The sequence below is a fragment of the Vallitalea pronyensis genome, from assembly GCF_018141445.1.
In the GTDB taxonomy this organism is placed as follows: domain Bacteria; phylum Bacillota; class Clostridia; order Lachnospirales; family Vallitaleaceae; genus Vallitalea; species Vallitalea pronyensis.
In genome coordinates this window covers 320,344-435,686 of sequence record NZ_CP058649.1, presented here as the reverse complement: position 1 = coordinate 435,686, position 115,343 = coordinate 320,344, and the positions used below count along the sequence as shown (strand labels likewise).

At 37.4% G+C, this 115,343-nt stretch carries 93 protein-coding genes, 8 tRNA genes and 3 rRNA genes (2 of these 104 only partly in view); 66 read left to right on the top strand and 38 right to left on the bottom strand.

Going from position 1 to position 115,343, the window contains the following annotated elements; all coding sequences use genetic code 11:
* Positions 1-90: the 3' portion of a bifunctional acetaldehyde-CoA/alcohol dehydrogenase gene (adhE, locus tag HZI73_RS01860; RefSeq protein ID WP_212696569.1), read on the top strand. It extends 2,517 nt beyond the left edge of the window; the window shows 90 of its 2,607 coding nt (coding positions 2,518-2,607); its start codon lies off the left edge, out of view; it ends in the stop codon at positions 88-90.
* A 144-nt stretch (positions 91-234) separates the two neighbouring features.
* Here the strand turns inward: adhE and HZI73_RS01855 are convergent, their stop codons facing one another.
* The 8 genes from HZI73_RS01855 to HZI73_RS01820 form a co-directional block, all read right to left on the bottom strand.
* Positions 235-1,035, bottom strand: a complete 801-nt coding sequence (locus HZI73_RS01855; RefSeq protein ID WP_212696568.1) for a Cof-type HAD-IIB family hydrolase — start codon at positions 1,033-1,035, stop codon at positions 235-237.
* Complete coding sequence (locus tag HZI73_RS01850) at positions 1,032-1,319, bottom strand: YkuS family protein (RefSeq protein WP_212696567.1); 288 nt, start codon at positions 1,317-1,319, stop codon at positions 1,032-1,034. The genes HZI73_RS01855 and HZI73_RS01850 overlap by 4 nt, the downstream gene beginning before the upstream one ends.
* A 105-nt stretch (positions 1,320-1,424) precedes the next feature.
* Positions 1,425-1,925 (bottom strand): DUF4446 family protein, encoded by a 501-nt coding sequence (locus tag HZI73_RS01845; protein WP_212696566.1) that lies wholly within the window; start codon positions 1,923-1,925, stop codon positions 1,425-1,427.
* A 147-nt stretch (positions 1,926-2,072) separates the two neighbouring features.
* Entirely contained in the window at positions 2,073-2,954 is an 882-nt protein-coding gene (locus HZI73_RS01840; RefSeq protein WP_212696565.1) for a ParB/RepB/Spo0J family partition protein, read from the bottom strand.
* A 3-nt stretch (positions 2,955-2,957) separates the two neighbouring features.
* Positions 2,958-3,728: a ParA family protein gene (locus tag HZI73_RS01835; RefSeq protein ID WP_212696564.1), complete on the bottom strand. Its 771-nt coding sequence runs from the start codon at positions 3,726-3,728 to the stop codon at positions 2,958-2,960.
* A gap of 1,596 nt (positions 3,729-5,324) precedes the next feature.
* Entirely contained in the window at positions 5,325-7,019 is a 1,695-nt protein-coding gene (gene argS, locus HZI73_RS01830; protein WP_212696563.1) for an arginine--tRNA ligase, read from the bottom strand.
* A gap of 175 nt (positions 7,020-7,194) precedes the next feature.
* Entirely contained in the window at positions 7,195-7,848 is a 654-nt protein-coding gene (locus tag HZI73_RS01825) for a response regulator (RefSeq protein ID WP_212696562.1), read from the bottom strand.
* Positions 7,841-9,007, bottom strand: coding sequence for a sensor histidine kinase (locus HZI73_RS01820; protein WP_212696561.1), 1,167 nt, complete (start codon positions 9,005-9,007; stop codon positions 7,841-7,843). Before HZI73_RS01820 ends, HZI73_RS01825 begins: the two co-directional genes overlap by 8 nt.
* A gap of 560 nt (positions 9,008-9,567) precedes the next feature.
* On the opposite strand from HZI73_RS01820, the gene HZI73_RS01815 reads away from it, so the two are divergent.
* Positions 9,568-10,512: an alpha/beta fold hydrolase gene (locus tag HZI73_RS01815; RefSeq protein ID WP_212696560.1), complete on the top strand. Its 945-nt coding sequence runs from the start codon at positions 9,568-9,570 to the stop codon at positions 10,510-10,512.
* 69 nt (positions 10,513-10,581) lie between these two features.
* Here the strand turns inward: HZI73_RS01815 and nadC are convergent, their stop codons facing one another.
* The 16 genes from nadC to rpmH form a co-directional block, all read right to left on the bottom strand.
* Complete coding sequence (gene nadC / locus HZI73_RS01810) at positions 10,582-11,424, bottom strand: carboxylating nicotinate-nucleotide diphosphorylase (RefSeq protein WP_212696559.1); 843 nt, start codon at positions 11,422-11,424, stop codon at positions 10,582-10,584.
* A complete protein-coding gene (locus HZI73_RS01805) occupies positions 11,402-12,934 on the bottom strand; it encodes an L-aspartate oxidase (RefSeq protein WP_212696558.1) in 1,533 nt (510 codons plus the stop codon). The genes nadC and HZI73_RS01805 overlap by 23 nt, the downstream gene beginning before the upstream one ends.
* A gap of 15 nt (positions 12,935-12,949) precedes the next feature.
* Positions 12,950-13,855 carry a quinolinate synthase NadA gene (gene nadA / locus HZI73_RS01800; protein WP_212696557.1) on the bottom strand — a complete coding sequence of 302 codons (906 nt, stop codon included), beginning with the start codon at positions 13,853-13,855 and terminating at the stop codon, positions 12,950-12,952.
* Positions 13,856-14,127: 272 nt separating this feature from the next.
* Positions 14,128-15,216, bottom strand: a complete 1,089-nt coding sequence (locus HZI73_RS01795) for a GerAB/ArcD/ProY family transporter (RefSeq protein WP_212696556.1) — start codon at positions 15,214-15,216, stop codon at positions 14,128-14,130.
* Between the two features lie 12 nt (positions 15,217-15,228).
* On the bottom strand, positions 15,229-16,395 hold the full coding sequence (locus HZI73_RS01790; RefSeq protein WP_212696555.1) for a Ger(x)C family spore germination protein: 1,167 nt from the start codon (positions 16,393-16,395) through the stop codon (positions 15,229-15,231).
* 48 nt (positions 16,396-16,443) lie between these two features.
* The gene (locus HZI73_RS01785) at positions 16,444-17,994 is read right to left on the bottom strand and encodes a spore germination protein (protein WP_212696554.1); all 1,551 of its coding nucleotides are present in this window, start codon (positions 17,992-17,994) and stop codon (positions 16,444-16,446) included.
* Between the two features lie 212 nt (positions 17,995-18,206).
* On the bottom strand, positions 18,207-18,656 hold the full coding sequence (locus HZI73_RS01780) for a GNAT family N-acetyltransferase (protein WP_212696553.1): 450 nt from the start codon (positions 18,654-18,656) through the stop codon (positions 18,207-18,209).
* Between the two features lie 63 nt (positions 18,657-18,719).
* Positions 18,720-19,511: a nucleoid occlusion protein gene (noc, locus tag HZI73_RS01775; RefSeq protein ID WP_212696552.1), complete on the bottom strand. Its 792-nt coding sequence runs from the start codon at positions 19,509-19,511 to the stop codon at positions 18,720-18,722.
* A 302-nt stretch (positions 19,512-19,813) separates the two neighbouring features.
* Complete coding sequence (rsmG, locus tag HZI73_RS01770; RefSeq protein WP_212698672.1) at positions 19,814-20,536, bottom strand: 16S rRNA (guanine(527)-N(7))-methyltransferase RsmG; 723 nt, start codon at positions 20,534-20,536, stop codon at positions 19,814-19,816.
* Positions 20,537-20,548: 12 nt separating this feature from the next.
* A complete protein-coding gene (gene mnmG, locus HZI73_RS01765; RefSeq protein WP_212696551.1) occupies positions 20,549-22,432 on the bottom strand; it encodes a tRNA uridine-5-carboxymethylaminomethyl(34) synthesis enzyme MnmG in 1,884 nt (627 codons plus the stop codon).
* Positions 22,433-22,909: 477 nt separating this feature from the next.
* Positions 22,910-24,292: a tRNA uridine-5-carboxymethylaminomethyl(34) synthesis GTPase MnmE gene (gene mnmE / locus HZI73_RS01760; RefSeq protein ID WP_212696550.1), complete on the bottom strand. Its 1,383-nt coding sequence runs from the start codon at positions 24,290-24,292 to the stop codon at positions 22,910-22,912.
* A gap of 92 nt (positions 24,293-24,384) precedes the next feature.
* Positions 24,385-25,014 carry an RNA-binding cell elongation regulator Jag/EloR gene (gene jag, locus HZI73_RS01755; RefSeq protein ID WP_212696549.1) on the bottom strand — a complete coding sequence of 210 codons (630 nt, stop codon included), beginning with the start codon at positions 25,012-25,014 and terminating at the stop codon, positions 24,385-24,387.
* Between the two features lie 107 nt (positions 25,015-25,121).
* Positions 25,122-26,096: a YidC/Oxa1 family membrane protein insertase gene (locus HZI73_RS01750; protein WP_212696548.1), complete on the bottom strand. Its 975-nt coding sequence runs from the start codon at positions 26,094-26,096 to the stop codon at positions 25,122-25,124.
* A gap of 21 nt (positions 26,097-26,117) precedes the next feature.
* Positions 26,118-26,342, bottom strand: coding sequence for a membrane protein insertion efficiency factor YidD (yidD, locus tag HZI73_RS01745; protein WP_212696547.1), 225 nt, complete (start codon positions 26,340-26,342; stop codon positions 26,118-26,120).
* Between the two features lie 2 nt (positions 26,343-26,344).
* On the bottom strand, positions 26,345-26,692 hold the full coding sequence (gene rnpA / locus HZI73_RS01740; protein ID WP_212696546.1) for a ribonuclease P protein component: 348 nt from the start codon (positions 26,690-26,692) through the stop codon (positions 26,345-26,347).
* A gap of 191 nt (positions 26,693-26,883) precedes the next feature.
* On the bottom strand, positions 26,884-27,018 hold the full coding sequence (gene rpmH / locus HZI73_RS01735) for a 50S ribosomal protein L34 (RefSeq protein WP_212696545.1): 135 nt from the start codon (positions 27,016-27,018) through the stop codon (positions 26,884-26,886).
* A 766-nt stretch (positions 27,019-27,784) separates the two neighbouring features.
* Between rpmH and dnaA the strand changes: the two genes are divergently transcribed.
* The 33 genes from dnaA to rsmI all read left to right on the top strand — a co-directional run bounded on the left by dnaA (position 27,785) and on the right by rsmI (position 60,897).
* Complete coding sequence (gene dnaA, locus HZI73_RS01730) at positions 27,785-29,158, top strand: chromosomal replication initiator protein DnaA (protein ID WP_212696544.1); 1,374 nt, start codon at positions 27,785-27,787, stop codon at positions 29,156-29,158.
* A 324-nt stretch (positions 29,159-29,482) separates the two neighbouring features.
* Entirely contained in the window at positions 29,483-30,589 is a 1,107-nt protein-coding gene (gene dnaN, locus HZI73_RS01725; protein ID WP_212696543.1) for a DNA polymerase III subunit beta, read from the top strand.
* An 11-nt stretch (positions 30,590-30,600) separates the two neighbouring features.
* Entirely contained in the window at positions 30,601-30,813 is a 213-nt protein-coding gene (locus HZI73_RS01720) for an RNA-binding S4 domain-containing protein (RefSeq protein WP_212696542.1), read from the top strand.
* 122 nt (positions 30,814-30,935) lie between these two features.
* Entirely contained in the window at positions 30,936-32,021 is a 1,086-nt protein-coding gene (gene recF, locus HZI73_RS01715) for a DNA replication/repair protein RecF (protein ID WP_212696541.1), read from the top strand.
* A 261-nt stretch (positions 32,022-32,282) separates the two neighbouring features.
* Positions 32,283-34,193, top strand: coding sequence for a DNA topoisomerase (ATP-hydrolyzing) subunit B (gene gyrB, locus HZI73_RS01710; RefSeq protein ID WP_212696540.1), 1,911 nt, complete (start codon positions 32,283-32,285; stop codon positions 34,191-34,193).
* Positions 34,194-34,230: 37 nt separating this feature from the next.
* The gene (gene gyrA, locus HZI73_RS01705; protein ID WP_212696539.1) at positions 34,231-36,783 is read left to right on the top strand and encodes a DNA gyrase subunit A; all 2,553 of its coding nucleotides are present in this window, start codon (positions 34,231-34,233) and stop codon (positions 36,781-36,783) included.
* Positions 36,784-37,085: 302 nt separating this feature from the next.
* On the top strand, positions 37,086-38,432 hold the full coding sequence (locus HZI73_RS01700; protein ID WP_212696538.1) for a CAP and S-layer homology domain-containing protein: 1,347 nt from the start codon (positions 37,086-37,088) through the stop codon (positions 38,430-38,432).
* A gap of 367 nt (positions 38,433-38,799) precedes the next feature.
* The gene (locus HZI73_RS01695; RefSeq protein WP_212696537.1) at positions 38,800-39,642 is read left to right on the top strand and encodes a fumarate hydratase; all 843 of its coding nucleotides are present in this window, start codon (positions 38,800-38,802) and stop codon (positions 39,640-39,642) included.
* Between the two features lie 94 nt (positions 39,643-39,736).
* Positions 39,737-40,300: a Fe-S-containing hydro-lyase gene (locus HZI73_RS01690; RefSeq protein ID WP_212696536.1), complete on the top strand. Its 564-nt coding sequence runs from the start codon at positions 39,737-39,739 to the stop codon at positions 40,298-40,300.
* A 48-nt stretch (positions 40,301-40,348) separates the two neighbouring features.
* Complete coding sequence (locus HZI73_RS01685; RefSeq protein ID WP_212696535.1) at positions 40,349-40,846, top strand: hypothetical protein; 498 nt, start codon at positions 40,349-40,351, stop codon at positions 40,844-40,846.
* Positions 40,847-41,385: 539 nt separating this feature from the next.
* Positions 41,386-42,531, top strand: a complete 1,146-nt coding sequence (locus HZI73_RS01680) for a BMP family ABC transporter substrate-binding protein (RefSeq protein WP_212696534.1) — start codon at positions 41,386-41,388, stop codon at positions 42,529-42,531.
* Between the two features lie 98 nt (positions 42,532-42,629).
* Positions 42,630-44,168 (top strand): ABC transporter ATP-binding protein, encoded by a 1,539-nt coding sequence (locus HZI73_RS01675; protein WP_212696533.1) that lies wholly within the window; start codon positions 42,630-42,632, stop codon positions 44,166-44,168.
* Between the two features lies 1 nt (position 44,169).
* The gene (locus HZI73_RS01670) at positions 44,170-45,282 is read left to right on the top strand and encodes an ABC transporter permease (RefSeq protein WP_212696532.1); all 1,113 of its coding nucleotides are present in this window, start codon (positions 44,170-44,172) and stop codon (positions 45,280-45,282) included.
* Positions 45,282-46,205 (top strand): ABC transporter permease, encoded by a 924-nt coding sequence (locus tag HZI73_RS01665; RefSeq protein WP_212696531.1) that lies wholly within the window; start codon positions 45,282-45,284, stop codon positions 46,203-46,205. The genes HZI73_RS01670 and HZI73_RS01665 overlap by 1 nt, the downstream gene beginning before the upstream one ends.
* A 503-nt stretch (positions 46,206-46,708) precedes the next feature.
* A tRNA-Ser gene (locus HZI73_RS01660) sits at positions 46,709-46,799 on the top strand.
* Positions 46,800-47,089: 290 nt separating this feature from the next.
* A 16S ribosomal RNA gene (locus tag HZI73_RS01655) occupies positions 47,090-48,618 on the top strand.
* Positions 48,619-48,781: 163 nt separating this feature from the next.
* A 5S ribosomal RNA gene (gene rrf, locus HZI73_RS01650) occupies positions 48,782-48,899 on the top strand.
* A gap of 634 nt (positions 48,900-49,533) precedes the next feature.
* Positions 49,534-52,438, top strand: a 23S ribosomal RNA gene (locus HZI73_RS01645).
* The 16S, 23S and 5S rRNA genes sit together here with 8 tRNA genes alongside, the layout of an rRNA operon.
* A 135-nt stretch (positions 52,439-52,573) precedes the next feature.
* Positions 52,574-52,647 (top strand) — tRNA-Asp (locus HZI73_RS01640).
* 38 nt (positions 52,648-52,685) lie between these two features.
* Positions 52,686-52,758, top strand: a tRNA-Val gene (locus HZI73_RS01635).
* A gap of 62 nt (positions 52,759-52,820) precedes the next feature.
* Positions 52,821-52,893: transfer RNA gene (locus HZI73_RS01630), tRNA-Thr, on the top strand.
* A gap of 9 nt (positions 52,894-52,902) precedes the next feature.
* Positions 52,903-52,984: transfer RNA gene (locus HZI73_RS01625), tRNA-Tyr, on the top strand.
* A gap of 135 nt (positions 52,985-53,119) precedes the next feature.
* Positions 53,120-53,196 (top strand) — tRNA-Met (locus HZI73_RS01620).
* A gap of 5 nt (positions 53,197-53,201) precedes the next feature.
* Positions 53,202-53,277, top strand: a tRNA-Phe gene (locus HZI73_RS01615).
* A gap of 52 nt (positions 53,278-53,329) precedes the next feature.
* Positions 53,330-53,403, top strand: a tRNA-Lys gene (locus HZI73_RS01610).
* Positions 53,404-53,672: 269 nt separating this feature from the next.
* Positions 53,673-55,094, top strand: coding sequence for an aminotransferase class I/II-fold pyridoxal phosphate-dependent enzyme (locus tag HZI73_RS01605; RefSeq protein ID WP_212696530.1), 1,422 nt, complete (start codon positions 53,673-53,675; stop codon positions 55,092-55,094).
* 1 nt (position 55,095) lies between these two features.
* Complete coding sequence (gene tmk, locus HZI73_RS01600) at positions 55,096-55,728, top strand: dTMP kinase (RefSeq protein ID WP_212696529.1); 633 nt, start codon at positions 55,096-55,098, stop codon at positions 55,726-55,728.
* 204 nt (positions 55,729-55,932) lie between these two features.
* Positions 55,933-56,262 carry a cyclic-di-AMP receptor gene (locus HZI73_RS01595; RefSeq protein WP_212696528.1) on the top strand — a complete coding sequence of 110 codons (330 nt, stop codon included), beginning with the start codon at positions 55,933-55,935 and terminating at the stop codon, positions 56,260-56,262.
* Positions 56,263-56,299: 37 nt separating this feature from the next.
* Positions 56,300-56,737 carry a YaaR family protein gene (locus HZI73_RS01590; RefSeq protein ID WP_212696527.1) on the top strand — a complete coding sequence of 146 codons (438 nt, stop codon included), beginning with the start codon at positions 56,300-56,302 and terminating at the stop codon, positions 56,735-56,737.
* A gap of 604 nt (positions 56,738-57,341) precedes the next feature.
* Complete coding sequence (gene holB / locus HZI73_RS01585) at positions 57,342-58,334, top strand: DNA polymerase III subunit delta' (RefSeq protein WP_212696526.1); 993 nt, start codon at positions 57,342-57,344, stop codon at positions 58,332-58,334.
* Positions 58,334-59,257: a PSP1 domain-containing protein gene (locus HZI73_RS01580; RefSeq protein WP_212696525.1), complete on the top strand. Its 924-nt coding sequence runs from the start codon at positions 58,334-58,336 to the stop codon at positions 59,255-59,257. The genes holB and HZI73_RS01580 overlap by 1 nt, the downstream gene beginning before the upstream one ends.
* Before the next feature lie 21 nt (positions 59,258-59,278).
* On the top strand, positions 59,279-60,052 hold the full coding sequence (locus HZI73_RS01575) for a tRNA1(Val) (adenine(37)-N6)-methyltransferase (RefSeq protein ID WP_212696524.1): 774 nt from the start codon (positions 59,279-59,281) through the stop codon (positions 60,050-60,052).
* Positions 60,049-60,897, top strand: a complete 849-nt coding sequence (gene rsmI / locus HZI73_RS01570) for a 16S rRNA (cytidine(1402)-2'-O)-methyltransferase (protein ID WP_212696523.1) — start codon at positions 60,049-60,051, stop codon at positions 60,895-60,897. Before HZI73_RS01575 ends, rsmI begins: the two co-directional genes overlap by 4 nt.
* A gap of 90 nt (positions 60,898-60,987) precedes the next feature.
* Here rsmI and HZI73_RS01565 read toward each other — a convergent pair whose 3' ends face one another.
* Entirely contained in the window at positions 60,988-61,254 is a 267-nt protein-coding gene (locus HZI73_RS01565) for an AbrB/MazE/SpoVT family DNA-binding domain-containing protein (RefSeq protein ID WP_212696522.1), read from the bottom strand.
* Between the two features lie 355 nt (positions 61,255-61,609).
* Between HZI73_RS01565 and sdaAB the strand changes: the two genes are divergently transcribed.
* The 10 genes from sdaAB (at position 61,610) to HZI73_RS01515 (ending at position 69,121) form a co-directional block, all read left to right on the top strand.
* Positions 61,610-62,281 (top strand): L-serine ammonia-lyase, iron-sulfur-dependent subunit beta, encoded by a 672-nt coding sequence (gene sdaAB / locus HZI73_RS01560; RefSeq protein ID WP_212696521.1) that lies wholly within the window; start codon positions 61,610-61,612, stop codon positions 62,279-62,281.
* An 83-nt stretch (positions 62,282-62,364) separates the two neighbouring features.
* Positions 62,365-63,255: an L-serine ammonia-lyase, iron-sulfur-dependent, subunit alpha gene (sdaAA, locus tag HZI73_RS01555; RefSeq protein ID WP_212696520.1), complete on the top strand. Its 891-nt coding sequence runs from the start codon at positions 62,365-62,367 to the stop codon at positions 63,253-63,255.
* Positions 63,256-63,826: 571 nt separating this feature from the next.
* Complete coding sequence (locus tag HZI73_RS01550) at positions 63,827-64,384, top strand: RNA polymerase sigma factor (RefSeq protein WP_212696519.1); 558 nt, start codon at positions 63,827-63,829, stop codon at positions 64,382-64,384.
* Positions 64,385-64,398: 14 nt separating this feature from the next.
* On the top strand, positions 64,399-64,698 hold the full coding sequence (locus HZI73_RS01545; RefSeq protein WP_212696518.1) for a hypothetical protein: 300 nt from the start codon (positions 64,399-64,401) through the stop codon (positions 64,696-64,698).
* On the top strand, positions 64,682-65,536 hold the full coding sequence (locus HZI73_RS01540; protein WP_212696517.1) for an ABC transporter ATP-binding protein: 855 nt from the start codon (positions 64,682-64,684) through the stop codon (positions 65,534-65,536). The genes HZI73_RS01545 and HZI73_RS01540 overlap by 17 nt, the downstream gene beginning before the upstream one ends.
* A 1-nt stretch (position 65,537) precedes the next feature.
* Entirely contained in the window at positions 65,538-66,662 is a 1,125-nt protein-coding gene (locus tag HZI73_RS01535; RefSeq protein ID WP_212696516.1) for an ABC transporter permease, read from the top strand.
* A complete protein-coding gene (locus HZI73_RS01530) occupies positions 66,655-67,284 on the top strand; it encodes a hypothetical protein (protein ID WP_212696515.1) in 630 nt (209 codons plus the stop codon). The genes HZI73_RS01535 and HZI73_RS01530 overlap by 8 nt, the downstream gene beginning before the upstream one ends.
* A gap of 61 nt (positions 67,285-67,345) precedes the next feature.
* On the top strand, positions 67,346-67,927 hold the full coding sequence (locus tag HZI73_RS01525; RefSeq protein WP_212696514.1) for a nucleoside recognition domain-containing protein: 582 nt from the start codon (positions 67,346-67,348) through the stop codon (positions 67,925-67,927).
* Positions 67,924-68,457, top strand: coding sequence for a spore maturation protein (locus HZI73_RS01520; RefSeq protein WP_212696513.1), 534 nt, complete (start codon positions 67,924-67,926; stop codon positions 68,455-68,457). Before HZI73_RS01525 ends, HZI73_RS01520 begins: the two co-directional genes overlap by 4 nt.
* Positions 68,458-68,665: 208 nt before the next feature.
* A complete protein-coding gene (locus HZI73_RS01515) occupies positions 68,666-69,121 on the top strand; it encodes a MarR family winged helix-turn-helix transcriptional regulator (protein ID WP_212696512.1) in 456 nt (151 codons plus the stop codon).
* 75 nt (positions 69,122-69,196) lie between these two features.
* On the opposite strand, the gene HZI73_RS01510 is transcribed toward HZI73_RS01515, so the two are convergent.
* Positions 69,197-70,849 (bottom strand): phosphoenolpyruvate carboxykinase (ATP), encoded by a 1,653-nt coding sequence (locus HZI73_RS01510; protein WP_212696511.1) that lies wholly within the window; start codon positions 70,847-70,849, stop codon positions 69,197-69,199.
* 373 nt (positions 70,850-71,222) lie between these two features.
* On the opposite strand from HZI73_RS01510, the gene HZI73_RS01505 reads away from it, so the two are divergent.
* The gene (locus HZI73_RS01505; RefSeq protein WP_212696510.1) at positions 71,223-71,957 is read left to right on the top strand and encodes a hypothetical protein; all 735 of its coding nucleotides are present in this window, start codon (positions 71,223-71,225) and stop codon (positions 71,955-71,957) included.
* A gap of 189 nt (positions 71,958-72,146) precedes the next feature.
* On the opposite strand, the gene typA is transcribed toward HZI73_RS01505, so the two are convergent.
* Complete coding sequence (typA, locus tag HZI73_RS01500) at positions 72,147-73,967, bottom strand: translational GTPase TypA (RefSeq protein WP_212696509.1); 1,821 nt, start codon at positions 73,965-73,967, stop codon at positions 72,147-72,149.
* A gap of 1,380 nt (positions 73,968-75,347) precedes the next feature.
* Here typA and HZI73_RS01495 point away from each other — a divergent pair.
* The gene (locus tag HZI73_RS01495) at positions 75,348-75,602 is read left to right on the top strand and encodes a TM1266 family iron-only hydrogenase system putative regulator (protein WP_212696508.1); all 255 of its coding nucleotides are present in this window, start codon (positions 75,348-75,350) and stop codon (positions 75,600-75,602) included.
* A gap of 39 nt (positions 75,603-75,641) precedes the next feature.
* Positions 75,642-77,018, top strand: coding sequence for a [FeFe] hydrogenase H-cluster radical SAM maturase HydG (hydG, locus tag HZI73_RS01490; protein ID WP_212696507.1), 1,377 nt, complete (start codon positions 75,642-75,644; stop codon positions 77,016-77,018).
* Between the two features lie 168 nt (positions 77,019-77,186).
* Here hydG and HZI73_RS01485 read toward each other — a convergent pair whose 3' ends face one another.
* The 3 genes from HZI73_RS01485 to HZI73_RS01475 form a co-directional block, all read right to left on the bottom strand.
* The gene (locus HZI73_RS01485) at positions 77,187-77,711 is read right to left on the bottom strand and encodes a PadR family transcriptional regulator (protein ID WP_212696506.1); all 525 of its coding nucleotides are present in this window, start codon (positions 77,709-77,711) and stop codon (positions 77,187-77,189) included.
* Positions 77,712-77,774: 63 nt separating this feature from the next.
* The gene (locus HZI73_RS01480) at positions 77,775-79,166 is read right to left on the bottom strand and encodes an NAD(P)H-dependent oxidoreductase (protein WP_212696505.1); all 1,392 of its coding nucleotides are present in this window, start codon (positions 79,164-79,166) and stop codon (positions 77,775-77,777) included.
* 180 nt (positions 79,167-79,346) lie between these two features.
* The gene (locus HZI73_RS01475) at positions 79,347-80,729 is read right to left on the bottom strand and encodes an NAD(P)H-dependent oxidoreductase (protein ID WP_212696504.1); all 1,383 of its coding nucleotides are present in this window, start codon (positions 80,727-80,729) and stop codon (positions 79,347-79,349) included.
* A 359-nt stretch (positions 80,730-81,088) separates the two neighbouring features.
* Between HZI73_RS01475 and HZI73_RS01470 the strand changes: the two genes are divergently transcribed.
* Both HZI73_RS01470 and HZI73_RS01465 read left to right on the top strand, forming a co-directional pair.
* On the top strand, positions 81,089-82,477 hold the full coding sequence (locus tag HZI73_RS01470) for a sulfatase-like hydrolase/transferase (RefSeq protein WP_212696503.1): 1,389 nt from the start codon (positions 81,089-81,091) through the stop codon (positions 82,475-82,477).
* Positions 82,478-82,539: 62 nt separating this feature from the next.
* On the top strand, positions 82,540-83,997 hold the full coding sequence (locus HZI73_RS01465; RefSeq protein WP_212696502.1) for a sulfatase family protein: 1,458 nt from the start codon (positions 82,540-82,542) through the stop codon (positions 83,995-83,997).
* 68 nt (positions 83,998-84,065) lie between these two features.
* On the opposite strand, the gene HZI73_RS01460 is transcribed toward HZI73_RS01465, so the two are convergent.
* Entirely contained in the window at positions 84,066-84,761 is a 696-nt protein-coding gene (locus tag HZI73_RS01460) for a class D sortase (RefSeq protein WP_212696501.1), read from the bottom strand.
* Positions 84,762-84,851: 90 nt separating this feature from the next.
* Between HZI73_RS01460 and HZI73_RS01455 the strand changes: the two genes are divergently transcribed.
* Positions 84,852-85,706 carry a hypothetical protein gene (locus tag HZI73_RS01455; RefSeq protein ID WP_212696500.1) on the top strand — a complete coding sequence of 285 codons (855 nt, stop codon included), beginning with the start codon at positions 84,852-84,854 and terminating at the stop codon, positions 85,704-85,706.
* Positions 85,707-85,903: 197 nt separating this feature from the next.
* On the opposite strand, the gene HZI73_RS01450 is transcribed toward HZI73_RS01455, so the two are convergent.
* Positions 85,904-87,013 (bottom strand): DUF5305 family protein, encoded by a 1,110-nt coding sequence (locus tag HZI73_RS01450; RefSeq protein WP_212696499.1) that lies wholly within the window; start codon positions 87,011-87,013, stop codon positions 85,904-85,906.
* A 262-nt stretch (positions 87,014-87,275) separates the two neighbouring features.
* Between HZI73_RS01450 and HZI73_RS01445 the strand changes: the two genes are divergently transcribed.
* Positions 87,276-87,974, top strand: coding sequence for a hypothetical protein (locus tag HZI73_RS01445; protein ID WP_212696498.1), 699 nt, complete (start codon positions 87,276-87,278; stop codon positions 87,972-87,974).
* A 157-nt stretch (positions 87,975-88,131) separates the two neighbouring features.
* On the opposite strand, the gene HZI73_RS01440 is transcribed toward HZI73_RS01445, so the two are convergent.
* From HZI73_RS01440 to HZI73_RS01425, 4 genes are all read right to left on the bottom strand, one after another.
* A complete protein-coding gene (locus HZI73_RS01440) occupies positions 88,132-89,232 on the bottom strand; it encodes a signal peptidase I (RefSeq protein ID WP_212696497.1) in 1,101 nt (366 codons plus the stop codon).
* A gap of 136 nt (positions 89,233-89,368) precedes the next feature.
* On the bottom strand, positions 89,369-89,959 hold the full coding sequence (locus tag HZI73_RS01435) for a hypothetical protein (protein WP_212696496.1): 591 nt from the start codon (positions 89,957-89,959) through the stop codon (positions 89,369-89,371).
* 13 nt (positions 89,960-89,972) lie between these two features.
* A complete protein-coding gene (locus HZI73_RS01430; protein ID WP_212696495.1) occupies positions 89,973-90,578 on the bottom strand; it encodes a response regulator transcription factor in 606 nt (201 codons plus the stop codon).
* 161 nt (positions 90,579-90,739) lie between these two features.
* Positions 90,740-92,566 carry a DUF885 domain-containing protein gene (locus tag HZI73_RS01425; RefSeq protein ID WP_212696494.1) on the bottom strand — a complete coding sequence of 609 codons (1,827 nt, stop codon included), beginning with the start codon at positions 92,564-92,566 and terminating at the stop codon, positions 90,740-90,742.
* 305 nt (positions 92,567-92,871) lie between these two features.
* Between HZI73_RS01425 and HZI73_RS01420 the strand changes: the two genes are divergently transcribed.
* The 6 genes from HZI73_RS01420 (at position 92,872) to HZI73_RS01395 (ending at position 102,262) form a co-directional block, all read left to right on the top strand.
* The gene (locus HZI73_RS01420) at positions 92,872-95,097 is read left to right on the top strand and encodes a glycoside hydrolase family 2 protein (RefSeq protein WP_212696493.1); all 2,226 of its coding nucleotides are present in this window, start codon (positions 92,872-92,874) and stop codon (positions 95,095-95,097) included.
* 47 nt (positions 95,098-95,144) lie between these two features.
* Positions 95,145-97,433, top strand: a complete 2,289-nt coding sequence (locus HZI73_RS01415) for an alpha-L-rhamnosidase-related protein (protein WP_212696492.1) — start codon at positions 95,145-95,147, stop codon at positions 97,431-97,433.
* Between the two features lie 218 nt (positions 97,434-97,651).
* The gene (locus HZI73_RS01410) at positions 97,652-98,593 is read left to right on the top strand and encodes a carbohydrate kinase family protein (protein ID WP_212696491.1); all 942 of its coding nucleotides are present in this window, start codon (positions 97,652-97,654) and stop codon (positions 98,591-98,593) included.
* Positions 98,590-99,165, top strand: coding sequence for a D-lyxose/D-mannose family sugar isomerase (locus HZI73_RS01405; RefSeq protein WP_212696490.1), 576 nt, complete (start codon positions 98,590-98,592; stop codon positions 99,163-99,165). The genes HZI73_RS01410 and HZI73_RS01405 overlap by 4 nt, the downstream gene beginning before the upstream one ends.
* A gap of 5 nt (positions 99,166-99,170) precedes the next feature.
* Positions 99,171-101,441: a pyruvate formate lyase family protein gene (locus tag HZI73_RS01400; RefSeq protein WP_246552506.1), complete on the top strand. Its 2,271-nt coding sequence runs from the start codon at positions 99,171-99,173 to the stop codon at positions 101,439-101,441.
* A gap of 8 nt (positions 101,442-101,449) precedes the next feature.
* Complete coding sequence (locus tag HZI73_RS01395; protein ID WP_212696488.1) at positions 101,450-102,262, top strand: 4Fe-4S cluster-binding domain-containing protein; 813 nt, start codon at positions 101,450-101,452, stop codon at positions 102,260-102,262.
* Positions 102,263-102,354: 92 nt separating this feature from the next.
* Here the strand turns inward: HZI73_RS01395 and HZI73_RS01390 are convergent, their stop codons facing one another.
* Positions 102,355-103,839 (bottom strand): sulfatase-like hydrolase/transferase, encoded by a 1,485-nt coding sequence (locus HZI73_RS01390; RefSeq protein ID WP_212696487.1) that lies wholly within the window; start codon positions 103,837-103,839, stop codon positions 102,355-102,357.
* A gap of 136 nt (positions 103,840-103,975) precedes the next feature.
* Here HZI73_RS01390 and HZI73_RS01385 point away from each other — a divergent pair, with 136 nt between their 5' ends.
* From HZI73_RS01385 to HZI73_RS01360, 6 genes are all read left to right on the top strand, one after another.
* Positions 103,976-104,401 (top strand): helix-turn-helix domain-containing protein, encoded by a 426-nt coding sequence (locus HZI73_RS01385; protein WP_212696486.1) that lies wholly within the window; start codon positions 103,976-103,978, stop codon positions 104,399-104,401.
* Between the two features lie 21 nt (positions 104,402-104,422).
* Positions 104,423-105,319, top strand: a complete 897-nt coding sequence (locus HZI73_RS01380) for a ketose-bisphosphate aldolase (protein ID WP_212696485.1) — start codon at positions 104,423-104,425, stop codon at positions 105,317-105,319.
* A gap of 227 nt (positions 105,320-105,546) precedes the next feature.
* Positions 105,547-106,986 carry a glycoside hydrolase gene (locus HZI73_RS01375; protein ID WP_212696484.1) on the top strand — a complete coding sequence of 480 codons (1,440 nt, stop codon included), beginning with the start codon at positions 105,547-105,549 and terminating at the stop codon, positions 106,984-106,986.
* A gap of 78 nt (positions 106,987-107,064) precedes the next feature.
* Positions 107,065-108,072 carry a Gfo/Idh/MocA family protein gene (locus HZI73_RS01370; RefSeq protein WP_212696483.1) on the top strand — a complete coding sequence of 336 codons (1,008 nt, stop codon included), beginning with the start codon at positions 107,065-107,067 and terminating at the stop codon, positions 108,070-108,072.
* An 18-nt stretch (positions 108,073-108,090) separates the two neighbouring features.
* The gene (locus HZI73_RS01365; RefSeq protein WP_212696482.1) at positions 108,091-109,101 is read left to right on the top strand and encodes an NAD(P)-dependent oxidoreductase; all 1,011 of its coding nucleotides are present in this window, start codon (positions 108,091-108,093) and stop codon (positions 109,099-109,101) included.
* A 77-nt stretch (positions 109,102-109,178) separates the two neighbouring features.
* Positions 109,179-110,492, top strand: a complete 1,314-nt coding sequence (locus tag HZI73_RS01360; RefSeq protein ID WP_212696481.1) for a sulfatase family protein — start codon at positions 109,179-109,181, stop codon at positions 110,490-110,492.
* A gap of 47 nt (positions 110,493-110,539) precedes the next feature.
* Here the strand turns inward: HZI73_RS01360 and HZI73_RS01355 are convergent, their stop codons facing one another.
* Positions 110,540-112,153 (bottom strand): response regulator, encoded by a 1,614-nt coding sequence (locus HZI73_RS01355; RefSeq protein WP_212696480.1) that lies wholly within the window; start codon positions 112,151-112,153, stop codon positions 110,540-110,542.
* A 180-nt stretch (positions 112,154-112,333) separates the two neighbouring features.
* Between HZI73_RS01355 and HZI73_RS01350 the strand changes: the two genes are divergently transcribed.
* Positions 112,334-113,986, top strand: a complete 1,653-nt coding sequence (locus tag HZI73_RS01350) for a sensor histidine kinase (protein ID WP_212696479.1) — start codon at positions 112,334-112,336, stop codon at positions 113,984-113,986.
* 134 nt (positions 113,987-114,120) lie between these two features.
* A protein-coding gene (locus HZI73_RS26740; RefSeq protein WP_330619675.1) for an ABC transporter permease crosses the window boundary here: on the top strand, positions 114,121-115,343 show its 5' portion. 154 nt of this gene lie beyond the right edge of the window; only the first 1,223 of its 1,377 coding nucleotides appear in the window; the start codon lies at positions 114,121-114,123; its stop codon lies beyond the right edge, outside the window.

Sequence of the window (115,343 nt, the reverse complement as noted above, 5' to 3'; positions counted from 1 at the left end):
TTTGAAGACCAGTGTACACCAGCAAACCCAAGAATGCCGCTTATTACAGAACTTGTAGACTTATACAAAAAAGCTTACTACGGAAAATAATATAGATGCACAAAGCAAAAAAGAAGGGCTGCCATTTCCTTCTTTTTTGTTATCTCTCTTTTATTATTTGTTTTAACTATTACTTCTCACCGTCCAACACGCTCTTACATAAACCTTCATTTCTATACGCGTATCCATTGTTTATTATAAAACAAACTTGTGAATGACTTCGGATACAGCATGCTCATGGTTTGTGGACTTTGTTATATAATTAGCAATTTCTTTTACTTCCTCACGAGCATTTCTAACCGCTACACCCATACCTGCATATTCTATCATGTAAATGTCATTCATACTGTCGCCTACTGCAATGATTTCTTCTTGTTTAATCTGAAGGTAGTCAGCCAGATACGCTAGTGCAAGCCCTTTATTGGCCTCTTTATTAATGACCTCTAAATATGTAGGCTTGGAGAAAAAAACATGTACTTGATCGTCATATTTTCTCTGAATATGTGTCTTCATTTCTTCTAGGGCTTCTATGTTATCACCATTGTACAATACCTTGATGGTATCATCATACACCTTAAAATCATCAACCAATTTCACCTTAATTTGACTCATGTTCTCATAAGCCTTGGTTCTTGGTGTGTATTTTTCCACAACCACATCGTCACCTTTATATAACTGAATATCCACATCATATTGTCTTCCCAGCTCAATAAACTCTTGTAAAATCTGTCCTTCAAGAGGTTTATAAAATATCCGATCATCTTGTCCATTATTAATGATGACACCGTTATACGAAATATAATAATCCGTATCTGTATGTAAGCCAATATCCTTCATGATTCTTGCAATGGACTGACTTACCCGTCCAGAACATAACGTAATGATCATACCTGCATCATGTGCCTCTTTTAAAGCTTTTATATTATCATCAGACACCACTAAGTGATCATTCAGTAATGTATCATCCAAATCTAAAACAATCATTTTGTATTTCAAAAAAAGCCCTCACTTTCAAATAGTCTGCTGTATTTTCTACTGTTAATAATTGCCTCAATGTCACTAAAACTTTTACCACTCGCATTAATCATCAGAACATTATTAGTTGTTGCAGCATTATACATATCGTTGTTAAGTATTTCATTGTATAGGCCTCTATAAGATGAGCTGGCATATATATAGATATCATGAGCATTTGCCATTGAGCCATTAATGACATGATAACCTCTATTTTTTAAATAATCATAAAGTCTATCCAACTCTTCCTGTACATATATCGTCATAACATAACACCTCCTAGTAATAATATTAGTATTACCAGGACATGTTAATTTATGATAGATTAAGCATCCTTTTTGTAAAGGACATGATAAATAAACGTTGAATACCTATCTTTGTTTCATGGCTTTTTCTAAAGCTTCTTTTTCCTCTTTGGAAAGAGCCTTGTCACACTTGCCTCTAACAATTTCTTTTACATATGTATAGCAGCCTTCTCGACTATGAATACCATTAATTAACAAACCTGTATTTTTTTGATTAATGAGGGCAACGACAAAGCTAACCTCTCCACCCATTTGCTCAAGTGCATTGTATTTGACTAAAGAAACTTTCTCAATTGATAATCGTACATGCTTCTCTAATTCCCTCATATCAAGCTGTTGTTTGTGTAGATGATCTTTCAAATCATCAATATCTTCAATATTTTGCTTAAGCACATCTTCAATACTGAAAGCTTCTTTCACTTGCATAAATCTGTAATAGCGTTTTTTCCATTTTCTACTCTTAAATGCATTCACCACAACACATATAAACATGAATAGGCTGAATACACATAAACCTAGTATTATATTAACTGTGTTGTCGGTAATAAAATCCCTTATGATATCCATTCATACAACCTTCCTTTTATTCTGTTAAGTCACCTTTACTGTAAACACACCATCTTAACCTATGGCACAATCCTACATAGGATAATCAGCATAATTAACCCACAATATGTAAACGTCATGACAATAGTTTTCTTCTGCCATGTCGGATTATACATGACTGTTCTTAATGGTTCCTATAAGCTCAATAAGACGCTCTAAATCTTCACTTGAATAATACTCAATTTCAATTTTACCTTTTTTCTTACTCTTTCTTTGAATATTAACCTTTGTACCAAAGATCTCTTTAAAACGGTCCTCTACTTCTTTATAGATAGGCGTCAACGCATCTTCACTAGTGTCCTTCTTTTCTTCTTTTGGATTCAATATACTCTTGATGAGTTTTTCTGTCTCTCTAACACTTAGGTTTTCATCAAATATACGATTAGCTAGCTGATACTGCATATCTCCTTCTTCCAAAGCTAATAGCGTTCTCCCATGACCACTTGAAACCATTTCATCAACGATCATACGCTGAACTCTTTCATCTAAATTCAATAAGCGCATGGAATTAGCAATAGCAGAACGGCTTTTAGAAACCTTTTCCGCTACATCATCTTGCTTTAATTTAAAATCTTTAATAAGTCTCTTAAAAGCAATAGCTTCCTCAATAGGATTTAGATTTTCTCTCTGAATATTTTCAATAAGTGATACTTCCAGTATTTCTCTGGTTGTATAACCTTTTAGAATAGCAGGTACTTCCTTTAATCCAGCCATCTTTGCTGCACGCCACCGTCGTTCACCAGCTACAATCTCGTAAAAATCATCTTTTTTAATAACAATGAGGGGCTGTATAATACCATATTGCTTAATGGAATCCGCTAATTCCTGTAATAAATCTTCGTCAAACCGTTTTCTAGGTTGATCTTTATTAGGACCTACGTCTTTTATTTTTAACTTCATAACGCCTTTTTTATTATCACTAATTTCTTGTTCCAAATCATCTGTAATTAATGCTGATAACCCTTTGCCTAACCCTCTTTTTGCCGCCATAATCTATTCTTCCTTCCTATTAATAACTTCATCTGCTAATAAACGATAACTCTCTGCACCCTTAGAATGGGTATCATAGATATTAATGGGTAATCCATGACTTGGTGCCTCACCAAGGCGAACATTTCTAGGTATAATGGTTTTGTAAATATTCGTTCGCTTCAACTCTTTCTTTACTTCATCCACCACTTGTAATGACAGATTCGTTCGTGCATCATACATGGTAAACACGACACCCTCAATCTCCAAATTAGGATTCAATCGCTTTTTAACAAGATTTATAGTATACATAAGCTGAGACAATCCTTCCAATGCAAAGAATTCACATTGGATCGGTACAAGAACCGTATCAGCCGTCGTTAACGCATTAACCGTTAATGTACTTAACGAAGGGGGACAATCTATAATAACATAATCGTAATTATCTCTTATTTCATCTATGTACTTTTTTAATACAAAACTATTATCCTCTAACTGAACCAACTCAATCTCAGCTCCAGCTAACTCCACATCTGCTGGAATAAGGGATATATTCTTAAAGACCCTTTTAATAATGCATTTTTTAGTACTAGCTTGTCCCAATAATAGCTCATAAACTGTGTTTTTGAGCTTTCTCTTATCTATACCAAACCCTCTAGTTGTATTTCCCTGAGGATCAATATCAATCGTAAGCACTTTTTTCCCTTTTTCCGCCAAACAAGCTGATAAATTGACGGTAGTGGTCGTTTTTCCAACACCACCTTTTTGATTGGCAACTGCTATGATTCTTGCCATTCTTTCCCCTTCTTTCGCTTATGGTTTTAATTCATTATATCATATTCTATTTTTTGAATCTATGCTTTTTTAACTTATCCGATAGAAACACTATTTTTTCTGGTTCTTATGGCTTACAAAATGTTTCACGTGAAACAATTGGCCTCCCCCCTAGTATCTTTCACGTGAAACATATTTTATTTAACACCTATCATTGGTCTATTGTTTCACGTGAAACATCTCAAAACAATCAAACGCCTCAAAGATGTATTAATAAGTCACAATATTGTTTGTTCAAGTGTAGCTGTAACTATAATCAGCATAGTATTAGGTGCTCTTCCCCTGTTTATTGCCATGAAAGAAACATTTTGTGTTAATAATAAGTGAGTACAAGACATTCGTAGATAGGAGAATGGGTATTATAAAGTTGTTCAACTTAAAAGAGCCTAAGAAAAGATAAGGTTCACTCCAGAGGTATTTCCTAAAGCTTACAACTCCCTACGGTCAGACAAGTAAGCTTTTATACGGAAATACCTCTTCCGTTCACCAACCTTTTCTAAGACTCTTTTAAAAATCACGACTTTATAATACCCATTCTCCTATCTACTAGGCTAGTTGTTGGGCTAGTGGCATATTAATATAAGTGAAGATGAAGGAAATGTATTTTGCATTCATTTAAGTAATGTTAAAGGTTTTAGGTAACAATAGAGTGGAAATAGAAAGTATGGCATTTTAAGAGTGAAACATCAATAGAATCATGGATAGTGGGTAATTTGGGCTTCCCTTTAATTATGATGATTAACTAAAAGCAAAATCACACCTAGAATACCTCATACGAATCTCTAGCCAATAGAAAAAATTAGAAATATGGCATTTATGGGAGCGTCATACCAATTCCCAATAATCTTTCTTTACAAGAGAAGATTAAATATAGAATTGACTAATCTACTTATTAATCAAGGATACTTCATACGCTAAAATAATCCAGTGGCTAACCATGTAAGGGTAACAAAATAAAATAACCCTTATATAATGGGAAATTATATATCAATTGCTATAATACACGTTAGATTAAAAGCTCTTCTCTCTTCTCCTAGACCCACTAACACATAATATATTTTTATGTAACCATGTCTCTCACCCCTAATCGCCCATATCCCTAATACACCTCTACCCCCCAATCAGCCCAGTATATGGATAGGTATAGATAATCAGTGATTTTTAAATAAGCGTTAGAAAAACTTAGAGCATGGAAAGATGGATTCCGTTAAAAAACTTAATTGTCTGAGCTTGCGAGTTTTAAGTTTTAGGAATCTATCTTTCCATGCTCTTTAGATTTTCTTCGATTATTTAACATGAACTGATTATCTATACCTATCCATATACGGAAACCTTAAAGCAACCCACATTAACCACATCACCATATACAAGAGTCTTAAAAGCAACTCCTATTAACCACATCACCATATACGAACATCCTAAACCTAACCTAATGAAATCACTAAATACCATAACAAAAAAAAGAAGCCCCACACCATAAGATGCAAAACCTCTTCTACCCCATATCAATTAATCACCATTCATATCTTCAAACACCCTACACAAACCAATAAATCCTTACATCTTCTCCGGCGCCTTCACACCAATCAACCCTAAAGCCGTCTCAATAACATCCTTCACACACTTCACCACCATCAACCTAGCATCACGCAAAGCCTCATCCTCAACAATAATCTTATTGTTATGATAAAAACTATTAAATGCCTGGGACAGATCAACCACATAACGGGATATAAATGAAGGTTCTAATTTCTCTGCCGCTAACCGAATGACATCTGGAAAACGTTGTATGGTCTTAATCACTTGGAAAGTTAAATCATCCGTTAACCGTGTATAATCCACATCATCACTTATTTCAATATCTTCCGCTTTTCTTAATACACTTGATGCTCGCGCATATGTATATTGAACATAAGGTCCTGTCTCTCCCTCAAAGTTTAACACTTTATCCCAAGAGAAAACAACATCCTTAATACGGTTATTGTATAAATCATTAAAGACAATGGCTCCTATACCAACAGCCTTAGCAACTTCCTCTTTGTTTTCCAAATCAGGATTCTTCGCTTCAATAATTTGTCTCGTTTTATCAATAGACTCATTTAATAGCTCTTCCAAATAAATGATCTGACCCTTTCGAGATGAAAGTTTACCTGATTCCATACTAACTAACCCATAAGGTACATGAACAAGTTTATCTGCCCACTTAAAGCCCATTTTCTCAATAACCTTAAACCATTGAGCAAAATGAAGATTTTGATCGAATGCTGTTACATATACACACTTTTCAAAATCATATGTCTCCTTACGGTAGATAGCTGCTGTAATATCTCTTGTAGCATATAGCGTACTACCATCTTTTTTTGTAATCAGACATGGTGGCATGTTCTCATCCTCAAGGGTAACAATCTTAGCACCCTCACTCACTTCTATGAGTCCCTTATCTTCAAGAGATGCAATAACAGGCTCCATTTTGTCATTATAAAAGCTCTCACCTGCATAAGAATCAAATTCAATATCTAACATCTTATACACTCGTTTAAATTCCTTCATACTGATTTCCTTGAACCACTGCCATAGAGCTAAAGCTTCATCATGGCCATTCTCCATTTTAGTAAACCACGCTCTTGCCTCATCATTGAGTGACGGCTCTTTTTCCGCTTCTTCATGAAACTTTACATAAATCTTTATGAGTTCATGAATACCATGCTTTTCAATTTCTTCTTTGGACCCCCATTTGTTATACGCCACAATTAATTTACCAAATTGGGTGCCCCAATCACCTAAATGATTAATACCAACACATGTATACCCTAACTGTTCAAATATCTTATACAATGCATTTCCAATAATGGTCGTTCTAAGATGACCTATATGGAAGGGTTTTGCAATATTAGGTGAGGAGTAATCCAGGACGATGGTTTTTCCGATGCCATCTTCCATTTTTTTACATATTTCGTTACTTCCTGCTGACAAAACTTTCTCTACATATTTTTCCTTATTCACATAAAAATTGACATAAGCACCCACAACTTTTATATTAGAAATATAAGCAGACTCACCCATTTTCTCACCAATCTCATTGGCTATCATATTAGGCGCTTTTCTAAATACCTTTGCCAGTCTAAAACATGGAAATGCGTAATCACCCATTTCAGTATTAGAGGGAATTTCAATCATTTCTTCAATGTCATGAGCCGATAACTCAGTTATAGCGTCTGACAACAGGTCTACAATTATTTTTTTAAACTCCATAAGCAAGACTTCCTTTCGTTACGTATTATACATATACACTTGATATGGCTTTTTCTATTATTAAAAACTCTCGTCTAAGTGACGAGAGTTTATACATCAATCATTAAAAATTATACATGAAATACGGCTATTTGTCTAGTATAAGTAAGGATTAATCATGATCCTCTATGTAGATTTAAAATATATCAACAATGCTATTCTTAATGGCAAAGACTGCTGCTTGTGTTCGATCAGATACATTAATTTTTTTGAAGATGTTGGAAACATGATTTTTAACTGTTTTCTCGCTAATGCATAAGTTATGCGCAATTTCTTTATTAAGCATACCTTCTGTAATCAGCTTAAGTACTTCAATTTCACGTTTGGTTAATTTATTAAAGCCCATCTCTTTTTCTTCTTTTGTATTATTCATACGCTTAAAGAGTAACGATGCCATATTGGGTTGAATATAAGATTCACCATTATAAATGGTGCGAATGGCTTTAATGAGCACATCTGACTCTGAATCTTTTAAGACATATCCTTGAACACCAATCTCAAAAGCTTTGTAAAGGTATTCCACCTCATTATGAATCGTTAAGAGCAGGGTCTTTGTAACGATATTGTTTTCATTCAAGTACTTCAACACCTCTAACCCGTTCATTCTTGGCATATTAATATCTAACAATACCACATCCGGGTTGCATTCCACAATCTTCTTAACTGCCTCTAATCCATTTCCAGCCTGGTCGATGACTTCTATGTCATCTTCTAACTCAATTAACTGCTTTAAACCTTCTCTTACCATTGAATGATCATCTGCTATAAGTATTTTTATACTACTACTCATGAGTATCCTCCTTACTTTCTAAAATAGGTATTTTAACATAGATTTCGGTGCCTGTGCCTATCACTGATTTTAGCTTATATTCTCCCATTAATAAATGAGATCTTTCTCTCATCATTGAAATACCAAAACCTCTGTTATTTTCCATATTTAGTTTAACGTTATTTATGTCAAATCCATCTCCATCATCATTAATTTTTAGTTCAATGAATTCAGGATTATAGAATAGTTTTATTGTCACATTGAGTGCATTGGAGTATTTATTAGCATTGTTAAGAGCTTCCTGAACAATACGATACAAGGTTAATGAAATGATTGAATTCACATCATCTTCCATATTTAACACTTCAAAAAATATATTAAAGTTGACTTCATTCCTTATTTTATCAATGTATCGTTCTAAAGTAGGTACCAAACCTAAATCATCCAAAGCCATTGGTCGAAGATTATAGATCATCCTTCGGGTTTCATTGATGGTGGTTCGAATAATGGCTTTTAATGACTGAAGTTCTAATCTTGTGCGTTCAAGGTCCTTATCAAGTAATTTAATACATAACTCCGTTTTCAAAATGAGATTGGATAGATTCTGAGATGGACCATCATGCATCTCTCTTGATATACGTGCCCGCTCTTCTTCTTGGGCTTTGATGACTTTTAAACCCCATATTTCTTTAGAATTCATGGTGTTCGCATCGTTATTAATTTCATTCAATTCTCCTGAGAGGATACCATAAGCAAAGTCGAAATTACTGCTAATATAATCCGATTTTTCTGCCAATTGTCGAATGGCTTTGAGTTCTTTTTCTAAAGAATTTCGCTTATTGACAATGTGCATTTCATGCTCATATTCCGTGGATAATTGCTTTCGAATGTCCTCTGTTTCCTTATACACAGATTTCATTTCTTCTTCTGTATAAAGCTTATAGTTCTTATTAATTGTCAATAATTTAGTTTTGCTAATGCTCAGCTTATTTTCTAATTGCTCAACATGCTGCATGATTTCTGCTGTCTCATCTTTAAGCACAAGGAACTTATCTTCTAATTCTACATATTTTTTATTAATATAAGAACTTATTTCAAGAATTTCCTTATTTCTCTCTTTTATGATTTCTTTCGTCTCATCGACAATTCGATTTAACTTTTTTACTATATCTTCATACATATTATCAGACACCTTATTGACAAAATATAACACTTTCTTTCAGTCATATTATTATATCATTAAAGTATATTATAATACAAGCAAATTACGCATATTAGTACTATCTTAGGAGTCAAAATAATACACCAAAATAACAAATATAATTTATATGAATTTATCTATTATTCTAAAATTAGACATTATTTTTTCCTTTAAATGGACGAATATGTAATAAATTCTATTTATATAATGATTATTTCCATTCAATTTAACGCATATATTTATGAGCTTTTTTATAAATTCTTCATTAAGCTATTGAATTTTTTATGACTTTACGACATAATAGATAGTAGACGGTAATACCCATATTAATAATCATATAGTTCTATTCCTTTGAAAAATATCTTTTGCTACAATGAAAGGAATAACCGTCTTAAATAAACTTTTATGAGCCACAATATAAATAAATGAATAGTTCTTAAGTAACAGATATAGTTTATTATTATATGCTGTGATCTGATTTAACTAAATAACCGATTCATATTTATAGAATCATTCTATAATAGAAGGGAGATAAATGTGTGAAAAAGCAAACGAGGAATTTATTTTATTGCTTGTTATCCATCATGGCAATAGCGATTATCAATAAAGTCATCTTTATTACATCCTCTATAAAAAATAACCTGCATTCTTGTAACAGTTACTACTATCAATGGAAATTTGGTAAAATCTTTTATACCATTCAAGGGGAAGGACCACCGATTCTACTTATTCATAGCTTCTATAGAGGAAGTTCAGAACGGGAATATAAACGGTTAATTAAATATTTAGCTACAAAACATACGGTATATACAGTAGACCTGATTGGATTTGGTCGTTCAGATAAACCGAAGATTACGTATACTGCTTTTTTATATGTGCAATTGATCTCCGATTTTATTAACGAGGTGATTAAACAAAAGACGGATGTTATTGCTTCGTCGTCAAGTTCAGCGTATGTCACCATGGCATGCTACCAAAAACCTGATATCTTCAAAAAACTATTATTCATTACGCCTACTTCACTTGCAACCTTATATCGCAATCCTGGTAAACGTGATAAAGTACTTAAAGTTATCTTGGAATCGCCTATTATCGGAACAACCATTTATAACATGGCCTGTTCAAAATATATGCTAAAAGCTAAGTTTAAAAGAGATTTTTATTATAACAAAAGAAATATGCGTTCAAAAATAATTGATATGTATCATGAGGCAAGTCACCTACAAGGTTCAAATAATAAATACTTATTCGCATCACAGTGTTGTAAGTACTTGAATGTATCCACCAGACAGGCTTTAGCAAGTATTAATAACAGCATCTACATTGTTATGGGAGATATTCCTCATGCTGAAGAGATTCTTGATACGTATTTAGCCATTAATCCAGCTATCGAATACTCACGCTTGAGTCATACCAAAGAATTACCCCATCTGGAGCATCCTACAGAGGTGATGGATATCTGTCACATCTATTTTGACCATTAATTACATGAGGGGCTGTCTCAAAAGTACACTATAATCTATATTGCTTTTGAGACAGCCCCCTTCTATGGGTTACAACCCTGTCGTGAACCTTAAACTAATATCCAATGCTTTTACAGAATGGGTAATAGCACCCACTGAAATAACGTCAACACCTGTATGGACAACTTCTTTTATGGTGTCCTTGGTTATATTACCAGAGGCTTCCAATATAGCCTTCCCCTGGGCCATGGATACAGCTTCTTTCATCTGGCTTATTGTCATGTTATCTAACATAATGATATCTGCTTGGGCTTCTAGTGCTTCCTGTAATTGATGGAGATTCTCTACTTCTATCTCAACCTTCATGGTATGGGGTATTTGGGCTTTTGCCATGGTAATTGCTTTTTTGATACTACCCACTGCATGAATATGATTATCTTTAATCATCACGGCATCAGAAAGGTTAAACCGATGATTATAGCCGCCTCCTACCCGCACGGCATATTTTTCCAAAGCCCGCAACCCTGGGGTTGTTTTTCTTGTATCCACAATACGTACAGGAATGCCTTCTGTTTCTTTAACCAACTGATTGGTCATGGTAGCAATACCAGAAAGCCTTTGAATGATGTTTAAGGCCGTTCTTTCTGCTTTTAACAGGGTTTTTGTTTGGCCGCTGACCTCTGCTATGACATCACCTTTTTTCACATGATCTCCGTCATGTTTATAGAAGGATAATGCCATGTTTTGATTTAACAATAAAAAAACCCTTGCAAAGATGTCACATCCTGCCAGTACTCCTTTTTCTTTAGCCACTAACTGAGCTCTACTTTGTTTCATGTCATCCATTAAAATATCTGTGGTAATATCACCATAATGCATATCTTCTTTTAAAGCCAACACAATGATTTCATCAACTTTTTGCTGTAGTACCATATGTCATCCCCTCCAAACTCTCTCTTTTTTGCATATCATCTTTTATCATGGCTTGTATAACCAAAACAGCATTCATTTTCTCTATGTCTTCCACGGTTAGTTTATTTTTATTTGAACGGTTTAATCCATTTATTTGCTTTTGTAGGTGCTCCACATGTTCCATGGACCTGTTAAGACTAAAATAGTGTTCCATCCAATAGGATATAGTTTCTTGGCTTTCCATGATTGCATGATTAGAATGAAATGCTGTACACCTTATGTCTTTAAATGCTATAGGCTCCTTATCCCACCATGTATGTATCCCCTTAGCAATACGATTGCCAAACACAATGGCTTCCAATAACGAATTACTGGCTAGCCGATTTTTACCATGGACACCTGTACAAGCGCATTCACCACAGGCATATAAATGATGAATGGATGTTTGCCCATCTATATTCACTTTGATTCCCCCCATGAAATAATGCATGTTGGGGGCTACTGGGATATAATCGGTGGCCATATTGATACCATACCCTTTTAAAAACGAAAATATTGTTGGAAACCTTTCTTTAAGCTGCTCTTCCTGAAGATGGGTTATATCTAAATCAACATAAGGTTTTTTTTGCTTCCTAAGCTGTTCCATAATGGCCTTTGAAACAATATCTCTTGGTGCTAATTCTTTCATCGGATGAACGTTTTCCATAAAGCGTTCCCCTTTTTCATTGTATAATAATGCCCCTTCACCTCTAACGGCTTCAGATATAAGAAAACTTTGCTTTTGCCTATGATGAGGGTTATAGTATACGGTTGGATGAAATTGTGTATAGGACATATTTTTAACTTGGCCTTTAGCTCTTAACACCATGGCTATACCATCACCTTGAATACCCTTCGCATTGGTGGTGTGTGCATATAAGTTACCAATGCCTCCTGTATTTAACACGGTAGCTCTTGCATAAATGGCAGAGACTTTACCCTTATTCATGATGAGGACACCCATGCATTGTTGATTCTGGGTTAATAGATCAATGGCAAAGACATTATCCAGTATATGAATATTATCCTTCTCTTTCACTCGATGATATAAAACGTCCATGATGGACTTACCTGTATGATCACCTGAACGAATAATCCTTGAGACACGATGTGCCCCCTCTTTACCAAAGAGAAACTGCCCCTTTTCATCTTTATCAAAGGGTACACCCAATGCTTCTAGCGCCCCGATATTTTCACTTGCACCGTGTATCATGGCCCATACAGCTCGTGTATCTGACTCACCTTTTCCACATATCATGGTATCCTTATAAAATTGTTCATGGGTGCCTTCACCAAAAGATGTGGCGATGCCACCTTGTGCCAAATAAGAATTGGTTTCTTTATAAGACCCTTTTGACACAAGTAGGATGTCCATATGGGATGGTAGCCTTAATGCAGTATATAATCCAGCAATGCCGCTGCCTATAATCACCACATCTGCATATTTCTTAGGGATATGGGCTGTATCAAATGGTATAACATATTCTCTCACTACATCACCTGCTATCTACAATGAAATCATTCTTTCCAATGCCCTATTGGCTTTCTGACGAATGTTCTCATCAACGTCCACAACATGGGTTTCGTTTACTAAGGCATTTCTTACATGTTCAAGGGTTGTTTTCTTCATATTCTGACACGTTAAACGCTCCGATAGAAGAATAAATTCCTTATGAGGGTTTTGTTTTTTTAGGGTATATAATACACCCCTTTCCGTTCCGATGATTATTTGTTTCTGCTCTATGGATCTGGCTTTATCTATGATTTGCGCTGTACTTCCTACAAAATCTGCATGACGAACAATGTGTGGTCGACATTCAGGATGGACCAGTATAGGTGCGTTAGGGTATTTTTCTTTTATATGTAATAATTGCTCTTCTCTTAATTGATGGTGCACAATGCAATATCCCTGCCATAAAATAATATCCTTATCTTTCACCTGACTGGCTGCGTATGCACCTAAATGTTGATCCGGCACAAATAAAATCTGTTTTGCATCCAAATGATTGATAACGGAAACTGCATTGGATGACGTGCAGCATATATCACTTTCTGCTTTGACTTCTGCTGATGAATTCACATAGCATACCACTTCTGCATGTGGATACTGTTTTTTTACCAAACGCAATTGCTCTGGGGTTACCATATCTGCCATGGGACATCCTGCTTCCATAACAGGAAGGATTACCTTCTTGTGAGGTGAAAGTATTTTGGCTGTTTCAGCCATGAACTTCACACCACAGAAGATAATCATATCTTCTTTTATCTGTTTGGCAATTTTGGACAAAGCCAGTGAATCGCCTACAAAATCCGCTATTTGCTGAATATCTTCTGTTTGGTAATGATGGGCAACAATACACGCATTTTTTTCTTTTTTCAACTTCATAATTTGATGCTGTAAATCTTCTATCATGCTATCACCTGTCCCTCCGCTTTTATAACCATTTTAATTATCCTTCTGCTATGTTCAAGTACCAATTTATTCAATTTACCACTCTCCTATTAGCTGTACTGCATTTCTCCTATAACTATAAATGCTATTAAGGATAGAAAACGACAATGCAATGGTTATCATAGCATTGTCAATTGTCTTGTCATGTGTCTTGTCACCTACTAATATAACACACTCTATTCCTATGTGCAATATTATATCGTAGTCTTATAATTGGCTGATGTTTCATAAAACTAACGATTGGATACTTTCTTTTTTATCTTTGCAATGACAAACAGTAAGAGTGGAATGAATACTTGTACAATAATGTACGGGATAACAAGAACATAGGTAATTTGCTGTTTTAAGACAGTAAGACTCCCCCACAATATGAAGGATAAGATAACAAGTACAACACCAACAGGCGCCGATAGAACCCGATAATCTTTTAATTCTAACCATTGGGCTAAGGCAAGTACAGCACAATAATGGAAAACAGCAATTTTAATAAATACACCACCAATCCACATAAACATAATAATGGAATCCAGCCTTTCAACAAACCCAACGCTGACATAACGGGCAAGTGATAAGTATGGATACGTTAAATAAAGTGTATCCCCACCAAAAGTCGTTACAATACTAATGTTAACCAACACACCCAATATACCTACAATGATAATGGCCAGAAACAACATTTTTTTTACCTTAGTAGGTTTATCAATATAAGGTATAAACATGGTAATAACAACGGTTTCACTAAACCAAATAATATGTCGATAAGCGCCTACTAACACAGGCTCCATTCCATCTGCAAATACAGGTAGTAGTCTTCTAAAATCCATATCTTTTGCTGCATACAGCAGTATAGCAAGAATGGAGAGCATGAAAATAGGAAAAATAATCCTATTGGTTCTTACGATTACTTCAAATCCTTTATACACACCATATATAGATGGTAGGATAATACCAATAATAAAAAATAACATAGGTGTTTCCGGCATAAAAGGTCCTGAGAGTAATTCTGCAAATTCTCTAATAATAACCGCATTGATATGGATAAAATAACAGCAAAAAATCAAACCAATTATTTTACCAGGAATCTTACCAACAATATCTGAACTATATTGTATGATGGTTTTATTCTTGTACATCAAGCCTAAACTGGTTAACATGTAAGCGACCACAATACCAAATACGGTAATCACCAAAACAGAAATCCATCCATCTTGCTTAGCCTCAAAATAGGTCATTGTCGGGAGGTATAGGATGGCCGTTGGGGCAATCGTTGTGATGATTAATCCAACCGTCGATTTATATGATATTTTTCCATCTTCAAGCATGCATATACCTCCTTATTCATTGGATTTTGTAATTAACCCCGTTCGTCTTATTGTCATATCCACATTCACTTCTACGGGTACAGATGGAAAGATATCCAACCAATAATCTTCTATTTCTTTCCATAGTTTAGGATTTTCTCGATTAATAGCCTCATCAAAAGTAAAAATATCCACTTCTAATTCCTTACCCTTTTCTATAGCTTTATACACTTCTTCCTCAATAACTTTTGCTGTATCCTCTTCCAGCTTTTTTATAATGTCACCTTTTGATAAATCCACTTCCGTGTTGGATTCAGCCACCTTACCTTCCGATGCAATATTGACAATCAATTTTTCTAAGGTATTATCACGAATAACAGGTTTTATACTACTGCTTGCACGTAAATTATCTATATAAACATACAATCCTTTTTCCAAAGGGTATTGAACTTCAATAATGCAACTCTGTATCTCGCCTAATACCCATAATAGACCTCTTGTTTCAATGTTATCAAACCACCCTACTAATTTATTTTCATTAAAAATAGCTGTATCCATTAACTCTAAATTATTCGTACATCCTTTATCAATGATACCTATACCTGTCATAAAAGCATTATTGAAATTTTTAGATGCCCTCAAAAAATAGCGATGTAAATCAACCATCACATTTTTACCATTTGATTCTGATAGCTTAACCATATCACTGATATTAAAAGCTTGTATAATTTCTAAATCAATGGTTTCCGCGTCAAGAATCTCTTTTGCATTCCCCTTTGCCACAAGCAAATACGTTCTGCGCCTTACTTCTTGATCTCTTTCTAATACATCTAAAATTGGAGAAATACCTTTTTTAGCCAATTCTTCACCAATTATGAGAACATTGATATGTGACCAATACCCTCTTCGACCTGTTTGAAGTATATAATTTCTGTTAGCATCAATGAGAGAATTACCTTCTACCACCACATTTTGTGTCGGTTTTTCTTCTCCTCCTCTTTTTCCACTTTGAGATTCAATTTTCATTTCTCTATGAAGAATGACTTGCATGGTTAATCGTAACTGCTTTTCTTCTCCAACATCAATACCTACTCCTGATAAAATGGATATTTCATCTAATTCTTTTTTACTCCAGCAGCCAGAAAGTAAACATATTTGAACTAAGATTAATACGATTAACAACGGTTTTTTTTTCATCATTAAAAATCTCCTCTTATATTTTAGCTGATTTAATGGTGTTGGAGTTTCTTAGATGGATGTGTTTTTCTTGTCCTTATTATTTAATCTTTTCTTATTATTACTGATAATACCCGGTCTATCTCTCATCAACCATAGTGGAAATCGCATGAGTGTATCTTTCAAACCTTCATGAGATCTTGGTGCAAGAGGTGACATATAAGGTGCACCAAAAGATTTGATACTGACCATGTGTAACAATAAAAAAATGGTTCCAACTAATATGCCGAATAGACCACCAACAGCGCCTAATATCATAAAAGTAAACCTAAGAATGGTGATAGAATCATTCAGTGAGTAAATAACAAAGGTTGCAATGCCTGTTAAAGCTGTTATCATAATAGCTGGATTACTCACAAACCCTGCCTCTACTACAGCTTCTCCTAGAACAAGTGCTCCCACAATGCTCACTGCTTGACCAATATACTTTGGCATTCTGATGCCTGCTTCCTTAAATACTTCAAAAAAGATAGACATGATAAATATCTCCACAAATGCTGGAAATGGAACGCCTTCTTTAGCTGCTGCCATGGTGATAAATAGATGGGTTGGAAGCATTTCCTGATTATAGGTTTGAGCCGATATATAAAACCCTGGTAAGAAAATAACAATAAAAAGTGATAATACACGAATGCCTCTTAAAAAAGAAGCATACCATGGACGTGTATAATAATCCTCACTGGATTGTAAGTTTTCAATAAATAAATAAGGTATGGTTAATACAATAGGAGAACCGTCAACGATTACGGCAACTCTCCCTTCTAATAATTTGGCAGCTGTTACATCAGGCTTTTCTGTGTTTCCAATAGTAGGGAATAAACTAAATGGTTCATCTTCAATGAATTGTTCAATATACCCTGAATCAATGATGCCATCGATACAAATCTTTTTTAATCTTTTTTTTATTTCTTTAATAATTTTATCCTTGGCTATGCCTTTTATGTAGGCAATAACAAGATCTGTTTGGGTGTATTGACCCACCGTCATCAGTTCAAAGGTCAATTTTGTTGACTTTATTCTTCTACGAATCAAAGCTGTATTTGTCAATAAGGTTTCTGTGAAAGCCTCATGTGGTCCTCTAACCACAGAACCCGTTATAGGCTCCTTAACGTCTCGGTCTTTCCATTCTCGTGTATCCATTTCATAGGCACTATCAAACCCATCAACCAGTAAAACAGACTTACCCATTAATACGGCTTTAATGACATCTTCCACACATGCTACCTCTTTTATGTCGGCTACTGTCAAAATGTTTTTTTTCATATAATGCATGAGATGCTTTTGATCATGCATATCTTCATACATGACTCTTTTCAGCACATTAAAATCTAACACATTTTGCCTTGTTAGACCATTAATAAATATCAAAATCCCTGAAAGACCACGTTCTCTCCCAATAGTCATCTCACGATAGATCATATCATGAGAAGTGCCTAATTGACCTTTTATAACCTTTATATTACTTGCTAAGTCTTTCGTTATTCTCTTTGGGTTTTTCACTTGATCTTCTTTTGATGCATGACTTATTTTTTTCTTAGTTAATTGACGAAAAAATCGGTTCATAGCTTTCATCCTTAAGTTTTTATATAGCTATTCTTTGAATTCCTTGTGAAAATTATTCCATATCCTGCAATATAATCCTATAATACCTACTATATGTTTGATGCCTCTCTACCAAACCCTACACAACATGTTCATCTATTCTTGAGTAAAACAATACGCTTACTTTGCCCACTAAAAAAGATACCTCCTAAAAGGTATCTCTTGATGATCATTTAATGGCATTTTTTTCTTATCTTATCTTTTTTTAGTATCATATCTCTACACTTCATTGCTTGTCTTTCATAGACTTCTCCAACCGCTTCAAATCCAATTGTCTCATAAAAGGGTATGGCTTGGTGTTGCGCATGGACCATAATGGTTTTGGCACCAAGATCAAAACCTTTTTGAATCAGCATACGTACGATTAAATCACCATAATACTTTTTTCGTTTTTCTTTTATAACAGCAATTTTACCAATGCTGTACCCTTGGGGAGATGGTATCAGTCGACCAGCACCTACCGGTTGATGACCTTCATAAGCCACCACATGAATAGCTACATCATCCAATGCATCCGTTACATCATCTCTGTGCATGCCCTGCTCATTAACAAAAACAAGCTCTCTTATAGGCAAGACATCTTTCATGGCATCATAACCTTCACTATAACTTGCTGATATCATATTTTTTCCCTCTCACACCATCAATCTATGAATCCATTAAACAATCCTATACATGACAGCCTGCTAATTCATAGGAATAACAATACTTATCTCATAGGCATCGTCTACTTCTTTTACTTTATAATCCACGTCCACACCCGAACTTTCAATCATATCTACTGCCTGCTTAATGGTATTGGTAAATATACGAATGTCTTTCATGTAACGCTTCACTTTTTTTTGGTCCTTCTTGTTCTCTTCCATCATGCGATTTAAGGTACGCTCAATTAACTCTTCCGTCTTCTTCACATTAAGGGTTTGCTCAATCACCTTATTCAATATACTGAGTTGTAACGCTTCACTGGGTAATTTCAACAGAGCCCTAGCATGTCTTTCCGATAAATGATGATCCAATAATATTTTCTTAACCTGATCACTTAGTTTGAGAATTCTAAGTTTATTGGCAATGGTTGACTGGCTCTTTCCTACTTGTTTAGCCACTTCTTCTTGGGTCAGATCATAATCATGAATTAAGTTATAGTAGCCTTCGGCTTCTTCTATGTAATTCAGGTTTTCCCTTTGTAGATTTTCAATTAAAGCTATGACCGCACTGTCTTTATCATTGACATCAATAATAATAGCCGGAATCTCCGTAAGTCCTGCAAGTTTTGTAGCCCTTAGTCGTCTCTCACCTGCAATAAGTTCAAAGTACTCTTGGTTGATGGGGCGTACACTAATGGGTTGCATCACACCAAACTCTTTGATGGAATTAGCTAATTCATCTAACATCAATTTATCAAAGATTTTTCTAGGTTGATAAGGATTAGGTCTTATATTATTCACAGAAATGAACGTAATTTTATATTCATTAATCATAACGTTAACGATTCCTCTCTTCTTTAGTATTTATATAAAAAGTATATAGGTTATACTTAAGGAACTATCTATTTTATCATCACCTAAGTGACTATTCTATTCAAACGTATCTTTATTATGCTATGATCATGGATGTAACCATATATAATCACTAAAAAATTAAAGAAACATGATTAATAGGAGATATTTTTCATATACCTTACCTCTTATTATATCAAAATATAATACAAATTGAAACATATTCTTGGATAACTTCTAAGTGGATGACCACTCCAACCCATGATTATTTCCTGGGTAATAATTTATAAAGGGTTCTTTTTCGGTTTCCCAGCTTTCCTTGGGTATTTCTTTGGGGTTATACCCTCTTTTTTAATCATGACAAAAATACGTTCAATATCCGACTGGGGTATCTGGACGCTCTTAACACTTTCTTGATAACCTCCAAGTGTTTCTATGGCTCTCTTTGAACCTTCTAATTCCTCATGAGAATCCTTTGCCTTATAAGGTATAAAATAGCCTCCCATTCGTACAAAAGGCATACAATATTCACTTAAGATAGAAAGGTCTGCTACTGCTCTTGACACACATACATCATACTGCTCTCGATACAAGGGGGAACTGCCCAAATCCTCAGCCCTTCCATGCATACACTGAACATCCCTTAATGCCAATGCATTGACAACTGCTGTTAAAAATTGAATACGTTTATTCAGTGAATCAGCCAGTGTGAGCTTTATATGAGGATACACAATCTTTAATGGAATACCTGGAAAACCTGCACCTGTTCCCAGATCAATGACCTGATGGTAATGGGTTAAAGGCATGACCTGATGAATAGCAATGCTATCAAGGAAATGTTTAATGATTACTTCTTTTTCTTCTGTGATGGCTGTTAAATTCATTTTTTCATTCCAATGGATGAGCATCTCATAATATGCTTCAAATTGACTTATTTGATGTTGGGTTAGATGGTACCCAAGTTTTGATGCACCTTCAGCAAGCATCTTTATATGTTTCACTGTCATCATCCTAACTGCTTATTTTTTCCTTCTTAATTGTTCAAGATACACTAACAACACAGAAATATCTGCTGGGGAAACACCTGAAATCCTTGACGCTTGTCCAATAGACCGTGGACAAATCGCCTTTAACTTTTGCATGGCTTCAATCCTTAAACCTTTTATGGCTTCATAATCTAAGTCTTCAGATAAGTACTTCTTCTCCAGCTTTTTAAACTGATTTACCTGTTTGATCTGCCTGTTGATATACCCTTCATATTTAATGGATATATTCACTTGTTCGATTACCTCTGCAGCTAGAGGCATGCGCTTCTTATCAATCTCCGCAAGTTTCTCATAATCTATTTCTGGTCTTTTTAAAAGTTCAGCCAATGAACTACCTGAACGAAGAGGTGTGCTCTCCCATCTTTCTAGAAAAGCATTCACTTCCTTTGTTGCACCAATGGTGGTTTTCTTAAGACGTTGAACTTCTTTCTCAATCTGTTCTTCCTTCAAGACAACACCTGCATATCGTTTATCTGAAATAAGACCAACCTTATGACCAATGGCTGACAAACGTAAATCTGCATTATCCTGACGTAGTAACAAACGGTATTCCGCTCTAGAAGTCATCATGCGATAAGGCTCATTGGTGCCTTTTGTTACCAAGTCGTCGATCAGCACACCAATATAAGCCTGCGAACGGTCCAATACAACTTGCTCTTTCCCTAGTATTTTTAAGCTGGCATTCATCCCTGCTATTAAGCCTTGAGCTGCTGCTTCCTCATAACCAGAACTTCCGTTGAATTGCCCTGCACTATACAAACCCGATAAGGTCTTAAACTCTAAAGTAGCCTTTAGTTGGGTGGGATTAATACAATCGTATTCTATAGCATAGCCTGGACGCATAATCGTACAATTTTCAAGACCAGGCAACGTCCTTAACATATCCCTCTGAACATCTTCAGGTAAAGACGTGGACATCCCTTGAACATACATTTCCGTAGTACATTCACCTTCAGGCTCTAAAAACACTTGATGCCTCTCTTTATCCCTAAAACGAACAACTTTATCCTCAATGGATGGGCAATACCTTGGCCCTGTCCCCTCAATTACACCACTATATAGGGGCGAACGACTCAAGTTATTGTCAATAACCTCATGTGTTTGCTCATTGGTATACGTCAACCAACAAGGAATCTGCTCCCTCTCAATATCTTCCATACGATTTAAAAAAGAAAAAGGCACAATCTTCTGATCCCCTTCTTGAATGGCCATCTTAGAAAAATCAACCGTATTACCATCAATCCGAGCAGGTGTCCCTGTCTTAAACCGATATAGCTCGATGCCATGCTCCATTAAAGACCCTGATAATTCATTGGCCGCAAGCAACCCATTAGGACCACTAGCAATACTCACATCACCATAGATACACTTGGACTTCAGATACGTACCACTGGCAATGACAATGGCCTCACATGCATAGATGGCATCTGATACAGTCCTTACACCCGTAACGCTATTCCCCTCAACCATAATCTCAACAACTTCCGACTGCTTAATCGTCAAATGCTCCGTCTGCTCTAGCACCATCTTCATCTCTTTGGAATAACTTGTCTTATCCGCCTGTGCCCTTAGAGAATGAACAGCTGGTCCCTTTCCCGTATTCAACATCCGAGACTGTAAATAGGTCTTATCAATATTCTTACCCATCTCACCACCCAGAGCATCAATCTCACGAACAAGATGCCCCTTGGATGTGCCCCCAATACTGGGATTACAAGGCATCATCGCAATACTATCAAGACTCACCGAAAAAACAACCGTCTCAAGCCCTAACCGAGCGGCCGCCAACGCAGCCTCACACCCCGCATGACCAGCACCAATCACCACCACATCATACTTGCCTTCCATATAACTCATCTATCATTCTCCTAACCATAGATCCATTCGACATATCGACTATTTCTTCCATCTATATAACCCTATTACCTTCATTACTTTTCATCCTAATTCTATCTTATCACAAGTACCCATTCCAAAATAACTATAAGTACTAAGAATGCCCATCTCAAAATGAATACTTCCTTATACTAACTTACCTAATACCTTACCTCTACCTACAATAACCAACTAGCCCAACCACCAGCCCAGTAGAGGATGCTATGGCTAAATGCAGCGACTTCTAAAGCGTTGTTAGAAAATCTTAGCAAGCTGTGACTGATCTTACGTTAAAAACCTTAAGTGTTTGACCAATGGGAGTTTTAAGGTTTAGTAAGATCGGTCACAGCGCGCTTAGTTTTTCTTCAACGCTTTAGCATAAGCTGCATTTAGCCATAGCATCCTCTACGCCGTCTTGCACCACCCATCAACTTTTAATCCGTGACTACATCACAAAATTTATTTCCCCAAACAAAACTGACTAAATATCTCCTCAATCAAATCATCACTTACATGATCCCCCGTAATTTCCCCCAAATCACCATAAGCATTCTTCAAATCAATGGACCAACAATCCTCTGGCATCCCCATCTGAATAGATGCCTTAACCGCCTCCACACTCTTAAGGGCACGCTCAAGTGAAACCTTATGCCTTACATTGGTAATATACAACCCATCATCCATGGCAATATCCCCAAGCAAAAACATATCCTTAATCACCTTTTGAAGCTCTTCCAACCCTCTCTCATCAACAACAGACGTTGGAATAACCGTCACACCTTCAATCAACGCCCTAATATCGTCCTCCTTAATTTCCATGGATAAATCAATCTTATTCAATAACACAATCACTTGCTTATCCACTACCAAATCAAGAATATACCGATCTTCCTTGGTGATTTTCTGTGATGCATCCAACATCATAATCACAAGGTCCGCATCTTCCACCACAGCTTTTGATTTCGTCACACCAATCTTTTCCACTTCATCATCTGTTTGACGGATACCTGCCGTATCCATGATTCGAACAGGTATCCCTAATAGATTCATGTATTCCTCTAAGACATCCCGTGTGGTACCTGCTATATCCGTTACAATAGCCCGATCTTCCTTTAATAAGGCATTCAAAAGAGAAGATTTACCTACATTAGGTTTGCCAACAATAGCCGTCTTAATGCCCTCTCGAATCATTTTACCCACTTCAGAGGATTGAATCATTTTATGGATACCTTTTGCGATTCTCTCCAACTTACCCATAACATGGTCATCACTTAATTCCTCAATATCATATTCCGGATAATCAATGGAAGCCTCAATGTGGGCCATCAGCTCCAGTATCTCCCTACGTACTTCTTCCACATGATAATAAACAGCACCCTTTAATTGATGCATGGAACTTTTTAAACCAAGATTGGTTTTGGCATTGATAATATCAATGACAGCTTCCGCTCCAGATAGATCAAGACGTCCATTCAAAAAAGCCCGCTTGGTAAATTCACCGGGTTCAGCTAATGTTGCCCCATGGGTAAGTACCAATTGAAGAATTCTTTGCATGACAATAACCCCACCGTGACCATTAATCTCGATGATATCTTCTTTTGTATAGGTATCAGGTCCTCGCATAATGGAGACCAACACTTCATCTACAATCTCATCTTCTTTTGGGTCAACAATATGACCATAATGGAGTGTATGGGTTTTTTGATCTTTTAACTGTTTTTTCTTGTGGGACTGAAATAATCGGTCTGCAATAGCTATAGCTTCATCACCACTTATACGTACAATGCCGATACCTGATGCAGATAGAGAAGTTGATATAGCTGCTATTGTATGATCTAACATGGTAAAACTCCTTATTAGCGGGGAATCATAAAAAACCCAGGCTGATAAGCATGGGTCTTTTTATGCGACGGGAACCTTATTCCCCACGCTCATTATTTTTTATAATTACTTGGTGTAATAACAACTTTTCTATAAGGTTCTTCACCCTCACTATGGGTTTCTACATATTTATCATTCTGCAATGTGGAGTGAATTATTCTTCTTTCATAAGGATTCATGGGTTCTAAGCTAAACTTACGATTATTTTTTCTCACCTTATAGGCTAAGTTCTTAGCCAAATTTTCAAGGGTTTCTTTTCGCCTCTCACGGTAATTCTCCGTGTCAAGTTTAATACGAATGTATTTATCCGATTCTTTATTCACAACCAAACTCACTAAATATTGAAGGGAATCGAGGGTTTGTCCTCTCTTACCAATCAGCACACCCATACTTGGGCCACTTAACTCAATATCCATGTTTTGATCTTTTATTTGTAAGTTGATATCCACCTTAAGGTCCATGATTCGGAATATGTCTTCTAAAAATTCTGTGGCTATATCATTTAAATTTATTTTTTTAGTCACTTTCACTTTTGCTAATTTTGAACTAAATAATCCTAAAAACCCACTAGGTCCCTTTTCAAGGACTTCAATATCCACTTTATCACTTGTTGTGCCAAGAGCTATCAGGGCTTCTGTAATAGCATCGTCTACAGTTTTACCAGTTTTTTCAATATAATTCATATCAGAACTTCCCTCCTTAAATTATCCGATTAACTTCTACGGGTTAACCATTCTAGTCAAGTCCATGGTGGTTCATTCTAAGTCCCTTAAAAGTTAATGCTTAAACCTTACTTTTTTTTATCTTTGTCTAAATGATTATTAATAATCACTTGTTGAACGAACTGGAATGAACTACTTGTCAACCAGTAAAGACCTAATCCAGCAGGCATGGATAAAACAAAGAAAACCGTAATAAGTGGCATGGTATACATCATTGTTTTATTAGTTGTGGCTTGCTTTTGATCCATTTTACCAGCACTACGTGCTTGGGATGTTTTCATGACTAAGAATTGGACAACAAGGTTTAATAAAGGAATCAAAAGACCAATGGACATTAAGTCAGGGTTATCTGCTAAATTGATACCAAAAAAATAATTAACATCTGATAACTGATTTACCATGGGTTCTACTTTATCAGCAACTGAACTAAATGTATTTTGAAAGTCAACCCATTTATCTGAACTAAAGGATCCTAACAAATCAACCACTTTATCATCAACCATGGGGTCAAAATTTCTAATAGGTGTTTTTGAAGCCTCATTAACACTGGTTATGAGGGTTGTATAATCCGGTACACCTTTGATTGTCGCAATAATACCTAAGTAGATATTTTTAATGTTGACAATATAGGCTGGAATATTTCTAAGTACGGCGAATAAGGACATAATAATGGGAAATTGAACCAACAACGGTAAACAACCGCCAAATGGGCTCACGTTGTTTTCTTGATATAAAGTGGACATTTCCATACGCATCTTATTCTGAGATTCTGCATCTTTTTTGTTTTTATATTTATCTTGAATCTTCTTTAGCTTTGGCTGTATGGCTTGCATACCAAGCATGGACTTTTGTTGTTTAAAAGCTAAAGGTAACATTAATATCCGTATAATAACAGTGAATAGTATAATACTTATGCCTAAAGATTCTATACCAATTGAACTAAACATCTGATAAATGGTATTCATAATCATCCCAAAAACCTTGGCAATAGGGCCAGTTATGGGGGTAGTACTCTGGGTTAGAACAAAAATATTCGATAACATGTACTAAGTTCCTCCTATAATTTATGGTACTGGGTCGTAACCACCTTTATGAAATGGATGACATCGACATATTCTTTTAACACCTAACCATGCTCCCTTCATAAAGCCATATTTTGTAATGGCTTCATAGGTATACGCCGAACAAGATGGCGTATAAATGCATGAAGGCTGTTTCATAGGTGAAATATATTTTCTATAAAACACAATAAGGCCAAGTGCTGCCTTTTTAAATAATTGCATTGTCATCACTACTTTTCATTTTCATTTAATAAATGGTGTCTTTCCAATAAATGCATCAATGCTTTTTCTATGTCTTTATAAGTAGCCTCAGATGCTTTTACTCTTCCAATGATTACAATATCAAATCCAAACTTTATCCGATTCTCTTTTAACCGATAATTTTCTTTAATCAACCTTGTAAGCCTGTGTCTTACCACACTATTACCAACTTTTTTACTTACAGAGATACCCAAACGGTTGATTGTATCTCCATTACTATAAATATACATAACTAAATGCTTATTGGCAAGGGATTTCCCCTTTTGATATACTGTCTTAAAATCTTTTCGTTTTTTTAACGATTCTGTCTGCTGCATTCAGAAACTCCTCCTATACGTCACAAGGCATGCATGTTTCCTTAATCCTTGGTCATCTCTCTCTAAAGATAAGGTCTCATGACACGCTACCCGTGCACAAGTATGCTTATAACATGTAAAACCTTGTGATGTAAATCTTAAGCCATTCATCAACTTTTGGAGGATAGTATAAAAGGCCACTAAACGGGGCCTTAAGCTGATAATTTTTTTCTACCTTTTGCTCTTCTTCTTGCTATAACGCTTCTACCACCTGTTGAACTCATTCTTTTTCTAAATCCATGTTCTCGACTTCTTTGTCTTGTTTTAGGTTGATATGTTCTTTTCACTAAAAGCACCTCCTTTAATAATGACTTCTTAAAAGATACGACAGTGTCGTCATCTATTAAATAACTTGTACTTTTTTAATGCTTTTAGCACTAATAAAATACTTTCATTTACCCTATAAAAAACATACGTGCTTCTTGTCATTTTAATATTAAAGCACTATTTCAATTATATTAAAAAACTACTTCTGAGTCAAGTAAAAAATTTTTATAAATCTTATCCACATTTTTTAGGCACTTTTTCCACATTTTGTGGATAATTTGTTAAAAACTTTTTATCCACAGCAAGACCTTTTTTTGTGGATAACATAGGGTAGTTTACGAATTTTACATTTTTTTACAATGTCCTTTATCCATAAATTCTATGCACAACTAAAGCTATTAACAGCCTGTATATTCATGTCATGGGCATAATGTGGATAAATACATATAACATGAAGTTATCAACAATATTAACACAACAAACTATCCACCTTATCCACACTTTTTATCCACATAGTCATATTCTAGCATTGAAAATTAAGCTTTTATAGAGTAATATATACATTATATAGTTGAATAAGCTTGTATGAATTGGTTTATTCACAGGTATATATAATTGATATGACGATGATAGTTTCATAGCCAACACCACATGATTCTGGCCAAGGTATACCATCAAATTGTTCCTTAAGGTTATTTTTTTGGAGCTCATTTTATGATGCCTAAGAATCTTTTCTTGTCCTATGAAATGATTATACCTTGAAAAAATGAAAAAGGAGGACATAGGATGAGTCATTCCGTAATCGAAAATTGGGATAAGGTACAAGCTCTTCTAAGAGACGAATCTGATATCTCAAAAATATCCTATAAGACATTTCTTGAAAATTTGCAACCTGTTAAAGTACATGATGACACCATTATCATTAAAACAGATGATGAAATTGGACGGGACTACATTGAAAGAAAGTACAGCCGTTCCATTATCATCGCTATTCGAGAAATTGTAGGCCAAATATATGAAATAAAATTCATGTTACCTAACGAATTAGAGAAAGAAAACAAAGATAAAAAAGGGTCCTCAAAAAAAAGTTCTACTAATAATAGTACCCATAATACGACAACAAACAATAGTCAATATAATAACCTCAATTCCCGTTATACATTTGACACCTTTGTCGTAGGTAACAACAATAAGCTGGCTCATGCTGCTTCACTTGCCGTAGCAGAATCACCTGCCGAAGCTTATAACCCACTTTTTATATATGGAGGCGTAGGTCTTGGAAAAACTCACTTGATGCATTCCATTGCACATTTTATTCTATCGGAGAATAGCCGTTCCAAGGTATTATATGTATCGTCAGAGAAATTTACCAATGAGCTCATTAATTCAATTCGTGAAGATAAAAATGAAGAATTCCGCCAGAAATATCGAAATATAGACGTTTTATTAGTGGATGATATTCAATTTATTGCTGGAAAAGAACGTACACAGGAAGAATTCTTCCATACCTTTAATACACTGTATGAAGCCAAAAAACAAATAATCATCTCCAGTGATCGCCCACCAAAAGAAATTGAGACCTTAGAAGAACGTTTGCGTTCCAGGTTTGAATGGGGCTTAATCGCAGACATTCAGCCGCCAGATTATGAAACACGGATGGCCATCTTACAGAAAAGAGCCGAATTAGAAAACTTAGACCTACCCGATGATGTTATACAATATGTGGCCACCAACATAAAATCAAATATTCGAGAACTTGAAGGGGCTATTAATAAAATTATAGCTTATTCAACCTTAGTACATAAAGATTTAACGAAAGAATTAGCGGAAGATGCACTGAAAGATCTCATCACACCAGAAAAAAACAAAGAGATCACACCAGAATTTATATTAGAAATTGTAGCAGAGCATTACAACCTGAATCCAATGGATATCGTTTCCAAAAAAAGGCCTCGGGACATTGCTTATCCAAGACAGATTGTCATGTATTTATCCCGAACATTAACGGATCTTTCACTACCTAAGATAGGACAAATTCTGGGTAAACGAGACCATACAACCATCATACATGGTTATGAAAAGATCAGCAAAGATATTACAAAAGACAGTGCCTTAAAAAATACCATTGAGATTCTCACCAAGAAGATTACAGGAAAATAGAACACCTTAAAAATTATAATGCCAAGGACGTCCATCGCTACCATGCATTATAATTTTTTTGAAGCTAATAAGTTATCAACAAGGGCATGTGAAGAGCCTATGCATAACCTGTGTAAAACTTTTTTAAGGATAAGGGCCCCTTATGTTCTGTGGATTAATATAAAAAAATATCAGAACTATTCACAGGGTTATTATACTTATTGACAGGGTTAGATTATCGGGGTTCATAACACTTATTAACATATTAACAAGCCCTATTATTATCTTTACTAGAAAAAACTATATATATTATATATATGCGTGTGAAAGGAGTTATAAACAAACATGAAATTAACATGTCAAAAAAGTGATTTATTAAATGGTGTAAATACCGTTCTAAAAGCAGTATCAACACGAACAACGTTACCTATTCTAGAATGTATCTTATTACAAGCAACCACTGATGGGTTTAAACTCATTAGTAATGATTTGGAACTTGGTATCGAAAGTAATGTACAAGCAACTATAGAGGAAACAGGAACAGTTGCATTAAAGGCTAGAATTTTTTCAGAGATTGTAAAGAAATTACCTGATAATGACGTGCACATAACAGTGGATGAAAAAAGCTACACCACCATTAAGTGTGAAAAATCTAAGTTCAATATATCCGGGCAATCAGGAGAAGAATTTCTTCAATTACCGAATGTACCAAAAGAGAATGGTATCCTCATCTCACAATTCAAACTGAGAGAGATGATACGCCAAACCATTTTTTCCATTGCACTTGAAGAAATCCGCCCTATCTTAACAGGCGAACTGATTGAATTCAAAGACAATGAGCTCAACATGGTATCCCTTGATGTTCATCGGGTTTCTATTCGAAAAATGGATTTCGAATCCGCCCTTCAAAACATGGTAGTGGTGGTTCCAGGAAAAACATTAAGTGAAATCAGTAAGATTCTTGATGCAGACGATGAAAAAGACGTACAGATTTACTTTTCAGACAAACACATTCTCTTTGAATTAGAAGACAGTATCATTGTATCAAGATTACTTGAAGGGGACTTCCCAAAATATGAACAATTTTTCTCCAAAGACTATGATACACTGGTAAAAATCAATAAACAAGAACTCTTCATGAGTATTGATCGAGCAGCGTTAATCTCTAGAGAAAGTAAGAAGAACCCTATAAAAATGACCATCAAAGATAATAGCATGATCATTACTTCCAATACAGAGCTTGGGGATGTTTATGAAGAAATTGATATTGAAAAAGAGGGAAACCCCTTGGAGATTGCCTTTAATCCCAAATATTTTATGGATGCTTTAAAAGTAATCGATGATGATTATATCCATTTACAATTTACCAATCCCCACAGTCCTTGTATGATTTTACCAGAAGATGGTGATGACTATAAATATCTCATAGTACCCATTAGAATCAGGGCTTAGAGGAGAAAAAGATGGAAAATATTGCGATTGATACAGCATACATTAAACTTGGCCAATTATTAAAACTTGCTGGTATAGCCGATTCAGGTGTTCATGCAAAAATATTAATCATGAACGAAGAAGTTCGTGTCAATGGACAAGTCATGACCCAAAGAGGAAAAAAAATATACCCTGAAGACCACGTATCGGTGAAAGGTTTTGGCGAAATTAAGGTAACCAAATAGTTCACTTATGACGCGTTAAAAAGATGTCTATAACAATAAGTTAAACCTCAATGCATAAGGATGCATAAATATACATTGGGGTTTATCATCATGTGGATAAATAGAAAAAAGGCGTGTTGGAGATGTTTATTAAGACATTATCATTAAAAGATTATCGCAATTATGAGGAAGGTGTTATCCATTTTTCAGAGGGGATTAACATCTTGTTTGGCAAGAATGCTCAAGGGAAAACCAATGTCTTAGAAGCCATATACCTGTGTGCAACTTCCAGGTCCCATCGGACAAGTAGTGATAAAGAACTTATACGATTGGGGGAAGAAGCTACCCATGTCAAATTGACTGTGAATAAACACGACGTGGATGAAGACATTGATATCCACATTCGGAAAAATAACCGAAAAGGCATTGCCATTAACAAAATACCTATTAAAAAGTTAAACGAATTAATGGGTTTACTTCATGTGATTATTTTTTCGCCAGAGGACCTTGGTCTCATTAAAAATGGTCCAAAAGAGCGAAGACGTTTTATCAACATTGAACTGTGCCAATTAGACCATCTGTATTATTACCACCTGCAGCAATACCACAAGGTACTTAAACAAAGAAATAATTTACTAAAAAATGTGAAAAATTTCCAAGAAATTGACCAAACTATAAGTATATGGGATGATCAATTGATTGGTCATGGTATCAAAATCATTGAAAAACGAGAAGCTTTCTTACACGATTTAAACCACATCATACAAAAGATACACGGTGATATATCGGGTGGGACAGAACAGCTTGAGATGATTTATGAGAAAAATGTAACCATGGATGGGTTTAAAGAGAGACTGTCCCAACAATTAAAAAAAGACATTAAGTTTGGTTCCACCAGTGTAGGACCTCATCGGGACGATATGATGTTTTTAGTCAATGGCATTGATATACGTAAATATGGGTCTCAAGGGCAACAACGAACAGCAGCACTCTCACTGAAATTATCAGAAATACAACTTGTCATGGACCAGATAGACGATACCCCTGTTTTACTTTTAGATGATGTTTTATCGGAGCTTGATCAGCATCGGCAGCAGTATTTAATGCATACGTTAAACCACATACAAACCATTATTACATGTACGGGTATCGAAGATTATATTAAAAACCGAGTGCAGATTGGTAAACTTTATGAAGTCACAGATGGCCATGTAAGATTGTATACGTAAATGAATGTGAGAAAAGGATAAAGATCGTGGGCCTTTTGTACGATATAAGCTTCGTGGGACAAATTTGCAATAATTTACAGTTTATTATATAATAGTTAGAATAGGGATAAACATGACTTTATACGAGACATGGTAAAAAATGCCTCTAATTCTTAGTGAGTCAAGTGGACAGAAGTCAGCAGAAAAACTGTCATGAGGATATTAAACAAGAGCTCCTAAGTAAAGCATTGACATGTCCTAAACATATATAGGAGGTTTATTATGAGTAACTTATCGGATTATAATGAGAGTCATATACAGGTATTAGAAGGTCTTGAGGCCGTTCGAAAAAGACCAGGTATGTACATTGGTAGTACATCAGCCAGAGGTCTCCATCATTTGGTATATGAGATTGTCAACAATTCAGTGGATGAAGCATTAGCTGGTCGTTGTGATTTTATTGAGGTAACCATTCATCCGGATAATTCCGTATCTGTTTTAGATAATGGGCATGGTATTCCTGTTGGTATCCATCATCAGAAAGGTATTCCTGCTGTTGAAGTTGTTTTTACCATTCTACACGCAGGTGGTAAATTTGGTGGAGGCAGTTATAAGGTATCAGGAGGGCTTCACGGTGTAGGTGCATCGGTCGTTAATGCCTTATCCGAGTGGTTAAAAGTACAAGTGTACACCGAAGGAAAAATCCATGAGCAAAACTACAAAAGAGGAGAAGTCATGCATCCTCTAAAAGTTGTAGGTGATATAGATAAAACAGGATCGTATATTCATTTTAAGCCAGACGCTGAAATATTTGAAGAACTTGTCTTTGACTTTGATACCCTTAAACAGCGTTTACAGGAAATGGCGTTTTTAACAAAAGGACTCAAAATCAAATTTGTGGACCTGAGAGAAGAAGAAGAGAAGAAAGAAGTGGTTTTCCATTATGAAGGCGGTATCAAAGAGTTCGTGAAATACCGTAATCGTAATAAAGATACCCTTTATGATGCTATTGCCTATGCAGAAGGTGAAAAAGATGGTGTGTATGTGGAAGTTTCTTTCCAGCACAATGAATCCTATGTGGAGAATATCTTTACATTCGTTAATAACATCAATACGCCAGAAGGTGGTACCCATTTAAGTGGTTTTAGAACGGCCTTTACAAAAACATTGAATGATTATGCCAGAAAAAATAAATTTTTAAAAGACAACGAAAAAAACTTAGCTGGAGAAGATGTAAGAGAAGGTATAACAGCTGTTATCAGTATTAAGATTGAAGACCCTCAATTTGAAGGTCAGACAAAACAAAAGTTAGGTAACAGTGAAGCAAGAGGAGCAGTGGATTCCATTGTATCGGAACAGCTCACCTATTTCTTAGAGCAGAACCCTTCAGTGGCTAGGATTATATTAGAAAAAGCGGTTATGGCAAGCCGTGCAAGAGATGCAGCAAGAAAAGCAAGAGATTTAACCAGAAGAAAAAGTGCATTAGAAAGTACATCCTTACCAGGAAAATTAGCGGATTGTTCCGATAAAGACCCTGCTAATTGTGAAATCTATATCGTTGAGGGTGACTCTGCCGGTGGATCAGCCAAATCGGCTAGGTCCCGTCAGACACAAGCTATTTTACCTCTTCGTGGTAAAATTATTAATGTGGAAAAAGCCAGATTAGATAAAATACTAAGCAACAAAGAAATTCGAGCCATGATTACGGCTTTTGGTACAGGCATATCTGAGGATTTTGATATTGAAAAATTACGTTACCACAAAATCATTATCATGACCGACGCCGATGTAGACGGTGCTCATATTCGTACGCTATTGTTAACCTTCTTCTATCGTTACATGCCAAAGCTTATCGAACAAGGAAAAGTCTATATTGCACAGCCCCCACTCTACAAAGTCACGAAAAACAAACATTCACAATACGTGTACAACGATCGTGCCCTTGAACGATTAATGGAGGAAATTGGCCGAGACGGTATAACCCTTCAACGTTACAAAGGTCTTGGTGAGATGGATGCTGAACAATTATGGGATACAACCATGGACCCAGAAAGACGAATTTTACTAAAAGTTGATATAGAGGATGCAGCAGGTGCTGATGAAGTATTCACCACATTAATGGGCGATAAAGTAGAACCTCGGCGTGAATTTATACAATCACATGCTAAACAGGTTCGAAACTTAGATATATAGATGCCGATAAGCATCGTTATATGGGAGGATTAATAGAATGGACGAAAGACAAGAATATGATCAAATTATATCCGTTGAATTACAGGATGAAATGAAGAAATCCTATATTGATTATGCCATGAGTGTTATTGCATCTCGGGCATTACCGGATGTAAGAGATGGGCTTAAACCTGTTCATAGAAAAATTCTATACGCTATGAGCGAGCTTAATTTAACACCAGATAAGCCTTATCGTAAATCAGCCCGTATCGTTGGTGATACAATGGGTAAGTATCACCCACATGGTGATAGTTCCATTTATGACGCTATGGTACGAATGGCGCAAGATTTCTCTACAAGGTATCTCTTGGTAGATGGCCATGGTAACTTTGGTTCTGTGGATGGTGATAGTGCAGCTGCTATGCGTTATACAGAAGCAAGAATGAGTAAAATGGCACTGGAATTACTTGCGGATATTGGAAAAGATACCGTTGATTATAAACCAAACTTTGATGAATCGTTAAAAGAACCAGAGGTTTTACCAGCAAGGTATCCGAACCTATTAGTGAATGGTACATCGGGTATTGCTGTGGGTATGGCAACCAACATACCACCTCATAACCTCAATGAAGTCATTGATGGTGTCGTGAAGATTATTGACAACATTGTTGTTGAAGAACGTGACACGGATATAGAAGAATTAATTGAAATCGTCAAAGGACCTGATTTCCCAACCTATGGTAAAATCTTAGGGAAAAATGGTATAAAAGAAGCTTATCGTACAGGTAAAGGTAAAGTTAAAGTTCGAGCAACAGTGGATATTGAACCCATGGGTAACAATAAACAACGGATTGTTGTGACAGAATTACCTTATCAGGTGAATAAAGCTCGTTTGATTGAAAAAATAGCTGATCTTGTTAAGATGAAGAAGGTTGAGGGTATATCGGACCTTCGTGATGAATCCGATAGAAAAGGTATGTCCGTTGTCATTGAATTAAAACGTGATGCCAATGCCAATGTAATCATCAATCAATTGTATAAGCATACACAACTGCAAGAAACCTTTGGTATCAACATGCTGGCGTTAGTCAAGAACGAACCCAAAATCTTAAACCTGAAGCAAATGCTTGTCCACTACCTTAACCATCAGAAGGAAGTTGTTACAAGAAGAACCCAGTTTGAACTGAAAAAAGCCGAAAATCGTGCCCACATTTTAGAAGGTTTACTAAAAGCACTTGATTTTATAGAAGAAGTTATTAAAATCATCAGAGGGTCTAAGAGTACTGCTGAAGCAAAAATTAACTTAACGGAACGTTTTGGCTTCAGTGATATACAGGCACAAGCCATCGTGGATATGCGTCTACGTGCTTTAACCGGCTTAGAGAGAGAAAAGATTGAAAATGAGTACCGAGAACTCATGGAAAAAATTAAGTACTTAAAATCCATCTTAGCCGATGAAAAATTATTATATGGTGTCATCAAAGAAGAAATCATGATTATCCGTGAAAAATATGGTGATGAGAGAAGAACGGAGATTACCTATGATGCAGGTGAGATTTCCCTAGAGGACCTTATTAAGAAAGAGCCTACAGTCATTACCATGACACACTTGGGTTATATTAAACGTATGCCCATCAATACGTATAAGAGTCAACATCGCGGTGGTAAAGGAATAAAAGGTATGCAGACAAGGGATGAAGATTTTATTCAAAACCTATTTATCACATCCACCCATCACTTTATCTTGTTTTTTACCAATAAAGGAAAAGTATACCGTTTGAAGGCATATGAAATACCAGAATCAAGTAGAACCGCAAGAGGTACCGCATTAGTGAACCTCTTACAGTTAGATGCAGGTGAACATATAACAGCGGTTATCCCTCTGAGTAAGTATAGAGAAGATCGTTATTTATTAATGGCTACCAAAAGAGGTATCATAAAGAAAACCAACATTATGGAGTATGTCAATATTCGTGTGAGTGGTCTTCAAGCCATTAATCTAAAAGAAGACGATGACCTGATTGAAGTTAAGTTAACCGATAATGAACAAGATATTATCTTAGGTACCAAATATGGTCAGTGTATTCGATTCAGTGAAGAAGATGTCCGTGTTATTGGTCGTACATCCATGGGTGTAAGGGGTATGAATATTAATGATGATGATGAAGTCATTGGTATGCAGCTTACATCACAAGGTACCGATTTATTGGTTGTTTCCGAAAAAGGACTTGGTAAACGTACAGACATTAATGAGTTTACAACCCAACGACGGGGCGGTAAAGGTGTGAAATTCTATAAGATTACCGAAAAAACAGGTAATGTAGTCGGTATGAAGGCTGTTAATGAGGATAATGAGCTGATGTTGATTACAACAGAAGGCATTGTTATTCGTATACGTGTCAGCGATATATCACGATTTGGACGTATTACATCTGGCGTAAGATTAATGAACTTAGATGGGGATATATGTGTAGCCGGTATTGCGCGCATCAAAGAGCAAGATACCCATGAAGAAGATGATGGGCATGAAACAGAGGGTGCAGAGGCGATGATACAAGCAGAAACAGCTGAGGAAATGGAAATAGAAGAGGAATCGGATCAAGAGGTGTAATTAAAAAAAATGTGAACAGGCTGTCTTATCAAGTATTAGGTATACTTGATAAGAACAGCTTTTTTATTTTTCATCTACTCAAAAGATTAACATGGCGATTTTTGTGACTTTTTAAGGGTTTTTTTAAGGAACTTGTAATATACATGTAACAGTAATGCCATGTACATCTGTTATAATAAAATAGGTGATAGGGCCTAGAATGCTATTGATCATGCATGATCATAGAACAGTTTTGTAAATAAAAGCATTATAACGTATAAATCATCTGATATGAGACATAACTTGGTGGAGGTGAATGCAGCATGAAAAAATTAGCACGATGTATTTGTTTATTGGTAATCATGGTTATGTTCTGCAGCATTCATAGTTCTGCAGAAGATTATGATCGTCGACATGCCCTAAAGGCCATTAATCAAGTACGTGAAGACATGGGTATTAAACCTTTAGAAAAAAACTCAAAGTTGGAACAGGCAGCTAATACCCATAGTAAATATATGTCCGTCAATAACAGCTTTTCTTTGATTGAAGAAAATGGTAACCATTATTATCGGGGGCGGTATAGTTGGGACCGTGCTTCATATTTCTATTATTCCAATCCTTTTATTACAGAATTTATCCATAATCAGTTAGACAGTATTCAGCAAGGTATTCAAGATTTTATGAATAATCCTTATTCAAGAGTAACCTTTTTAGACCCTCTGTATGAGCACATTGGTATGGGGAATTATAAAGACATGTATACTTACGATTTAGGTGGACAATCAAGGGATATTTCTGGTGATAAATTATTAGCTGTTTATCCCTATGATCAGATGGAAGATGTGCCAATTTCATGGGAAAATAATTATAAAATAGATCCTTACCGTCAGGTAGATGGTGTAAAAGGGGCAGTAGGTGTGCCCATTACCATCACCTACTATTCAGATAGTAAAAAAATAAAAACCATGGACGTTCAGGATGTGGCATTGGTGAATACAACAGACCATCAGCCAGTGAAAACAGAAGTTATTTTGCCTCAAGATGATAAGTATTTAACCAATACTTTAATGATTTTGCCCCTGGAAGCGTTAGATTTAGAAACCACCTATGCACTGACATTAAATGCTGATTTTACATTTCGTAATGGTTATGCCAAAGTAGATAAACAGAATAAAATAGAGGTGCATTTTTCTACAGAAAAAAGAGATATACCTTTGACTAGGGGTATTCTAGTGGAGCATTTAGTTAAGGATTTAGATTATGAGCTACTGATACCTAAGACCATGTTTGAAGATATTGATAAAGAGTCTGAACTGGCCAAATACATTTACACGGCTTATCATAATAGTCTTATTAATGGGTATCATGATAATACATTCCGGCCAAATGTAAATATAACGAAAGAGCAAGTGTATACCGTGTTAATACGTGCTTTGGAAAAGCGGATAGGGCAGAATAAGTTGGACATTAAAAAAGATAATGTGCGTTTTTATCATGCTAGTAGTTGGGCGGTTGTTTATCTTAATAAAGCTTATGCTATTGGACTTGTTTCTGAGGATACTTCTGTTAACTTTACAGAAGGGATATCGTTGAAGGAATATAAAGAAGTGATGAAGAACTTTTTAGAGATATATAGACAATATGGGGCTTTTCCTCGATTTGTGTATTAGGATGCATAGATGGAGGGGAGTTCTTTTTTTTGAGAATGGGCAAGACATACGTAGATGGTGAGGTATCAAAAAACTGCTCATGTTAAATCATCGAAGAAAGCCTAAGTTCATGAAAAGATAACTTCTTAAAACTTAAGAACTCGCAAGCTCAGACACTTAAGTTTCTTAACAGAAGTTATCTTTTCATTCACTAAGGTTTTCTAACGATGATTTAAAAATCGCAGGTTTTCGATACCTCACCATCTACTTGGCTAGTGAATTTAATTTGTTGTGGTAGTTTAGGGAAAGCCTTAATGGATACAAAAGCTTGACGAATGGGGTTTAAACCTTTAAGATAGGATATGATAACATGATTATGGGAGGAACTATGAGAGAGATATTAGCGGATCAAATAATCGATCATATAAAAGACATGTGCATAGAGGCGAATTGTCATGTGAGTCAGGATATATTGCAAGCTATAAAAGAGAAGAAAGAAGTGGAAGCATCACCTATTGGTAAAAATATATTGGAGCAGATTGAAGAGAATGCTTATATTGCGAAGAATAGCATGATGCCTATGTGTCAAGATACGGGTATGGCCGTTGTTTTTTGTGAAGTGGGGCAAGATGTGCATGTAACAGGTGCACCTTTGACAGAAGCCATTAATGAAGGGGTTCGGAGAGGTTATGAAGAAGGTTTTTTAAGAAAATCGGTGGTAAAAGATCCTTTTTTTAGGGAAAACACCAAGGATAATACTCCTGCAATTATTCATTATGATATCGTACCAGGTGATCAGATAAAGCTTACATTAGCTCCCAAAGGATTTGGTAGTGAGAACATGAGTAAAATTGCCATGTTAAAACCTGCTGATGGTATGGCAGGTGCTAAAAAAGCCATTATTGATATTGTTGAACAAGCAGGTGCTAATGCTTGTCCGCCTATGATTGTAGGTGTTGGGATTGGAGGAACCTTTGAGAAAGCTGCTTTTCTTGCTAAAAAAGCGTTATTAAGACCCGTTGGCCAGCAGTCAGCTGTACCCTATGTAAAAGAAATGGAACAAGAGCTGTTAGATGACATCAATTGTTTAGGAATTGGACCAGGGGGATTAGGTGGTTTTACCACAGCATTAGCTGTTTTTATTGAAACGTATCCGACGCACATTGCAGGTTTACCTGTAGCTGTTAATATCAGTTGTCATGCTACACGACATTGTTCACGTATCCTATAGTGTGCGTTAACAAATGTTTATGCCGATGACTTGTTTTTATCGTTTACACAGGGTTTTTATTTAACATGATGTACTAAATTGAGGGAGGCAGAATATGGCCATACAATTAGATTTGCCTTTGACAGAAGATAAGGTAAAAAAGTTAAAAGCAGGGGATCAAGTACTTTTATCAGGTACAGTTTATACATCTCGTGATGCGGCTCATAAGCGTATGATGGACCAATTAGAACAAGGGGAAGAATTACCCTTTGCTATGGAGGATAATGTGATTTATTATGTAGGACCTTCTCCTGCAAAAAAGGATGCCATTATCGGCTCAGCAGGACCAACAACCAGCTATCGTATGGACCCTTATGCACCATCGTTACTTGATCAAGGATTAAAGGGTATGATTGGTAAAGGTGATAGGAGTAAAGAAGTCATTGAGAGTATGAAACAAAATAAAGCAGTTTACTTTGCAGCAGTAGGCGGTGCAGCTGCTTTATTAGCAGATAAAATTAAAAAAGTTGATATCATTGCTTATGAAGATTTAGGCACAGAAGCTGTCCGTAAGATGGAAGTAGAAAACTTACCACTTATTGTTGTGATTGATTGTGAAGGCAACAATCTTTATGAAAGTGAAAAAGAAAAGTATAATCGTCGTGTTGAGCACGTATAATGCAACATATAGCGATCACATAAAATAGAGAGATAGGGGATGTATCCCATGCATCAAGAAATTACTAAAAAAGAGAAAATATCAGGTATTAGACTATTGTTACTTATTATGATTGCGGCTGTATTTTTAATTTTATTTAATGCTTTAGCAAGTACTGTATTAGGTAAAGTTAATACCAGCTTTATTGATGCTGTCACATTAATTTTTGCAAGTGCCATGGCTTATATGTTTATCAGAAGATATATGACGTCATATAAGTATTTGCTTATTGAAAATGATTTTATTATACAAGAGTTAACAGGTTCCAAAGAAAAATTATTACTCAATATTAATGTGCATCAGATAGTTAAGTTAGAAACCATTGACAAACCCGAATATATAAAGGATTACAAACAAAAATATGCCACAAAAAGAAAGTTAAATAAACATTTAAAAGGATTAGAAATCTATTATTGTATTTATGAAAAAGATGATAAAAACCACTTTATAGAGATTCAGCCATCGAAGGATTTTATACAAATCATAAAAGATAGAAAATTAAGCTAATCTTACAATAAGTTAATAATATTTAGTCTTTGGAATAAAATGGAAATAAATATAAATGGTATAAGGAAAATGTCTTAATTTTCCTTATACCATTTTTTTCAATATTACCATAATTTTAAATTAAATTAAGTAAAATTTATGACAAATTTTTGTTTGTGTGATAATATAAGTATAAGATTATTGCATATATTATATTTCTTGCCATTCAAACTTAGCATAAGCTAAGTTTATATTATCATGACAGTTATTATAGGTCAAATAGCTGTTCATGTTATGGTATGGAATGAATAGGGTTAATAGTCTAAGGCAATAACGTTCATGCTTCATCGTGGCATAACTTCCTGAATAGAATATAGCATATCCACCGTCATATTTCCAAGCTTATGGTTAGATTTAGTCTTAAAGACTGCTACCTTCAGATGAAAAGGTAAGGTAACATTTAAACAGTGAGCTTGATTTTAATGTGGACATGTTCAGAAAGTTATATGAATCATGAGACGGTTGCCAATATAATTTGTTTAATCTGGGAGGATTGTTGTATGAAAAAAGTATTATCAATTTTAGTAATGTGTACCATGGTATTATCATTACTTTTAACAGGCTGTGGAGAGAAAAAATCCGATGAACCGGCATCAGGTGGCGATGCTGCCAAAGTTTCAGATAGTACAGAAAAAGATAAAGACGCAGAAGAAGATAAAGAAGAAGATAATAAAGAGCAAGAAACAATGGCTAAGGCTGATCTGATGATCAGTATGGTTACGGATACAGGTGGTATTAATGACCAATCCTTTAACCAATCTGCATGGGCAGGTTTGGAAATGGCACAATCTGAATTAGGTATCGAAGTAGGTTTCCTTGAGTCCACTCAAGAATCCGATTATGCACCTAACTTAGAAAACTTATATGATCAAGGTAATGATCTTATGTGGGGTATTGGTTACCTTATGGGGGATACAGTTTTAGAAGCTGCTAAAACGAATCCAGATAAAAAATATGCAACCATTGATTTTTTCTATAGTGATGCTGATCCAGAAACGGCTCCGCCAGAGAACCTATTAGGCGTTACATTTAGAGAGCAAGAACCTTCTTTCTTAGTGGGTTACATTGCTGGTAAAATGACCAAGACAAATAATGTTGGTTTTGTAGGTGGTATGGACTTTGACGTTATCTGGCGTTTTGAAAATGGATTCAAAGCCGGTGTAAAGACTGCTAATCCAGATTGTGAAATTCAAATCCAATATGCTAATGATTTTGGTGATACGGCAAAAGGTAAAGCCATTGCTAACCAAATGTATCAAAAAGATGCAGATATTATCTTCCATGCTGCTGGTTATACAGGAACAGGTGTTATTGAATCAGCTGTAGAGAATGGTAAATATGTGATTGGTGTAGACGTTGACCAAAAAGCTATATTAGGTAAAGATGAAATTATTACTTCTGCTATGAAGCGTGTTGACCAAGCCATCTTTAATGTAGCAAAAGATTTAAAAGATGGTAAATGGGAAGGTGGATCCAATATCACTTACGGTTTAGCTGAAGGCGGTGTTGGTATTGCACCATCATCATCAGATGCAGTGCCAGCAGATATTTTAGAAGAAGTTGCCCAGTTAGAAAAAGACATTATTGCTGGTAAAATTATAGTGCCTGGAACACAAGAAGAGTATGAAGCACAATTTCCAGAGTAAGCATATGGGATTTTCATACATAGTTTAATCATGTACAGCTCAGACAAGAGTCTGAGCTGTAATTTAGTATATGCCTTTAATGACTAGCAGGAGAAAGGATGGGTAACTTGCAGAATGTAGATTATTCAACCAAAGTTATCGAAATGAAGAGTATTACTAAGAAATTTGGTCCATTTATTGCCAATGACCACATTGATTTAACGGTATACAAAGGTGAAGTGCATGCCCTGCTTGGTGAAAACGGTGCAGGTAAGTCCACACTCATGAATCAGCTATACGGTATGATTGAACCAACACAAGGTGATATTTATATTCATGGCCAACGGGTAAAGGTCACCAATCCTAATATTGCTATTGGGCAAGGTATTGGTATGGTGCATCAGCATTTTATGTTGGTGGAGCCTTTTACTGTTGTAGAAAATATTATTCTTGGCTGCGAATTAACAAAGTCCATGGGTGTACTAAACATGCAAAAGGCTAAGGATGATGTGAAAGCATTATCGGAAAAATATGGTCTTTTTGTTAATCCTGATGATAAGATAGAAGATATAACAGTAGGTATGCAGCAACGTGTAGAAATACTAAAAGCGCTGTATCGAGGTGCAGATATTCTTATTCTTGATGAACCCACAGCTGTGTTAACACCTCAAGAGATTAAAGACTTAATCGGGATTATTGATAATTTGACCAAAGAAGGTAAAACGGTGATTATCATTACCCATAAATTAAAAGAAATTAAGGAAGTGGCTGACCAATGTACCATTATTAGACGAGGTAAGTGTATCGATTCCGTAAAAGTAGAAGACGTAACAGAAGAAGAATTAGCGGCTAAGATGGTGGGAAGAGAAGTTACTTTTAAAGTGCCAAAGGATGATGCTCAGCCAACAGATGTTGTGTTATCTATTAAGGATTTGGTTGTTAAGGATAATCGTGGCTTAGTAGCTGTTAATGGCTTATCCCTAGAGGTTAAAAGAGGAGAAATACTTGGTATAGCTGGCGTAGATGGTAATGGGCAAAGTGAACTGGTAGAAGCTTTAACAGGACTTAGACCAACAGAGAGTGGACAAGTATGTGTTAATGGAAAAGAAATTACTAACTTTTCACCACGAAAAGTTATGGATAATAAAGTATCGACTATACCACAAGATAGACAAAAAAGAGGCTTAGTATTAGACTTTACCGTTTATGAGAACATGGTATTGGAAAACTTTATTAACGAACCATTCTCTAAGAAAGGTATATTACAGAAAGACGCTATTATTGATTATGCAAAGAAGTTAATTAATACCTTTGATATTCGGCCTACCGATGAAACAGCACATGCAAAATCTTTGTCAGGTGGTAATCAACAGAAAGTCATTATTGCCAGAGAGATTATGAATGATCCAGATATTTTAATCGCTACCCAGCCAACAAGAGGATTAGATGTTGGTGCAATCGAATACGTACATAAGGCACTTGTGAAACAAAGAGATGAGAATAAAGGTGTGCTGTTAATCTCACTTGAGTTAGATGAAATTATGAATGTTGCGGATCGTATTGCCGTCATCTATGAAGGAAAAATTGTATGTGTCATGGATCAAAAAGATGCAACAGAGATGAAATTAGGACTCGAAATGGCAGGGGGCAAAAAATAAAATGGAAAAGAGAAAAATTCTTTCAAATAGTACGAAGATGACGTTTTTATCTATCCTTTTTGGTTTAATTATTACCGCTATTATCTTATTCATAGCAGGTTATAATCCTCTACAGGTATACTATGTGATTGTAAAAGGTGTGTTTAGTAAACCCAAATACATATCCTATACCATCATTAAATCCACACCTTTAATTCTAACAGGATTATCTGTAGCTTTTGCTTTCAAAACAGGATTATTCAACATTGGAGCTGAAGGGCAATTTATCATAGGGACCATTGTCGCTTCTTTATTAGGCTATTTTCTAAAACTACCTTATATTATCCATCCAATCGTTATTATCCTATTTGCTTCTTTAGCAGGTGGTGTATGGGGCGCCATTGCAGGGTATCTGAAAGCTAGGTTTGGCATTAATGAAGTTATATCCACCATTATGTTAAACTGGATTGCGTTGTATGCACATAATGCGGTTATTAATATACCAGCATTCTTAGCACGAACCAATAAAGCACATCCCATACGGGAAACAGCCAGCATTGTATTTATGGAAGGTTTTAAAAAATCCGAGTCTGGAAAAGAATGGCTGATGGATCATCCTCAGATAAGGGATATATTAAAAACCCCTCTTAATTACGGTTTTATTATTGCTATCATTGTAGCCGTTATCGTTTGGTATGTATTGAATAAGACCACGTTAGGTTTTCGATTAAGGGCGGTTGGTTCCAACAAATTCGCTGCGGAGTATGGTGGTATAAATGTAAAGAAGAGTATTGTCACGTCCATGGGTATTTCCGGTTGCATCAGTGGTATGGCAGGTGCATTAATGATATTAGGTGTATCAAAAGGTATTACAACATTGGCAGCTACGGAAGGCTATGGATTTGATGGTATTGCAGTAGCTTTGATAGGCAGTAACTCACCCATTGCATGTATTTTTTCAGGACTATTCTTTGGTACATTAAAATATGGTGGATCAAAAATTCAATCACCACCAATAGGAGCGCCAACAGAGGTTATCAATATTATGATTGGTACCATTATATTCTTTATAGCAATTCCAAGAATCATTTATTTATATCGTCGTTTTAAAACTAAAAAAGAGGTGATTGAATAATGGATAGTTTAGGATTTATATTAGGTACAACGCTGATGTACTCCACACCTCTCATCTATACATCCCTAGGTGGTGTGATATCCGAACGATCAGGTGTTGTTAATATTGGTTTAGAGGGTATGATGACCATTGGTGCTTTTATAGGTGCTACCGTAGGTTATTATTCGGGCATATGGTGGTTAGCGCTCATATGTGCAGGATTAGGTGCAGGGGTATTAGGATTACTTCATGCCATTGCATCCGTTACCTTAGGTGCAGAGCAAGTGGTATCGGGTATAGCCATTAACTTTTTAGGTCCCGGAGCAGCATTATTCTTATGCCGTAAATTTTTTGATGGAAAATCCATGACAACAAGCATTAATTTAGATAAAAAAATACCAAAGCTCTTTAAAGGTGTATTTCCGGAGCATTCCATTTGGGAAAATATTTTTACCCAAGAGGTAACGGTATATTTAGCGTTTCTTATTGTTATTGTGATGTGGTTTGTGCTCTATAAGACAAAGCTAGGTCTTCGTGTTAGAGCTGTTGGTGAACATCCAAAAGCAGCAGATACCTTAGGGATTAATGTACACCGTATAAGATATGGAGCTGTTATCTTATCTGGGGTCTTATCGGGCCTAGGTGGAGCTTCTATGAGTATAGGTGTAGCATCTAATTTCTTTCCATCCCTTATATCCGGTCAAGGTTTTATCGCTTTAGCAGCCATGATCTTTGGGAAATGGAAGCCCCAAGGTGCCTTAGGTGCTTGTCTCATATTTGGTGCAGCCCAAGCTATGGTTATTTTCTTAGGTGGACAAGATATTGCCGTATCCAATGATATATTATCTATGATTCCTTATGTATTAACCCTTGTTATACTCATGGGCTTTGTAGGTAAATCAGTAGCACCAGCGGCTGATGGTACACCTTATTTAAAGGAATAATGCATACCTAGAGGATACTCCCCTTATAGTAATAAGCAGATAGGAAAGATACTATAAGGGGAGAATTACTTAAAAACATGTTAAGAATAATGACAATATGCTTCATGACAGTTTTGCTATATTTAAAAATTTCCTTCCATATTTATTAGGAGGTTAAAGTTCTACATATGAACCATAGATGATAAGAAGATGAGAAGTTGGTACCTATTTTTATGTAATCCTATATTATAGAAGAGAATGATATGGTGAAAATCCGTCATCCCGAATGAATCACAAAAGATACAGTAACTTTTCTAAAGAATACTATCCTATATAAAGATGCTTCATGGTGAATAAATAAGGAATAAGCACTCCATAATAAGAGAGAAGTTTCCCCATAATTAAAGGCTTTAGAAATTTTCGCAAAATAGCAAAAAACTTATTGACATTAAGAACAACCTCTAGTATAATAACTCTTGCACTACTCATTAGAGCATCACTTAATAGTTTAAATAATTCAGCGTGGAGAAGTACTCAAGTGGCTGAAGAGGTGCCCCTGCTAAGGGTATAGGTCGTTTACGCGGCGCGAGGGTTCAAATCCCTCCTTCTCCGCCATTTTAATTGTTTAAAAAACTAAGTGATAAAATGTTAAAAAAAGTTGTTGACAAACACAGGGATACATGATAAGATATTCTTCGTTGTCTCTAAGAAACACAGTGTACAACAGCTTTACAAGAACCTTGAAAACTGAACAGTGAAACAAACCAAAAGCTTATAAAAGCTTTACCCAAATAATTCCTTTGTAAATTCAGAGAATTGTTTTGTATAACTTAACAATCTCAAACAAAGAAGACGGTAGTCTATAAAATACAATTGCCAGATTAGTCTGGTCAGAATAAACTTTTTAACATGAGAGTTTGATCCTGGCTCAGGATGAACGCTGGCGGCGTGCTTAACACATGCAAGTCGAGCGAGAAACTTGAGGATGACCCTTCGGGTGATTCCTTAAGTGGACAGCGGCGGACGGGTGAGTAACGCGTGGGTAACCTGCCCTATGCAGGGGGATAACGCACTGAAAAGTGCGCTAATACCGCATAAGACCACAGGATCACATGATCGAGTGGTAAAAACTCCGGTGGCATAGGATGGACCCGCGTCTGATTAGCTAGTAGGTGAGGTAACGGCTCACCTAGGCGACGATCAGTAGCCGACCTGAGAGGGTGATCGGCCACATTGGGACTGAGACACGGCCCAAACTCCTACGGGAGGCAGCAGTGGGGAATATTGCACAATGGGGGAAACCCTGATGCAGCGACGCCGCGTGAAGGAAGAAGGTTTTCGGATCGTAAACTTCTATCAGCAGGGAAGATAGTGACAGTACCTGACTAAGAAGCCCCGGCTAACTACGTGCCAGCAGCCGCGGTAATACGTAGGGGGCAAGCGTTATCCGGATTTACTGGGTGTAAAGGGTGCGTAGGCGGCGGAGTAAGTCAGATGTGAAAGCCCCAGGCTCAACCTGGGGACTGCATTTGAAACTGCTTTGCTAGAGTGCAGGAGAGGAAAGTGGAATTCCTAGTGTAGCGGTGAAATGCGTAGATATTAGGAGGAACACCAGTGGCGAAGGCGACTTTCTGGACTGTAACTGACGCTGAGGCACGAAAGCGTGGGGAGCGAACAGGATTAGATACCCTGGTAGTCCACGCCGTAAACGATGAATGCTAGGTGTCGGGGGTCGAACCTCGGTGCCGCAGCAAACGCATTAAGCATTCCACCTGGGGAGTACGATCGCAAGATTGAAACTCAAAGGAATTGACGGGGGCCCGCACAAGCGGTGGAGCATGTGGTTTAATTCGAAGCAACGCGAAGAACCTTACCAAATCTTGACATCCTTCTGACCGTTCCTTAATCGGAACTTTCCTTCGGGACAGAAGAGACAGGTGGTGCATGGTTGTCGTCAGCTCGTGTCGTGAGATGTTGGGTTAAGTCCCGCAACGAGCGCAACCCTTATCTTTAGTAGCCAGCAAGTAAAGTTGGGGACTCTAGAGAGACTGCCGGGGACAACTCGGAGGAAGGTGGGGATGACGTCAAATCATCATGCCCCTTATGATTTGGGCTACACACGTGCTACAATGGTAGTGACAAAGGGAAGCGAAGTGGTGACATGGAGCCAACCCCAAAAAAGCTATCCCAGTTCGGATTGTAGTCTGCAACTCGACTACATGAAGTTGGAATCGCTAGTAATCGCGAATCAGCATGTCGCGGTGAATACGTTCCCGGGCCTTGTACACACCGCCCGTCACACCACGGGAGTTGGAAGCGCCCGAAGCCAGTGACCAAACCTTTATGGATGGAGCTGTCGAAGGTGAAGCCGATGACTGGGGTGAAGTCGTAACAAGGTAGCCGTATCGGAAGGTGCGGCTGGATCACCTCCTTTCTAAGGAAGATCGTTAAAGCCGAGGCTTTAAACGATAAGTAGAATTGCATGGAATAAGTAAAGCATAGCCGAGGTGTTATTACGTGTTAATAACATTTGTTTCACTGTTGAGTATTCAAGGGAAAAACAACATATACCGTTTATTCTAAGAATAGAAGAGATTTCTGGTGGTGATGCGTCTATGGGACATACCCGTTCTCATACCGAACACGATGGTCAAGCCACAGACGGCCGATGGTACTTGGTTGGAGACGACCTGGGAGAGTAGGTGGCTGCCAGATTGCCAATAGTTTTCAAGGCTTTACTTAACAAAGAAAAGGCTAAGAAAACTTTAAAAAAGTGCTTGACATAGGGCAAGTGACTATGATAATATAGCCTAGCGCTTAAATCAAGCCAAAGAAAAGTTATAAAAAAGCAATCGTTTTGCATACGCAAAGCCGATGCTTATCGAACATTGAAAACTTCACATTGAAAAGATATTTAACAAAGAAGAAGTCATTCTTTCAGGAGATAACTTCTAAGGAAAGAACCTTTTGTCATGCCATAAAATGTATGCAAAAGATTTATCCATTGTTAAATACTGACATCAAATGATAATCAATTATCCTATGATTTAAAAGAAAGCACTTGTTTTGCATACGCAAAGCAATGCTTAAAAGAACCAAGAGTAACCAAGAACAAGCTACGTATCCTATTGTCAACAATAGGAGCATACAAATAACTTGTAAATCTTAGCTCTTAGTGCGATCAATGCATGCTTGATTGGAAGGTTGTTATACCTTGTTTATAAGAATCTTACGAGAAAAGCTGTTAATGGCAATGACATGTTCAATTCGTTCATCTAAGCCTTACAATTCTTCAAGAACCACGAAGAAATGTAAGACTAAGAAACACGAAGATGAACAAGTCATATGAGGTCAAGCTAATAAGAGCAAAGGGTGGATGCCTTGGCACTAGGAGCCGATGAAGGACGTGATAAGCTGCGAAAAGCTTCGGGGAGGCGCAAATAGCCATCGATCCGGAGATATCCGAATGGGGAAACCTGACTGGGAAAAGCCCAGTTACTGCATGGTGAATACATAGCCATGTAGGGGGAACTCGGGGAACTGAAACATCTAAGTACCCGAAGGAGGAGAAAGAAAAATCGATTCCCTAAGTAGCGGCGAGCGAAAAGGGAAGAGCCCAAACCTAAGAACTTAGTTCTTAGGGGTTGAGGACCGCAGAATGTATCTCGACGTTTAACCGAATGGTTTTGGGAAAGCCAACCAAAGAAGGTGAAAGTCCAGTAGGTGAAAGACCGAGAGAGCAGGCGGTATCCAGAGTAGCACGGGACACGAGAAACCCTGTGTGAAGCTGGGGGGACCACCCCCCAAGGCTAAATACTCCCTAGTGACCGATAGCGTATAGTACTGTGAAGGAACGGTGAAAAGAACCCCGGGAGGGGAGTGAAAAAGAACCTGAAACCCTTTGTTTACAAGCAGTCGAAGCTCGTATATAAATCAGAGCGACGGCGTACTTTTTGTAGAACGGTCCGGCGAGTTACGTATAACTGGCAAGGTTAAAGACTAAAGGTCTGGAGCCGAAGGGAAGCCAAGTCTTAATAGGGCGTTAAGTCAGAGTACGTAGACCCGAAACCGGGTGACCTACCCATGGTCAGGATGAAGTTACCGTAAAAGGTAATGGAGGTCCGAACCCACACGTGTTGAAAAACGTGGGGATGAACTGTGGGTAGCGGAGAAATTCCAATCGAACCCGGAGATAGCTGGTTCTCCTCGAAATAGCTTTAGGGCTAGCCTTGATGGAGTCTAATGGAGGTAGAGCACTGAATTGTCTAGGGGGCCGCGAGGCTTACCAAAACATATCAAACTCCGAATGCCATATAGATGCTCATCAGGAGTCAGACTGCGCGAGATAAGTTGGGTAGTCAAAAGGGAAAGAGCCCAGACCACCAGCTAAGGTCCCAAAGTACATGTTAAGTGGAAAAGGATGTGAGATTTCGAAGACAACTAGGATGTTGGCTTAGAAGCAGCCATACATTCAAAGAGTGCGTAATAGCTCACTAGTCGAGAGATCTTGCGCCGAAAATGTCCGGGGCTAAAACATGACACCGAAGCTGTGGATTGATAGTAATATCAGTGGTAGAGGAGCATTCTTAACTGGGACGAAGCTGTACTGTAAGGAGCAGTGGACTGTTAAGAAGAGAGAATGCCGGAATGAGTAGCGAGAGAGAAGTGAGAATCTTCTCGGCCGAATATCTAAGGTTTCCAGAGTAAAGCTGATCTTCTCTGGGTAAGTCGGGACCTAAGGCGAGGGCGAAAGCCGTAGTCGATGGACAACAGGTTGAAATTCCTGTACCGCATGCAAACAGAACTGTGGGGACACAGGAGGATAGGAAAAACGGGGAATGGAAAAACCCGTTCAAGTACAAAGGATAGGAAGACAGGCAAATCCGTCATCCGTTTCTGAAGTACGATGAGGACCGAAATATAAGTAGGGAAGTTTCTGAATCCAAACTGTCGAGAAAAGCCGCTATTGTTTTGTATGTGCCCGTACCGTAAACCGACACAGGTAGATGAGGAGAGAATCCTAAGGCCGACGGGAGAAGCGTTGTTAAGGAACTCGGCAAAATGACTCCGTAACTTAGGGATAAGGAGTGCCTCTTTAGAGAGGCCGCAGAGAATAGGCCCAAGCGACTGTTTAGCAAAAACACAGGTCTCTGCAAAACCGAAAGGTGAAGTATAGGGGCTGACGCCTGCCCGGTGCTGGAAGGTTAAGAGGAGGGGTTAGCGTAAGCGAAGCTCTGAATTTAAGCCCCAGTAAACGGCGGCCGTAACTATAACGGTCCTAAGGTAGCGAAATTCCTTGTCGGGTAAGTTCCGACCCGCACGAAAGGCGTAACGATTTGGGCACTGTCTCGACAACGCGCCCGGTGAAATTGTAGTACCGGTGAAGATGCCGGTTACCCGCGACAGGACGGAAAGACCCCGTGGAGCTTTACTCCAGCTTGATACTGGGATTCGGTATTACATGTACAGGATAGGAGGGAGACGTAGAAGCAAGGACGCCAGTCTTTGTGGAGTCGCTGTTGGGATACCTCCCTTGTAGTACTGGATTTCTAACCTAGCACCCTAAACGGGTGTGGGGACAATGTCAGGTGGGGAGTTTGACTGGGGCGGTCGCCTCCGAAAAGGTATCGGAGGCGCTCAAAGGTCATCTCAGAATGGTTGGAAACCATTCGCAGAGTGCAAAGGCATAAGATGGCTTGACTGTGACACCGACGGGTGGAGCAGGTACGAAAGTAGGACTTAGTGATCCGGTGGTATGAAAGTGGGATTGCCATCGCTCAACGGATAAAAGCTACCCCGGGGATAACAGGCTTATCACTCCCAAGAGTTCACATCGACGGAGTGGTTTGGCACCTCGATGTCGGCTCATCGCATCCTGGAGCTGTAGCAGGTTCCAAGGGTTGGGCTGTTCGCCCATTAAAGCGGTACGCGAGCTGGGTTCAGAACGTCGTGAGACAGTTCGGTCCCTATCCGTCGTGGGCGCAGGATATTTGAGAGGAGCTGTCCTTAGTACGAGAGGACCGGGATGGACGAACCGCTGGTGTATCTGTTGTATTACCAAGTGCATAGCAGAGTAGCCAAGTTTGGAAGGGATAAACGCTGAAGGCATCTAAGCGTGAAGCCCCCCTCAAGATAAGATATCCCATACCGTAAGGTAGTAAGACCCCTTGAAGACGACAAGGTTGATAGGTCGGAGGTGTAAGCATGGTAACATGTTCAGCTGACCGATACTAATAGGTCGAGGGCTTGACCTAGCTATGATTTAGCTAAGGGTTAAGATGTATAAGTTATAAGTAAGTACTTGTTTTGGTAATAATGGATAAATGAACGATTATATAATGATGTGCATGTATTTTCAATGTGTTGTTTTGAATGTTTGATCATTCTGAGGCCCAGTGGTTCAGTTGGTTAGAACGCCGGCCTGTCACGCCGGAGGTCGAGGGTTCGAGTCCCTTCTGGGTCGTTGGTCGAAAGACTTATGGCAATACAATTTCATTCCCAGGGCGCATAGCTCAGCTGGGAGAGCACCTGCCTTACAAGCAGGGGGTCACAGGTTCGAGCCCTGTTGCGCCCACTAAATCAAATTCTATTCCTTACACGGATAGAATTTTATATAGCACGGCAATCGTGCGTAATGCCGACGTGGCTCAATTGGCAGAGCAGCTGACTTGTAATCAGCAGGTTATCGGTTCAAGTCCGATCGTCGGCTTGGTAACATGGAGGGGTTCCCGAGTGGCCAAAGGGGGCAGACTGTAAATCTGTTGGCACCGCCTTCGAAGGTTCGAATCCTTCTCCCTCCATTTAAGAATTGGCTTTGCTTAAGCAAAACAATTTCTTACCATTAAAGCTTTTTTAATGGCTTTGAATAAGCAAAACATAATGTTTGATAGTTGCTTTATGGTAACAAACAATGTCTTACATGCGTTTCATAATATCGCGGAGTGGAGCAGTCTGGTAGCTCGTCGGGCTCATAACCCGAAGGTCAGAGGTTCAAATCCTCTCTCCGCAACCAATTATGCCCAGATAGCTCAGTCGGTAGAGCAGAGGACTGAAAATCCTCGTGTCGGTGGTTCGATTCCGCCTCTGGGCACCATCAAAAAGAATACAAGGTAGTCATTTAAGCCTATGGCTTAAGTGGTACACATGGGTCACTAGCTCAGTCGGCTAGAGCACTGGACTTTTAATCCAGGTGTCCCGGGTTCGAGTCCCGGGTGACTCACTCTTAATCGTCTATTGGGTAGGCGATTTTTTAATATATAAAATAAATAGGGTTATATGCTATAATAAGGCTCGTAAAGATTAAGTAAAAGGATATATCCAAGAGAACAAGCCGTTAAGAATAGCTAAAGATGATGGTATGCGTTATTTAATCTTCTTTGTGGTACAGAATCTTATCCGTATGAAGGTTGAGTTAGTTTGCATAACAAACCATGTCTTTCTATGATAATGATTTATTAAGCTCTATGGAAATGGAGGTAGTGGAGAAATATGGATAGACCAACGTTGTACGAACAATTGTATCTTTATAAAAAAAACATTTACCCCATGCATATGCCAGGTCACAAATTAGGTCGATGTACCCACTTAAGTGAAGATGCCGCTATTGATGTAACAGAAGTAGAAGGCACAGATAATCTTCACCATCCTCATGGTATTTTATTAGAAGCCCAAGAAAAAGCTGCAAAGACATTTGGTGCGAAACGTACATTTTTTTTAGTGGGTGGTAGTACAAGCGGTATATTATCCGCTATATGGGCTGTATGTTGTCAAGGTGATAAGATCATCATGGCTAGAAATGCTCATAAATCGGTTTATAATGCGACTTTATTATGCCGGCTAACCCCTATCTATATTTATCCTCGTATGATACCAGAGAATGGATTAGCAGCAGGTTTAGACCCTCAACAACTGGAACAATTACTTAAGGATAATCCATCAGCAAAAATGGTGGTTATTACAAGTCCTAATTATGAAGGGTTGGTTTCCGATGTGAAAACAATCGCTAAGCTAGTACATGAGCATGGAAAACTATTGATGGTGGATGAAGCTCATGGTGCTCACTTTTCATTTCATGATGATTTTCCTGCATCAGTATTAGCATACGGTGCAGATATTGTTGTTCAAAGCACCCATAAAACACTACCTGCGTATACACAGAGTGCCATGCTCCACGTTGGCTCAGATAGGATTAATCTATCACGTTTACAAGAGGCTTTAGCCTTATTTCAGAGCAGCAGCCCCTCTTACATGCTGATGAATGGTTTAGACAGCTGTAGGGACCTTCTGGATCGTCAAGGGGATGTGTTATTTGAAAAATACGTTAAGGACTTAAAAACATGCCGAGAAAAATTAGTTTCAGAGCTTAACTGTCTTCAATTAGTGAATCAGGACGTCATAGGTGTTCACCATATTCATCATATGGACCTATCCAAACTTGTTATTGATTGTACAGTGGCAAATAAGACAGGTATAGAACTCAATCATCTTTTAAGAGAGCAATACAACATACAAGTGGAGTTAGCAGATAAAAATCATATCGTTGCTATGACATCTATATGCGATGATGAAGCCTCTTTAATGGCTTTTGCTCATGCATTAATAGAAATTGATAAAGGGTTGAAGAAAACTAGAAATACCCATGAACATTATGATATAATAGAAGATATTCAACAAGTATACATGCCATGGGATGCCTACACAATGCAAAAACGACGGGTATCTTTCATTGAATCTGTTGGTAAGGTCATTGGTGAGTTTATCATACCTTTTCCACCAGGTATTCCCCTTATTGTACCTGGAGAACGTATCAGTGAAGGTATCATACGGATTGTTGAACAATATAGGGACTTAGACATAATGGGGATGGCTGATAATACATGCCAAACCATTCAAATCATTGACGAGGTGTAATATGAAAGGACTATTTATTACCATAGAAGGCGCAGATGGATCTGGAAAGTCAACGCAAATTGAGAGGTTACGACGTTATCTAGAAGACAAGCAGTATGAAGTTGTTTTGACCAGAGAACCAGGAGGCACAGTGATTAGCGAAGCTATTCGTCATATCGTATTAAATAAAGACTATATGGAGATGTCAGATACAACAGAAGCGCTACTATATGCCGCTAGTCGGGCACAACATGTGGAACAATTTATTAAGCCATTACTCAGCCAAGGAAAAGTGGTTATCTGTGATCGTTTTGTTGATTCATCGGTTATCTATCAAGGTTATGCTAGAGGCTTAGGTATGGATGATATTGAAGAAATTAATCGTTATGCTACAGGGGGATTACAACCTGATCTCACCATCTTATTGGATATTGACGCAGAAGAAGGTCTTAAACGTAAGAAAGACCAGCAGGAATTAGACCGTCTTGAACTTCAAAAATTTGAATTTCATAAAAAAGTAAGTCAAGGGTATAAAAAGTTAGCCCAGAAACATCCAGAACGTATATATGCTATTGATGGGTTATTGCCAGTGGAATTAATCCATGAAGAAGTGGTGAATGTTATTGAGAAAAAGCTGAATGTAAATAACACATAAGATAACTTGAAAGATAGCCATAAATAAAAATCGATTTTTATCCGATAATATACATATACTAATAGCTAACAAGTATATGGTGCTCCATAGTAAAGGAATACTTCTGTCATTTGTTTACTAAGAGATACCAATGCTTCAGAAAGCGATATTATCGGTAAAAGCATATACTATTAATATAATTAATTTTAATGGGAGCGTGATAATATGAAACTTGTTATAGCTGTTATTCACGATGAAGACTCACATAGGTTAACGGAAAGATTAAATAAGGCAGGCTTTATGGCTACCAAATTAGCCAGTACAGGAGGTTTTCTTAAAACAGGAAATACAACCATCTTTGTTGGAACAGAAAAAGAAAAACTCGATGAAGTGCTGGATATTATTAAAAAAGAGTGTAAAACAAATAAGCAGATGTCTTTACTAAACCCACCTGTTGCAGGTATGCCAGACGGCTATTTACCTTATCCTATTGAAGTAACAGTAGGTGGTGCAACAGTTTTTGTACTGGATGTGGATCAATATCTCAAGATATAATGAATAAGGTTTACAATACATGAATGGGGGAGCATTTATGAAGATACGGTCGGTAAGTAGTCCTGAAAAGATCAGTGAGGTTACCCGAACAGAACAGAAGGATCATGAAGCATTTAAGTTTACTTTGTTAAGTAAAATTGATGAAGCATCCCTTCAAGATAGGCTGAAAATGATGATTGGTGATATTACGGACCAAGGTCAGAAAATCGCCAAACACATGGATGTAAAAGATTTAAAAAAATACCGGGAATTAATTAAGGAATTTGTGAACGAAGTGGTCACCCATTCCCATAAGTTTTCAAGAGAAAATTTCTTAGACCGACGAGGTAGACACCGGGTTTATGGTATTGTTAAACGGGTGGATAAACACGTTGATGAGTTAGCCCAAGCATTAATACAAGATGAGAAAAATAATCTGAAGATTTTAGGGCATGTGGATGAGATTCGAGGATTGTTATTAGATATTATCACTTAAAATAAAATCGTTCGTACGTAAAGGTATTTTCATTTTCATAGGGTATTTTAAAAGATAAACCATATGGTATGTTAAACGGACTCGCTGGATTTATTGCTTCTATTTATGATAAGAAATTGTTTTGTTGCACAGAGCGATGGATAGAAGCAATACTGCAAGGTTGTGATGACATATCATATGGTTTTTGTTATTCTTATAGGAAAGTCCTCTAAATTTAGCATATGAAATAGAAGCGTTTTCATATGTGTCAAGGAAACTTTCCTAATGCAACAACTTGCTTCGCAAGACACGACGTAGTCGCTTTGTTCTATTATTAGAAAGAAAAAGGTATATAAGTGTATAACTTTTAAAGAAAATGTGGATAAGTTTTTTAATTGATAACGGTTATGTGTATACTATTAGTTATGTTTATAGTATGAGTAACTAGTTGGCGGAGAAATAAAAGCTAAGGCCTCATGATGGATAATGAAATTTTATATAGATTAATCATAAAAAATATAATAAAATATGAATAAGGAAGATGAGAAGAAGCTATAGATAAGATGCAGTATCATGAATGTATGATTTGTATGAATAGATAAGGACCAGAAAGGTTATAGATAAGATGTATACATTTGAGGAAATTATAGGACAAGATAACATAAAGGAGCATGTACAGAGCGCTATTGGGACAGGTAAGATATCCCATGCTTATATTATCGATGGGGAGAAGGGAATGGGTAAGAAGTTATTAGCCAATACCTTTGCCAAGACCATTCAATGTGAGAAAAAGGGGATAACCCCTTGTAATGATTGTGTGTCCTGTAAGACTTTTGATACCTTGAATCATCCAGATACAGTGTATGTGAAGCCATCCAAAAAAACAGGTATTGGTGTGGGTGATATTCGAGAGCAGATTAATGGGGATATACATATAAAACCTTATCACTATCCCTATAAGGTCTATATCATTGATGAAGCAGATACCATGACGGAACAGGCCCAGAATGCCTTATTAAAAACCATTGAGGAACCACCACCCTATGCGGTGATATTACTCTTATCCCGTAATGTCAATCGATTTTTACCTACGATACTATCCCGATGTGTGGTGCTAAAATTAAAACCTGTATCAGATGATAAGATGATGGCTCATTTGTTACAAGCCCATGATGTCACCCATGAGCAAGCAAGATTAGTGGCATCATTTTCACAAGGGAACATGGGTAAAGGGATGGCACTCATAACTTCTAAGGCTTTTTTGGACATGCGTGACCAGATGATTGATATTGTCAATGAGATGATTCATAGTGATGATTATGGGTTGATGGTATTAAGTGAACGATTCGATGCCTTTAAGGATCAGATTAATGATTTTCTGGATTTAATGATGACTTGGTTTCGGGATTTACTATTGGTTAAGAAGTTACAAACAGATGATTTACTGATTAATGGTGATAAATACAAAACCCTGTTGAAACAAGCACAGGTTTTATCGTATAATGAAATAAGCGTGATGACTCAGAACATACATAACGCTAAGGATTTATTACGATATAATTCTAATTATAGATTAGTGATAGAAATGATGTTATTACAAACAAAGGAGAATTCATAATGATAAAAGTAATTGGTGTTAGATTCCGAAAGGCAGGGAAAATCTATTATTTTGATCCTAATGGTTTAGATATCCAAGCAGGACAAAATGTCATTGTAGAGACTGTTCGAGGAATCGAATATGGAGAAGTTGTTATCGGTGTGAAAGAGGTCACAGAAGATGAGGTTATTCAACCGCTAAAGAGTGTAATCCGGATCACAACCGAAGAAGACGATGCCAAAGAAGCAAAAAATCGTGCTAAAGAAAAAGAAGCATTTGGTATCTGTATCAAAAAAATCAAGAAACACGAACTGGATATGAAGCTTATCGATGTGGAATATACATTTGATAATAATAAAGTACTTTTCTATTTTACGGCAGATGGCCGCATCGACTTTAGAGAGTTGGTAAAAGACTTAGCAGCGATTTTTAAAACCCGTATTGAGTTAAGGCAGATTGGTGTAAGAGACGAAACAAAAATGATTGGTAGTATTGGCATCTGTGGTCGAGCATTATGCTGCCACACCCATTTATGCGAATTCCAACCGGTTTCCATTAAGATGGCAAAAGAACAGAATCTATCCCTTAACCCAACGAAAATCTCAGGGGTATGTGGACGACTGATGTGTTGCCTAAAATATGAGGAAGGTACCTATGATTATCTGAATAAAGCATTACCGAATGTGGGTGATCGGGTTATTACACCAGAAGGTTTTAAGGGAGAAGTGTTGAGTGTTAACGTTCTTCGCCAAATGGTTAAAGTTGTTACCCGTAAAGAAGATGGTGATCCTGAGATTCTACAATACAAATCCAATGAATTGAAGTTTAAACGTTGTCGTAAACAACAACATAAAAACAATGAAGATATATCTCAAGAAGATCAGGAAGAACTAAAAACACTTCTTAATCTAGAGAAAAAAGAAGGTAAAATGAAGCGGGAATAAGCTGAGTTGAAAGGTATTAATATGATGGAGTTAAAAGCCAATGAACGCATAGATGACCTGCATAGAAGAAAATATAAAATCATACAAAACCCTAAGACATTTTGTTTTGGTATGGATGCGGTCTTATTATCAGGATTTGCACAGGTTAAGGAGGGAGAACATGTACTTGATCTGGGCACAGGAACTGGTATTATACCCATCTTGCTTGAAGCCAAGACAAAAGGGAAACATTTTATTGGATTAGAGATACAAGAAGATAGCGTAGAGATGGCGACAAGAAGTGTTCATCTGAATGGGCTAGACGATAAAGTATCCATTGTTCAAGGTGATATAAAGGAAGCAGACAGTCTGTTTCCTTTATCTAGTTTTGATGTGGTTACATCCAATCCACCGTATATGCAGGGTCAAAGCGGGCTAAAAAATAGATTTCAGCCCAAAACCATAGCAAGACATGAAGTATTATGCACATTAGAAGATGTGATTAAAACAGCATCATCCCTTGTAAAAGTAGGGGGAAGGTTCTACATGGTTCATCGACCCCATCGGCTGCCTGAGATCATGGTGCTGTTAAAACAGTATAAGTGTGAACCTAAGCGTATGCGATTCGTGCATCCTTATGTCCATAAAGAGCCTAACATGATACTCATTGAATCCGTTCGACATGGTAAACCTTTGTTAAAAGTGGAGCCGCCCCTCATTGTGTATGAAGAGGTAGGACAATATACAGATGAGATTTATAATATCTATGGGTATGCAACCCGCCCATCAGATGTAAGTAAGGGAGTGGTACAATGACGGGCATATTATATTTGGTAGCAACACCCATTGGCAACCTGGAAGATATAACGTATAGAGCTGTGAGGATACTGGAAGAAGCAGACCTTATAGCAGCAGAAGATACCAGGCATACAAAAAAATTATTAAATCATCTGGGTATTAATAAACCCCTTATCAGTTATCATGAACACAATAAGATGGAAAAAGGTCAGGTACTGATTGAAAAATTATTAGCAGGTGATGGCATTGCTTTAGTAACCGATGCAGGAACACCAGGCATCTCAGACCCAGGAGAAGATTTGGTTAAGTTATGCCATGATCATAACATCCCTGTCACATCCATACCAGGCCCAGTAGCCCTCATTACAGGTTTAATATTATCAGGATTATCCACCAGACGATTTGTTTTTGAAGGGTTTTTGCCTCATGATAAAAAAGAGCGAAAGATGGTGTTGGAACAACTAAAGGATGAACATCGGACCATTATCTTGTATGAAGCGCCTCATCGCTTAAAGCAAACCTTACTTAGCATAAAAGATACACTTGGAAACAGGCAGGTAAGCATGACACGGGAATTAACGAAAAAATTTGAAGAAGTGCTTCCCATGACTTTAGACGAAGCCATTAAGAAATATAGCCAAGAAGACCCAAGAGGGGAATATGTACTGATTGTTGAAGGTAAATCTCTGGAGAGCATACGGGATGATAGGATTAAACAATGGGAAAGTATAACCATCGAAGAACACATGAATCAATATATGAAAGAAAACATGTCAAAAAAAGAAGCCATGAAGCAAGTAGCAAAAGACCGGGGCACAACAAAACGAGCCATCTACCAATATTTAATTGAACCAAGTGAGTAATGGTATTTGGTTAGTTGAGATAGTATCAGGAGAAACCCAATAGAAAAAGGGTATCCTTTACATCTGTAGTGGATACCCTTTTAAATCACATTATTCGTCGCTTGTGCTAATACCAGCTATTTTTGCCATTTCTACAATTGACTGCTTGGATACCTTTTTACCGTAATAATCAATAAGCTCGTCCATATTACCGGTAAAAATGTCAGCTGGTTGATATTTCTTTAGGATGATCTGTTCATTGTCGACATAAATCTCAAGAGCGTCTTTCTCTTTGATATCAAAATTTCTTCTAATCTCGATAGGCAAAGTAATGCGACCTAATTCATCAAGCTTTCTAACAATTCCTGTTGACTTCATAATATTTCCCCCTCAAACCGTTTTGAGCTATTATCATATATAAGAATAACACAAATAGCAATAAGTGTCAATAAAATGGATAATCTTGTAAATACATTCTTTTTTTGTCAGCTTAGTTCTTTAGACCTATATACATATTGGTGCAAATGCAACAAGAGAACTTTATTTATGATAGAAAAATACTAATAATGCTTTATTAAGCTCATAATAAATCTGTATCGACATTAAGTTCTTCGTGCTTATATTGAAAAACATGGAAAAGAGATGTATAGTAAGACTGTTGCGACTAGCATCAGTGAAGCTAAAAAAGATAAGTTTAAAACTTATTTTTATGTTGAAACGAAGGAGACATAATATGGAATATAGCGTGTTTGATATTATTGGACCCGTCATGATTGGTCCATCCAGTTCCCACACTGCGGGGGCTACCAAAATTGGGTACATTGCTAGAGGAATTTTCGGGGAAGATGTAACAGAGGTTACTTTCTTTTTACATGGTTCTTTTGCTAAAACTTATCGTGGTCATGGAACAGATAAAGCTTTATTAGCAGGTATTATGGGATTCTTGCCAGATGATGAACGTATAAAGAATGCTTATAAAATCATAGAAAAAAAGGGGATTCACTATACATTTACAGGGAAAGACTTAGGTGAAGTGCACCCCAATACCGTTAAGATTCATATGATTGGTAGAACGGGTAGAGAGATGATCGTTATGGGTTCTTCCATAGGCGGTGGTAAAGTGGTCATCACAAAGATTAATGATTTTGATGTGGATTTCAATGGTGAATACACCACATTAATTACCAAGCATGTTGATCGACCAGGTGTAATGGCATCCATTACATCCATACTTGCTCAAAATAAGGTGAATATAGCCTTTATGAAGCTCTTTCGGCAAGCTAAAGGGGATTATGCCAGATTGGTGTTAGAATCAGATGAAGACATTGATAGGCATGTTTTAGAGGACATTAGTAAAATGGATAATGTGGTGGATGTGACCCTTATTCAAAAATTAATTCTATAGATAGACAAGAATGTGATGACTATATATGTATGGTATTTTTGATGGTATAGTCTCTGAAAGACATGAGAAAGTGGTGAAAGGGCATGCATTATAAGAATGGCATAGAGTTATTAGAGTTATGTCGAGTGCACGATATGCACATACATGAGATCGCGCTAAAAAATGAATGTATTAACAGCGCCTTAGAACAAGATGACATCAAAGAAAAGATGTTGGAGCATTTTCATATTATGGCAACATCCATTAAAAGAGGTTTGGATGAAAAGGAAAGAAACATTAAGGGATTCATGATTGGCGGAGAGGCTAAGAAGTTAAAAAAATACCATGAAAATCATAGGTCGGTATGTGGAGAAACCATGTCAAAAGCCATAAGCTATGCGTTGAGTGTCATGGAAGTTAATGTATCCATGGGACGTATAGTAGCTTGTCCTACGGCTGGCTCTTGCGGGGTATTGCCTGCGGTGTTGTTATCAGTGAAAGAAAAGTTTGATTTAGATGAAGAGGATATGATAAAGGGTTTATTTACGTCGGGTGCTGTAGGTAGTATCATTGGTAAAAATGCATCTCTTTCTGGTGCAGAGGGTGGTTGTCAGGCAGAGGTTGGTTCTGCTTCAGCTATGGCAGCGGCGGCAGTTGTTGAGATATTAGGTGGTACACCGAAACAAGCCCTTCATGGGTCGGCTATTGCCCTTAAGAATCTAATGGGGTTAATTTGTGATCCGGTAGCAGGACTTGTTGAGGCACCTTGTGCTAAGCGAAATGCTATAGGGACTTCTAATGCCATGATTGCGGCGGAGATGGCTCTTGCAGGTATTAAGAGTATTATTCCTTTTGATGAAGTGGTTGTGGCTATGGGGAAAGTTGGGCGTATGTTGCCGGTGGCTCTTCGGGAGACTTCTGAGGGGGGGATAGCGACGACACCGACGGGACTTAGGTTGAAGAAGAAGATATTTGGACAAGATAAGAAAAGATAGAGGTTTTTATTTTTTTGGAGATAGGGGTAATGTTTTGTGTAGAGGTATCGGAAGATAGATAAGTGGACAACGGTTGTGTCGTGAACCATATACCATGTTACAGGAATGCCCGTTGCATTTGTTGCCTTGATTGGTTGATAAGGGTGGCAACAAGCTGCAAAGGTTATTCCTGTAACATGGTATATGGTTTTATTTGTGTGCCACGATTGAGAAGGGAAACCGTTTATTGGGTGTGAGGATTGTAATGACTTAAGAGGTTTAGGAGTTTTTGTGGAAGAAGTGTGTGATAGGTTGGATTTATATAGTGATAGTTAGAAATGGATGTAAGGTTATTTGTTAAAAGATTAAGTGATGATGGGATAGGAAGTAGTTATAGAGAAATAGGGTTTGATTAGTGGAATTTTAATAGGGATAGATATAAAATGGTATACTGGGTTAATCTAGTAGAATGAAGGTATTGTATTGATGCGTAATATATATATATAAATTTGAAATAAAACGTAACTTTTCATGTGTGTATGCGTATTAGATATGAGAGATAGATAAGAGGTTGTATTTCGGAGGTAAGGACATGGGGATTAACATACAATTGATTAAGCAGGGTGATGGTAAAGAGTTTGAGCGATTTGTACATAGCTATCGGGGTGTGGGTGAAAACTTTGCCATGAATATGGTTCATGACAGAGGGCTTGCTCAGGAGATTGTTCAAGATAGTTTTGTCAAAATCTATGTGTATCGAGATAAAATTGATGAACATTTGTCCCTTAAGTCCTATTTCTTTACCATCATTAAGCACAAGGTTATTGATTATATGCGTAAGACAAAACGGGAAGTGTATCATTCTTTTTCCATTGAAGGGACCCCTTCCGCAGAAGATAGGGTGTTAAAACAAGAAAAAAATCGGGTGCTGAATGAACAGATTAATGGACTGAAAGCCACATATCGGTTGGTGCTCTATCTGTATGTTTATCAGGATATGTCTTATAAGGAGATTGGGGAGGTTCTTGGGAAAACAGAAGGTCAGGTAAAAGCACTGATGTTTCGGGCTCGTAAGAAATTAAAAAGCAAGTTGGGTCATGCATTAAGTGATTATGGGATTTATGGTATGGATGGGTCAGTCAATGAGTAGAGGAGGTTGTGGAAATGGTAGATAAGAAGTATATGGAGGATATGTGGCGGAAAATAAGGTGGGAAGAGTACGAACGCCAGCAGAAGGAGCATGCAGATCGGGTGAATGAATTAATCAGGAAAGAAGAAAGAAAAGCGAAGATCTATTTGTTTATACCGCTGACGCTGATCATTGTTGTTGTGTATATAGGCTTACATTTAGATGCGGCCGTTATTCTCGTTGGGGGTATGATTCAGTTATTTACAGGAATATATTATGAGCAAATCATTGAACGTAATATTATAAGGAGGATTAAAGATGAAAATATGTATTGAAGCGTTGACGAAGAGGTATGGCGATCTTGAAGCCCTTAAGAATATTAATCTGAAATTAGAGGAAGGGATGCATGGGTTATTAGGTCCTAATGGAGCAGGAAAGACAACCTTCATGCGTATTTTGACGACGTTGGTACCAAAGACATCGGGTAAGGTGACCTATGATGATATTGGCATTAGTGATAAGAAGGCTATTCGTAAGCTCATTGGTTATTTGCCTCAGGAGTTTTCACTCTATCCGAACATGACTGTCTATGAAACCATGTCTTATTTTTTCCTTTTATCTAACTGTAAGCCCACATCATCCAAGATTACAGCCCTTTTAAAAGAAGTGCATTTGGAATCTTGTAAAAGATTAAAGATAAAAGCGTTATCTGGTGGTATGAAGCGAAGATTAGGTATTGCTATTGCGCTTATACATAACCCCAAAGTGCTCATTGTTGATGAGCCTACTGCAGGTCTTGATCCTGAAGAACGTATACGGTTTCGAAATCTATTGACCCATTTTGGTCGGGATAAGGTGGTTATTCTATCCACCCATATTGCGGAAGACATTGCACTGAGTTGTCACAGTTTAACTGTTATGAAAAAAGGGCATGTTGCTTATAACGGGAAGGTCAGTGACTTTATTAAAAAGGGGCGTCATTGTGTCTGGAAACTTCCAGTTAAGTTGGATGATTTAGACCATATTAAGAAGCGCTATACGGTTATTTCTACGGTATTAGAAGGGGAAAAAGCCAGTCTTAAAATTATATCCAGAACTCAGCCAGATGGGGCTGCCCCAATCAATCCTACGCTGGAAGATGCTTATATGTGTATGATGCAGGAGGGGGAATAGTATGTTTGTGAAACTGGTTATCTATGAAATGAAGTATCAGATTAAGAGTATTACCTTTATCATTTTTTGTACCTTTGTTTTGCTTTTTTATGTGACTCAATTCATCGGCGATATGGACCGTATTGATACCCCATCTCATCCTATTGACCATATGCAGACAGGTGATATGGATATGGTTTATAAGGATTCTGACAGTGAATCGCATGTCACATTGGAAGAACAAAAAAATACATTAACAAGCTTATTGGGTAGAGATCTAGAGAATCACAATACGCCACTTTTTGATGACATGGGACGTATTGAGCTTATACCCCTAACAGACGGGCAGCTTACCTTGTTAGAGCAGCTAAATATTACCCTACAAGATACCACATTCACAGAGGCTCTTTATGGGGATATGTTAGAACAGCTGCAACAGAGCTTTGGGGAACATACCATCTATACACAAGGTATGGTTAAGCGCTATGGGGCTAAGGTCAAAAATTATCTTTTTAATAAACAAGAAGCAGACGCTATTAAAAAATATGAAAAAGTAACAGGTGCTTATGCCAGATTATTTGCTGATTATATTGGGATTGCTGTAGGCTTTTTCTCTATTTTTATTGCTGGTTTTGCCTTAGTGAAGGATAAACGTTATAAAGCAGCTGAAATGATTTATACCAAACCCGTCTCTTCCATTAAATATGTATTGAGTAAGTATGTAGGCAATGTGGTGCTGATGTTAGCTGTGGTGCTGATCATTGCTGCTTACACCACCTATACGTTTCATATAGAGTACGACCAAATTAATGTTTTTGCTTTTTTTCGATATACTCTAACATGGATTCTACCTACTATTATGATGGTCACGTCCATTGGGTATCTGATTCAAATAATTGCTGGAAACGGTATTGTACCCATCATTGCTATTTTTGCCTATTGGTTCTATAGTATGCCCTTTACACGTCAGCAATATCACATAACACGTTACATCATTCGCTATAACAAAGTAACCACGTTAGCTAAGTATCAAGAAGTAGCTTCAGCTATCACCACGAATCGTTTGTTTATTACAGGTGCCTCTCTTATTATTTTAATCATAGCTTTGTGGCTATTTGAGAAGAAAAGAGGTCATATCTGTGGATAGATTTCGAATAAGAGCCCAGATGGCTTATTATCATACAAAAACGTTACCTGTGGGTATTGTTCTTCTAGCAATCTTATATTGTATAGGCATTATTGTATTGGTACAGGTTCTACATAGTCTTCAATTTGAACCTGTTTATATAGGGGAATATCTTTTATCCTTATTAGGCATCTTATGTTTTACCCATCTTGCTGTGTATGAGAAGGAGAGCAACATCCATGAAATGACGTATGTACGCCAAGTAGCCCACTATAAAATCGTCATCACCCGATTTGTGATGTATGGTCTTGGTGTATACAGCATGATATGGGTTACCTTTCTCTTAGAAAAAGCCTATGGGGAGAATTTTAACCTTATACACCATATACATGGCAGTTTCATAACCGTTATCTATCTAGGTGTCATTGGTATGATTGCAGCCTATCTGACAAAACAAAAATCAGTGGGTTATATTTTGCCATTTGCCTATTACATGATGGATATGTTTACAAAAGGCAAATACACCAAGGGGTTATACCTTTTTAGTTTAATTGATCATGATTGGCAGACCAAGATGAATTTACTGGTAGTCAGTATGATGCTTATGGTAGGTTTCGTTATCTATCTCTACAAAAAATCATAAATTATCATAAGGCATCTTTTCATGCATATACATAGATAAAGATGGTATGTGGAGATAAGCTATGCTGAATTATTTATGGGCATTTATGATATTACTTGGTGTTATATTTGCTGCTTTTACAGGTCGGATGGATCAGGTAACGGAAGCTGCTATAGAATCAGCGAAAGAGGCAGTTGAGTTATGTATCATGCTGGCAGGAGTGGTGGCTATGTGGATGGGGCTGATGAAGATTGCAGAGATAGCAGGATTGATTAAAAGCCTTGCCAAAAAAATGCGTCCAATTCTTAGGTTCCTGTTTCCAAAAGTACCCGATGACCATCCTGCCCAGCATTATATAGCCACGAATATAATTGCTAATATGTTAGGTCTTGGATGGGGAGCCACACCACCAGGCCTAAAAGCCATGGAAGAATTGCAGAAATTAAATAAAGATAAGCAGACGGCTAGCACGGCCATGTGTACTTTCCTCATCATTAACATCTCATCGGTTCAACTTATATCCGTTAACATATTGGCCTATCGAGCGAAATACGGTTCAAATAATCCAGCTGAGATCATTGGACCATCTATACTAGCTACCATTGTATCCACATTGGTAGGTGTCATCTTTGTAAAAATTATGATGAAGGTGGGTAAGAAATGAAACTGGTCTTAATGCTTTCTCAATTTATGATTCCTCTAATGTTTGTTCTCATTATTGGTTATGGTTTATTGAAAGAAATCAAAGTATATGATACCTTCATTATAGGTGCAGAAGAAGGTTTTAAAATTGTCCTCAAAATAATGCCAACCCTTATAGGTTTAATGGTTGCAGTAGGCATATTAAGAGCTTCTGGGTTTTTAGATGTACTGTCAGATGCCCTAACCCCCCTTAGTAAACTTGTCCACTTTCCATCAGAACTTATACCTGTAGCGTTAATGAGAACCGTATCTTCATCAGCGAGTACAGGGCTTATCCTAGACCTTTTTAAAACCCATGGACCGGATTCCCTCATTGGGCGTATGACATCCATTATGATGGGATGTACGGAAACTGTATTTTATACATTATCCGTGTATTTTATGGTGGTAAAAATTAAGAATACCCGGTATGCTGTCACAGGAGCCTTATTGGTGAGTTTAGCAGGTATTATTGCATCAGCCGTTATTACCTATCAATTTTTTGGTTCATAGTTCCATGTATGAGCTATTTAGACACTAAATAACCTATATTGGCCATACCCATCCTAGATAAATATCACGCAAACAAGCAGGTGCATATGTATTGAAATGGTATTCGACAAAGGGATTTCGAAGGAATATAAACATAGGCATAAGAACGGTTTGACAACTTTTGTTATTTATTATATACTTCGATTATCAAGGTATGAGGTCGTGATCTATGGAAAATACGTATGAGACTTTAAATCAATTATTAGTATGTTTATTTAATGATATTATGACAATAGAAGAAAAGGCTCTTATGACAAAAGAGTTTAAAGATATCTCAATAACAGATATGCATATTATTGAGGCTATTGGCATGGGAGAAGGTCGAAATATGTCCTCAGTAGCCAAATCCCTTGAGATTACAGTAGGTACCCTTACCATTGCTATTAACAACTTGGTTAAAAAGGGCTATGTGTATCGTACAAGAAGTACTAAAGATAGACGCGTTGTGTTGATATCTCTTAGCGAAACAGGTAAAAAAGCGTATAAACACCATGCCCGTTTTCATAAAAAAATGATAGATGATATCATTGGATTGTTAAAAAAAGATGAGATTCAAGTCTTTACAAAATGTATAGCGGGTATCAACGACTATTTTAAGAAAATGAAAGACAAAGTAAGTAAATAAGCAGACTAAAAAAGACTACCATCGGGTAGCCTTTTTATACTTTTGGTGAAAGTCATTGTTTTTATTTTGGTGATTTTATAATTCGCTTATTACTTTTTTCAATGCATCTAGGGCTTCAGCTGGCAACTTGTCGTAACCGCCTTTGTCCGTATTTCTTGACTGTACGTATTCCACTCTATCATTCATACGTGCTTTTAACTGTTCCACATAGGATGCATTGGTCATATCTGGTACATAGCCATCAATGTCCATCATTTGAATATCCGAGAATGAAGCCCAAGGTTTAAATGACGCAGTACCTTCAACAACAGCTTCTAAAGCGCCCAATGTTACAGCAGGGGTCACTTTCTTTTCCATGAAGAATCCAGTGTTTAAAATGTAACAGTCTACATTATTTTCATCAAATAATGTCTTAAATTTCATATAATCATGCATAAGTGGATAGGTTCGAAATGGGTTAGCATAAGGTTCAACAACTAAAGCATTGGGGTCAACCCCGTCTGCTAAACGCTCTGCAGATGTGCGCTTAGTAGCAAGTGTTGCACCCATAACAGATGCAAGAGCAGAACCACTTAATTTAATAATGGGTGGTAATGTAGGATCTTTCATTAACCAGAAAATTGCATTTACCGGCTCTTCAAATTTATTTTCACGGTTTGGTGACCATAATTTTGATTTAACAGCGCGCCCATTACCATTGCGTATATCTTCTGTAACAAGAACAACTTTACCGTCTTTATCCATGGTCACACCGTTGTTTTGTACCGTTAATAAGTAGGTATTATCTGAATCAGTCATGGGGTAGTCTTGGGTCTTATCAAAGTAAGAGGGTTCAAGAGCTACAGATGATCCATCACGTGTTGAGATGATGAAAGCATCGTCATGCAGTACAGTGATATCATACTTATCACCATGCTTAGCATGTGTAATGGTTGATTTACCAGAGCCTGATAATCCAAATACACCTGCAACGAATTTGTTACCGTTGGATAAGTTATAACGTTTTTGTCCGCCATGACAAGCAGCGTAACCATTTCTGTTAGCAGTCCCCCATCCAAGGGTTAATGTTGCTTTTTTGTGTTCTCCGAAGTATCGCATACCCAATAGAGCTGCACAGTTATGGGTAGGGTCAAAGAATGTCAGTCCAAGAGGATGGTCATCATGTGACCAATCTGGGTCAGAGAATATGTAGATATCACCTTCTGAATCCATCACTTTAGAATCCGCATATAGATTGTGGTATTCTTCATTTAAGTGTTGGAAGTTTAGCAACCAGGAATACATGATGTTTTCATAGCCTTCTGGCATGAGAAGATGCGCTTTAACCATGAAGTCTTTATGAAGACCGACATAGGCTTGTGCATGATACATGGTACGATACCTCGTGCCATATACAGCTTCTCTGATTTTCATAGCGTATTCTTCTTGGTCTACATGAGGCTCGCCAAGAATTCTTCTTGCCGCAGCACAGCGTCCTTTTACAGCGCCGTCGTTGAATAATAATACTTTTGTCCCTTCGTCTAACCCAATTTTTTCTGGCTCATAAACAGGAATATCTGTCACGATGGTTCCAGATGATTCCTTAGCTAGCCCATAGGCCTCTTTGATTGAGTTAATGTTCACCACGTTATTACCATAGAAAGGTGTTTCTATGGTCGTACGAATTTGTGAAAAAATTGCATTACTTTTTCCTATCTCTTCCCAAAGATAGGATCTTTTTGTTGCCATTGAGAGTTCCTCCTTTTGTGTATGAAATAGTAATAATATATATAAATTCACCACCATGTGATGAATTTAATATCTACTCCAAATTACTTTCAAATCTTCCCACTGTAATTATAGTCTCATATATTGCAAATGTCAATAAACATTGCTGCAATTGCAAATGGGTTTCTTAATGCTTGCAAAATAGCTATATTACACATATTAATTAAACCATTTTTATAACTATAGTAAAATATTTAATGCTCTATGGGTTTGTATCAGAATAAAAATAACATTATTCCATATAATTTTCATGGTCCTTGGAATAAAGCAGATAGGTTTTTAGGTAAACTATAGATAAGTGATGAAAGTATTGATTCTATAAATAGGTGATTAGATGCAGAAAATAATTGGCGTACTAATAGCAGTAATCATGTGTAGTTTTATGTCCATTGGCTGCAATTCCAATAAGCCAAGTCAAGTGATAGATGAACCTCTTCGTATCTCTTTTGATTTTGAAGAAGGTAATGACGGGTTTGCAACGGGTTTTGCAGACTTGCCAGAGAATTATGTGGATGATGGTTATATGCTCCAGATTGGGTATTGTGATAGACCTCAAAAAAATAGTGAAATGACCAAAAGCATTATTTTAAAGGGCGAGAATCATAATAAAGACATGTTTTTATATACCTATCGAAAAATAGATGGAGATCTAGGACTTTCAAAAAATACCGATTATCAAGTAAGCGTATCCTTTGATTTAGGAACATCTGTAGCAAAAGATATAAGTGAAACAGGTTCTTCACCCGGTCAAAAAATATATGTGAAGATGGGCATTGTCAATAAAGAACCCATTATTAAATTGAATGATGAAGGTGATTACGCACTTAATTTGGATAAAGGCAACCATTCCCTTGGGGGCAAAGATATTGTCTTCATGGGCAATGTTGAGAAAACAGATGATATGTATCCAGGGAAAACATTTGAGTATAAACATTTTGAATACCGAACCTATGTGCAGACCAATGAAAAAGGGGCGTGTTATTTGCTTATTGGTTATGATTCCAAGTATGAAGGCGTCAACTGGCATTATATTGATAATGTGGTGGTAACATTTGAGAAAGATAGCTAATCCTTGAACCCATGTTTTACGATAACGTCTATGAACAATAGACAGGTTCTAGGTTATACGCAAAAAAAGGGCTGTTTCATACATTTATAATGGTTATTAAGAAGGTATCTCAATGTAATCGATCAATAGAACGTACACTTCTTGCTAAATGTATGGTCATACAGCCCTTTTATTTTAGTGTCATACCATTTATTTTTTGCCTATTTGCTTATTATATTTATTACGGTCCGCCTCTTTCAAAAATTTCTTACGGAGACGAATGGTGTCTGGTGTAATCTCCACCAGCTCATCATCAGCGATAAATTCAAGGGCTTCTTCCATACTAAAGATTTTTGGTGGCGATAGTTTTACGGCATCGTCAGCACCAGAAGCCCGCGTGTTGGTCAGCTTTTTATTCTTACAAGGGTTAACGGTCATATCTTCTTTTCGTGAGTTAATACCAATGATCATGCCTTCGTATACGGGTGTAGTAGGATGGATGGTCATGGTTGCTCGTTGAGATAAATTGTTAAGGGAGTAAGGCATGGCTGTACCTTGTTCACCAGATACGAGCACACCATTGGTGCGTGAAGGTATATCCCCTTTATGAGGTTCATAAGCATCAAAAGAACGAATAATAGTCCCCTCGCCTCTAGAATCCGTAATGAGCTCACTTCGAAAGCCTAGAAGCCCACGGGTTGGTACAATGTATTCCAACTTGGTATAACCACTATCCGATTCCATGTGTTCCATACGACCTTTTCTTAAATTAAGCTTACGAATAGCCGTTCCAGCATACTCATCTGGCAGATTGACAATCACACGTTCAACGGGTTCATGTAATTTACCTTCAATACGTTGCATCAGTACTTCCGGCTTGGACACACTTAACTCATAACTCTCACGACGCATGTTTTCAATCAGTATGGATAAATGAAGTTCGCCACGACCAGATACCTTGTAACCATCTAAGCCGCCCAGTTCTTCTACACGAAGCCCTACATTGATTTCTAATTCACGGTCAAGCCTTTCTTTAATATGTCTTGTGGTGACATATTTACCTGACTGACCTGCAAAGGGAGAGTTATTCACCAAGAAATTCATGGATAGAGTAGGCTCTTCAATCTTAATCATTTCCATGGGCTCTACATGTTCTGGATCACAGAACGTCTCACCAATGGATATGTCCGAGATACCAGAAATAACCGCAATATCCCCACTGTATAAGGCTTTTTTAGGCGTTTGTAGAAGACCTTCATAAGTAAAAAGCTTACCAATTTTACCCTGAGCCGTTGAACCATCCCGTTTGCAGATGGTGATTATCTGACCTTCATTTACGATACCTTTATGAACCCGGCCAATACCCAAACGACCGATATAATTGTCATAGCCTAATGCGGAAATCTGCATCTGAAGAGGTTCACTATCATAATCAGGATACGGATTGGTCTGGTTAATAATGGTTTCAAAAAGAGGAATTAAATCCTCGTGCTCATCATGCATATCATATTTAGCAATGCCGTCCCGAGCGACACCATATATAATAGGGAAGTCTAATTGCTCATCGTTAGCATCTAATTCCACAAATAAATCAAACGTCATATCCACAACTTCTTCAGCACGCTGATCTTTTTTATCAATTTTATTAATAAACAAAATGGGTTTTAAACCATGCTCTAATGATTTTTGGAGAACAAATCTTGTCTGAGGCATAGGCCCTTCACTGGAGTCAACCAACAGGATAACCGTGTCCACGGTCTTCATAATCCGCTCAACTTCCGAAGAGAAATCAGAGTGCCCCGGTGTATCCACAATGTTAATTTTATAGTCTTTGTAATTGACAGAACAGTTTTTTGAATAAATCGTAATGCCTCTTTCACGTTCCAAGTCATTACTGTCCATGACTTGGTCTACAACTTCTTGATTCTCACGAAAAATACCACTTTGTTGAAAAAATGCATCCACCAACGTTGACTTTCCAGCATCTACGTGAGCAATTACAGCAATGTTTATTATTTTTTGTTTTGACATATATACCTGCTTTCTTAAGCATGAACCTTGATGATTCTCGCTCTAGTCATCTTGTCGTTATTGTATATATATGGAGATTCATACACCATGAATTAGGGAGTTGGACATATCTATTCTAACAAAACAACTTGCTTGGCAAGACGCGACAAACCCACTTTGCGGAACGAGGCATAGCCTTTTTTGTTTTGGATATTCACGATTCGTTTATTATCCCTGAAAAATCATGGAAAAATCTCCTATGAATTAAATGATGGCTATCATTTAAGAGTTTTTAGCACCAACTATATAGTTTATACAATATTGCCTAAATAATCAAGTAGAGATTAATGGATAATCAGTCCAAAGGCATAAAAATTTATCATAGATGGAATTCTATGTAGCTATTTGAAAATAAATCCATGAAGATATAGGTTATGAAGATAGGGCTATGGGCATCCTTCCGTAAATGCCGTCTCTTTCATATTAATTCTGGCTATTGGTTTCTGGCGAAGGGGTATAGGTAGTGTTCTTCCGACACGCTAAACGTCCATGTTTAGATTGTCGGCGCTCACCGTCCTGGTTCGCTTTCCACACTACCTATACCCCTTCGCCTACATGTTGACGTTAATATGAAAGAGACGGCATTTACTATCTTATTGGTTTATTATAGTTCTTCCTTTACTTCACGATATTGTCTATTACTTGTTCTAATAAACCTTCGTTAACATGTGCTTTGACATTTTCTTGTTGAATCCACACTTTCTTCCACTTATGTTTTCAAATCATAATATTAACAATTATCACCCCTAGCCCCCTTCAACTCGCCTAGTAGGTAGATAGGTACCATAAATCCGTGATGTTTAAATCATTGCTAGAAATTCTTAGTGAACGGAAAGATGAATGGCGTTAAAAAACTGAAGTGTTTGAACGTTAGTGAGTTTTCAGTTTTAGCCATTCAGCTTGGAGTGAACTTAGTATTTCAGCCATGATTTAACCTGAACGGATTTATGGTACCTATCTACCTCGGACGTCTTGCACAAAACCCCAACATCATACCCTACACACAATTTTTCATACGATTGCCTTGAATAGATAATAAATATCTTTATCTCTACTTATAACTTTCTATTAAAATAAAAGGAATTCAAAATAACCCATTGAAAAACAACCAAATAAATGTTAAAATATTAACGATAAGCAAGAGAAAATCTTTTACTTATCCCCTATACAATTAGCACCCTAACAGACGAGAATATCTTATCTGAAAGGAAGTTATACAAATTTACAGGACATCATTGTCCTTATTCGGCATGTAAATGGATAAACTTTCTTTTTAATAGGAAAGTTTTTTTGATGTTAATCATGATAAGAATAATATAAGAAAGGGGTTTTTTACAACCAATGAAAAGAGTTGCAGTAATTAGTGCTATTTTGGAAGAACCAGAAACCAGCCAGTTTAAATTTAATGACATTATAGCAGCTTATAAACATTTAATAAGAGGGCGGATGGGATTGCCCCTTATTGACCAAGATGTATCCGTAATATGCATAACAGTGATTGGTGAGGTGAATGAGATCAACAGCCTTACAGGAAAACTGGGTAAGCTTGCCAATGTTCAAGTAAAAACGTCCATTTCTAAGAAAGAATTTTTATAGGGTGCTCTTAATAGGAATACTTTTGAAAGGGGAATGAACATGTTTATTCATCACGATTATATTAACGATTTGCTCCATGAAACAGCAGATGTATCCCATGAGGAGATACAAGACGTTCTGAATGTAGCAAAAGAAAAAAAAGGACTCACCCATAAGCAGATTGCTACATTGCTTAATATCGAAGACCATGACCAACTACAAGAGCTCTTTAAAATTGCAGGTGAAATTAAGCACGATATATACGGTAATCGGGTTGTTGTATTTGCGCCATTATATGTGAGCAATTACTGTGTAAACAACTGTAAATATTGCGGTTATAAACGTGATAACACCTTTGCAAGAAAAAAACTAACAAGAGAAGAGATTCAAAATCAAGTCAAAGTATTAGAACGTATGGGGCATAAAAGACTAGCGCTTGAAGCAGGAGAAGACCCTGTTAACTGTGATATAGAATACATATTGGATGCTATTGACGCTATCTATACCACAGAGAACAAAAATGGTGTTATCCGTCGAGTCAATGTTAACATTGCTGCAACCACTGTTGAAAACTACAAACGTCTAAAAGATGCTCAGATTGGTACCTATATCTTATTCCAAGAAACATACCATAAGCCAACCTATGAAGCCATGCACCCCCAATCATTAAAAGGGGACTATGCTTATCATCTCCATGCCTTTGACCGAGCCATGGAAGGTGGTATTGATGATGTTGGCGGCGGCGTATTATTCGGCTTATATGATTATAAATTTGAAATATTGTCGTTGATGCTGCATAATGACCATTTGGAAGAGAAGTTTGGCGTTGGTTTCCATACCATTTCTGTGCCAAGAATTAAGAAAGCTGAAGGTGTGGATTTAGACATGTATCCCCATATGGTAGATGATCGCACATTCAAGAAGTTAGTGGCTATTATACGATTAGCTGTACCCTTTACAGGTATTATTCTATCCACAAGAGAAACGGCAGCCATCCGTAAGGAACTTCTGCAATATGGTATATCTCAAGTTAGTGCGGGCTCATGTACAGAAGTAGGCGGTTATAACGATGAAGACCACCAGGATATGGGGACACAATTTACCCTTGAAGATCATCGCACACCATTAGAAGTTTTAAAAGGCTTGGTAGGTGATGACTACATTCCAAGTTATTGTACAGCTTGTTACCGTAAAGGACGTACAGGCGATCGCTTTATGCGATTAGCAAAATCGGGTCAGATTCATCATGTCTGTACACCTAACGCCCTCATGACCCTTGCTGAGTATATTCTTGATTATGGGGATAAAGAATTACATGAACATGGATTTGATTTAATCCAAAAAGAAATTGACAAGATTGATAATGAAAAAGTAAAAACTTTAGTGAAGAATAACATTGAAAAGATGAAAGTTGGCGCTCGAGATTTATATATCTAGCGGTTCTTAATCATTTCTAAAGAGGCTGTCTCATCAAAGCAGTTTGTTACCGCATATATTTACCTATGCTTGGTGTTATTCTGCTTTAATGAGATAACCTTAAGAGTATGAGGGTCTTTCTTCTAAAATGCATGTCATCTTAACGTATATTTTTGGCAGCTTACGTACCTACTCATGTTCATTTTTTTCTTTAAGTTCAACCAGAAATTTTTCGTACCAATCGATAAGAAAATCATAGTAGGCATTACCTACTCGATAAACGGACATCTCGTAATAATCCGATATTTCATCCACGTAATCTTTTGTACCTTCTAATTCATTTTTTAAATGTTTGATATCCGCTACAAATTTTTCGATTAAAGCGTAGGCTTTCTCTTTTTCAAGGTTTTGATAAAAGAAAATTCTTGCCATATATTCAAGTTTCGTTACCGTTGGATTGATAGGAATTTCAAGCCATTTCAAAAAAGCCTCTTTACCTTCTGGCGTTATGGAATACATTTTTTTAATTTTACCTTGCTCAACAATTTCCCTTGCGGTAATGTGTCCTTTTTGGTTTAATTTTTTAAGAGCAGGGTAGATACTTCCAAAACTGGTATCCACAAAATTGACCGTACTTAGACTCATGGTTTTCTTAATGGCGTAGCCATTCAGGTCACATTTAATTAAAAAACCAAGTATAATAAATTGTAACATTATTTTCACCTTTTTTCTTTTCATTCATGCCCATACGTTATGGAAAGGGTATGAACGGTATGATTATGCGTTGATATTGTCAATAAATTTTTGAAAAGGTTTAATCATTTCATCTTTGATTCTCTTTTTATAGATTTCATCTCTTATAGTGGGTATCTTAGCCATGAGACTTAAAAAACCATTCTTGAATCTTGATGGATAATCCTTTTGTGGGAAATCATTATAGATACCATTTTCTTTATAGTACTTGTGGTCAGCAATAAAAGGAAACCTAAGCCTTCCCCACATATCATCACGAAATATTTTCATGCCTCCAATACCTAAGAATGTGGACGACCGGATATATGCTTTTTTAGCGTAGTACATGGACTGGGATGCTAGATGGTACAGGGCCCTATCCACTTCACTTGAATCCTCGTATTCGTCCGTTACAATACCACATAGATTGGAACCTTGCCATTCCACATAGGCTTGAAGAATCTCTTGTAAATCGGGTATTTGCTGGAGAGATCCTGATATGATGAAGCCTATCTGTTTACCAATTAAAGACGGTGTATGTGTATTAAAAAATCCTCGGTCAAAAAACATTTTCCACCTGGCCGACAGATAGCGGTCTTTAATAGCACCTGCAAATAATAAGATATCAGCCGTCATTAACTTTTCTTTATATACATCAATAAACCCATCTTTTCCTTCATAAAAACATTGGTTATCATAAGCACACCTTAAGCATCCCATGCAGCCACCTTTTATGGATAATGTATTTAAGTTTATTATTTCCACGTTATGATTGAGGATATGGGAGAATTGATTGACCATTTTTTTAATGTTATGCTCTTCTTCTTGTAGATCAGCAACAACGATTATTTTTTTATGACTGGTATCGATGGTTTTTTCTTCTAACTGAGGTTTATACATAAGCCTATTCGGTTTCACAGGTTTATACTTCTTGATGCTGTCTTGATTTTTATGAATAGCGTCAGTAAATAACTGAAAAAAACATGCTAATTTTTTTCGCTTGCCAGCATCTAACAGGTCATACATATCCGCTGAATAATAATCCACAAACTTCATATTTAAATCTTCGCTTATGGCATGGATATAGTTGTTTGCTGTATGGTCATAAAAATGTATGGATGTTGATAAGGAAGCGGCATATTTATTTTCAAATGCTTCTTGAACGTTTCGCTCGAATATCAGTTCAATAAAGCGTTTATACTGGGAGCAAACTAAGAAAACATAGAGTGGAAATGCCCAGAGCACACCATCACATGATTTTATATCATCAATCATCCCATTGAAAAGTTCCTCATCTTTTTCAATTTTATTTATTTGGCTGGCTATGTGTAAGACTTTGAAATCATGTTCTTTGGATATTTTTTTCAAATATTTTACATACTGTAATGTAAGGCTTTTTTCTCCTTTTGGACTTCCATTTAGTACAATGAACTTCATCATCATCACTCCTCTGATTTATTCAATCAAGCATTTCAAAAGATAATCACACCCTATATGATTATATCGAACAGTCATATATCGATTAGATATAGTATAGAACAGTTACCAATGATTGTCAATAACATAAAAGAGCTCTTATCCCATTCACACATAAGAACTCTTTCACACAACTATGTCTTATTCTGATTCTAAAACTTGTTTAAATGGTTTAATGATGCCATCTTTCATGCGATTCACATAGATTTCTTTTCTTACGGATGGTATGTTGGATACGAGGCATAAAAAACCATTCTTTAATCTTGATTTGTAATTCTTTTGAGGAAAATCAAATAAACCATTTTTTTTATAGTACCTGTAGTCTGCAATAAAGGGAAACCGTAACTTGCCCCACATATCATCACGAAATATTTTCATACCCCCAATACCTAAGAAGGTGAATGTTCGGATGTATTTTTTTTCACAGTGCTGGATGGCTTGAGATGCAAGGAGATATAACCCCTTATCCACTTCTCTTGAATCGTTATATTCATCCGTTACAAGACCACATAGACTTGCCCCTTGTTCCTCTACATAAGCATGAAGGAGCTCTTGTAAGTTGGGGAGTTGCTGTAAGGGTCCTGAAATCATGAAGCCTATTTGCTTGTTTTTTAATGAGGGGATATGTGTGTTAAAAAATGCTCGGTCAAAGAACATTTTCCATCTTGCGGACAGATAACGGTCTTGGATGACACCTGCAAAAATAATGATATCAGCCTTCATGAGTTCTTCTTTAAAAAAATCAATAAACGCATCTTTTCCTTCATAAAAGCACTGGTTATTGTAACCGCATCGTATGCATCCCATACAGCCCCCTTTTATGGACAAGGTATTTATGTTCACGATTTCAATATTATCCTTTAGCGTATGTGCGAATGTATCAACCATTCTTTTGATGTTACTATCTTCTTCCTTCAGATCAGCAACGAGGATGATTTTTTTATCACCTGTATCGATACTTTTCCCCTCTAAATTAGGCTCATACTTAAAAGCATGCTGTTGAATTGGCATGTATTTCCTAAGGGTTTCTTGCTTCTTTTCTATGGTATCAATAAATAGCTCAAAAAAACATGCAAATTTTTTTCGTTTATCAGGTTTTAAGAGGTCATACATATAGGCGGAATAATAGTCCACAAACTTCATATGCATATCATCACATATGCCATGAACATAATTAATGGCTGTATGATCATAGAAATGTATGGACGTTGTTAAGATAGCCGTATATTTATTTTCAAAGGCTTTCTGAGCATTTCTTTCAAATACCAATTCAATAAATCGTTTGTATTGGGAACTCACTAAAAAAACATAGACAGGAAAAGCCCATAGCACACCATCACTTGACTTAATATCATCCATAATCTGATTAAAGAATTCTGTGTCTTTTTCTATTTTGTTAATGCGGTTGGCTATGTGTACGACTTTGAATTCATGTTCCTTGGATATCTTTTTTAAATAGTGAACATACTGCAACGTAATACTTTTTTCTCCTTTTGGACTACCATTTAAAACAATGAACTTCATCTAATCACTCCTTGAGTTTATTATCATCTAATTGGGTTACAAAATAGGGTAATTTATATCTAACTGATATATATCGAAAGTTAATATATCGAATATTTATATATCGAATAGATATATATCGTTTTGATACAGTATATGCTATTTATTTTTAAATGTCAATAAGTTCATGGATAAAATTTTGGTAGCATGCAAAAAAGACCATTAGTGATGGAGTATTCCATGGTCATCATTGTCTCTTTTTGACATAGAGGCTATGCCTTTATGACATTGATGACAAAAAGATTATATTTTATAATAGAACTAATGCAAGTGATGGGAAAAAACAGTGATTGCAATAGAATAATAAAGGAGTGGAAAAAATGACAAGTAAACCCAATGTTCTATTTTTCTTCACAGATGACCAACGCTTTGATACCATTGGGGCGTTAGGTAACCAACAGATCAAAACACCTCATATGGACGCCTTGGTTAAACAGGGTACTGCTTTTACACATGCACATATACCAGGAGGCACCCATGGTGCTGTATGTATGCCAAGTCGATGTATGTTACACACAGGAAGGACTTTATTTCACATCCATGATCATGGATCATCTGTGCCGTCTGAACATAGGCTCATGGGTGAGACATTTAGACAACATGGTTATCGTACTTTTGGTACAGGAAAATGGCATAATGGAAAAGAAGCTTTTGCAAGGAGTTTTACGGATGGAGGCGAGATATTCTTCGGTGGTATGTCGGATCATTGGAATGTACCAGCCTATGATTTTGATCCAACAGGCACATACCCACCGTCAAAATGGATTAAAGACCCTTTCTACACGAATGATATTTCCTATCAACATTGTGATCATATAAGAGCAGGGAAACATTCCAGTGAGTTGTTCTGTGAATGCGCAAGGAATTGGTTAGATGGGTATGACCGTGATGAGCCTTTTTTCATGTACATTTCTTTTACGGCTCCCCATGACCCACGAAGTATGCCGGATGAATTTTTACACATGTATGACCCAGAATCCATTGAGCTTCCTGAGAATTTTCAGGAAGAGCATTTTGATTATGGTATCAGAACCATCAGAGATGAGGTGTTAGCCCCTTACCCAAGAACCGCCCATGAGATTAAGCGCCATATTGCTGAATATTATGGTATGATTACCCATCTGGATCATGAATTAGGTAAGGTGATCAACACCCTTAAGGCGAAAGGTATGTATGACAATACCATTATTGTATTTGCAGGGGATAATGGTTTGGCTGTAGGCCAACACGGTTTGATGGGCAAACAGAGTTGTTATGAACATAGCGTTCGTGTACCTATGATTTTCTCTGGACCAAGGATACCAAGAGGAAGACAACAAGAAACCTATACATACCTGATGGATATTTTTCCAACCTTATGTGATTTAACAAGCATACCCATACCAGAAACCGTTGAAGGCAGTAGCCTATTGCCAGCGCTTAAACATGATGAAACCATTCGAGAAGACCTCTACCTTGTCTACGGGTCATTATGCCGAGGTGTGAAAGATAGGCAGTATAAATTAGTGGAATACCGTCATGAGACATTATCGGCTACCCAGCTTTTTGACTTGGTTCATGACCCCATGGAATTAAACAACCTAGCTGATGAACCAGCATACAAAGAGATAAAGAATAGATTAACGGCTAGACTTTTAACCTATCGGGATACGTGGGATGATGCTTCTCATTCTACTGGTAAAGTATTTTGGGATTCTTATAACCAATAAAGGATTAAATGTAGCAATGTCAATAACCAGATGGTACACTATTAATAAAGGAGGCGTGATATATGCGTGTGCTATTTATTGACATTGATACATTAAGACCCGACCACATGAGTTGTTATGGTTACAATCGAAAGACAACACCTCATATTGACCGTATTAGTGAAGAAGGCGTAAGATTCAATAACTATTATTGCCCAGATGCGCCATGTTTACCATCTAGAGCCAGTTTGATTAGTGGTATGTTTGGTATTCGTCATGGTGCAGTTGGCCATGGGGGAACCCATGCAGACAGAAATAGTATGGGTGTAGAACGGGGTTTCCGTAATCCCATTGATGAACATAATCTGCATCAGATATTCCGAAAAAGGGGTTTTCATACGGCATCTATAAGTACTTTTCCTGAAAGACATTCTGCGTGGTGGTTTAATGCAGGTTTAAAAGAAACATATAATGTAGGCGGTGGGGGTATGGAATCGGGTGAAGAAGTCCTGCCAATGGCATTAGACTGGCTTGAACGAAATGGTCATCAAGATGATTGGTACCTGCATGTTCATCTATGGGACCCGCATACACCTTATCGCGTACCAGAGAGTTTTGGCGACCCATTTGCAGATGAACCCTTTAATACATGGATTACAGATGATGTTATTCGTGAGCATCTTCAACATGTAGGACCACACAGTATTAATGAAATAAACATGTATACAGATGAGGAAAACCCTCACTATCCACGTCATAAAGGTAGTGCCAAAAATATGAAAGAATTAAAAGCTGTATTTGATGGCTACGATACAGGTATTCTCTATGCGGATTATCTCATTGGGCAAATCGTAGATGCGCTTCGGGAAAAAGGTATCTATGATGATACAGCAATCATTGTTACATCAGACCATGGAGAGAATATGGGTGAATTAGGTATTTACGCAGAGCATGGTACAGCGGATGATATCACTTGCCATATTCCTTTTATTATGAAATGGCCTGGAGGATTACAAGGCCATGTGGATGAAGGTTTCCATTATAATTTTGACTTATTGCCTACACTGTGCGATTTATTGAATGTAGACAAATCCCCTTATTGGGATGGGCAAAGTTATGCTAATACCATTAACAAAGGAGAAGACCAGTCAAGAGACTATCTTATTCTGTCACAAATGGCTCATGTATGTCAGAGAAGTGCTAGGTTTGGTGATTATCTGTATATGCGAACTTATCATGATGGCTTTCATCTATTTGATAAAGAAATGCTATTTAATATAAAAGAAGATCCTCATGAACAAAAAAATGTGAGAGACCAATATCCAGCCTTATGTGAAAAAGGTGCCAAGCTTATACTGGATTGGCACGATGAGCAAATGGAAAAATCACCTTCGTTAGTTGATCCACTATGGAAAGTCATGCAAGAACATGGTCCTTACCATACTTGGGATGCCATTGAAGGTTACGTAGAGCGTTTAGACAAAACAGGGCGAGAAGAAGGCGCCACGAAGCTGCGTGAGAAATATATGCATAAACCCTAAGGGTATAAAAGGAAGCACATGTTGTAAAAAAACAGAATCATATAGGCTGTTATGCTTGGTATGGAGTACTATACGAGTGTAGCTTTTATGATTAATCGATGAGTAGGTGTTCTAACAGGCGTACAAGTAATTAAAGTCAGTTCAGCAAAGTTATGGTGTTGCTCTAGAACCCATATATCTTTTGGTTCAACAATCAATACATTTTGGACTTTATAGGAGAATTGATTTATACCGGTGTTTAACGTCACGATATTGCCTATTTCTACTTCATCTAGTCGATTAAAAAAACGATTATAGGTATGGCTTCGATGACCGACTATACACGCATTGCCTATTTCACCAAAAGTGGCAGAGTTAGCATAATGGGCTACAGAGTATTTAAGGTTTTCATGGGATAAACCTTCGGATACAGCTACTTCTAGCCCAATAGAAGGAATGGATAAGATGGCTAGTGCATTGTTTATGACCTGTTGTTTTTCTTCGTTTCTTTTAGATTGCTTTTCTTTGCCGTTTTCTTCCTCATTTGTTTCAACAAAGACTTCCAACACGTCAGAGGGTTCATGAATCAATTCAGACGGATGGGTTACATTAAACGCATCATGCATAGTTGATAGATTAACAGATGGCAGTTCTTCATTATTACGAGCTAGGATGGCACGTTTCATCTGCTTTTGTACGGAATCACTGCTCCATTGGCCGTAGAATACAAAAAATAAAAGGCATAAACCTGTAAATATGACAAAAGCACCGATAGTTTTTTTCATGATATTCTCCTATTTACAAATAATTCTTAAAATGATAAAATATGGTTATTAATAGTACCTATGCAATGTTGAAAGAGGTGAGGATACGTTATGACAAAAAGAGGCGCTATACAATTTCTTGTATTTATGTTAGGACTAGCATGCATTATTCCTAGCCTGACCGTTGCTTCTTCTGATGTTACGTCCACATTTAATATCTCAGACAGCAACAGCCATTGTACATTACATTTTGGACCTGACAAAGAACTCATACCTGGAACAGCTCTTTCAAAATCTTTTATTATCAACAATCAACAAAGCTTTCAGATTGAACTAAAGCACATTCAATTAGATCATCTCGTGGTCATAAAAAACCAAACCATACTGGAGCCTGGAGATGAAGCATATAAGGAGTTTGTAAAGACAGCAGCCTTCAAACTAACCCATGACCATCAGGTTATTTTTGAAGGGTTATGTCAAGATCTATTTAATGGGAGCTTGTACATACCGCCAGTTAAAACTTTTTTTGAAGCCTATACGGGTGATGCGTTTCATGTCCGTTTAGCTTTGTTACCAGAATCCAATAACCTGACACAACATATGAAGGTAACATTTGATATACATTTTTATTTTGAACATACACCCTATAATCCACTACCAGACCCGCAACCGGAATCACAACCTGACCAATCCATACACCATGGAATAAGCCAGCCAGAACCTACTACTGAACCCATAGAACCCCCTATAGAAATACCGGAAGAACCCATACCATTAGCAGAACCTTCTGTTATACCACAACCCGATCCAGCCCATGAGCCATCTGAAATCATTGTCATTGATGACAGCATCCCTAAGATGGGTATTTTACTTGATGGTGATGTGCTGATAGGCGTGAGCATCGTATTACTCAGTCTAGGATTATTTCTTACGTTTTTCAATAAAACTAAATATAAGGTTGAATAACAGAGAGCTGCTTCTAGCTGAAAGGGAGCAGTTCCTTTTTTTGTCTTATAAGAAAGTTCTTTGAATATAGCATATGAAATAGAAGCGTTTTCAGAAGCGTCAAGGATACTTTCTTAACGAAACAACTTGCTTTACAAGATACGTCATCGTTACTTCGTTCTCTAAACAGGTCCATAAGCATTGATTAGTCATATGTACTAACCGTTAACACGATTATCATGTACCATTGTCAGCAGGTGCTGTTGTTCCTGTGATAGGAGAGGATCAAGGTCGAATGCATAACAATACAGCGTATCATCATGGTTGACATAGAAACGGTCAATGTCCACTTTGGATGGTTGCTCTTTATACATAATAGGCTGTACAAGTTCATCACTCATACGTACCAATCCTTCAAAAGTACACACATACACAATAGGCTTATCCACCATGATTGATTCCATTTGCATGTGTAAAGCAATCAGACGACTGCCATACTTTTTGAAGATTGCCTGAATGATTTTTTCTTTTTCATTAACTGCTATAGGTACAATGAAAAAGATGCTGGAAATCAGTCCAAGGATGAAAAGACAAATAAGTAAACATAAGAAGATGATTTTACCTGTGGATACTGGTATAACTATTTCTTCCATGCTGGTTATGGGACTAGCTTTTTCATCGATTAGGTTGCCGGATATGGCGTAAAAATTAGGTGTTAATGGTATAATCAATGTATTTGTATGGGTGTTTTCAATGGTTCCATGTTGGGTTTCAGCGGTCATCATTAAATCACAACTCACCTTTAATCGTCTATTAGATGCAAGTGGAAAAGCGTCATCTAATTGGTTAATGAAAGAAAGGTAGTGATTAAGAGGTATTTGGAAATGTTCTTGAATGCTATACCCGCTATCATCTTCAGTAAAATCATGGGTTATAACAGGTGGGTAAGCTTTTGTCCATAAGGATACAAAATCTTTATCATGTCCGCTATAGCCTTCCATAACAAGTCGAATGACATAACTTCCATTGATGTGAGAAGGCTCACTACCATTGAATTGATAGGTATATGAGATATCAATGGTATCTGTGAAGATTGATATATAGGTTTTATCCCGTTCCATTGTTCTAAGGCTATATATAGGGTTCGGCATCAGCTGTACTTTATAATCAAACCATGACTGACTGTTTGAATTGTAAAGAAGCGTTTCTTGGGTATGGCTATGGGGTGTCTGAATGGTATATATCAGATAGAACACTGCTAACCCTATACCAATAGACGAGATAACAGTTAACATGAACTTGATGTCTTTGGCTAAGTGTATCTTCATAGCATTTATCAGCCTCCCTCTGGATTGTATGTAGAATTAAATAGGTGTCCATGCATCATGATATAGTTGTTGTTGATTATAACACATATTAAATATTTAATGGTATGATTTGCGAGTTTTTCATTAATTTACTACTTAAGTAGTATATGTGTTATGAAATAGTAGTAATTAAACTCTACTTAGGTGTGATGTGTTTCGATAGGACATGTGCTACAATTAATTCTGGGAAATATTGTAATACTAAAAACGTGGGAGGAATAGTATGAAAAAAACAAGAATAATGGCTATAGCTTTGGCAGTTGCAGTTGCTTTAATGGGTGCTGGGTATGCAGTTTGGACACAAGATTTTATAATAACAGGTACGGTAAATACAGGACAACTTAAGCTTGATATTAGTGAAACAAATGGAAGTCCTAATATACATTTTCAGTATTGGAATGGGCATATTGATAAACTTGACTGGGACCCTGTGGATGCAGCAGATATCGTAAAGTACAACATAAAGGATCAAGCCAAAGCGGTTATAACAGATGGAAGAGTCATTACGTTTAGTTATGGCAATATGTTCCCTGGGTTAGAAGCGTATCAGGAATTTACCATTACCAATAATGGTACGGTTCCAGTTATGATTAAAGCAGCAAAATTCACAGAAATTACTGGCGACGACAGTATGTTTGATAATATGAGGGCAAAGGTGTTCTTCATTGATGATGGCACATTCTTTGGAAGACGATTTAAGTTTACTAAACTAATCAATCAGGGGGATCTATTAGATAAATCCTATGGTGCCATGGCAACAAAACTAAATGAACTGGAAATTGAAACAGGTGAAAGTATCACATTACGTATTGGGGCATTCTTAGATGTACATGCTCCTAATGACGCTACAGAGTTAAAGGATGGTCAGTATCAATTCCAACTTGAATTTGTTCAAAGTAACTTGAAAGGTTATGAGGATTAAGATAAATATGGGGCTGATTGCAAAAGCACTTTATGCAATCAGCCCTCTTTTTATCTTATACAAGTAAAGTGCTCAGTTTAACAAATGAGATAGGGTCGTTTTCATTTGTACGAAGGAAACTTCTTTCTAGTAAATATAGATATGTTGGTTGATCATTTTAAAATTCTAGGTCACCCGTATCCACATCGTTATTTTGCTTTAATATGAGTGTGGGCCATCCAATTTTTGGAATGACATGCTTAATAATGCCCTTAACATTTTCAGGGGTTACCAGTTCAGAGTCCTCACTTGAATTATTGTCTCCCTTGGTTCGATAAACCACTTGTTGATGTTCATGAACCAGTTCAATGATCCGATGGGAAATGAGTATATCCCCTCTTTGAAACTGTATGACATCCCCTTCTTTTAATAACTGTATATTCTTTTCATTTATTTTTTGAACCAAGATGACGTCTCCTGGATAAATCATTGGTTCCATGCTTCCTGTTGCAATGACTGACGGATAGATGGAAAATACACCAGAAGCGAACCAGATGATAACGATTGAGAGGATAATGGTTATAGTTAATGTTAGCGGGTTCTCATTTTCATGAGCTTTTACAGGCTGTTTAAGTTCCTTTTTGGCTAATGCTTGAAGAACAATGATTGAAAATATAGGTGTTAAGATACCGATAAAAGCCGAAACTAACCAATTGAGGTCAGGTAATATGGGTAGTATGTAAGGTGGAAATTCAATCATCAGACTATAAATAATAGCAGGTACTGGACCAGCTAAGAAGGCAAACAAGGTTAAAAGCGTTTGCTTACATAAACTGGGCAAAAAATATTGACCTAAAAACATCACAAACTCTTGAAAGGTGGTTATACCACTGTATTTTGAAAGGGTAAATTCCAGTATGGTAAAGATACCGATTAAGAGTATACTTGTCCTAATTTTCGATCCATGGGGATTACCGTTAATGCAATAACTTCTTACAAGTTCCCGACATATGAGAGGCAGGCCAAAAGTGAAGCAGTTCTTCAGGATACTTAGAAAATGCTGATCAAAAGGACTTTTACCAAATGAAAAGAAAAGGCCGGCTAAACCCTGTATAATCAAATAAAAAAAACCAAAGATGAAAGCCCACCATATAACAAAAGAACGATGTCTGAGTTTCAGTCCATGGGTCCATCTGGGTATAAAATAAACAAACACGCATAGCAGAACAAATAGAATGAGTTGTATATTCTGCTGTTCTTTTGGGTTCACATAACGCATGATATGATACGGACTTGTAACGGTGAATACATAAGTCCCCAATAATAACAGAGCATTTGTTCGTGGGGACGTTTTGATATAACGTGATTGGAAATAATTCATGTATAGGATAATCACCTCAACTGTCTATAAAAGCTTATTCACTTATTGTGCTTGTCATTTTTTGTGTGTCCGTATTAAGGTTTTTGTCATGGGATAAATCTGTTTCATGACTTGGGGTAGGTTTTTTAGATTCTGGCATTGGTTTTACAACCACTTTTTTTATAGGTTTTTGAATATTGACATGTAAGGATGCTGTTACGTCAATATCTTGAAACCAACTATCATTAAGTGCAACCATACGCACAGTTCCGTTTAATGCTTCGATGTAACGACCATATAAACCATCAGGTATGCTTGCTACAATGTAACCTGTAGCATTTCCACCGGAAATGAGTTCATCACATTCAAAATCAATATTATCTGATTTGGATGCAAGCTTCATGGGTACTGTACCTGTATTGGTAATGGTGAATGGATATTTAATATCACCGGGCTTTGTTATCGACATAGCTGAGGGTATAGACTTGGTATAAGGGTCACCTAGTGATATGGAAGCATAACCTGTTGAAACCTTTCCAAATAAATGTAAGTCATCCGTCCATTGTGCATACCCCACACCCATTATACCGATGACCGTAATAAGTGATAAGGCTATAATCAGTGTGTTTAACCGATATAATTTCATACAATCCCCCTTGTTAAACAATGGTTTTGTAACGTTGGAGTATAATTTGTTTTCTGTCTTCAAGGTGTAGTTTATTTAAGATACTGCTGACATGTTTTTTGACTGTATTTGGAGATATGAAGAGCTTGGCCGCAATCTGAGCATTGCTAATACCTTTCGATACAAGGGAATAGATTTCGTATTCTCTTTTTGTAAGTCGACTGTCTATAGAAGCGTTAATTTCATCAAGCTTGGTTAAAATATCATAATCAAAATAATGTTTATCCCGATTGACAATATGAAGAGCATCGATAATGTCCTGTGTGTCTGCATTTTTTAATACATACCCATGAATATTCATGCCCCTCACTTTCTTGAAAGTGGTGTAGTCCAAACAGTTTTCCAACATTAATATTTTTATATCTTTGAAGATGTCCTGTTGCTGGTGCAAGCAATCAAAAAATGCATCAAAATGATGATTCAATCCATAGAGGATCATATGTATGGGTTGCTTTTGGCATAAAAGCACTAAGGTGTCCAGATTATCCACTTCAACAACTTTATCCGTTATTTTTTCATGGTTAACGAGATTCATTAGGCCTAAACGAACTAATGGGCATTCGTCGGCAATGATAATCAAAAAATCACCTTCTTCCTATAGCTCACTTAATGTTACCATATATTACCAACTTTTTCAATAAATTATAAGATAAAATCTCCTAAAAATGCGAAGTAGTCAGATTTAGGAGATTATTGTAGAAAATATAGTATAATTAAGATAAACCATATAGAATAGAAGGATTATGACATATTTTGTTGTTTTTCCTGAATATAAGTATCAATATATTCCTCTAATAAAAATAAAGGCATTTCACCGTTAATAAGAATCTGATGGTGGAATTCTTTTATATCAAATTGATCGCCTAGAGCTTCTTCCGTTTTATCACGAAGGTAATTCATAAAATATCGTCCATAAGCATAATGTAAGGTTTCTCCTGGATTGGCAATTGCACGATCGACAATGGCTTCAACCTGATCACCAAAGTACACATAATAATTATTCACGATTTCCTCACGAGGTGCTCCATAATAATGAAGATACAGGTCTACCAAAGTTAATAGGGCATAGGAAGCGTCTAGGTTACAGATCATGAGCTCATTAATGAGTGGATTCTTATAGTCAATGGCGTTGGTTGCTAGACCTTCTACATAAGAAGCCCAACCTTCTGTGTAACATGAAAAATTGAGGGCTTTGCGAATATTGGGTATAGCCGCCTGTTGATAGGCAATGGAAAATTGAAAATGATGTCCGGGAATTCCTTCGTGGCAAACCACAATAAAATTGCCTGTATCTAGTTTTTTGTATAAGGCGTTCTGTAAAAACATATTGCCGTATTTTTTCATATCAATACTGACAGGTAAATAAAATGCGCTAGGTAAATCTTTTTCTAAATAGGATGGAATGGTTCGATTATGAATATCGGGTATATCGTAAGGATTAAATTGATCTTCGGCAATGGACTTACATTTAGCATAGAGTTCATTAAAATCTTTAAACTCAGGGGGCTGAATGTTCATTAGGTCCAGATCGGGATTCTGTTTTATGATGGCTTGCATTCTTGCAGATGTTTTTAAAAAAGTACTGTTAGCCCAGTCAAACAAATTTTCTGGGGTAATATCTGTACCTGTATGAGCTTTAATAAGATAAGCATAATAATCTTTGCCTTTTGGGAACGTGTAAATACCTGATGTAATCATGGTTTGAGATTTTATGGCTTTTAGCTCTTCCATGATTCTTGTATAGGAAGGGTAAACATAGTCTTCCATGGTTTTTAAACACAGGTCTTTAATCTCTTTTTTCTCCCCATCAGAAGCATCAGAAAGTTTATCAACATAGTCCCTAAAAGCAAGATACAGAAAATTGTCTTCTGGAGCGGTCATAAATGCGCTGCATTGCTCAATGACTTTATCGGATATATATTCAGGTTGTATATAACCTTTTTCAGCTTTTAGTTTCTCGCCATCCATAAGCTGCTTAACGGATGTAGGAAATTTTTGAAGACGTTTAATAAAGTTATGAGCGTCTTCTTTTGTTTCAATGGGTATTTGGGCCATGGTGATAGGTAAACCTATATGAAAACCTAATGTATGTTTAATGTTATACACATAATCCTTATAAGCCTCACCTTCAAGACTCAGTTCAAGATAATACTTAATAATGCGATAGGATAACTGTTGGTCCTTTGTTAAACTATCAGGATTAAATGTGGCTAAGGTTTTAAGATTTTGCCGCATGTTCTCGTATTGTTGGTCCAGAGCTTCATCACTATAGTCGTCAAGCAGGTCCGATGTATCTTCAAGCCCAAACTGTTCAGGCGAGGATATCAATAAGGACATTTCTAGAGGTGAAGAAGTAATGTATTCTACAAATAGATCATTCAAATAAGCATCAAAGTTGGCTGATGCATGAAGATCCAGATTTTGAGTAATGTTACCTTCAGATGAGGTATCTGGGACATATGTAATATCATCATTCGTATGCCTGCATCCCTGTAAGAGCAGTAGAAGTCCTAGACAAAGGATAAAGACACGTTTGATTAAGGTTTTGTGATATCGGGTGTTGCCCATGAAATCTCTCCCTTTAATAAATTGAATAGCAAAGACCTTACTATTAAATTATGTGCATTCTACATATTATATTCAGTGAATTGGAATATATACCAGAACCAACCCTAGGAAATACAAGTTCATGATTAATAATTAGACATGAATTATCTTAAAGAGAAACAAATAATAGATAATAGAAGTAAAAAATAGACTATATAAAAAAAAGGGTCTTTTTTTTAAGATTAAAATAGATGGTCTAATCCATGTAGGAAGTTAATGGATAATTCTAGAGTATATATGGAGAACAGAGAAAGGGTGTCTTGGTTATGAATCGAATCCAATTGGATTGGCAAGTAGGGTGGTCGAAAGAAAAATATGGGCAATGCGAGAGAATGCTGGAAGCATCCGTTCCAGGGGCTGTTCAACTGGATGTTGCTAAAGCAGAAGGGTTGCCAGATTACAAGTATGCCGATCATTACAAGCAGTATGCATGGATGGAAGATGTGTATTGGAAGTATGAGACAACATTAGATATCCCTATATGTAAAGAGGGTGATAAACTATTTTTTGTATCCAAAGGCATTGATTATCACTTTGAAATATACCTGAATCATCAAAAGATATTCAGTCAGGAGGGCATGTTTACACCTGTTGAGTTGGATATGACAGGTAAGGCAAAATCTGGTGATTTATTAGAAATCTGGCTTTATCCCGTACCCAAAAGAAAAGGCGCTGAAGGCAGACAACAAGCAGATCAATGTTGTAAACCAGCAGTCAGCTATGGCTGGGATTGGCACCCAAGGCTGATTCCTTCTGGTATATGGGATGACACGTATCTTGAAGTACGGCAGGCTTCCTATATTCAGCATGTGGAGCACCATTATGATTTGGATGACACACTCACAAAGGCTTTCCTAACATTCCATATTACGTTATCTCAGCCTAATAAAAAGGTACAGCTGGTGTTGAGAGATGAAAAGCAGCAAATGATCCGTAAGCAAGAAATAATGGTTAAAGATAAACAGGTATCCATAGCCATGGCCGTTGATAACGTGAAACTATGGTGGCCCAATGGTTATGGGGACCCTACATTGTATGGGTGGGAATTATTATTAAGTGATCTGGAGCAAATAAGTGATCGTAAAAAAGGAAAAATAGGATTTCGAAAAGTAAAGTTAATCATGCACGAGCAAGCTTGGGAAGAGCCACAGAACTTTCCCAAATCAAGAAGTAACCCACCCATTACTATGGAAATCAACCACCAGACCGTCTTTTGTATAGGCACCAACTGGGTTAACCCTGAGATTTTCCCAGGTATTATCACAGCAGAAACATATCACGAACTGGTTCGACTGGGCTATGAAGCACATATGAACATGTTTCGGGTATGGGGTGGGGGTATTATTAATAAAGATGTATTCTATGAGCTGTGTGATGCTTATGGCATCATGGTTTGGCAGGAATTTCCACTTTCCTGTAATGACTATAAAAGTACACCTCATTACCTGGATATACTGGAACAAGAAGCAGTCTCCATTATTAAGCGATTAAAAAAACACCCGAGTTTGGTGCTCTGGTGTGGCGGTAATGAGCTCTTTAATGCTTGGTCAGGTATGACAGAGCAATCTCATGCACTTCGGCTTCTAAACGCTAAATGCTATGAGCTGGATAGAGAGACACCTTTTCTTATGACATCACCTTTATCCGGTATGGGGCATGGTCATTATCTTTTTCAATATAACAATGACCAAGATGTGTTGGAGGCCATGATAGAAGCTGATCATACAGCCTATACGGAATTCGGATGCCCATCACCATCCACTTATGACTATCTGAAAACATTTATTCCAGCTCATGAGCTACAAACACCCATAGAAGGCACGGCTTGGGAGGACCATCACGCCATAGGTGCTTGGCCTGTTGGGGGTAACGATACTTGGTTTCTAATGGAAACCATAAAGAGGTATTTTGGAGAAACCATCAGCCTTCATGAGATGCTGGAGAAAGGTCAACTGCTGCAATGCATAGCCTATAAAGGTATCTATGAAGAAGCCAGACGCCAAAAACCACGTTGTTCAATGGCCTTGAATTGGTGTTACAATGAGCCTTGGCCAACAGCGGCTAATAACAGTATCCTTAACTATCCTTATGAACCAAAACCTGCTTATTATGCTGTGAAGGATGCATGCCGCCCTGTTTTAGCCAGTGCAAGGATACCGAAGTTCTCTTGGCATGCTCACGAAACGTTATCTTTTGAAATCTGGGTGTTAAACAATTCATTTGGAGCCATTGAAGCAGGCAGCATCAGGTGTTACCTGCAAGATGAAGAGAAGGAAGTCTACCTATTAACGTGGGAATTCCATGGGATTGAACCCATGATGAACCGACAAGGCCCAACGGTTCGCTGTAACCTTGCAGATTATGAAGCAGGCGGATTACTTCACATTAAGCTGATATATGAAGGCCATGATGCCTATAGCTCTTGCTATGATATTCTGATGAGCAAGCCCAGAAGCCCCAATAGACAAGGTGAAAAATTACTGAACCAATAAGGAGAGATTTGCTATATCTCCACATAAAAATGTAAAGGAGTTTACAGATGTATTTAGAAAAAACCAGCTTATCACAGGCCACATGGATAGCTCCCCCAAGCTATGACAAAGACAAAATAGAAGTGGTTTACTTTCGGCACACATTTTCCATGGATGAGCCATGTCAACTTAAGATTTCTCTGTCAGCGAATAGCCGTTATAGGCTATGGCTTAATGGCGAATCTGTTGGTTATGGACCCTGTAATGGGGATAGGTGGTATCACTATTATGACACCATGGATGTTTCTCATTACGTAAAAGAAGGTACTAATGTCATGGTAGCAAAAGTGGTTACTTATCCTGCTAGAGAAGGCGTTGATAAAGATAAAACAGGCCCCCATAAGGCATTTTCCAATGCTGCTGGTCCACTTTTCATCTTGTCAGGCAAATGTGTGAATAAGAAAGGTCATACTATTCACGACGTGACAACAGGTCATGCTACATGGCTATGCCACCAAGATACGGCTACCACTTGGCATGCCTATCCTTATACTTTTTGGTTAGGTGCGTCCCAGGAAACAGTAGAAGGCATAAAAGTGCCATTGGACTTTAAGGGCTTATCCATCCATCAAGAACAGTGGCATGATACCATCATTAAACATGATCAAGGCAGTATGCCTCATGGTGTGTTTCCTTCATTCTATTTAGAAGAACGTCCCATACCATTCATGCAAGAAGAAAAAGGCACATTTGTTAAGGAAATGCCAATCAAATTAAACGATACCCCCGCGTTTTCCATGAATAGGGGTGACACCATACCACCTTTTTCTAAGCGGGTGATGGAAGTGGATGCAGGTGAACTGGTCACAGGTTTCTTTCACTTATCCACCATTCATGGCAGTGACGCTATGGTTAAAATATTATACAGTGAAAGCTATATTTTAAGTGAGAATGGTTTTGAACAAGTGAAAGGTATTCGAGACGACTGTGTCAATGGACATTTGAGAGGCTATGTTGACACCTTTTATCCATCAGGCAACCATGATCATTTTGAAACTTTTTGGTATCGTGTATTTCGCTATGTCCGCATTGAAGTGGAAACAAAAGAACAACCTCTTGAACTGTCAGATATCCATTATGTCAAAACGGGTTATCCATTAAAGGAACATTCACATGTGACGTCCAATGAAGCTTGGATTAATCAGCTATGGGATATGGCCTTACGTACTTTAAAAAATAATATGCATGAATACTATTCCGATGGTCCTTATTATGAACAGCTACAATACACACTGGATTCTTTACTGGAGTCATTATTTGTTTTTTCTGTATCAGAGGATACCGGGCTTCCCAAAAAGGCAATCATGGATTTCCAACAATCCCTTTTACCAGAAGGGATACTGCAATGCAGTTACCCATCCGATAAGATACAAGTCATTCCATCCTTTGCATTGTACTGGATTAAAATGGTTCATGACTATTATTGGCAAACAGCCGATAAGGCCCTTGTTAAAAGATTAAGAGCTACAATCGATACCATATTGGATTGGTACGACAGGCGAATCGGTTCTCTAGGGCTTATCGAAAACATAGGGCATTGGGAATTTATTGATTGGGTTGAAGGCTGGGATACAGGTGTACCTAATGCATGTCAGTATGGGCCATCCACAGCACATAATTTCTTATATGCCTATAGCTTAAGGGTAGCCGCTGAATTGATGGAAGTGGCAGAGCGGCCTTATGTGGCTAAGGAATACCATCGTCGAGCGGATGCCATCATTGCACAGCTTAACATCTATTGCTGGGTGAATGAATCAGGTATGTATAAAGAAGGACCAACTTCAGATACCTATAGTCAACATGCTCAACTTTTCGCAGTACTTGCCCAAGCGAAAGAGGGTCAAGAAGCTAAGAAAATGCTCACCACAGCCTTACACACGGATTCCATATTCAAGTGTTCATTTCCACTAACCTTTTTTATGTTTCGAGCATTAGAAAAAGCGGGCATTTACCATGAAACGGAGAAACTATGGGATATGTGGAAGTGCTTGCTGGACTTGAATCTTACCACAATACCTGAACGACCCTTTAGGCAAAGAAGCGATTCCCATGGATGGAGTGCACTCCCACTATATGAATATACCAGAAGCTTTCTAGGTGTTCGGCCTGCAGTTCCTGGATGGGATGTTATTACAGTTGACCCCATATGCTCCTATGTAAAAAATATAGAAGGATCAGTCAGCACACCGAAAGGCACTGTTCATGTGAAGATTCAAGATGGAAAAATTGTTGCCTTATTAGGACCGAAAGGTGTAACCATAGACTGTCCCCAATATGAAGGTGAGCACCATGTATAGCCTCCAGCTAAGAGATGGAAAAATTAATATCTATCATGATAAAAAACTGGTTTAGACGAGGTTTATCTACGTATTGTGATGGATAACCAGTTTATCGTTATTTATGAATAATTAACCAGAATCTTTATGTAAGCAAATAACGGGATTGTTTCTATCAGAAACGTGCCATGAATCAATTCGTTCAAAGAGAGTAAAACCCATAGGATAGAGGTGATAGAATGGCTGATATTATCTGTTGTGGTATTGCCACAGTAGACATCATAACCGAAGGTATCCATAGAATGCCTGAGGATGGAAAACTGGAACTTGTGGAGAGCATCAGCATGCATACAGGCGGGTGTGCGGTTAACACGGCTATTGATTTAGCCAAGATGGGTGAAGATGTTGGCATTATGGCATTGGTTGGTGAAGATGGTATGGGAGACTTCTTAGCAACACAACTGAACAAGGCAAAGGTGCATACAGCAGGATTAAAAAGATGCAAAACCACTGGCACTTCATCATCCATTGTTTTTGTTAATGATACAGGAGAAAGAAGTTTTCTACATACAACAGGGGCAAATGGGATGTTCAGTGACCGCCATATGGATTGGGAAATGCTTAAAAAAGGAAAAATTCTCTTTATAGGCGGGGCCTTATTAATGGCAACCTTTGATGGTTTGCAAACAGCTCATGTGTTAAAGAAAGCCCAAGACTTGGGTATCTATACTGTATTGGATACGGCATGGGATTCTACTGACAGATGGATGAAAAGCATGGCTCCTGTTTTACCGTACCTTGATTTATTTATTCCAAGTCAAGAGGAAGCAGAGATGTTAAGTGGTCTAAAAAATGAGCAGAAGATGGCGGCATACTTTATGGAAAAGGGAGCTAAAGGTGTTGTGATCAAACAAGGCAAAAAGGGATGCTACGTAAAAACCAATGAAGAATCCTTTTATATGCCTGCATACACCGTCGACGCAATTGATACAACAGGTGCTGGCGATGCCTTTGTTTCTGGATTTTTAAGTGGTTTGTTACAGAAATGGCCCATTCAGAAAACAGCACAATTTGCCAATGCAGTGGGTGCTCATTGTGTATCTAAGGTTGGTGCTTCATCCGGTATCCCATCACAAGAAAAGATACTTCAATTTATAAAAGGCAGGGAGGGACAGGTATGAATTGTCAACAAGTGACAGCGTATCAAAACCAAGCATTAAACTATCTTAAGAAAGCACATATTGTATTAACACCCCTAGAGATTCACAATATAGAAATTGTTGATTTTGGTCTTGGTAACTTTGAAGAAGTGGGTCTAGCCATTGTAACCTATGTCAACACCAGTAGAGTATGTGCAAAAGAGTTGGTCCTCCTTCCCCATCAGATTTGTCCTGAACATATCCATCCACCCTATGAACATGAAGATGGTCACTTAGAACCAGGAAAAGAAGAAACCTTTCGTTGCCGTTATGGTCAGGTAAATCTATACGTAAAAAGTGAAAAAGAGGCTTATGGAGAACGCCTTCATCCAGAGGGTCATAACCATTGTGCCCATGAATCCCATGAAATACGGTTAAAGGAAGGTGAACAATATACCCTTTTACCCCATACGAAGCATTGGTTTCAGGCAGGAGAAAAAGGTGCGGTTATTTCGGAATTCTCAACCCAGTCGCGAGATGCCTTAGATATTTTTACAGACCCTCGTATCCAACGGATACCTACCATGGTGGATGAGAAGGAGGGAAATACGTGAAGCTAATGGATAAAATAGAGCTGATGGAAAAGTTTACTGAAACGTATAAGGGAACAGCAGATTTATCGAAAGGTCAGCGAGAAATCACATGTATGAAGATACTGTTTCCAGCTGTTTTTGTGCCACCTAAGAAAGAGGATTATTTTGTTGGGCGATACATACAGCTTCCAGTTGGTATAGGTTTAGAATTTGCCCATTTAGGGGGTGGTGATCTCAGCATGCTGGGCGCAGGAGAACCTGAAAGAGGAAACTATAAAAACGGGCCTTCTTACTATGGACGACAGGATTTTCTGGAACGATTGAAAGGCGAAACAGAGGAGAAGGCATTACACAAACGTATCGATAAGCTGATTGATTATTGGGCAATTGAAGATACCAATACGCAAATGATAAAGGCTTTTAATGAGGAACATGACTTAGATTTTTTTGATCCAGATATTGAAAAAATGGGTACGCCCATTATTGGGCTTATGCGATTATCGGGGATACAATTGGATTATCGACCCCTTTTGCAATGGGGGATAGAAGGGTTGAAGAAAAAACTCTTGACGCATCTACGTAAAAGTGGACTAACGGATGAACAAAAAGATTTTTACCACAGTGGCTTAGATGCTCTTGACCTATTGCAGCAGTCCATTCAAGCCTGCATAAGCCTTAATCAACAACAGCCTCATCCTCATGAAGATCTCATGGACCAGACACTCCATCATATCTATGACCAGCCACCAAGCAGTTTCCATGAAGCCATCCAGCTCATGTTTTTATACAGCCAATTATCAGGAGTTCTGAATTATGGACGGTTGGATATGGTTCTTGGTGATTATTTGGCATTGGACATTGAAAGGGGATTGATTTCAGAAGCTACTGGTATACATTATTTAGAGAGTTTATGGCAGCTCATCCATGATGTATCCCATAAGGTGAATGGTCGGGTGATTATTGGAGGCAGAGGACGGCATAACATAAAAGCATCCAACCTATTTGCCAAATGTGCCATTAAGGCAACCATGAACACGAAACTGATTTTGCCTCAGCTATCCCTTCGATTGGATGAGTCTGTACCAGAATGGTTATATGATCTAGCGCTTCATGCCATTGAACAAGGGTGTACGTTTCCCATGCTTTACAATGATGCCGTGAATGTACCAGCTGTTGCAAAAGCATTAGGTGTGACGGAAGAAGACGCCTGTGATTATGTGCCCTATGGTTGTGGGGAATATATGTTATGGGGGAAAAGCACAGGTTCACCAAATGTCTTGATTAATATGGTTAAGGCATTACAGCTATCTCTGAATAAAGGGTATGACAATTTTGATGGCACATATCGTGGCGGCAAGCATACCTTCGATGAACTGAATCACCTGTTAACCTTTGATGATGTGACACGCAGTTATTACGGATACTTGACCTATCTACTGGATATCACATTGGCTTTTCAGCAAGCATCTTATCAATACATGAGTGAAGCATCTTCTTTTATTTATGCCAGTTTATTAATGGCTGATTGTATGGAGAAGGGCAAACCCATATTGGATGGGGGCATTCAGCATGTTGGCGGTGTTAATGAATTCTATGGATTTGTCAATGTCATTGATTCACTTGCAGCCATTAATAAGGTGGTATTTGATGACCAGCACTATAGCTTACAAGAAGTTGTAAGGGCTGTAAATAGGAATTTCAAGGGCAGTACAGCCATACAAAGTGCCTTATTGCAAGCCCCTAAATACGGTAATGACAATAACTATGTGGATGCCATTGGCATAGATTTTCATGCATTTGCTTGCTCGTATATTAAAGACCGTGCATCCCACTATGGGCTTGATAGTTTTTTGGCTGTCAATATTAACAACAATACCAATACCTTGTGGGGCCTGCAAACAGGCGCTTCGTATGATGGCAGAAAGTATTCGGAATACTTGAATCCTGGGAATAATCCCCATAGCGGCAGGGATCAAAATGGCATAACCGCTATGCTCAATTCAATATCCAAGCTGCGCCCTGATATTCATGGAGGCTTTGTTCAACATATCAAAATGTCCCCTCGGTTATTCCGTGAAGAGCGTGATAAAGTGAAAGCTGTTTTTGCAGGTTATTTTAATCGTATAGGTGGTAGTCAATTGATGATAACCGTGGTTGACCAAGCCATGTTATTAGAGGCACAGAAAGAGCCAGAAAAACACAGCAACCTTATTGTACGGGTTGGTGGTTTTAGCGCTCGATTTGTTGACATTGACCGAGAGACACAAAATGAAATTATAAGTCGCACATGCCATTAGGTGATAGGATGAAAGGCATAATATTAGAAATAGCCAGGGCTTGTTTTCATGATGGGCCAGGCATAAGAACCACCGTTTTTCTGAAAGGCTGCCCATATAAATGCCCCTGGTGCCATAACCCAGAGTCCATCAAAATGGAGCCTCAGGTAGCCATGGATGAGGTAACAGGGAAGCAACATGTGATGGGTTATGTGGTCACAATCGATGATGTCATGGCAAGTGTTATTCAAGATATGGATTACTATAAGGCATCTGGTGGAGGTCTAACAATTAGTGGTGGTGAACCGATGCTGCAATTTGAGTTTACCCTTGCATTGGCTAGAAAGGCCAAACAGGCTGGCATCCATGTAGCTATTGAAACAGCTGGATATGGTGAAAGGAAACAATATAAGCAATTACTGCCATATGTGGACATCTTTATGATGGATTATAAGTATTTCGACAAAAAGAAGTTAAAAGCATTAACAGGCTGTGACTACGATCAGGTAGAGGGACACGTCAAATGGTTAGATGAGCAGATCCAAGAATCTACAGCGAAAACAACAGTAATCATTAGAAGATGCCCCATTATTCCAACCATTAATGATAATGAGATCCATATAAGAGCTATCTGCGAGATGAGTCTGAAATACCACCATGTGGCTTATGTGGAGCTTTTACCGTATCATCATTATGGTGTAGGAAAAGCTAAGCGCATTCAAGCAGAGTATATTCTTAAGAACCTTGAAAACATGGATGATAAAGCATCCTTACAGCGAATTAAAACATGGGTTGCTCAATACCCCCATGGAAAAATCCGATTACATGGTGAGGACATTTAAGCCATGTCTTTTGGTGTTGGTGCGTGTAAGTGGAGATAAACAGCCTTCTATCTCCTGAATAATGAGATAGCAAGGCTGTCCATAGCATCCCTTTAGAAGCTGTTGTCAGCTTTATTTAATGCCATACTGACAGCAGGATCAAAATGACGAATTTGTCGCTCATAAGGCACGGTATCGGAAGTGGTTAAGTACCAGTCCATCAGTTTATTTTCTAAGGCATACTGTTGTTGCCAGTAAGCTTCCACCCCATACACATTATGAAGCTCTTGAGGGTCGTTATGAAGGTCATAAAACGCGTGTTTTCCAGAAGAGCGCCTGACAAGTTTATAGTTTAGGTTTCTTGCCATCACAGAACGGCAGACACTTTCGCGTACTTCTTGCTGCTGAAGCACTTTCGGGTAATAGATGTTATCCATATCTTCATCAAGCCGTATATCCTGTCCAACGCCATAGCCTTCAAAGCAATGAGGCTCCGATTCATCATAGCCCCCTTCTGCAAAGACGGTCCTGTCTAAATCCCCTTCTACTCCTTCTAACTGTGGTACCAAGCTTTTAGAAAAGTGGCTATAGTGAGGGTCGATATTGGATAATTCAAGGATGGTGGCAACCATGTCAAAGGTTTCAATAGGTGCTTTCATCACATTACCTTTTTTATAACCAGGAGCTTTCACAATAAAAGGTATATGCAGCAAAGCATCTTCAAACCCACTTGGCCATTTTTCCACTAAGCCATAGTCACCAGCATAATCTCCATGGTCGCTAAAAAAGATAATGGTTGTGTTCTGGTCGTAACCATAGGCTTCAACGGCATGCAAGAGTTGACCAACCATCCAATCCACCATGGTAGTCATGCCCAAGTAAACTTTCATGATTTCTTTTAAATAGGCATTATCCAGTTGGTCAAGACCCCTATAGTCTCGAATTAACCCATGAAAGTCAGGTGTACCGTCTTTCATGTAAGGTATCAATTCAGGAATCTTGTCCATGTCAATGGTATCGATAAAATCATCATTGACTTTATAAGGCGGGTGGGGGTTATCCAAGGCAAGATAAACACAGAATGGATTTTCTGGCTTACTCTTTAGAAAGTTAATGGCCTCTTTGATAAATCCATAGTCTTTGTTTTCTTTAATGGTTGTCGGCTCATTCTCATATAAAAAGCTATTATCACCTAATTCCCCTAATGGATTCCGCCTTTTGCTGTGGTAGGAGTAGTTGCTCATGTCATGATGCTTATTGATGGTTGTGGCACATAACGCTAGAGCTTCTGGGCTAAATGCATCATTTTTGCCCCAAATATGTATAGCATAGCCATTTTCCTTTAAGGTTCTAAAGAGATTAGGTTCATCAGGGCCTAAAGTGTGCCACAGGGTTCGATGTCCTCGGTTATGAGGGTATAGGCCAGTTAAAAAACTTATTCGGGATGGTGTACAAACAGAATTTTGAACAAAACAATTTTCAAATAATGTGCCCTCATGGGCTAATTGATCAATATGGGGTGTCACGGCAGCTTCATTACCGTAACAACCTAAAACATTATGTCGCATTTCATCTGGATTGATAAGAATATAGTTCATTTAGTTCACCTCACACGATTATGGTTGATTACATGATGCACGCAATCGATTATTAGTTTATTATAAGTCAAAAAACAAAAGATATCTTGTTCTATATGAATCAGAATTGTAATTATTTCATCTAAGGAGGAAAGTCATGGATAAAATCAATGGACAGAAAAGCAGACAAGATGGTCATGGTTCCAGTAAAGGTTCACAATATAAGTTCCAACAGCCTTATTGGTTTATGACCTTGCTGCGTGCAAAGGACAGATCGATACTTACGGAAGGAGTACCTGCATTAATAGATATCTCGGGGAAAAGCAATCAATACCTTTGTAAGTGTTTTAAAAGGTTTCTCAATAAAACACCATCCAGGTATATCAATGAAAAGCGTATTCAGTATGCCAAGGAGCTGTTAGTCAATACAGGGTTACCCATCATAGAAGTCGCTCTTGAAGCAGGCTATGATAATCTGAGTCACTTTTATCATGTGTTCAAAGCTTTTACAGATATGACACCAGCATCTTATCGCTATACCCATCTTAGGGGTATTTTTGAAAAGGAACTTATATCCATATAAAAAAATAAAAGGAGTGGTTTTATGCCATTAGTCAATATGACAAGTATGCTTGCTCATGCGGATTACCATGGTTATGGAGTAGGCGCATTTAACACATTAAGTATAGAAGCGGTACGGGGTGCAATCCGTGCGGCAGAAGAACTGAGGTCCCCGATAATTCTTCAATTAGCCCAAGTTCAACTGGATATAGCACCTCTTAACTATATGGCGCCGGTTATGCTCCAAGCCGCACAGAATGCTACGGTACCTGTAGTTGTTCATTTTGATCATGGGGAGGATATGGACCATATTAAGCAGGCTCTAGATTTAGGTTTTTCTTCTGTGATGTATGATGGTGCCTCGTACCCCATGCTGGAGAATATGCATCTATCCAAAATAGCAGTAGACCTTGCTCATACTTATGATGCTACCTGTGAAGCAGAGCTTGGCCGTGTTGGAGGAAGTGAAGACGGTTCAAAAGACCTGGCCATGTTGTTGACAGATGTTCAAGAAGTTAAAACATTCATTGCAGGTACTGGTGTGGATGCTTTAGCCATTGCCATTGGAAATGCTCATGGTGCATATAAGGAGTCCCCGAATATACAGTTTCAGCGCTTAAGGGAGATTAATCGAATGACGGAAGTACCACTTGTACTCCATGGAGGGTCAGGTATATCGGAAGAAGATTTTAGAAAAAGTGTAAAGGGGGGGATTCAGAAAATTAATGTAGCAACAGCCCTTCAACAAGATATTGTGGCTGAAGTACATAAGCTATGTCATGGTTCATTCAAAAAACCCAGTTACTCTAAGATGTATACAGTGATAGAAGAAGCAGTTTTTAGAGCGGTAAAAAGACATATCACATTATTTATGAGTGATGGAAAAGCGGGCGTGAATGAAGATAAGATAGCTTATTGTGATGTAAAGAGTAACGGTTAAAATAGAGGATATTTTTCAGACTAATTCAAGCTAAATGATGGTCAGGCAAAAGAGTACAAGTTTAGATAAAGAAAGTAAAAATGAGACTATATGTCATGGACTGGAAGTTACGTAAGATATAAATAAGGTAGTTCTTATTGACCAGAAGGGATAAGTAACATAAAAATAAGCTGGTCATAGGCATCCTTTTATGGAACAAGAGAAAAATATGAATGGAGGTGAATACCATGTCCATGATTAAAGGACATGTGAATTTTCAAAACATCATAAGGGAGTGGGATGGGTTTGGTGTCAACTATGTGGAAACAGCACAGACACCTGATTACTTAGAGGAGCCTCAAGATTACGGTGGCTTTCAGACCCTATCTGAAGAAAAACGTCAAGAAATAATCGACCTTATTTTTGGTGAAGACGGCTTGAAACCAAGTATTATCAAAATGTTTTGTGATGGTTTCCATCAAAATGAACCCCATACGGATCCGTCAGATATGCATACACTGGATAGGACACGATACGATCATCTTACAACGACTCAGTGGACACGTTATTTTGCCAGAGAAGGTCTGAAAAAAGCGAAAGCCATGAATTATGAACTGCAAATAATCACCACACTTTATCAACCACCTGCTTTTATGACCAAGCAAAAGATGGTCCGTGGTCGTGACCTTGACCCTAAATACATGCTTGAATTAGCCAAGTACATGGCATCTTGGGTAAAATATTTGAAAGAGCAGGAAGGATTGCCAGTGACCTACATGAGTATACATAATGAAGGTGAAGACCATGTCAGGTGGCCATCAGATGGAAAGACAGTAGCTTTTCATGGTGAAGACTATAATTGTTACTGGCCGAAAGAAACAATTGTTGCTTTTATGCCTCTATTACGCCGTGTTCTTGATCACCATCAGCTTCAGGATGTTGGCATTACCCCTGGTGAAACATCCAGTTGGTTCCGATTTGACCGCTGGGGCTATGCAGATGCTATTGCAGAGAATCATCAGGCTATCCAAGCATTGGGCTTAATTACGTCTCATGCGTTTATTAACTATCCTTGGTACAATTACGATGATAGAGATTATAGATGGTTTGGTGATGCAAGAAGCGCAGGTATTGATACATTACGAGAAAAAAAGCCTAGCCTTCATGCCTGGGGTACTTCCTGTAGCTGGCTTGGCATGGATGTGCCATTTTTAGATACGCTCATTCAGAATATTTACAGCACCAAGGTAAATGCTCTTATTCCTTGGGCGTGTATCCAAGTACCATCCCGATGGCGTGGAGGGGATCCTAATCCTGGAACAGCTATAAAATTAGATGGACAAGGCCACTATGAGGTGATGCCTGGTTATTATTTTTATAAACAAATCACTCGGGCAGGACAGCCAAAAATGGCCGTGGCTAAAGTCAGTTCAAATGATACAGAGCTTAGTTTGGTCGCTTTTTCATCCCACCATACAGACAATAAAAATGCCTTCCTAGTGCTTAATCTATCACCTATGGATAAAGAGATTGAATTGACCATTGAAGGATGTGGGCATTGTTTTGAAGGGTATCGGACATCATCTAATGAACAGTATGCGCCTATAGGTGACTATAAATTATCCCATCAAAAAAAGTTTACCTATCATGTACCAAAGGGCTCTGCAACAACATTTTTTGAGAAATGAGACTAAAAGCTATTAGCCAAATTGGACTAAAAGGATTAATAAGACCATGAAAATATCATGAATAAGGAGGTAATTATCATGGATACAATACACGTTGGCATATTGGGTTTAGGCTTTATGGGAATGACCCATGCCAAGAACTTATTGAAGTTAAAGCATGTTGACATTAAGGGTGTATGTGGCCTTACACTAGAAGAGGCAGAGGAATTTTCACAGACCCATACCCATGGAAAGGCAAAAGCATTCGCTGATTTTGACTACATGCTGGAAGATGTGAACATGGATGTTTTATTTATCTGTTTACCACCATTTGCACACCATGGGCAATTAGAAGCAGCTGCTAGAAAAGGGATACATATTTTTGCTGAAAAACCCATTGCTTTACAACTAGATCAAGCAAAAGCAATGGTGGATACGGTTAACGCATCAGGTGTGTTGAGTTGTGTGGGCTATCACATGCGTCAAGGTGTTGCTGTCGAAAAACTAAAAGCCATGATTGATGATGGTCGTGCCGGTATACCCACACTTTTTGATGGGCGATTTGCATGTCATTCATTGCATACGCCTTGGTGGATAGATAGAGAAAAATCAGGTGGACAGATACTTGAGCAAGCTATCCATTTGTATGATTTAGCCATGTATTTTATGGGTGAAGCAGAATGGGTGACAGGTGTAATGGGTAATCTTTGCCATACACATGTGGCCAATTATACCGTTGAAGATACCAGTACAGCCATTATAAAGTTTGAATCAGGGGCTATAGGGAATATAGCGGCTTCTAACTGTGCGGTACCTTGGGAATGGCAAAGCATATTTACAGTCATATGTGAACATGTTACCGTTCATTTTAAGGATGCAAATAATGCAGAATTTATCTATACAAATGGAGAAGAAACCACGAGAGAATGGGTTTTGGACAATAGAGATATGTACTACCAAGAGGTGGAAACATTTATACATGCAGTGAAAGAAGGTAAGCAAAATGGTTTGTGCGGCATCCATGACGGTTATAGAAGCTTACAGCTGGTAGATGCTGTTGTTAAATCTGCTGAAAAGTCCAGCGAGAAAGTCACTTTAAAAAATTGAAAATGAAGGAGAAACATCATGGATAATAATAAAATAAAGGTATTAATCAACTTACCAGAGGGGTTTTATCGATGTGAAAAACTTGCGCCTGTATTTAAGCGTATTGAGCAAAGGTCAATCATAAGAAAAACATCCCATAACACACCTGAAGACATCATGGAGGATTTGAAATGGGCAGAAGCTGTTATCATGTGGTCTTGGCCGGAATTAAGTGACGATATGATAGAAGAGTGCCCGCATTTACGCTATGTAGGACAAATTAATTCAAGTAAACCAACGGCGAAAGTGCTTTTGAAAAAAGAGATTGCTTTATCAGAGGCAAGGCATGCATGGTCGCCAGCAGTTGCAGAAATGGCACTCACATTAATGCTTACTGGGTTAAGAAAAGTGAGTGATTTCCATATGGCCATGCGCCAAGGTACAGAAGCATGGATTGAAGATTTCCCTATGGATATAGACCCGTTAGAAAGACAATTGACAGGTAGACGTGTAGGTATTGTTGGCTTTGGTCGAATCGGGCAACGATTGGCAGAACTGTTACAGCCATTCAACACAACTCTAAGGGCTTATGACCCTTATTTACCTCAAGAAATTGCAAAAAGCTATCACGCAACATTAGTAGACAAGAAAGAACTATTTGAAAACTCCGAAATCATTGTGTTGTGCGCAGCAAACACCCGCGAAGCAGAGAAGCTTGTAGGAAGGGAAGAAATTGCATCTATACAGAAGAATGGCTTATTGGTAAATGTAGGTAGGGCTTCCCTAGTGGATATGGAGGCTTTAACAGAACGCTTACAATCAGAAGAACTATTTGCCATGCTGGATGTTTTTGATAAGGAGCCCTTAGAAAAAGACTCGCCATTACGTACCTTAAAAAATGCATGGCTAACACCCCACAAAGCAGGTGGTATTATGGCATCTGTAGAAAGAGCACTGACCATGTTAATGGATGATTTTGAAGCAACCCTAGAAGGAAAAGAGAGAAAGTATTCCATCACATCAGCAATGCTTAACTGTCTTTCTGATTAAACGGTATTCAGATGGACACATGTATCTGATTGACAATTGGTGTGATAAGGGCAAAACGTGTTAAAGGAGATAAGGAAATGAACCAACAACCGAATATTCTGGTGATCTATACAGACCAGCAAAGTGCTTCCATGATGAGTTGCACAGGTAATGCCTACCTACAGACACCTGCGATGGATTATCTTGCGGCACAAGGTATCCGATTTAATCGGGCATATTGCACGAATCCTGTTTGCATACCATCTCGCTTTAGCTTACTAACCGGTCGTTACCCTAGTGAAATCGGGTTAAAAAGCAATAAAGTTGAACAAGAGATTGATCATGTGCCACAAGAAATAAAAGACAGTGGACTTGGCTGGTTGTTAAAAGATGCAGGTTATGATGTGGCTTATGGTGGAAAAGAGCACCTTCCTCTCATGTGTACAGAGGATCTTGGTTATCAGTATATCACAGACGATGAAAGAGAAGGATTAGCAGATACTTGTGCCGCATTTATTAAGAAAAAAAGAAAGAAGCCATTTTTTTTAACCGTATCTTTCATCAATCCACATGACATTTGTATGATGGCCATTAGAGACTACCCAACCTGTGAATTGGATCATGTACTTGTAAAGGTATGTAAAAAAGAACAGGCCATGTTAGATGATGTGTTGAAAAAAGTGGACAGCTATGAAAAGGACAACTTTTGGAGAGACATATGCCCCCCACTACCTGATAATTTTGAGCCTCAAGCACATGAACCCGAAGCTATATCCATGCTTTTGAAACAACGCCCATTCAAAGAAAAAGCTAGGAAACATTATACACAAGAGCAGTGGCGTCTTCATCGCTTTGCATACTGTCGATTGACAGAAAGAGTGGATGCTCATATACATATGTTATTGCAGGCTTTGCAAGAAAGTGGACAAGAGGACAATACAGTGATTATATTCACCAGCGATCATGGGGATATGGATGGGTCGCATCGCATGGAACATAAGACCGCTCTCTATGAAGAATGCTGTCGTATACCTTTGATTATCACGCATCAAGGCCAGTGTATTCAGAATCATATAGATGATGAACACCTGGTCAGTAATGGACTAGACCTATACCCAACAATCTGTGATTATGCGGGTATTACCATACCAAAAAACATACAGGGGAACAGCCTTAAACCAATTGTTGAAGGTGCTGACCCCATATGGCGTAATCGGCTAATTGTTGAGAGTGAATTTGGTAAGATGAATGTTACAAAGAAATACAAACATGTACAGTATATCCAAGGTGCACATAGCGAGCAATTATATGACCTTGTTAAAGACCCAGGAGAAATGGAAAATATTGCAACCGACGAAACATACAGTGATATGCTTAAGGCATTTAGAAAAAGCAAGCCAACGATAGAATAGAGTGAATAAGCTTAGTGATTTGTGCGAGAGCATATAAAAAGATAGGGTTACCATTTATCACGATAAGCCTGAGGGGTAAGACCCGTTTTATTTTTAAAGAACCTGGTGAAATAAGAAGGTGTCTCAAACCCAATGGCTTTTGTTATTTTATTAATTTTGATTTGATGATTGCGTAGCAACTCTTTTGCTTTATTAAGCTTTAAATCGGCTATATATTCCGATAGTTTTTGACCAGTATGTGTCTTATATAGTCGTGACAAATAAGAGGCATTGTAATTAAGTACATGGGATATGGTAGACAAGGAAGTATCCCCATCTAAATGATTTATTATATAGTCATTAACGAGAGCAATTGTTTTATCTGATTGGTCATCTTGGTTATTGGAAAACCCTTTAAAGATGACCTCAATGACTTCATCGAAAGTTAAAAAGATATCTTCAAGTGATCCCATTTTTGTAAGATTTACTAGTTTTTTTATATACATGTTGTAATCACTTTTATGATATAATTGATATTGATTTAAATGGGTAATAAGCATGTTTGAAAAGTCGTGAAGAAACTGTATATATATTGGGTATGGCAGATCCATATTCCCAATGATATCCGATTTTAACTGTTGGTATAATGGATTAAAAGCTTCTTGGTTCTGATCTAATATATACATGGACATCCGCTGATTGATTTCTCGGTGTTTTTTTAATAAGTTTTTGTGTAATGTATCGGGTTGTTTCATACCATTTTTATCGGTTACAATACAGTATTTTGCTGCACCGAATTCATGGACAAAACAGCTCATGAACTCTTGATGATACGCATATATCTGATCCCATGATACATAGTCTGTACCTAAAAAAAAGGATATTTTAATGTTTAGCGTGTTGTAAATGGATTTCTGTATAACGTCTAAAGTTTCATAGAGATACGTATAATCATCATCATGAGCATGTTGGATGATATAGGTTTGGTAACGTGAGTTAGACTGGAACGAATAGCATGCTAATTTTTTATGAATAAAGCGATGGACGATTTTTTGGATTTTCAGTAAATTTTCTTTTTTAATATAATAGGGTAAGTGGCTATTCACGTTATCTTCACGTAGTAGTAGTATGATTACCTTGGAATAAGCAGAAAATGGTAAATGCAGTTCTTTAAACTGCTGGTTAAGATTTGTTTCATTCATGTGAAGACCATTTAGCAAGTCTTGTATAAATTCCTTTTGAATGAGTGGGAGATACTTATTTTTCTCAGATTTAAAATTCTCGAGGAGCTCTTTATTCATGGATTCTTCTTCTAGCAGATGAATGGTCTTTTCAATAGATTGAATAATCGTCTGTTCCGGTTCCGTCTTAAGAATGTAATCCACCACATTATGGCGTATGGCTTGTTGTGCAAAGTTAAAGTCATTATAAGCGGTTAAAAAGATCACTTTGGCAGCTGGCCATTTATCGGAAAGGATTTGTTGCAACTCTAGACCGTCTATATTTGGCATGGAGATATCGGATAAGACAATATCAACCCGATGTTTTTGAAGAATGTGGAGCGCTTGCCTTGCTGAATAAGCTTTATAAACTTCCAGTTCCATAGATTCTAAGTTATCAAATAGTGAAAACAAACTATCGGCAATAAACGGTTCATCGTCTATTATTAACAGTCGATACATGCTTAACATCTCCTTTCTTATTACAAAAGTCATTGTTAGTTATTATAGCAAGTTCCACAAAAATATGTCAAGGAGACAAAATGAATTGGAGTGAGACCTATGGGCATCAAATCAAACTCAAAGTCTGTGGTAAATGGCGTGTTGCTGATCTTCATATGTGTCATCTTGATACCTTATTTTATGAGCTTAACATTAATTGAATTAACAAAAAGAGATGCCATCAGTCATAACATAGAAAACTATCGGTTAGTGAATGACTATTTTCTTGAACAACTTGAATCGGATATTGAAGCCATTACAAAAGGACAGTTAGAGCTGGTCAATGACCATGATATAGAATGGCTCCTAACCCGATATGCTGAGTCGAGTCCTTATCAAATATATGAAAAATCGTTGAATGTAGAGAAACGATTAATGTTTTTAAAAAATACATTGCCTCTCATTCAGTCTGTTGATGTGGTCTTACATCAAAGCCAATTCGTTTTGTCAACAGATAGGCTTATTAATGATATACACAAAAAATATGATTCTTTCCAAGGCATTCTATCCATAGAAAGTCCTGTACTTTATCCAATCACACAACAGAATGATGCCCTATATATAAAGTCAAATTTTCCAAATGAAAAGCTATCAAAAGAGCTCTATGAGTTTACCAGTATAACCACCCTATCTAAAGATGAGATGATCTCAAGGCTGAAGGATCTTTCACTCAATGAAAAAAACAATGCCATCATCATAAGTCTGGAGGATAATTGGTTTTTAACAAATGATAGGCAAGCAGAAGGTTTTTCTCAGGTGTATCAGGATGTCATGAAGCACAATCTTAGTCAAGGTCACCCTCAGGGTAGTTTTATCACAGACAACAATCAAGTGGTTGTATATGAAAAAAGTGATTATCTGAATTTGTTATTAGTAACCTACTTTCCGGATAACATGTTAGCGGAAACTACTCAGAAATTTGTGAAGTGGCAATGGTTTATCACGTTAGGACTATTAGTAGCTGTGGTCATTTTTGTATTTTACTTAAGAAAACAACTCTCTATACCATTAGGTATTCTTGTAAAAGCCTTTTCTGCTGTAGAAGAAGAAGGACTAGACAATCCAATCGATTTACAGCAAAAAGATGAATTTGGATTCGTTTTCGCAAGGTTTAACCGGATGATTATTAAATTAAAGCAATCCAATGAAATCATTTACGAACAAGAAATTCTCATGCAGAAAATGCAGCTTAATCAATTGCAATTACAAATTAACCCACATTTTTTATACAATAGCTTATTTACCATAAGCCGTATGGCATCTGATGGAAATACCAGCAGTATCATTGATTTTGCTAATTTTTTAGGTGAATACTATCGCTTTATTACAAAGGATGGCTTCAAAGAAAAAGAAGTCCCCCTCATTGATGAGGTCCGTCATGCTAAAAATTATATTCGCATTCAACGCATAAGGTTTCGGGACAGGGTGAAAGTGACATTTGAAGAAGTGCCCGCATCCATTATTCATTACCTGGTGCCTAGAATTATCATTCAACCCGTTATTGAGAATGCTTATAAGTACTGTTTCTCCAAAATGGAAGAAGGCGGTATTCTAGATATTTCATTTGATGTGAAGCAAGATAGCATTAGCATCCATATTGAAGATAATGGATCTAGCAGTATGAAGAATATAAAGATGCTAAATGCCTTGTTCTCAAGCAAAGATATTCCAAGAGATAGTGCTTTATTTAATATTGACCGTAGATTAAAGATAAAATTTGGCGAACATTCTGGATTAGAAGTATCCCAATCTAAGTATAAGGGTACCAAATTTACCATAAAAATTATGCGTTAGACAAGTAAAAAAAAGACTAGGTAGGTAAAAAGTGTTCTATATGATTACAATCAAAAATCCCATATACTTTTAATCAGAGGAATATTCAAATGGAGCAGTAAGGATGTGGATATTTCAACGAAAAGGAGGATTTTATGATTAGCATAAGAACGTGCATTAGAAAGGTGAAAAGTATGATCAAATTACTTTTGATAGGTAATTTGTTCATGTTATTGACGCCACTTATTAAAGTGACGTATAAAAATTTAAGCCTAGGTTATGCAGATGCAAGATTATTGTTATTGGGTCAAACGTATGCCAACACAGAAGGAAACACTTACACGATTCAGCCTATCGCATTAATGTATTTAGCTGTTATTGCTATGCTTGTTGCCGTACTCTTTTCTTTCTTGAAGAAAAGTTTAGGTATAGCTGTGTCAAGTATTGTGGCTATGCTGGCGTTGTATGGATTGAAGGTAGTGGTATCCACTGAAAAACATATGTTTATGAGGAAATATGATTTGTTACCAGAAGAACTTAGTATATCCTTTACACTATTTTATTATATCATTCTCTTTATTCTGGTGATGATTATCGTATTGTCTTTTTATGACATTTACCAATCAGAAAAGAAATCAAAGAATCGCTTATCTACCACACCTCTTCATATCATGATGATCCCATCCATCATCGTCACAACAATCTTTGCCTATATTCCTTTGTATGGTATCGTCATGGCCTTCCAGAATTTTAATCCAACAAAAGGATTATTTGGTATGCAGGCGTTTGTAGGGTGGGATAATTTTAGATATTTCTTTCAAATGCCAGATTTTCGAACTGTTCTAACCAATACATTAATCATTTCTATTGGGAAGATTATCTTTCAAACCATCGTACCCATTGTTGTAGCATTGCTGCTGAATGAGTTAAGGATAAAGTGGTTCAAAAAAAGTGTACAAACAATTATCTATTTGCCTCACTTTTTATCATGGGTTATTCTTGGTGGCATATTAAGCAGCGTGTTATCACCATCCAATGGTATTATTAATGCCTTTCTTGGCTTATTTAACATTGAACCTATATTTTTCTTAGGGAGTAATGATTGGTTTCGTTTTACATTAATCGCTTCTGATGTTTGGAAAGAGTTTGGGTGGGGTACCATTATTCATCTTGCTACCATTGCAGGAATAAGTCCCCACCTCTATGAAGCCGCCAAGATGGATGGTGCCAATCGATGGAAGCAGACACGCCATGTTACCCTTCCAAGTATGATGCCAATTATTATCATGCTATCCACCTTATCTTTGGGGCGTGTCCTTAATGCAGGGTTTGATCAGGTATTTAACTTGTATTCCCCAGCAGTCTATGAATCAGGTGA

What these genes read in the sequence shown, in the direction of transcription:
- HZI73_RS01850 (WP_212696567.1), bottom strand. Translation starts at nt 1,319, where the DNA reads ATGACGATATATGTACAGGAAGAGTTGGATAGACTTTATGATTATTTA.
- HZI73_RS01845 (WP_212696566.1), bottom strand. Translation starts at nt 1,925, where the DNA reads ATGGATATCATAAGGGATTTTATTACCGACAACACAGTTAATATAATA.
- HZI73_RS01840 (WP_212696565.1), bottom strand. Translation starts at nt 2,954, where the DNA reads ATGGCGGCAAAAAGAGGGTTAGGCAAAGGGTTATCAGCATTAATTACA.
- HZI73_RS01835 (WP_212696564.1), bottom strand. Translation starts at nt 3,728, where the DNA reads ATGGCAAGAATCATAGCAGTTGCCAATCAAAAAGGTGGTGTTGGAAAA.
- argS (WP_212696563.1), bottom strand. Translation starts at nt 7,019, where the DNA reads ATGGAGTTTAAAAAAATAATTGTAGACCTGTTGTCAGACGCTATAACT.
- HZI73_RS01825 (WP_212696562.1), bottom strand. Translation starts at nt 7,848, where the DNA reads ATGAGTAGTAGTATAAAAATACTTATAGCAGATGATCATTCAATGGTA.
- HZI73_RS01820 (WP_212696561.1), bottom strand. Translation starts at nt 9,007, where the DNA reads ATGTATGAAGATATAGTAAAAAAGTTAAATCGAATTGTCGATGAGACG.
- nadC (WP_212696559.1), bottom strand. Translation starts at nt 11,424, where the DNA reads ATGGTACTACAGCAAAAAGTTGATGAAATCATTGTGTTGGCTTTAAAA.
- nadA (WP_212696557.1), bottom strand. Translation starts at nt 13,855, where the DNA reads ATGATAGAAGATTTACAGCATCAAATTATGAAGTTGAAAAAAGAAAAA.
- HZI73_RS01795 (WP_212696556.1), bottom strand. Translation starts at nt 15,216, where the DNA reads ATGCTTGAAGATGGAAAAATATCATATAAATCGACGGTTGGATTAATC.
- HZI73_RS01790 (WP_212696555.1), bottom strand. Translation starts at nt 16,395, where the DNA reads ATGATGAAAAAAAAACCGTTGTTAATCGTATTAATCTTAGTTCAAATA.
- HZI73_RS01785 (WP_212696554.1), bottom strand. Translation starts at nt 17,994, where the DNA reads ATGAACCGATTTTTTCGTCAATTAACTAAGAAAAAAATAAGTCATGCA.
- HZI73_RS01780 (WP_212696553.1), bottom strand. Translation starts at nt 18,656, where the DNA reads ATGATATCAGCAAGTTATAGTGAAGGTTATGATGCCATGAAAGATGTC.
- noc (WP_212696552.1), bottom strand. Translation starts at nt 19,511, where the DNA reads ATGATTAATGAATATAAAATTACGTTCATTTCTGTGAATAATATAAGA.
- rsmG (WP_212698672.1), bottom strand. Translation starts at nt 20,536, where the DNA reads ATGACAGTGAAACATATAAAGATGCTTGCTGAAGGTGCATCAAAACTT.
- mnmG (WP_212696551.1), bottom strand. Translation starts at nt 22,432, where the DNA reads ATGAGTTATATGGAAGGCAAGTATGATGTGGTGGTGATTGGTGCTGGT.
- mnmE (WP_212696550.1), bottom strand. Translation starts at nt 24,292, where the DNA reads ATGTTAGATCATACAATAGCAGCTATATCAACTTCTCTATCTGCATCA.
- jag (WP_212696549.1), bottom strand. Translation starts at nt 25,014, where the DNA reads ATGAATTATATTGAAAAAACTGGTAAAACTGTAGACGATGCTATTACA.
- HZI73_RS01750 (WP_212696548.1), bottom strand. Translation starts at nt 26,096, where the DNA reads ATGTTATCGAATATTTTTGTTCTAACCCAGAGTACTACCCCCATAACT.
- yidD (WP_212696547.1), bottom strand. Translation starts at nt 26,342, where the DNA reads ATGACAATGCAATTATTTAAAAAGGCAGCACTTGGCCTTATTGTGTTT.
- rnpA (WP_212696546.1), bottom strand. Translation starts at nt 26,692, where the DNA reads ATGCAGCAGACAGAATCGTTAAAAAAACGAAAAGATTTTAAGACAGTA.
- dnaA (WP_212696544.1), top strand. Translation starts at nt 27,785, where the DNA reads ATGAGTCATTCCGTAATCGAAAATTGGGATAAGGTACAAGCTCTTCTA.
- dnaN (WP_212696543.1), top strand. Translation starts at nt 29,483, where the DNA reads ATGAAATTAACATGTCAAAAAAGTGATTTATTAAATGGTGTAAATACC.
- HZI73_RS01720 (WP_212696542.1), top strand. Translation starts at nt 30,601, where the DNA reads ATGGAAAATATTGCGATTGATACAGCATACATTAAACTTGGCCAATTA.
- recF (WP_212696541.1), top strand. Translation starts at nt 30,936, where the DNA reads ATGTTTATTAAGACATTATCATTAAAAGATTATCGCAATTATGAGGAA.
- gyrB (WP_212696540.1), top strand. Translation starts at nt 32,283, where the DNA reads ATGAGTAACTTATCGGATTATAATGAGAGTCATATACAGGTATTAGAA.
- gyrA (WP_212696539.1), top strand. Translation starts at nt 34,231, where the DNA reads ATGGACGAAAGACAAGAATATGATCAAATTATATCCGTTGAATTACAG.
- HZI73_RS01700 (WP_212696538.1), top strand. Translation starts at nt 37,086, where the DNA reads ATGAAAAAATTAGCACGATGTATTTGTTTATTGGTAATCATGGTTATG.
- HZI73_RS01695 (WP_212696537.1), top strand. Translation starts at nt 38,800, where the DNA reads ATGAGAGAGATATTAGCGGATCAAATAATCGATCATATAAAAGACATG.
- HZI73_RS01690 (WP_212696536.1), top strand. Translation starts at nt 39,737, where the DNA reads ATGGCCATACAATTAGATTTGCCTTTGACAGAAGATAAGGTAAAAAAG.
- HZI73_RS01685 (WP_212696535.1), top strand. Translation starts at nt 40,349, where the DNA reads ATGCATCAAGAAATTACTAAAAAAGAGAAAATATCAGGTATTAGACTA.
- HZI73_RS01680 (WP_212696534.1), top strand. Translation starts at nt 41,386, where the DNA reads ATGAAAAAAGTATTATCAATTTTAGTAATGTGTACCATGGTATTATCA.
- HZI73_RS01675 (WP_212696533.1), top strand. Translation starts at nt 42,630, where the DNA reads ATGGGTAACTTGCAGAATGTAGATTATTCAACCAAAGTTATCGAAATG.
- HZI73_RS01670 (WP_212696532.1), top strand. Translation starts at nt 44,170, where the DNA reads ATGGAAAAGAGAAAAATTCTTTCAAATAGTACGAAGATGACGTTTTTA.
- HZI73_RS01665 (WP_212696531.1), top strand. Translation starts at nt 45,282, where the DNA reads ATGGATAGTTTAGGATTTATATTAGGTACAACGCTGATGTACTCCACA.
- HZI73_RS01605 (WP_212696530.1), top strand. Translation starts at nt 53,673, where the DNA reads ATGGATAGACCAACGTTGTACGAACAATTGTATCTTTATAAAAAAAAC.
- tmk (WP_212696529.1), top strand. Translation starts at nt 55,096, where the DNA reads ATGAAAGGACTATTTATTACCATAGAAGGCGCAGATGGATCTGGAAAG.
- HZI73_RS01595 (WP_212696528.1), top strand. Translation starts at nt 55,933, where the DNA reads ATGAAACTTGTTATAGCTGTTATTCACGATGAAGACTCACATAGGTTA.
- HZI73_RS01590 (WP_212696527.1), top strand. Translation starts at nt 56,300, where the DNA reads ATGAAGATACGGTCGGTAAGTAGTCCTGAAAAGATCAGTGAGGTTACC.
- holB (WP_212696526.1), top strand. Translation starts at nt 57,342, where the DNA reads ATGTATACATTTGAGGAAATTATAGGACAAGATAACATAAAGGAGCAT.
- HZI73_RS01580 (WP_212696525.1), top strand. Translation starts at nt 58,334, where the DNA reads ATGATAAAAGTAATTGGTGTTAGATTCCGAAAGGCAGGGAAAATCTAT.
- HZI73_RS01575 (WP_212696524.1), top strand. Translation starts at nt 59,279, where the DNA reads ATGATGGAGTTAAAAGCCAATGAACGCATAGATGACCTGCATAGAAGA.
- rsmI (WP_212696523.1), top strand. Translation starts at nt 60,049, where the DNA reads ATGACGGGCATATTATATTTGGTAGCAACACCCATTGGCAACCTGGAA.
- HZI73_RS01565 (WP_212696522.1), bottom strand. Translation starts at nt 61,254, where the DNA reads ATGAAGTCAACAGGAATTGTTAGAAAGCTTGATGAATTAGGTCGCATT.
- sdaAB (WP_212696521.1), top strand. Translation starts at nt 61,610, where the DNA reads ATGGAATATAGCGTGTTTGATATTATTGGACCCGTCATGATTGGTCCA.
- sdaAA (WP_212696520.1), top strand. Translation starts at nt 62,365, where the DNA reads ATGCATTATAAGAATGGCATAGAGTTATTAGAGTTATGTCGAGTGCAC.
- HZI73_RS01550 (WP_212696519.1), top strand. Translation starts at nt 63,827, where the DNA reads ATGGGGATTAACATACAATTGATTAAGCAGGGTGATGGTAAAGAGTTT.
- HZI73_RS01545 (WP_212696518.1), top strand. Translation starts at nt 64,399, where the DNA reads ATGGTAGATAAGAAGTATATGGAGGATATGTGGCGGAAAATAAGGTGG.
- HZI73_RS01540 (WP_212696517.1), top strand. Translation starts at nt 64,682, where the DNA reads ATGAAAATATGTATTGAAGCGTTGACGAAGAGGTATGGCGATCTTGAA.
- HZI73_RS01535 (WP_212696516.1), top strand. Translation starts at nt 65,538, where the DNA reads ATGTTTGTGAAACTGGTTATCTATGAAATGAAGTATCAGATTAAGAGT.
- HZI73_RS01525 (WP_212696514.1), top strand. Translation starts at nt 67,346, where the DNA reads ATGCTGAATTATTTATGGGCATTTATGATATTACTTGGTGTTATATTT.
- HZI73_RS01520 (WP_212696513.1), top strand. Translation starts at nt 67,924, where the DNA reads ATGAAACTGGTCTTAATGCTTTCTCAATTTATGATTCCTCTAATGTTT.
- HZI73_RS01515 (WP_212696512.1), top strand. Translation starts at nt 68,666, where the DNA reads ATGGAAAATACGTATGAGACTTTAAATCAATTATTAGTATGTTTATTT.
- HZI73_RS01510 (WP_212696511.1), bottom strand. Translation starts at nt 70,849, where the DNA reads ATGGCAACAAAAAGATCCTATCTTTGGGAAGAGATAGGAAAAAGTAAT.
- HZI73_RS01505 (WP_212696510.1), top strand. Translation starts at nt 71,223, where the DNA reads ATGCAGAAAATAATTGGCGTACTAATAGCAGTAATCATGTGTAGTTTT.
- typA (WP_212696509.1), bottom strand. Translation starts at nt 73,967, where the DNA reads ATGTCAAAACAAAAAATAATAAACATTGCTGTAATTGCTCACGTAGAT.
- HZI73_RS01495 (WP_212696508.1), top strand. Translation starts at nt 75,348, where the DNA reads ATGAAAAGAGTTGCAGTAATTAGTGCTATTTTGGAAGAACCAGAAACC.
- hydG (WP_212696507.1), top strand. Translation starts at nt 75,642, where the DNA reads ATGTTTATTCATCACGATTATATTAACGATTTGCTCCATGAAACAGCA.
- HZI73_RS01485 (WP_212696506.1), bottom strand. Translation starts at nt 77,711, where the DNA reads ATGTTACAATTTATTATACTTGGTTTTTTAATTAAATGTGACCTGAAT.
- HZI73_RS01480 (WP_212696505.1), bottom strand. Translation starts at nt 79,166, where the DNA reads ATGAAGTTCATTGTACTAAATGGAAGTCCAAAAGGAGAAAAAAGCCTT.
- HZI73_RS01475 (WP_212696504.1), bottom strand. Translation starts at nt 80,729, where the DNA reads ATGAAGTTCATTGTTTTAAATGGTAGTCCAAAAGGAGAAAAAAGTATT.
- HZI73_RS01470 (WP_212696503.1), top strand. Translation starts at nt 81,089, where the DNA reads ATGACAAGTAAACCCAATGTTCTATTTTTCTTCACAGATGACCAACGC.
- HZI73_RS01465 (WP_212696502.1), top strand. Translation starts at nt 82,540, where the DNA reads ATGCGTGTGCTATTTATTGACATTGATACATTAAGACCCGACCACATG.
- HZI73_RS01460 (WP_212696501.1), bottom strand. Translation starts at nt 84,761, where the DNA reads ATGAAAAAAACTATCGGTGCTTTTGTCATATTTACAGGTTTATGCCTT.
- HZI73_RS01455 (WP_212696500.1), top strand. Translation starts at nt 84,852, where the DNA reads ATGACAAAAAGAGGCGCTATACAATTTCTTGTATTTATGTTAGGACTA.
- HZI73_RS01450 (WP_212696499.1), bottom strand. Translation starts at nt 87,013, where the DNA reads ATGAAGATACACTTAGCCAAAGACATCAAGTTCATGTTAACTGTTATC.
- HZI73_RS01445 (WP_212696498.1), top strand. Translation starts at nt 87,276, where the DNA reads ATGAAAAAAACAAGAATAATGGCTATAGCTTTGGCAGTTGCAGTTGCT.
- HZI73_RS01440 (WP_212696497.1), bottom strand. Translation starts at nt 89,232, where the DNA reads ATGCGTTATGTGAACCCAAAAGAACAGCAGAATATACAACTCATTCTA.
- HZI73_RS01435 (WP_212696496.1), bottom strand. Translation starts at nt 89,959, where the DNA reads ATGAAATTATATCGGTTAAACACACTGATTATAGCCTTATCACTTATT.
- HZI73_RS01425 (WP_212696494.1), bottom strand. Translation starts at nt 92,566, where the DNA reads ATGGGCAACACCCGATATCACAAAACCTTAATCAAACGTGTCTTTATC.
- HZI73_RS01420 (WP_212696493.1), top strand. Translation starts at nt 92,872, where the DNA reads ATGAATCGAATCCAATTGGATTGGCAAGTAGGGTGGTCGAAAGAAAAA.
- HZI73_RS01415 (WP_212696492.1), top strand. Translation starts at nt 95,145, where the DNA reads ATGTATTTAGAAAAAACCAGCTTATCACAGGCCACATGGATAGCTCCC.
- HZI73_RS01410 (WP_212696491.1), top strand. Translation starts at nt 97,652, where the DNA reads ATGGCTGATATTATCTGTTGTGGTATTGCCACAGTAGACATCATAACC.
- HZI73_RS01405 (WP_212696490.1), top strand. Translation starts at nt 98,590, where the DNA reads ATGAATTGTCAACAAGTGACAGCGTATCAAAACCAAGCATTAAACTAT.
- HZI73_RS01400 (WP_246552506.1), top strand. Translation starts at nt 99,171, where the DNA reads ATGGATAAAATAGAGCTGATGGAAAAGTTTACTGAAACGTATAAGGGA.
- HZI73_RS01395 (WP_212696488.1), top strand. Translation starts at nt 101,450, where the DNA reads ATGAAAGGCATAATATTAGAAATAGCCAGGGCTTGTTTTCATGATGGG.
- HZI73_RS01390 (WP_212696487.1), bottom strand. Translation starts at nt 103,839, where the DNA reads ATGAACTATATTCTTATCAATCCAGATGAAATGCGACATAATGTTTTA.
- HZI73_RS01385 (WP_212696486.1), top strand. Translation starts at nt 103,976, where the DNA reads ATGGATAAAATCAATGGACAGAAAAGCAGACAAGATGGTCATGGTTCC.
- HZI73_RS01380 (WP_212696485.1), top strand. Translation starts at nt 104,423, where the DNA reads ATGCCATTAGTCAATATGACAAGTATGCTTGCTCATGCGGATTACCAT.
- HZI73_RS01375 (WP_212696484.1), top strand. Translation starts at nt 105,547, where the DNA reads ATGTCCATGATTAAAGGACATGTGAATTTTCAAAACATCATAAGGGAG.
- HZI73_RS01370 (WP_212696483.1), top strand. Translation starts at nt 107,065, where the DNA reads ATGGATACAATACACGTTGGCATATTGGGTTTAGGCTTTATGGGAATG.
- HZI73_RS01365 (WP_212696482.1), top strand. Translation starts at nt 108,091, where the DNA reads ATGGATAATAATAAAATAAAGGTATTAATCAACTTACCAGAGGGGTTT.
- HZI73_RS01360 (WP_212696481.1), top strand. Translation starts at nt 109,179, where the DNA reads ATGAACCAACAACCGAATATTCTGGTGATCTATACAGACCAGCAAAGT.
- HZI73_RS01355 (WP_212696480.1), bottom strand. Translation starts at nt 112,153, where the DNA reads ATGTATCGACTGTTAATAATAGACGATGAACCGTTTATTGCCGATAGT.
- HZI73_RS01350 (WP_212696479.1), top strand. Translation starts at nt 112,334, where the DNA reads ATGAGCTTAACATTAATTGAATTAACAAAAAGAGATGCCATCAGTCAT.